The sequence below is a fragment of the Nocardia sp. NPDC057353 genome (genome assembly GCF_042667085.1).
Lineage (GTDB): Bacteria > Actinomycetota > Actinomycetes > Mycobacteriales > Mycobacteriaceae > Nocardia.
In genome coordinates, this window is record NZ_JBHVAK010000007.1 from 1 (window position 1) to 111,006 (window position 111,006).

General features: G+C 71.6%; 110 protein-coding genes, 4 pseudogenes and 1 other annotated feature (1 of these 115 only partly in view). Of the genes and pseudogenes, 65 read left to right on the forward strand and 49 right to left on the reverse strand.

Translation table 11 applies throughout. The annotated features are described in order from the left end of the window. Positions 1-10: 10 nt before the first annotated feature. Positions 11-745, reverse strand: coding sequence for a nuclear transport factor 2 family protein (locus ACFUUZ_RS04970; RefSeq protein ID WP_378692636.1), 735 nt, complete (start codon positions 743-745; stop codon positions 11-13). Between the two features lie 282 nt (positions 746-1,027). Between ACFUUZ_RS04970 and ACFUUZ_RS04975 the strand changes: the two genes are divergently transcribed. Beyond that, on the forward strand, positions 1,028-1,486 hold the full coding sequence (locus ACFUUZ_RS04975; protein WP_378692638.1) for a hypothetical protein: 459 nt from the start codon (positions 1,028-1,030) through the stop codon (positions 1,484-1,486). Between the two features lie 38 nt (positions 1,487-1,524). Here ACFUUZ_RS04975 and ACFUUZ_RS04980 read toward each other — a convergent pair whose 3' ends face one another. Both ACFUUZ_RS04980 and ACFUUZ_RS04985 read right to left on the reverse strand, forming a co-directional pair. Next, a complete protein-coding gene (locus ACFUUZ_RS04980) occupies positions 1,525-3,366 on the reverse strand; it encodes an anthranilate synthase family protein (RefSeq protein WP_378692640.1) in 1,842 nt (613 codons plus the stop codon). Between the two features lie 194 nt (positions 3,367-3,560). Further along, a complete protein-coding gene (locus ACFUUZ_RS04985; protein WP_378692641.1) occupies positions 3,561-4,214 on the reverse strand; it encodes an ANTAR domain-containing protein in 654 nt (217 codons plus the stop codon). A gap of 341 nt (positions 4,215-4,555) precedes the next feature. Here ACFUUZ_RS04985 and ACFUUZ_RS04990 point away from each other — a divergent pair, with 341 nt between their 5' ends. Continuing rightward, complete coding sequence (locus tag ACFUUZ_RS04990; RefSeq protein WP_378692643.1) at positions 4,556-4,708, forward strand: hypothetical protein; 153 nt, start codon at positions 4,556-4,558, stop codon at positions 4,706-4,708. Positions 4,709-4,753: 45 nt separating this feature from the next. After that, the gene (locus ACFUUZ_RS04995; protein ID WP_378692645.1) at positions 4,754-5,194 is read left to right on the forward strand and encodes an ATP-binding protein; all 441 of its coding nucleotides are present in this window, start codon (positions 4,754-4,756) and stop codon (positions 5,192-5,194) included. Positions 5,195-5,335: 141 nt separating this feature from the next. Here the strand turns inward: ACFUUZ_RS04995 and rph are convergent, their stop codons facing one another. Both rph and ACFUUZ_RS05005 read right to left on the reverse strand, forming a co-directional pair. Then, positions 5,336-7,918, reverse strand: a complete 2,583-nt coding sequence (rph, locus tag ACFUUZ_RS05000) for a rifamycin-inactivating phosphotransferase (RefSeq protein WP_378692647.1) — start codon at positions 7,916-7,918, stop codon at positions 5,336-5,338. A gap of 107 nt (positions 7,919-8,025) precedes the next feature. Next, positions 8,026-8,598, reverse strand: coding sequence for a TIGR03086 family metal-binding protein (locus tag ACFUUZ_RS05005; protein ID WP_378692648.1), 573 nt, complete (start codon positions 8,596-8,598; stop codon positions 8,026-8,028). Positions 8,599-8,662: 64 nt separating this feature from the next. Here ACFUUZ_RS05005 and ACFUUZ_RS05010 point away from each other — a divergent pair, with 64 nt between their 5' ends. Continuing rightward, positions 8,663-9,406: a DUF6597 domain-containing transcriptional factor gene (locus ACFUUZ_RS05010; protein ID WP_378692650.1), complete on the forward strand. Its 744-nt coding sequence runs from the start codon at positions 8,663-8,665 to the stop codon at positions 9,404-9,406. A gap of 150 nt (positions 9,407-9,556) precedes the next feature. Then, positions 9,557-9,997: a hypothetical protein gene (locus tag ACFUUZ_RS05015; protein ID WP_378692652.1), complete on the forward strand. Its 441-nt coding sequence runs from the start codon at positions 9,557-9,559 to the stop codon at positions 9,995-9,997. Positions 9,998-10,005: 8 nt separating this feature from the next. On the opposite strand, the gene ACFUUZ_RS05020 is transcribed toward ACFUUZ_RS05015, so the two are convergent. The 8 genes from ACFUUZ_RS05020 to ACFUUZ_RS05055 form a co-directional block, all read right to left on the reverse strand. Continuing rightward, positions 10,006-10,707 (reverse strand): DUF2993 domain-containing protein, encoded by a 702-nt coding sequence (locus ACFUUZ_RS05020; RefSeq protein ID WP_378692654.1) that lies wholly within the window; start codon positions 10,705-10,707, stop codon positions 10,006-10,008. Between the two features lie 68 nt (positions 10,708-10,775). Next, the gene (locus tag ACFUUZ_RS05025; RefSeq protein WP_378692656.1) at positions 10,776-11,177 is read right to left on the reverse strand and encodes a hypothetical protein; all 402 of its coding nucleotides are present in this window, start codon (positions 11,175-11,177) and stop codon (positions 10,776-10,778) included. A 77-nt stretch (positions 11,178-11,254) separates the two neighbouring features. After that, positions 11,255-11,530 (reverse strand): hypothetical protein, encoded by a 276-nt coding sequence (locus ACFUUZ_RS05030; protein ID WP_378692658.1) that lies wholly within the window; start codon positions 11,528-11,530, stop codon positions 11,255-11,257. 68 nt (positions 11,531-11,598) lie between these two features. Continuing rightward, positions 11,599-12,000: an ATP-binding protein gene (locus ACFUUZ_RS05035; RefSeq protein WP_378692660.1), complete on the reverse strand. Its 402-nt coding sequence runs from the start codon at positions 11,998-12,000 to the stop codon at positions 11,599-11,601. 1 nt (position 12,001) lies between these two features. Then, positions 12,002-12,343, reverse strand: a complete 342-nt coding sequence (locus ACFUUZ_RS05040; RefSeq protein WP_378692663.1) for an STAS domain-containing protein — start codon at positions 12,341-12,343, stop codon at positions 12,002-12,004. 2 nt (positions 12,344-12,345) lie between these two features. After that, positions 12,346-14,316 carry a glycosyltransferase gene (locus ACFUUZ_RS05045; protein ID WP_378692665.1) on the reverse strand — a complete coding sequence of 657 codons (1,971 nt, stop codon included), beginning with the start codon at positions 14,314-14,316 and terminating at the stop codon, positions 12,346-12,348. Further along, positions 14,313-15,539: a PP2C family protein-serine/threonine phosphatase gene (locus ACFUUZ_RS05050; protein WP_378692666.1), complete on the reverse strand. Its 1,227-nt coding sequence runs from the start codon at positions 15,537-15,539 to the stop codon at positions 14,313-14,315. Before ACFUUZ_RS05050 ends, ACFUUZ_RS05045 begins: the two co-directional genes overlap by 4 nt. After that, on the reverse strand, positions 15,536-16,393 hold the full coding sequence (locus ACFUUZ_RS05055) for a glycoside hydrolase family 26 protein (protein WP_378692668.1): 858 nt from the start codon (positions 16,391-16,393) through the stop codon (positions 15,536-15,538). The genes ACFUUZ_RS05050 and ACFUUZ_RS05055 overlap by 4 nt, the downstream gene beginning before the upstream one ends. Before the next feature lie 197 nt (positions 16,394-16,590). Between ACFUUZ_RS05055 and ACFUUZ_RS05060 the strand changes: the two genes are divergently transcribed. Together ACFUUZ_RS05060 and ACFUUZ_RS05065 are read left to right on the forward strand one after the other, a co-directional pair. Further along, a complete protein-coding gene (locus ACFUUZ_RS05060) occupies positions 16,591-17,931 on the forward strand; it encodes a serine/threonine-protein kinase (RefSeq protein WP_378692670.1) in 1,341 nt (446 codons plus the stop codon). A gap of 27 nt (positions 17,932-17,958) precedes the next feature. Then, a complete protein-coding gene (locus ACFUUZ_RS05065) occupies positions 17,959-18,699 on the forward strand; it encodes an SDR family NAD(P)-dependent oxidoreductase (protein ID WP_378692672.1) in 741 nt (246 codons plus the stop codon). A 30-nt stretch (positions 18,700-18,729) separates the two neighbouring features. Here the strand turns inward: ACFUUZ_RS05065 and ACFUUZ_RS05070 are convergent. After that, positions 18,730-19,635 (reverse strand): annotated as a pseudogene (locus ACFUUZ_RS05070) (AraC family transcriptional regulator); the annotation flags it as partial. Positions 19,636-19,718: 83 nt separating this feature from the next. Here ACFUUZ_RS05070 and ACFUUZ_RS05075 point away from each other — a divergent pair. Beyond that, the gene (locus tag ACFUUZ_RS05075; protein WP_378692674.1) at positions 19,719-20,144 is read left to right on the forward strand and encodes a pyridoxamine 5'-phosphate oxidase family protein; all 426 of its coding nucleotides are present in this window, start codon (positions 19,719-19,721) and stop codon (positions 20,142-20,144) included. Here ACFUUZ_RS05075 and ACFUUZ_RS05080 read toward each other — a convergent pair. Continuing rightward, entirely contained in the window at positions 20,141-20,470 is a 330-nt protein-coding gene (locus ACFUUZ_RS05080) for a DUF3140 domain-containing protein (protein ID WP_378692676.1), read from the reverse strand. The genes ACFUUZ_RS05075 and ACFUUZ_RS05080 overlap by 4 nt on opposite strands. Then, positions 20,463-20,687 (reverse strand): DUF2945 domain-containing protein, encoded by a 225-nt coding sequence (locus ACFUUZ_RS05085; RefSeq protein ID WP_378692677.1) that lies wholly within the window; start codon positions 20,685-20,687, stop codon positions 20,463-20,465. Before ACFUUZ_RS05085 ends, ACFUUZ_RS05080 begins: the two co-directional genes overlap by 8 nt. Before the next feature lie 140 nt (positions 20,688-20,827). Between ACFUUZ_RS05085 and ACFUUZ_RS05090 the strand changes: the two genes are divergently transcribed. The 4 genes from ACFUUZ_RS05090 (at position 20,828) to ACFUUZ_RS05105 (ending at position 23,551) form a co-directional block, all read left to right on the forward strand. Next, positions 20,828-21,640 (forward strand): alpha/beta hydrolase, encoded by an 813-nt coding sequence (locus ACFUUZ_RS05090; RefSeq protein ID WP_378692679.1) that lies wholly within the window; start codon positions 20,828-20,830, stop codon positions 21,638-21,640. Positions 21,641-21,650: 10 nt separating this feature from the next. Then, entirely contained in the window at positions 21,651-22,274 is a 624-nt protein-coding gene (locus ACFUUZ_RS05095; protein ID WP_378692681.1) for a hypothetical protein, read from the forward strand. A gap of 103 nt (positions 22,275-22,377) precedes the next feature. Continuing rightward, a complete protein-coding gene (locus ACFUUZ_RS05100; protein WP_378692682.1) occupies positions 22,378-22,824 on the forward strand; it encodes a response regulator in 447 nt (148 codons plus the stop codon). 40 nt (positions 22,825-22,864) lie between these two features. Next, positions 22,865-23,551 carry a PAS and ANTAR domain-containing protein gene (locus tag ACFUUZ_RS05105; RefSeq protein ID WP_378692684.1) on the forward strand — a complete coding sequence of 229 codons (687 nt, stop codon included), beginning with the start codon at positions 22,865-22,867 and terminating at the stop codon, positions 23,549-23,551. A 6-nt stretch (positions 23,552-23,557) separates the two neighbouring features. Here the strand turns inward: ACFUUZ_RS05105 and ACFUUZ_RS05110 are convergent, their stop codons facing one another. The 3 genes and pseudogenes from ACFUUZ_RS05110 to ACFUUZ_RS05120 form a co-directional block, all read right to left on the reverse strand. Further along, positions 23,558-23,902 carry an Lsr2 family protein gene (locus ACFUUZ_RS05110; protein WP_378692686.1) on the reverse strand — a complete coding sequence of 115 codons (345 nt, stop codon included), beginning with the start codon at positions 23,900-23,902 and terminating at the stop codon, positions 23,558-23,560. 87 nt (positions 23,903-23,989) lie between these two features. After that, positions 23,990-24,325, reverse strand: coding sequence for a 4Fe-4S dicluster domain-containing protein (locus ACFUUZ_RS05115; protein WP_378692688.1), 336 nt, complete (start codon positions 24,323-24,325; stop codon positions 23,990-23,992). Next, positions 24,322-25,463, reverse strand: a pseudogene (locus ACFUUZ_RS05120) (FAD-binding protein). Before ACFUUZ_RS05120 ends, ACFUUZ_RS05115 begins: the two are co-directional and overlap by 4 nt. A gap of 157 nt (positions 25,464-25,620) precedes the next feature. Here ACFUUZ_RS05120 and ACFUUZ_RS05125 point away from each other — a divergent pair. The 4 genes from ACFUUZ_RS05125 (at position 25,621) to ACFUUZ_RS05140 (ending at position 27,396) form a co-directional block, all read left to right on the forward strand. After that, positions 25,621-26,043: a phage holin family protein gene (locus ACFUUZ_RS05125; protein WP_378692690.1), complete on the forward strand. Its 423-nt coding sequence runs from the start codon at positions 25,621-25,623 to the stop codon at positions 26,041-26,043. Beyond that, positions 26,040-26,564 (forward strand): DUF3618 domain-containing protein, encoded by a 525-nt coding sequence (locus tag ACFUUZ_RS05130; protein ID WP_378692691.1) that lies wholly within the window; start codon positions 26,040-26,042, stop codon positions 26,562-26,564. The genes ACFUUZ_RS05125 and ACFUUZ_RS05130 overlap by 4 nt, the downstream gene beginning before the upstream one ends. Next, complete coding sequence (locus ACFUUZ_RS05135) at positions 26,561-26,821, forward strand: DUF4235 domain-containing protein (protein WP_378692693.1); 261 nt, start codon at positions 26,561-26,563, stop codon at positions 26,819-26,821. The genes ACFUUZ_RS05130 and ACFUUZ_RS05135 overlap by 4 nt, the downstream gene beginning before the upstream one ends. 95 nt (positions 26,822-26,916) lie before the next feature. Then, positions 26,917-27,396, forward strand: a complete 480-nt coding sequence (locus tag ACFUUZ_RS05140; RefSeq protein ID WP_378692695.1) for a Dps family protein — start codon at positions 26,917-26,919, stop codon at positions 27,394-27,396. A 54-nt stretch (positions 27,397-27,450) separates the two neighbouring features. Here the strand turns inward: ACFUUZ_RS05140 and ACFUUZ_RS05145 are convergent, their stop codons facing one another. Both ACFUUZ_RS05145 and ACFUUZ_RS05150 read right to left on the reverse strand, forming a co-directional pair. Continuing rightward, positions 27,451-28,674: an esterase/lipase family protein gene (locus tag ACFUUZ_RS05145; RefSeq protein WP_378692697.1), complete on the reverse strand. Its 1,224-nt coding sequence runs from the start codon at positions 28,672-28,674 to the stop codon at positions 27,451-27,453. Between the two features lie 148 nt (positions 28,675-28,822). Continuing rightward, positions 28,823-29,542 (reverse strand): metal-dependent hydrolase, encoded by a 720-nt coding sequence (locus ACFUUZ_RS05150; RefSeq protein ID WP_378692699.1) that lies wholly within the window; start codon positions 29,540-29,542, stop codon positions 28,823-28,825. Between the two features lie 384 nt (positions 29,543-29,926). Between ACFUUZ_RS05150 and ACFUUZ_RS05155 the strand changes: the two genes are divergently transcribed. From ACFUUZ_RS05155 to ACFUUZ_RS05165, 3 genes are all read left to right on the forward strand, one after another. Beyond that, positions 29,927-31,537, forward strand: coding sequence for a serine hydrolase (locus tag ACFUUZ_RS05155; protein WP_378692701.1), 1,611 nt, complete (start codon positions 29,927-29,929; stop codon positions 31,535-31,537). A gap of 75 nt (positions 31,538-31,612) precedes the next feature. Beyond that, positions 31,613-33,823, forward strand: coding sequence for a molybdopterin oxidoreductase family protein (locus ACFUUZ_RS05160; protein ID WP_378692703.1), 2,211 nt, complete (start codon positions 31,613-31,615; stop codon positions 33,821-33,823). Positions 33,824-34,045: 222 nt separating this feature from the next. After that, a complete protein-coding gene (locus ACFUUZ_RS05165) occupies positions 34,046-35,899 on the forward strand; it encodes a Na+/H+ antiporter (RefSeq protein WP_378692704.1) in 1,854 nt (617 codons plus the stop codon). Here ACFUUZ_RS05165 and ACFUUZ_RS05170 read toward each other — a convergent pair. Next, positions 35,888-36,442, reverse strand: a complete 555-nt coding sequence (locus ACFUUZ_RS05170; RefSeq protein ID WP_378692706.1) for a TetR/AcrR family transcriptional regulator — start codon at positions 36,440-36,442, stop codon at positions 35,888-35,890. The genes ACFUUZ_RS05165 and ACFUUZ_RS05170 overlap by 12 nt on opposite strands. Before the next feature lie 179 nt (positions 36,443-36,621). On the opposite strand from ACFUUZ_RS05170, the pseudogene ACFUUZ_RS05175 reads away from it, so the two are divergent. Beyond that, positions 36,622-37,337, forward strand: a pseudogene (locus ACFUUZ_RS05175) (dienelactone hydrolase family protein). Here ACFUUZ_RS05175 and mshC read toward each other — a convergent pair. The 4 genes from mshC to ACFUUZ_RS05195 form a co-directional block, all read right to left on the reverse strand. After that, positions 37,334-38,572, reverse strand: a complete 1,239-nt coding sequence (gene mshC / locus ACFUUZ_RS05180) for a cysteine--1-D-myo-inosityl 2-amino-2-deoxy-alpha-D-glucopyranoside ligase (protein WP_378692708.1) — start codon at positions 38,570-38,572, stop codon at positions 37,334-37,336. The pseudogene ACFUUZ_RS05175 and the gene mshC overlap by 4 nt on opposite strands. Positions 38,573-38,747: 175 nt before the next feature. Next, positions 38,748-39,545, reverse strand: coding sequence for an SCO1664 family protein (locus ACFUUZ_RS05185; RefSeq protein ID WP_378692710.1), 798 nt, complete (start codon positions 39,543-39,545; stop codon positions 38,748-38,750). A gap of 3 nt (positions 39,546-39,548) precedes the next feature. Continuing rightward, a complete protein-coding gene (locus tag ACFUUZ_RS05190; protein WP_378692711.1) occupies positions 39,549-40,136 on the reverse strand; it encodes a DUF3090 domain-containing protein in 588 nt (195 codons plus the stop codon). Positions 40,137-40,229: 93 nt separating this feature from the next. Beyond that, entirely contained in the window at positions 40,230-40,976 is a 747-nt protein-coding gene (locus tag ACFUUZ_RS05195; protein ID WP_378692713.1) for a histidine phosphatase family protein, read from the reverse strand. 255 nt (positions 40,977-41,231) lie between these two features. On the opposite strand from ACFUUZ_RS05195, the gene ACFUUZ_RS05200 reads away from it, so the two are divergent. The 4 genes from ACFUUZ_RS05200 (at position 41,232) to ACFUUZ_RS05215 (ending at position 45,727) form a co-directional block, all read left to right on the forward strand. Beyond that, positions 41,232-42,209 (forward strand): aldo/keto reductase, encoded by a 978-nt coding sequence (locus ACFUUZ_RS05200; protein ID WP_378692715.1) that lies wholly within the window; start codon positions 41,232-41,234, stop codon positions 42,207-42,209. Positions 42,210-42,399: 190 nt separating this feature from the next. Next, positions 42,400-43,431, forward strand: coding sequence for a hemin ABC transporter substrate-binding protein (locus ACFUUZ_RS05205; protein ID WP_378692716.1), 1,032 nt, complete (start codon positions 42,400-42,402; stop codon positions 43,429-43,431). Positions 43,432-43,646: 215 nt separating this feature from the next. After that, positions 43,647-44,720: a FecCD family ABC transporter permease gene (locus tag ACFUUZ_RS05210; protein WP_378692906.1), complete on the forward strand. Its 1,074-nt coding sequence runs from the start codon at positions 43,647-43,649 to the stop codon at positions 44,718-44,720. Between the two features lie 131 nt (positions 44,721-44,851). Further along, positions 44,852-45,727, forward strand: coding sequence for a heme ABC transporter ATP-binding protein (locus ACFUUZ_RS05215; protein ID WP_378692908.1), 876 nt, complete (start codon positions 44,852-44,854; stop codon positions 45,725-45,727). Here ACFUUZ_RS05215 and ACFUUZ_RS05220 read toward each other — a convergent pair. Genes ACFUUZ_RS05220 through ACFUUZ_RS05230 form a run of 3 tightly spaced genes read right to left on the reverse strand, consistent with a single transcriptional unit; the run spans position 45,690 to position 48,720 of the window. Continuing rightward, positions 45,690-47,786, reverse strand: coding sequence for an MMPL family transporter (locus ACFUUZ_RS05220; RefSeq protein ID WP_378692718.1), 2,097 nt, complete (start codon positions 47,784-47,786; stop codon positions 45,690-45,692). The genes ACFUUZ_RS05215 and ACFUUZ_RS05220 overlap by 38 nt on opposite strands. A 7-nt stretch (positions 47,787-47,793) precedes the next feature. Beyond that, on the reverse strand, positions 47,794-48,339 hold the full coding sequence (locus ACFUUZ_RS05225) for a hypothetical protein (protein ID WP_378692720.1): 546 nt from the start codon (positions 48,337-48,339) through the stop codon (positions 47,794-47,796). A gap of 24 nt (positions 48,340-48,363) precedes the next feature. Next, complete coding sequence (locus tag ACFUUZ_RS05230) at positions 48,364-48,720, reverse strand: hypothetical protein (protein WP_378692722.1); 357 nt, start codon at positions 48,718-48,720, stop codon at positions 48,364-48,366. Positions 48,721-48,938: 218 nt separating this feature from the next. On the opposite strand from ACFUUZ_RS05230, the gene ACFUUZ_RS05235 reads away from it, so the two are divergent. From ACFUUZ_RS05235 to ACFUUZ_RS05245, 3 genes are read left to right on the forward strand one after another with little or no spacing between them, the layout of a single operon-like run. Then, positions 48,939-49,949 (forward strand): YncE family protein, encoded by a 1,011-nt coding sequence (locus ACFUUZ_RS05235; protein WP_378692723.1) that lies wholly within the window; start codon positions 48,939-48,941, stop codon positions 49,947-49,949. Beyond that, entirely contained in the window at positions 49,949-50,203 is a 255-nt protein-coding gene (locus ACFUUZ_RS05240; protein ID WP_067651050.1) for a DUF5703 family protein, read from the forward strand. The genes ACFUUZ_RS05235 and ACFUUZ_RS05240 overlap by 1 nt, the downstream gene beginning before the upstream one ends. After that, entirely contained in the window at positions 50,203-51,279 is a 1,077-nt protein-coding gene (locus ACFUUZ_RS05245; RefSeq protein ID WP_378692725.1) for a quinone-dependent dihydroorotate dehydrogenase, read from the forward strand. Before ACFUUZ_RS05240 ends, ACFUUZ_RS05245 begins: the two co-directional genes overlap by 1 nt. 1 nt (position 51,280) lies before the next feature. Here the strand turns inward: ACFUUZ_RS05245 and ACFUUZ_RS05250 are convergent, their stop codons facing one another. Continuing rightward, positions 51,281-51,730 (reverse strand): hypothetical protein, encoded by a 450-nt coding sequence (locus ACFUUZ_RS05250; protein ID WP_378692727.1) that lies wholly within the window; start codon positions 51,728-51,730, stop codon positions 51,281-51,283. 284 nt (positions 51,731-52,014) lie between these two features. Between ACFUUZ_RS05250 and ACFUUZ_RS05255 the strand changes: the two genes are divergently transcribed. From ACFUUZ_RS05255 to ACFUUZ_RS05265, 3 genes are all read left to right on the forward strand, one after another. After that, a complete protein-coding gene (locus ACFUUZ_RS05255; RefSeq protein WP_378692729.1) occupies positions 52,015-53,529 on the forward strand; it encodes a PfkB family carbohydrate kinase in 1,515 nt (504 codons plus the stop codon). Between the two features lie 61 nt (positions 53,530-53,590). Further along, positions 53,591-54,190: a GTP cyclohydrolase II RibA gene (ribA, locus tag ACFUUZ_RS05260; protein WP_378692731.1), complete on the forward strand. Its 600-nt coding sequence runs from the start codon at positions 53,591-53,593 to the stop codon at positions 54,188-54,190. Between the two features lie 155 nt (positions 54,191-54,345). Continuing rightward, positions 54,346-56,181 (forward strand): AMP-dependent synthetase/ligase, encoded by a 1,836-nt coding sequence (locus tag ACFUUZ_RS05265; RefSeq protein WP_378692732.1) that lies wholly within the window; start codon positions 54,346-54,348, stop codon positions 56,179-56,181. Between the two features lie 58 nt (positions 56,182-56,239). On the opposite strand, the gene ACFUUZ_RS05270 is transcribed toward ACFUUZ_RS05265, so the two are convergent. Both ACFUUZ_RS05270 and ACFUUZ_RS05275 read right to left on the reverse strand, forming a co-directional pair. Continuing rightward, on the reverse strand, positions 56,240-56,770 hold the full coding sequence (locus ACFUUZ_RS05270; RefSeq protein WP_378692734.1) for a YbhB/YbcL family Raf kinase inhibitor-like protein: 531 nt from the start codon (positions 56,768-56,770) through the stop codon (positions 56,240-56,242). Positions 56,771-56,790: 20 nt separating this feature from the next. Further along, entirely contained in the window at positions 56,791-58,152 is a 1,362-nt protein-coding gene (locus ACFUUZ_RS05275; RefSeq protein WP_378692736.1) for a M20/M25/M40 family metallo-hydrolase, read from the reverse strand. A gap of 199 nt (positions 58,153-58,351) precedes the next feature. On the opposite strand from ACFUUZ_RS05275, the gene ACFUUZ_RS05280 reads away from it, so the two are divergent. Beyond that, positions 58,352-59,080, forward strand: coding sequence for a PAS and ANTAR domain-containing protein (locus tag ACFUUZ_RS05280; RefSeq protein WP_378692738.1), 729 nt, complete (start codon positions 58,352-58,354; stop codon positions 59,078-59,080). On the opposite strand, the gene ACFUUZ_RS05285 is transcribed toward ACFUUZ_RS05280, so the two are convergent. Next, complete coding sequence (locus ACFUUZ_RS05285; protein ID WP_378692740.1) at positions 59,077-59,832, reverse strand: GAF domain-containing protein; 756 nt, start codon at positions 59,830-59,832, stop codon at positions 59,077-59,079. The two genes, ACFUUZ_RS05280 and ACFUUZ_RS05285, sit on opposite strands and share 4 nt — an antisense overlap. 287 nt (positions 59,833-60,119) lie before the next feature. Between ACFUUZ_RS05285 and ACFUUZ_RS05290 the strand changes: the two genes are divergently transcribed. Beyond that, positions 60,120-61,319 carry an AI-2E family transporter gene (locus ACFUUZ_RS05290; protein WP_378692742.1) on the forward strand — a complete coding sequence of 400 codons (1,200 nt, stop codon included), beginning with the start codon at positions 60,120-60,122 and terminating at the stop codon, positions 61,317-61,319. Positions 61,320-61,322: 3 nt separating this feature from the next. Here ACFUUZ_RS05290 and ACFUUZ_RS05295 read toward each other — a convergent pair whose 3' ends face one another. Next, positions 61,323-63,413, reverse strand: a complete 2,091-nt coding sequence (locus ACFUUZ_RS05295; RefSeq protein ID WP_378692744.1) for a glycogen debranching N-terminal domain-containing protein — start codon at positions 63,411-63,413, stop codon at positions 61,323-61,325. After that, entirely contained in the window at positions 63,410-64,561 is a 1,152-nt protein-coding gene (locus tag ACFUUZ_RS05300) for a glycosyltransferase family 4 protein (protein WP_378692910.1), read from the reverse strand. Before ACFUUZ_RS05300 ends, ACFUUZ_RS05295 begins: the two co-directional genes overlap by 4 nt. A gap of 380 nt (positions 64,562-64,941) precedes the next feature. Between ACFUUZ_RS05300 and ACFUUZ_RS05305 the strand changes: the two genes are divergently transcribed. Genes ACFUUZ_RS05305 through ACFUUZ_RS05325 form a run of 5 tightly spaced genes read left to right on the forward strand, consistent with a single transcriptional unit; the run spans position 64,942 to position 68,565 of the window. After that, the gene (locus ACFUUZ_RS05305; protein ID WP_378692746.1) at positions 64,942-65,238 is read left to right on the forward strand and encodes a DUF6285 domain-containing protein; all 297 of its coding nucleotides are present in this window, start codon (positions 64,942-64,944) and stop codon (positions 65,236-65,238) included. Beyond that, on the forward strand, positions 65,235-66,230 hold the full coding sequence (locus tag ACFUUZ_RS05310; RefSeq protein ID WP_378692748.1) for a phosphotransferase family protein: 996 nt from the start codon (positions 65,235-65,237) through the stop codon (positions 66,228-66,230). Before ACFUUZ_RS05305 ends, ACFUUZ_RS05310 begins: the two co-directional genes overlap by 4 nt. A gap of 12 nt (positions 66,231-66,242) precedes the next feature. Then, entirely contained in the window at positions 66,243-67,505 is a 1,263-nt protein-coding gene (locus tag ACFUUZ_RS05315; RefSeq protein ID WP_378692750.1) for an acyl-CoA dehydrogenase family protein, read from the forward strand. 42 nt (positions 67,506-67,547) lie between these two features. After that, positions 67,548-67,901, forward strand: a complete 354-nt coding sequence (locus ACFUUZ_RS05320) for an ArsR/SmtB family transcription factor (protein WP_378692752.1) — start codon at positions 67,548-67,550, stop codon at positions 67,899-67,901. After that, positions 67,891-68,565 (forward strand): SRPBCC family protein, encoded by a 675-nt coding sequence (locus ACFUUZ_RS05325; protein ID WP_378692754.1) that lies wholly within the window; start codon positions 67,891-67,893, stop codon positions 68,563-68,565. The genes ACFUUZ_RS05320 and ACFUUZ_RS05325 overlap by 11 nt, the downstream gene beginning before the upstream one ends. An 83-nt stretch (positions 68,566-68,648) precedes the next feature. On the opposite strand, the gene ACFUUZ_RS05330 is transcribed toward ACFUUZ_RS05325, so the two are convergent. Beyond that, the gene (locus ACFUUZ_RS05330; RefSeq protein WP_378692756.1) at positions 68,649-69,158 is read right to left on the reverse strand and encodes a TspO/MBR family protein; all 510 of its coding nucleotides are present in this window, start codon (positions 69,156-69,158) and stop codon (positions 68,649-68,651) included. A 250-nt stretch (positions 69,159-69,408) separates the two neighbouring features. On the opposite strand from ACFUUZ_RS05330, the gene ACFUUZ_RS05335 reads away from it, so the two are divergent. Further along, the gene (locus ACFUUZ_RS05335) at positions 69,409-71,556 is read left to right on the forward strand and encodes a hypothetical protein (protein ID WP_378692758.1); all 2,148 of its coding nucleotides are present in this window, start codon (positions 69,409-69,411) and stop codon (positions 71,554-71,556) included. On the opposite strand, the gene ACFUUZ_RS05340 is transcribed toward ACFUUZ_RS05335, so the two are convergent. Further along, on the reverse strand, positions 71,519-72,346 hold the full coding sequence (locus ACFUUZ_RS05340; RefSeq protein WP_378692759.1) for a DJ-1/PfpI family protein: 828 nt from the start codon (positions 72,344-72,346) through the stop codon (positions 71,519-71,521). The genes ACFUUZ_RS05335 and ACFUUZ_RS05340 overlap by 38 nt on opposite strands. An 85-nt stretch (positions 72,347-72,431) precedes the next feature. Between ACFUUZ_RS05340 and ACFUUZ_RS05345 the strand changes: the two genes are divergently transcribed. From ACFUUZ_RS05345 to ACFUUZ_RS05355, 3 genes and pseudogenes are all read left to right on the forward strand, one after another. Further along, positions 72,432-73,049: a GntR family transcriptional regulator gene (locus ACFUUZ_RS05345; protein ID WP_378692761.1), complete on the forward strand. Its 618-nt coding sequence runs from the start codon at positions 72,432-72,434 to the stop codon at positions 73,047-73,049. Between the two features lie 129 nt (positions 73,050-73,178). Then, entirely contained in the window at positions 73,179-73,832 is a 654-nt protein-coding gene (locus tag ACFUUZ_RS05350; RefSeq protein ID WP_378692763.1) for an alpha/beta fold hydrolase, read from the forward strand. A 29-nt stretch (positions 73,833-73,861) separates the two neighbouring features. Beyond that, a pseudogene (locus ACFUUZ_RS05355) lies at positions 73,862-74,035 on the forward strand (polysaccharide deacetylase); the annotation flags it as partial. Positions 74,036-74,046: 11 nt separating this feature from the next. On the opposite strand, the gene ACFUUZ_RS05360 reads toward ACFUUZ_RS05355, so the two are convergent. Next, positions 74,047-74,799, reverse strand: a complete 753-nt coding sequence (locus ACFUUZ_RS05360; RefSeq protein ID WP_378692765.1) for a MerR family transcriptional regulator — start codon at positions 74,797-74,799, stop codon at positions 74,047-74,049. A gap of 266 nt (positions 74,800-75,065) precedes the next feature. On the opposite strand from ACFUUZ_RS05360, the gene ACFUUZ_RS05365 reads away from it, so the two are divergent. Continuing rightward, entirely contained in the window at positions 75,066-76,304 is a 1,239-nt protein-coding gene (locus ACFUUZ_RS05365) for a PucR family transcriptional regulator (RefSeq protein ID WP_378692767.1), read from the forward strand. Positions 76,305-76,415: 111 nt separating this feature from the next. Continuing rightward, positions 76,416-77,513 (forward strand): zinc-binding dehydrogenase, encoded by a 1,098-nt coding sequence (locus ACFUUZ_RS05370; protein WP_378692912.1) that lies wholly within the window; start codon positions 76,416-76,418, stop codon positions 77,511-77,513. Positions 77,514-77,516: 3 nt separating this feature from the next. On the opposite strand, the gene ACFUUZ_RS05375 is transcribed toward ACFUUZ_RS05370, so the two are convergent. Further along, positions 77,517-78,242, reverse strand: a complete 726-nt coding sequence (locus ACFUUZ_RS05375; RefSeq protein WP_378692769.1) for an SDR family oxidoreductase — start codon at positions 78,240-78,242, stop codon at positions 77,517-77,519. A 182-nt stretch (positions 78,243-78,424) separates the two neighbouring features. Between ACFUUZ_RS05375 and ACFUUZ_RS05380 the strand changes: the two genes are divergently transcribed. Then, positions 78,425-79,018, forward strand: coding sequence for a hypothetical protein (locus ACFUUZ_RS05380; RefSeq protein ID WP_378692771.1), 594 nt, complete (start codon positions 78,425-78,427; stop codon positions 79,016-79,018). Between the two features lie 764 nt (positions 79,019-79,782). Here the strand turns inward: ACFUUZ_RS05380 and ACFUUZ_RS05385 are convergent. Both ACFUUZ_RS05385 and ACFUUZ_RS05390 read right to left on the reverse strand, forming a co-directional pair. Further along, entirely contained in the window at positions 79,783-80,658 is an 876-nt protein-coding gene (locus ACFUUZ_RS05385) for a hypothetical protein (protein WP_378692773.1), read from the reverse strand. A 539-nt stretch (positions 80,659-81,197) separates the two neighbouring features. Continuing rightward, positions 81,198-82,441, reverse strand: a protein-coding gene (locus ACFUUZ_RS05390) for an IS3 family transposase (protein WP_378692775.1) whose coding sequence is annotated in 2 segments (ribosomal slippage) — positions 81,198-82,153 and positions 82,153-82,441 — 1,245 coding nt in all. Because the reading frame shifts where the segments join, the coding sequence is not laid out codon by codon here. Next, positions 82,026-82,154, reverse strand: a sequence feature (AL1L pseudoknot). It overlaps the preceding gene by 129 nt. A gap of 551 nt (positions 82,442-82,992) precedes the next feature. Here ACFUUZ_RS05390 and ACFUUZ_RS05395 point away from each other — a divergent pair. After that, on the forward strand, positions 82,993-83,610 hold the full coding sequence (locus ACFUUZ_RS05395; RefSeq protein ID WP_378692777.1) for a hypothetical protein: 618 nt from the start codon (positions 82,993-82,995) through the stop codon (positions 83,608-83,610). Positions 83,611-83,828: 218 nt separating this feature from the next. Here ACFUUZ_RS05395 and ACFUUZ_RS05400 read toward each other — a convergent pair whose 3' ends face one another. After that, positions 83,829-84,374: a hypothetical protein gene (locus ACFUUZ_RS05400; protein WP_378692779.1), complete on the reverse strand. Its 546-nt coding sequence runs from the start codon at positions 84,372-84,374 to the stop codon at positions 83,829-83,831. A gap of 224 nt (positions 84,375-84,598) precedes the next feature. After that, positions 84,599-85,383 (reverse strand): IS5 family transposase gene (locus ACFUUZ_RS05405; RefSeq protein ID WP_378692914.1). Its coding sequence is split into 2 segments (ribosomal slippage): positions 84,599-85,068 and positions 85,068-85,383, totalling 786 coding nucleotides; the frame shifts between segments, so codons are not numbered across the junction. Between the two features lie 483 nt (positions 85,384-85,866). Between ACFUUZ_RS05405 and ACFUUZ_RS05410 the strand changes: the two genes are divergently transcribed. Then, the gene (locus tag ACFUUZ_RS05410) at positions 85,867-86,877 is read left to right on the forward strand and encodes a hypothetical protein (RefSeq protein ID WP_378692781.1); all 1,011 of its coding nucleotides are present in this window, start codon (positions 85,867-85,869) and stop codon (positions 86,875-86,877) included. Between the two features lie 235 nt (positions 86,878-87,112). Here the strand turns inward: ACFUUZ_RS05410 and ACFUUZ_RS05415 are convergent, their stop codons facing one another. Continuing rightward, positions 87,113-87,445 (reverse strand): hypothetical protein, encoded by a 333-nt coding sequence (locus ACFUUZ_RS05415; protein WP_378692783.1) that lies wholly within the window; start codon positions 87,443-87,445, stop codon positions 87,113-87,115. Positions 87,446-87,667: 222 nt separating this feature from the next. On the opposite strand from ACFUUZ_RS05415, the gene ACFUUZ_RS05420 reads away from it, so the two are divergent. Further along, entirely contained in the window at positions 87,668-88,324 is a 657-nt protein-coding gene (locus tag ACFUUZ_RS05420) for a pentapeptide repeat-containing protein (RefSeq protein WP_378692785.1), read from the forward strand. A gap of 6 nt (positions 88,325-88,330) precedes the next feature. Here ACFUUZ_RS05420 and ACFUUZ_RS05425 read toward each other — a convergent pair whose 3' ends face one another. After that, entirely contained in the window at positions 88,331-89,194 is an 864-nt protein-coding gene (locus ACFUUZ_RS05425) for an aKG-HExxH-type peptide beta-hydroxylase (protein ID WP_378692787.1), read from the reverse strand. Between the two features lie 99 nt (positions 89,195-89,293). After that, positions 89,294-89,440 (reverse strand): hypothetical protein, encoded by a 147-nt coding sequence (locus ACFUUZ_RS05430; protein ID WP_378692789.1) that lies wholly within the window; start codon positions 89,438-89,440, stop codon positions 89,294-89,296. A gap of 1,047 nt (positions 89,441-90,487) precedes the next feature. Between ACFUUZ_RS05430 and ACFUUZ_RS05435 the strand changes: the two genes are divergently transcribed. Next, positions 90,488-91,834 carry a hypothetical protein gene (locus tag ACFUUZ_RS05435; RefSeq protein WP_378692791.1) on the forward strand — a complete coding sequence of 449 codons (1,347 nt, stop codon included), beginning with the start codon at positions 90,488-90,490 and terminating at the stop codon, positions 91,832-91,834. Here ACFUUZ_RS05435 and ACFUUZ_RS05440 read toward each other — a convergent pair. Then, a complete protein-coding gene (locus ACFUUZ_RS05440; protein ID WP_378692793.1) occupies positions 91,821-92,546 on the reverse strand; it encodes an HAD family hydrolase in 726 nt (241 codons plus the stop codon). The genes ACFUUZ_RS05435 and ACFUUZ_RS05440 overlap by 14 nt on opposite strands. A 211-nt stretch (positions 92,547-92,757) precedes the next feature. On the opposite strand from ACFUUZ_RS05440, the gene ACFUUZ_RS05445 reads away from it, so the two are divergent. The 7 genes from ACFUUZ_RS05445 (at position 92,758) to ACFUUZ_RS05475 (ending at position 100,370) form a co-directional block, all read left to right on the forward strand. After that, entirely contained in the window at positions 92,758-93,657 is a 900-nt protein-coding gene (locus tag ACFUUZ_RS05445; RefSeq protein ID WP_378692795.1) for a helix-turn-helix transcriptional regulator, read from the forward strand. Between the two features lie 36 nt (positions 93,658-93,693). Beyond that, positions 93,694-94,788 (forward strand): asparaginase, encoded by a 1,095-nt coding sequence (locus ACFUUZ_RS05450; RefSeq protein ID WP_378692797.1) that lies wholly within the window; start codon positions 93,694-93,696, stop codon positions 94,786-94,788. Positions 94,789-94,866: 78 nt separating this feature from the next. Further along, a complete protein-coding gene (locus tag ACFUUZ_RS05455) occupies positions 94,867-95,490 on the forward strand; it encodes a PadR family transcriptional regulator (RefSeq protein WP_378692799.1) in 624 nt (207 codons plus the stop codon). Between the two features lie 195 nt (positions 95,491-95,685). After that, positions 95,686-96,876, forward strand: a complete 1,191-nt coding sequence (locus ACFUUZ_RS05460; protein ID WP_378692801.1) for an FAD-dependent oxidoreductase — start codon at positions 95,686-95,688, stop codon at positions 96,874-96,876. A 180-nt stretch (positions 96,877-97,056) separates the two neighbouring features. Beyond that, on the forward strand, positions 97,057-97,449 hold the full coding sequence (locus tag ACFUUZ_RS05465) for a Fur family transcriptional regulator (protein ID WP_378692916.1): 393 nt from the start codon (positions 97,057-97,059) through the stop codon (positions 97,447-97,449). Between the two features lie 34 nt (positions 97,450-97,483). Then, complete coding sequence (gene katG, locus ACFUUZ_RS05470; protein WP_378692803.1) at positions 97,484-99,709, forward strand: catalase/peroxidase HPI; 2,226 nt, start codon at positions 97,484-97,486, stop codon at positions 99,707-99,709. 175 nt (positions 99,710-99,884) lie between these two features. Continuing rightward, on the forward strand, positions 99,885-100,370 hold the full coding sequence (locus ACFUUZ_RS05475; RefSeq protein ID WP_378692805.1) for a GAF domain-containing protein: 486 nt from the start codon (positions 99,885-99,887) through the stop codon (positions 100,368-100,370). Here ACFUUZ_RS05475 and ACFUUZ_RS05480 read toward each other — a convergent pair. Beyond that, complete coding sequence (locus tag ACFUUZ_RS05480) at positions 100,324-101,493, reverse strand: zinc-dependent alcohol dehydrogenase (RefSeq protein WP_378692807.1); 1,170 nt, start codon at positions 101,491-101,493, stop codon at positions 100,324-100,326. The genes ACFUUZ_RS05475 and ACFUUZ_RS05480 overlap by 47 nt on opposite strands. Before the next feature lie 20 nt (positions 101,494-101,513). Next, positions 101,514-102,020 (reverse strand): hypothetical protein, encoded by a 507-nt coding sequence (locus tag ACFUUZ_RS05485; protein WP_378692809.1) that lies wholly within the window; start codon positions 102,018-102,020, stop codon positions 101,514-101,516. A gap of 145 nt (positions 102,021-102,165) precedes the next feature. Between ACFUUZ_RS05485 and ACFUUZ_RS05490 the strand changes: the two genes are divergently transcribed. The 10 genes from ACFUUZ_RS05490 to ACFUUZ_RS05535 form a co-directional block, all read left to right on the forward strand. Continuing rightward, complete coding sequence (locus ACFUUZ_RS05490) at positions 102,166-102,870, forward strand: hypothetical protein (protein WP_378692811.1); 705 nt, start codon at positions 102,166-102,168, stop codon at positions 102,868-102,870. A gap of 208 nt (positions 102,871-103,078) precedes the next feature. Then, the gene (locus tag ACFUUZ_RS05495) at positions 103,079-103,798 is read left to right on the forward strand and encodes a hypothetical protein (RefSeq protein WP_378692813.1); all 720 of its coding nucleotides are present in this window, start codon (positions 103,079-103,081) and stop codon (positions 103,796-103,798) included. Between the two features lie 302 nt (positions 103,799-104,100). Then, positions 104,101-105,495, forward strand: coding sequence for a sensor histidine kinase (locus ACFUUZ_RS05500; RefSeq protein ID WP_378692815.1), 1,395 nt, complete (start codon positions 104,101-104,103; stop codon positions 105,493-105,495). Further along, positions 105,492-105,908: a roadblock/LC7 domain-containing protein gene (locus tag ACFUUZ_RS05505; RefSeq protein WP_233018191.1), complete on the forward strand. Its 417-nt coding sequence runs from the start codon at positions 105,492-105,494 to the stop codon at positions 105,906-105,908. The genes ACFUUZ_RS05500 and ACFUUZ_RS05505 overlap by 4 nt, the downstream gene beginning before the upstream one ends. After that, positions 105,905-106,267: a DUF742 domain-containing protein gene (locus ACFUUZ_RS05510; RefSeq protein ID WP_378692817.1), complete on the forward strand. Its 363-nt coding sequence runs from the start codon at positions 105,905-105,907 to the stop codon at positions 106,265-106,267. Before ACFUUZ_RS05505 ends, ACFUUZ_RS05510 begins: the two co-directional genes overlap by 4 nt. Beyond that, positions 106,248-106,892 carry an ATP/GTP-binding protein gene (locus ACFUUZ_RS05515; RefSeq protein WP_378692819.1) on the forward strand — a complete coding sequence of 215 codons (645 nt, stop codon included), beginning with the start codon at positions 106,248-106,250 and terminating at the stop codon, positions 106,890-106,892. Before ACFUUZ_RS05510 ends, ACFUUZ_RS05515 begins: the two co-directional genes overlap by 20 nt. Next, positions 106,889-108,136 carry a cytochrome P450 gene (locus ACFUUZ_RS05520; protein WP_378692821.1) on the forward strand — a complete coding sequence of 416 codons (1,248 nt, stop codon included), beginning with the start codon at positions 106,889-106,891 and terminating at the stop codon, positions 108,134-108,136. The genes ACFUUZ_RS05515 and ACFUUZ_RS05520 overlap by 4 nt, the downstream gene beginning before the upstream one ends. 106 nt (positions 108,137-108,242) lie before the next feature. Beyond that, a complete protein-coding gene (locus ACFUUZ_RS05525) occupies positions 108,243-109,514 on the forward strand; it encodes a cytochrome P450 (RefSeq protein WP_378692823.1) in 1,272 nt (423 codons plus the stop codon). Between the two features lie 20 nt (positions 109,515-109,534). Continuing rightward, positions 109,535-110,740, forward strand: a complete 1,206-nt coding sequence (locus ACFUUZ_RS05530) for a cytochrome P450 (RefSeq protein WP_378692825.1) — start codon at positions 109,535-109,537, stop codon at positions 110,738-110,740. A gap of 109 nt (positions 110,741-110,849) precedes the next feature. Continuing rightward, on the forward strand, positions 110,850-111,006 hold the start of the coding sequence (locus tag ACFUUZ_RS05535) for a RecQ family ATP-dependent DNA helicase (protein ID WP_378692827.1). It continues 1,472 nt past the right edge of the window; the window shows 157 of its 1,629 coding nt (coding positions 1-157); it begins with the start codon at positions 110,850-110,852; its stop codon lies beyond the right edge, outside the window.

The following is a 111,006-nucleotide window of genomic DNA, read 5'->3' on the forward strand; positions in this document are numbered from 1 at the left end:
CAGGGGTCGCTCAGCGCTTGGCGTCGCGCCGCGAGACCAGCGCGGGGATGCGCGAGGCCGCGAGCAGGGTCTTGAACTGCCAGCTGTCGTCGCGGGGCAGGATGCCGCCGCGCTGGAAGGCGTCGAAGGCGTCGTAGAGGGTTTCGCCCTCCTCCATGAGCCGGTCGCTGTTGAAGTGGTAGCGGTCGACGGCGGGGCACTGGACGAAGCGGCCGTTGCCGTAGACGACCGGCCCGGTCTCGTCGTAGGGGTAGAGCCGCAGCGGGCCGGTCCAGTGGCCGCTGCCGATGTAGCGGATCATGGTGCGGACCCGGCCGTCGGGGGTGACGTCGAGGTACACCTGGTCGGGGATGGGGTCGTAGCGCCAGTCCGGGATGGCGTCGAAGAAGGCGAAGTTGTACTTCTCGAACTCCGGGATGCCGACGATGGTCCGGCCGAAGGTGGTGACGTCGGTGTAGCGGACGTCGGCGGCGTAGAGCTCGTGGTTGGCGCTCATGTCCTGGGCGAGCCAGCTCCACCAGTACTTCTTGGCCCACTCCATGAGCCAGTTCACCTCGAAGCCGCGGCTCTCGTAGTCGTCGAGTTTGGCCTGGAAGTCCACGAACCACTGCTGGGTGGTCTGCTGCAGTTCGTGCTCGGGAATCGCGCGGATCGGCACCGAGCGGTTGGCGTCGAGCTGCGTGGGCACCGGCTTGGCGAGGCGGGGCCGCGCCAGCGCGGCCTGGAATTCTTCCTCACTGAACACGGGGAGCTCCTTCTCCTTGGGCGGGGACCGGGAACGGACTCCCCAACTGGAAACGAATGATTCATGTAGAATCAAGTGATGTCAATGGGTTGTCGGGGGCGCGCTCCGGCCGGCGCATCGCTATGTGGACTCCCCTCCCGGCTCCCCGAGCGAGGACAAGCTCCGCCTCCTCGCCGAACGGCTCCGGCGATAGGTCGCGCGCCGAGTTCTGTTACGCTGTCCAGTTTTTCACTGGGAAGGGGAAACGGAAACATGGTGAATCGGTCGATGACGGTGGCGTGCGTGAGCGCCGTACTCGCGGCGGGAGCGGTCCTGCTCGCGCCGGGCGCGCAGGGCGCGCTGGAGTTCGATCCGGCGATCGGGGAGTGCGTCCGGCTCGGCGGCACGCTGGACGACGCCACCATCGTCGGCGCGCCCTGCGGCAGCGTGGAGTCGAACTACGTGGTGATCGGCAAGGCCGCCACCAGCGACGGGTGTATCGCGGACCGGGACAACTACTACGCCGAGACGGTGGACGGCGCGGAGGTCGGCGCCCTGTGCCTGGATGTCGACTGGGTCTTCGGCGGGTGCCTCGACGTGGGCGGCGACGATCCGCAGCGGATCGATTGCGGTGCGCCCGCCGTCGAGGGCATCCGGGTGCTGAACCGGGTCGACGGCACCGACGATGTCGCGGCGTGCGCGAGCGGAGTCGGATACCGCTACACCGAGCGGCATTTCGTGATCTGCGTCGAAGACCTCTGAGGGGAGACGCCGATCGACCGGCCGCCGGGGCAGCACCGTCAGCGGGCGGCGAGCGCGTGCGTCACCAGCTCACCGAGGATCTCGGTGCCGTCCGTGGTCAGCACCGACTCCGGATGGAACTGCACCGAGGCGAACCCCGGCCCGCGCAGGGCGTGCACGGCCCCGGTCTCGGCGGCGCTGCACTCCACCCACGGCGGCGGGGTCGCGGCCACGGCGGTGAAGCTGTTGTAGAGCCCGACCGTGGTCCGGCGCCCGAACAGGTCGATGCGGTGCTGGCTGCCCTGGTTCGGTGCGGGCAGCCGGAGGAGCCGCAGCCCGAGCCGTGCGGCGAGCAGCTGGTGGCTGAGGCAGACGGCGAGCAGTGGGCGGCTCTCGCGCAGCCGGTTCCGCACGAGCGCGTCGATGCGGGCGATCCGCGGGTCCGCGGCATCGGTGGGGTCGCCGGGGCCGGGGCCCATGACGAGCAGGTCGGCGGGGTCGGAGTCGGGTTGCTCGCTCCAGCGCCGAACCTGAACGGTGAGCCCGAGGTGGCGCAGCTGGTGCCCGAGCATGGCCGACCACTCGTCCTCGCAGTCGACGATGGTGGCGGTCACCGGCTCGCCCGCGGTGTGCTCGGCGGCGGTGGGCTGGCGGTCGAGCCAGAACCGGGCCAGCGACCCGTTGCGCGCGGCCAGCGCCTTGCGGATCTCGGCGTGTTCGAGCAGCGAGGTGCGGCCGATCGCGGGCCGGTGCCCTGGCTGCGCGCCGAGCGCCTGCAACACCCCGGCGAGCTTGGCGTGGGTCTCGGCGACCTCGGTGACGGGGTCGGAGGCGCGCACGAGGGTGGCGCCGACCGAGGCCTTGACCGTGCCGTCGGCGTGCAGTTCGCAGGTGCGGATGAGGATCGGGGCGTCCAGGGTCTGGCCGTGCTCGTCGCGGCCGAGCAGGGCGAGCACCCCGGAGTAGTAGCCGCGGCCGGAGTCCTCGTAGCGGTGGATGACCCGGGCGGCGTTCTCGATCGGGGAGCCGGTGACGGTCGGCGCGAACATGGTGGCGCGCAGGATGTCCCGGACATCGCGGGTGCTGTGGCCGCGCAGCAGGTACTCGGTGTGGGTGAGGTTGCCCATCTGCTTGAGCGAGGGGCCGAGGACCTGGCCGCCGCGGTCGCAGATCGCGGCCATCATCTTCAGCTCCTCGTCGACGACCATGAAGAGCTCGTCGGTCTCCTTGCGGTCGCCGAGGAATTCGAGGATGGCGACGGGGTCGGGCGCGGTGCCGGGGTGGCGGAAGGTGCCGCTGATCGGGTTCATCAGCACCGTGCCCGCCTCGGCGGAGACGTGCCGCTCCGGGGTGGCGCCGACCAGCGCGAACTCCGGGGTGACGAAGGCGAAGGTCCAGTAGGCGCCCACCTCGTGGCGCAGCAGCCTGCGCAGCAGCACCAGCGCGCTGCGGACGTGGTCGCCGCCGATCCGGCCGCGGAAGTCGCGGCGGATGACGAAGTTGGCGCCCGCGCCGTGCGCGATCTCGTCGGTCACGATCTGCTTGACGATCTGCGCGTAATCGCTGTCGGAGGTGGTGAATTCGCCGCCGCGCAGCCCGGGGCTGCCCGCCGGCAGCAGGTGGACGGCGTCGGCGACCGCGGCGGTGCCGCGCTGCTCGATCAGCAGGCAGGTCAGCGGCGCGCCGTCGTCGTGGCAGGCGAAGCCGCGCTCGGTGATCTGCCGGTAGGGGACGGCGGCGAGGACGGCCGGGCCGTCGGCGTCGTCGGGCAGCGGGATATCGGCGATGGCGGCGACCTTCCGCGCCCGGCCGGTCAGCACGTCGAGGGTGCCGCCGTCGCGGCAGAGCAGGGCGAAACAGTCGTGTTGTCCTTCGAGGACCTCGATCAACAGCTCGGACACCGGGAACCTTTCGTCACGCCTGCCCGAACGGGACTCCTGCCCGGCGAGGCGCGTCCCGATCGGGAAAGGCAGCCTCTGAGCGGAGAATTCGCACGCTGACAGTGGCGCCTAGAGGCGCCACTGCCACACGTGCTGGGTGATCATGATCGAGACCCTACAACAACTTCCGGCGGGTGTCCGCGCACGCGCCCGGCTCAGCCGGGACCCGCGTCGCGCACGGTCAGCAGCAGGTCGTCGAAGCGGGACCGCAGCTCGGCGGGCGCCGGGCTGCGGCCGCTGACCGCCGTGCAGAGCCGGGTCGCGAGCTCCTCGACCGACAGCCCGGTCTCGGTGGACCGCCAGGTGAGGATCTCGCGCGCGCGGTCCGCGGGGATGCCGTAGACGAGCAGCAGCATGCCGACGGCCCGCTCGACCACCGCGCGGTCGGCCAGGAATCGGGTCACCGACTCGTCGACCACCGCCACGCCGTCGGCGCGGAGCGCGGCGGTGAGGTCGACGTGGAAGCCGTCGACCCCCTCGGGGGCGGGCTCGCCGACGACGATCAGCGTGCGCAGGCCCCGCTTCGTGCCGGACACGCGCAGCCGCAGGCAGAAGCGCTCCGCCGCGGCCACGGCCCGGATGAGCGGCTCCCGGTCGTCCCGGTGCACGCGGGCGAGGGCGGCGGGCGCGGTCAGCTGCTCGATCGCCGCGGGCGGTGCCACGGTGGCGGACCACCACACCGTCCCGGTGGCGGGGCGGAAGGAGAAGCGTCCCACGCGCAACGATCCCGCGGCGGCGCGCGCGCCGTCCGCCTCGATCGGAGCGGTGGGGTTCACCTCGCTCGCCGATGCTGCTCGGAAACTCTTCATGCTGGGAAAATCGGTGTTGACCTGCGGGCTATTTCGGATTTCCGGCGTGAGGAGAATCGCGGGGGCTGCGAGGTTTGGGCGATTCGGCCGAGTGCGGGGGGCTCGATTCGCCCCGGGAGCGGCGACGATGCCGCTACCGCTCCGCGAGCGGAGGGCGCCGCCGACGGGCACGATGTCGAACGTCTCACCAGCGCCGTGCAACCGGGGATGTGGGGCTGGGCACGGTGGGGTTTCGCGGCACCGGGGACGGGTCCGCCCGGTTTGCTCCATCGACACGCGGGGTAGCCGCGCCCGAGACGGCTCGAGCGACGGGCGCCGACAGCGCGGAGGAGAAACCACCCATGACCGGACCCCACGACACCGCCGACGGCGAGAGCTCGCCCGATACCGGGAAGGCGCGGGAGGACGGCATCGTCGAGGGTGGCTCCGAGGCGTCCGGAAACCTGGCGGGCCCCGGCCCGCACGGCGATCAGGACGAGGACCCGGACACCTGAACCGGCCTGCGCGGCACGGGAGCGGATGCGGCCGAAGGAGACGACATGAGCAGCGCGGTCGAGCCGCTACGGATCGAGTTCCCCGCGGACCCCGACCAGCTCCCCGCGGTGCGCGGGCGGCTGCGCGAGTGGCTGGCCGGGACGCTCGCCGACCCCGGGCGCGCCTATGACCTGCTGCTGGCCGCCGGGGAGGCCTGCGCCAACGCGATCGAGCACGGCCACGCCGGTGACCGCCGCCCGATCCGGCTCGAGGCGATCGTGGCCCGCGGGGTGGTCCTGATCGGCGTCTCCGACCACGGACACTGGGTCACCCGCCCGGCGGCGCCGGACGCCGAACGCGGCCACACCGAATCCCTGCGCGGCCGCGGCCTGACACTGATCAAGGCCCTGGTGGACGAGAGCCGGGTGACGGTGCTCGACTCCGGCACCACGGTCACCCTGAGCATGCCGTTGGAGACCGAGCCGCTCAGGGATGGGTGGCGGTGACGGCGATGGATCTGCGGCACATGGCGGTTCACCGAGCGCCGCGTCGACATCCACCTCACCGGCGACCTGAGCCGCCACCTCCGCGGGGCCGGTCGGTCCGCGCTCGACCGATGATCCCGGCGGCGCGGGCGCCCGGGTGGATCAGCGGTCGGGCAGCAGTTCGACGTAGCCGTCGGTGCCGTGCACGCGGATGCGTTGCCCGTCGCGGATGAAAGTGGTGGCGTGCTCGACGCCGACCACGGCCGGGAGCCCGTACTCGCGGGCGATGACCGCGCCGTGCGTCATGAGCCCGCCCGCCTCGGTGACCAGCCCGGCGATGGCGACGAAGAGCGGGGTCCAGCTGGGGTCGGTGTAGGCGGTGACCAGGATGTCGCCCGGCTCGAGGTCGGCCTGCGCGAGGTCGGTGAGCACGCGGGCGCGGCCCTCGACGGCTCCGGTGGAGACCGGGGTGCCGGGTAGGGCGTCCGCGGGCAGGTCGGTGCGTCGGTAGGCGCCGGTGACGACTTCGCCGTCGGAGGTGAGGACGCGCGGCGGGGTGAGCGCCTCGTGGGCGCGGAAGGCGGCCCTGCGCGCGGCGATCAGCTCCGGGTCTGCGCGGTGCGTGGCCGCGACCTCGCGCAGCTCGTCGAAGCGCAGGTAGTGGATGTCGTCGGCGGCGTGCAGCACCCCGGCCGCCACCAGGCGCTCCGCCTCGCGCCGCAGCGCCTGCCGGTAGACCGAGTAGCGGCACACCATGCCGTACTTCGGGTATTCGCGGTACCCGGAGAAGGCGCGGACCCGGTCGATCATTCGCTCGGTCGCCGCGGCCTTCGCCGCACCGTCCGGGAGCGCGCGCAGCTCCCGCAGGATCCGCTGTTTCGCCTGCTCGGCTTCGCGCAGGCCGTCGGCGAACTGCCGTGCCGCCGCGCCCGGCTCGAAGGCGGCGACATTGCCGAGGATGGCGGGCAGCAGGGTGGCGGGCTGCTCGCGCCAGCGCGGTCGGGTGATGTCGATCTCGCCGGCGCAGCGCATGCCGTAGCGCTCCAGGAAGTCCGCGAGCGCCGCCCGTGCCTCGGCACCGCCGGGATGGGCGGGGAGGCGGTCGAGGAAGTCGTCCGGGGCGGCGTGCTCGATCGCCCGCAGGTAGGCCACGACCTCCGGGTGCGCGCGGACGGCGTCGGCGACGTCGAGTAGCGCGAGCCCCATCTCCGAGGTGACGTTGCCCGGCACCGAGCGGGTGAGCGCGTCGGCGGCGTTGCGCTCGCCCAGCCAGTCGAGCAGCCGGGCGTTGAGCCACTCGGCGGCGGCCATGGCGGCGGTGATCAGTGCGAGGCCGCGCGGGTCGAACAGGACGCGGCGCAGCTCCTCGATGTCGGCGCGGATGAAGTCGAGCAGCGCCGCCCCGGTGTGGGGCCGGATGTCGCGCTCGAGTACCGCCAGCGATGCCTCGCTCTCCGCGATCAGCTCGCCGATGGTCGCGGGGTCGAGGTCGGGCGGGTCGGGCACGGTGGCCGGGTTCGGGCGGTCGGGTGCATCGATCTCGAGGCCGCGGCGGTCGATCAGGGTGCGCAGGGCGTCGCCGAGCAGGGGATCGGAGGTGCCGAGCGCGTCGACCAGCGCGGCGCGCGAGGCAGGGGCGGCGAGCGCGGCGGTGACGTCGACGAACAGCCGCCCGCCCGCGTCCCGCATGGGCGCGGTGCTGGTGAGCTGCCACAGCGAGATCCCGAGCGGCTTCATGGCGTCGGTCATCATCTGCTGGTGGCCGACCGAGACGTAGACGCGGTCGCCCTCGCCGTCGGGGATGGGGAACAGCGTGGTGACCGGCCTGCTCTGCACGACCAGGACCCCGTCGTCGCCGAGGCACCACTCGATGTCCTGCGGGCTGCCGAAGTGCGCTTCGATCCGGCGGCCGAGCCGCGCGAGTGCGAGCGCCTCGGCATCGGTGAGCACCGGTTCGTCGCGGCGCGCCGGTGCGATCTCCCGCACCGCGGTGCCCCCGGCGGGTTCCGGCTCGACCGCGAGCTTCTTGGTCGCGGTCGCCCGCGCGATGATCGCGTCGCCGCGCACCCGGACGTTGTCGGCGTTCACCAGCCCGGAGACCAGCGCCTCACCGAGCCCGAAGGCGGCGTCGATCGAGGTCACCGTCCGGTCCGAGCTCACCGGGTCGGCGGTGACCAGCACCCCCGCCGCCCGCGGGAAGACCATGGCCTGCACCACCACCGCCATCCGGATCCCGCGGTGCCCGAACCCGTTCCGCTGCCGGTAGGCGACGGCCCGCTCGGTGAACAGCGAACCCCAGCAGCGCCGCACGTGCGCGAGGAGCTCCGCCGCGCCCACGATGTTCAGGTAGCTGTCCTGCTGGCCCGCGAAGGACGCCGTCGGCAGATCCTCGGCCGTCGCGCTGGAGCGCACCGCGTAGGCGCCGTCCGCGCCGAGCCGGGCGTGCGCGGCGACGATCTCGGCGGTGACGTCATCGGGGATCGCCTGCTCCTCGATCGCGGCGCGTGCCCGCGCGCTGAGCACCCTGGTCGCTTCCCGGTCGCCGGGGTCGAGCCGGGACAGCTCGTCGAACAACCCCTCCGGCACCCCCGCCACGACCCGCGCGTACGCCGCCGTCGTCACGCAGAACCCGTCCGGCACCCGCACCCCGTCGACGCGCGACAGCTCACCGAGGTTCGCGCCCTTGCCGCCGACGACCGCGAGCTGCGTCCGATCGATCTCCGCGAAGCTCAGCACATAGGCCATTCCGCCACTCCTCACCTGGGATTTCGCCACGACGCGAGCGAGTATGGCGGAAGATTCGGCCGCTCATGAGGGGGCGGAATCGGGTATACAGTGAAAGGGGGACGGGGTCAGACGGTGACCGGATGCCAGTGCGGCAGCCGCCCGGTCGCAGCGAGAATCCGATCCAGCGTTGGCGCGGAATCGGCCACCGGGACGGCCGGGCCGTAGGCGCCCATCTCCCTTCCCTGTTCGGCGGTCGCGCTCACCTGCTCGAACAGGAAATCCAGCAGCGCGTCGTCCCAGCCGACGTCGATGCCGAGCGCGCGGCCCAGGTCCCAGCCGTGGACCACCAGCTCGCCGACGACCATGCCGCCGAGCAGCGGCGCGGGCAGCACCGCCCCGGCGAACTCGGCGCTACCTCGCCAGGCCTGCGGCTCGCTCCAGGCAGCCACGATGTCGTCGACCCGCGCGCGCAGGGTGTCAGCGAAATCGTGCGGTAGCGGCCGGGTTTCGGGCTCGGGCGGTGCCTGTTTGCGGCCCGCGGCGGCCAGCCCCGGCGCCCAGTACAGCAGGTGGCTCACCAGGGCGGCCACGTCGAACTCGGCGCACGGGGTGGGCCGGTCCAGGTCCGCGGGGGTGATCGCCGCGGCGATCCGCCGCAGGGGTGCGGCGGCCGATGCCATCGTCTCCGGAGTGCTCATGGCCGCCAGCCAACCAGGCCCGCACCCCGCTGTCTTGAACGAACGCGCCACCTACACTCGCGCCATGAGGGATGCCCGTGAGCTGGGCGGAGCCTGGCGGCGGCACCAGCGGCACGAAACGGCCGCCCCGGCGCCGGAGCTGGCGGGCTACGTCGCGCACTACTGGACCGTGCACTGGGACTACGCCGAGCCCTACCGGCAGCTGATCACCGCGCTGCCGCAGGTGCACCTCACCGTCGGCGGCCCCGCGGGCGCGACCGTGCGCGGGGTGACCCGCGGGCACCGCCACCAGACGCTGACCGGGCGCGGCCGGGTGTTCGGCGTCGCCTTCCGCCCCGGCGCGTTCCGACCGATCCTGAAGGCGCCGGTGTCCGGTCTCACCGACCGGGTGGCCGCCGCGGCCGATGTGTTCGGGGCCGAGCCGCCGGAGCACCCGGATGTGGCGTCGATCGAGGAGTTCCTGCTCGCGCGGCTGCCCGAGCCGGACCCGGCGAGCCGGGCGGCCGTGGCGGCGGTGGCGGTGATCGCCGCCGACCCCGAGCTCACCCGCGTGGACCGGCTCGCCGCCGAGCTGGGCTTCCCGGTGCGGACTCTGCAGCGGCTGTTCGCCGAGCACGTCGGGGTGAGCCCCAAGTGGGTGCTGCGCCGGTACCGGGTGCACGAGGTCGCGCGCCGACTCGAGGCGGGCGCCGCCATCGACTGGCCCGGGCTCGCCGCCGAGCTCGGCTACGCCGACCAGGCGCATTTCGTCCGCGACTTCACCCGCATGATGGGCGAGCCGCCGACCAGGTACGCGGCCCGCTACTGAGACCGCGCGGAAGGGCTCCCGGTACGCCGCCGCACCCGATATGCTCGGTGTGCGAACGACTTCCGCCGCGGGCCGTCGATGCCGACGGGGTCATCCGGCTGTCGCGCGGCGAGCGGGAAATCCGAATGCTCGACGGGGGAGGCTCGAACCATGGACATTCGACGACTGGGCGCGGGAATAGCGGCGACGCTGGGGATCGGGGTGCTCGGCGGCGCGACAGCCGTTCCGGCGCACGCGGATCCGCTGCCGCACTGGGCGCCGATCGGCACCACGCTCTACACCTTCGGCGACGCGAACTTCTGCGCCGGAAGCATTTCCGTCGATCTCGAGGCGGCGCCGAAGCGGCCCGGCTTCGTGCGGGCGCACGTCACGCCGCAGGGGTACCTGAGCGGGCCGTGCGGCAACCGGGTCATGATCGGCTGGGTCGGCTCGGCGGGCTTCCGGCACCAGGACGTCTACGTGCGCACCGGCGCCGCGCGCGGCAAGACCGTCACCGTCGACCTGTGGGTGGGGATGGGCCCCGCCAAGATCATGTCGAGCAGCTGGCCGATCCAGGGGCCGTTCGCCGAGTGGTACCTCTACGTGCCGTGAGCCCCCGCTCAGGGTAGCTCCGCGAAGCGGACGTCGGTGGCCGCCGCCGTGACGTGCAGCCCGTCGGCGGCCGGGCGGATGGCGGTGATCCGCGCCCCGAGCGGCAGGTCCTGCAGCGGGATGGTGAAGGCGAGCCCGCGGCTCAGCGCCGAGAGCGGGACCGCGGGGCCGCCGACCGCCGCCTGCACCGAGACCGGGGTGAGTTCGATGCCGCCGTCGGTCGGCGCCATGGCGAAGACGATGGTCGCGGGGACCGGGAACGGGATGCCGTCCACGCGGAAGGAGCCCGTCACGCGCAGCCCCTCCGGGCTGTCGGAGAGCTCGCGGACACCCTCGTCGGCGTAGCGGCGCACGGTCTCGTAGGGGACCACCGCCTCGGCCGTCGCGCCCGCCGCGACCAGGGTCGAGGTGTCGCCCGCGACCAGGTCGGCGAGCGGGGCGGTGACGTCGGTGAGGGTGAGCCGCAGGTCGCGCACGGTGACGTCCCGGTCGCTGTACTCGTCGGCGCGGATGTCGACGGTCTCGTACCGGCCGCCCGCGGCCTGGGTGAGGAACGGGAAGCCGCCGATGGTCACCTCCGGGTCGCGGCCGAGCGCGTACTCGGCGGCGATCCGGCGCCCGATCTCGTTCTGCGCCAGCACCACCGCGATCCGGTCGCCCGCGATCAGCGCGATCGCCGCGACCACGATCAGTATCACCAGCGCGCGCATGCGCTCACCTGCTCGGCCACCGCACCATCATCCCGGCTCCGGGTGGGCGGGGCGAACCATCGCCGCGATCAGGGCGCGTCCAGCACCCCGGCGGGGACGCCGTAGGGCAGGAACCGCACCCGGCGGCGGTCGTCGGTGTTGTCGCGGTGCGCGCGCAGCGCCTCGAGCTCGCTGGGGAAGACCTGGTCGACCCTGGCCGCGCCGCCCGCGTCCACGGTGTAGATGACCCAGACGCCGCTGCCGGACTCGCCGGCGGTCTCGCCCTCGGACGCGGGCGGGGTGCGCGGCTTCTGCTGCGGCGGCGGGGCGAACTGGCCGAGCAGCGCGGCCAGCGAGCCGATGCTCGCGCCGTCGACCCGCTCCAGGTAGCCGCCCGCCTTGCCGATCAGGTCGCGCAGCTCGATTCCCGCCTCACGCAGCGCGCGCTCGACGTCTTCCGGGTCGAGGCCGAAGGGGCCGTTGGTTGCCATCGCATGTGCTCCTGTGGGACGAGTCGATTCACTACGTCCCCGAGTGTCCTCGCGAAATGCCGATCCCGCCACGTCGCCTACGGCCCGGCGCGCAGGGTGCGGGTGACGTACTCGTCCTCGCGGAAGACGAACCGGTCGATCCGCGGCTGGTTGCCGATCACCTCGCCCGCGGCGGCGGGGTCGACGAGCGGGCCGACGAAGGCGTAGTAGGTCCACTCCCGCCCGCTGCCGTCCCGGCGCGGGGCGCGGCCGTGCCGCAGCTCCCGCACCCGCCGCCACAGCCCGGTGCCCGCCGGGTCGGCCACCACGTCGCCGGGACCGACCTCGGTCACCGCCACCGATTCGGTCCGCATGTGCTGATTCTGGCAGCCGCGCTCGCCGCCGTCGCGCCGGAACGACAGCGCCACAGCGGGTCCGGGGCTCAGCTCAGCAGGTGGGTGAGGGTCCAGCGGTTGTGCGCGCCGTCCCTGTCGTAGCCGAACTCGTCGAGCACCGCGCGCGCCAGCGCCAGGCCGCGGCCCCGGTCGGCCATCGGATCCGGCATGGCGGCGGCATCGAGATCGATCCCGGTGGCGGCGTCGCCGTCGTCGGTGAAGACCAGCTGCACCCGGTCCGGTCGCACCGAGATCTCCAGCCGCAGCGTGGCCGCGGTCCCGTGCTCGACGATATTCGCCCCGATCTCCCCGGCGGCCAGATCCAGGTGCAGCCGCACCGGCTCCGGAACCGGGTGCGCGGCCCAGACCTGTTCGAGCGCGGCGTGGATGGCGGCGAGGGCACCGGGGCCCGCCGCGGTCCGCAGCACGTGCGCGGCCGGGTCGGTCACGTCAGCGCTCGGTGTCGAAGGCGGTGTCGGCGCTGGGGTAGCTGCGCAGCACCCGGTCGAGCTTGGTGAGCGCGAGCACCGTCCGCACCTGCGTGGAGGGTGCGGCGATCCGCAGGTCACCGCCTGCCTGGCGGGCGGCCTTGAGCCCGGAGATCAGCGCGCCGAGCCCGGAGGAGTCGATGAACTCGGTGCCGCCGAGGTCGACCACCACCCGCGGCGCCGACCCGTCTGCCAGCGCGTGCAGCGTCTTGCGCAGGTCCGGTGCGGCGACCATGTCCAGGCGGCCCTCCGGGCGCACCACGACCGCCCCGGAATCGGCGGTGCGGGTGGGAAATCGGCTCATCGTCATGCCTCCGGTTCGTAGCCGTGATAGCGGACCGCCTGGAACACCACGCTCAGGATCAGCAGGTCGAACACCACCCACACCAGATTCACCACGACGCCGAGGGTGGAGATCGCGCCGACGTACAGCCGCACGACGCCGACCACCGTCGCGCCGGTCAGCAGCGCCATGGCCAGCAGCTGCCACTTCACCAGGTGCCAGGGCAGCGCGTCGCGGTGCTGCTTGGTCTTCGGGGTCACGGCGAAGCCGAGCGGCCGGTCGAAGTAGACATTGCGGAAGGCGGTGACGCAGGCCCGGATCCACACCGGGAACAGCGCCAGGCTGTACTGCTGGCCGCGCCAGGTCGGAGTGCCGCGGCTCACCACCAGGAACAACAGCTGGTTGAGCAGCAGGAACGGGATCAGCCTGCCGAAGAAGTCCCAGCTGTAGGCGGTCACCGGCATGATCCCGAAGATCAGGAAGATCATCGGCGCGGCGATGTAGGCCAGCGCGGCGAACCCGGCCAGGTAGCTCCACATGGTGGCGAAGTACATGAGCCGCTGCCCCCACGAGAGCCCGCGCTGCACCAGCGGGTTCTCCTTCAACATCACCTGCACGGTGCCCTGCGCCCAGCGCAGCCGCTGGGTCAGCATGGTGCCGATGTCGTCCGGGGCCAACCCCCAGGCGAGCGGCTCGTGGTGGTAGGCGGTGTGCCAGCCCTGGGCGTGCATGCGCATGCAGGTCGCCATGTCCTCGGTGACCGAGATGGTGGCCATCGGCAGGATCGGCTGCGCCTCGTCGTCGCGGCCAACGTCCACCGCCCGGATCAGCGCCCCGATCGACTCCAGCGCGCCCAGCGGCGACCACTCCCGGCCCGCCAACCCGGCCAGCACCTCGTCGTCGAAGAGCACCGGGGCCGGGCCGTCGCCGCCGGAGAGCGCGCGCAGCTCCTCGATCGCCGCCAGATCGGCGCGCATCGCCGCCACGTCGGCGTCGACCAGGCTGCGGGTGGCCGCGTCCACCCGCAGCTGGAAGCTGTAGGTGAGCTCGGCGAGCGGCTCGCCCGCGCGCAGCTCGCGGCGGGCGTCGCGCACGGCCTCGCGCACCGCGTCCAGCGCGGCCAGTACCCGCGGGTCGGTGGTGCGGCGGCGGGCCGAGGCGAGGATCTTGCGGGCGGCGTAGAGCGTGCGCCGCACCCCCTCCTCGACCGCGTCGACGTAGCCCGCGATGCCGAGCCGCATGAGCGCCTCGCGGCGCAGCACCGCATTGGAGCCGCAGAAGTAGGCGGCGTTCCAGCCGTCCTTGCCCTGCTGGATCGGGCCGTAGAACAGCGGCGCCTGGCTGCCGAGCGGGTCGCTCGCGGGCACGTTGACGAAGTACTGCGGGGTCTGCACCATCGCCATGTCCCGGTCGTGGAAGTAGCCGAGCGTGCGGTCCAGGATCTCCGGCTCCGGGATCTGGTCGGCGTCCAGGATCAGGATGTACTCGGCGTCGGTCTCCATCAGCGCGTTGTTCAGGTTGCCCGCCTTGGCGTGCCGCGGCTTGTCGTCCCAGTGCGCGCTGCGGGTCAGGTAGTCGATGCCGCGCTCCGCGGCCGCCGCGGCCAGCTCGCCGCGGTCGCCGTCGTCCAGGATCCAGGTGCGGTGCGGGTAGTGGATGCGCTGCGCCGCCTCGGCGGTCTCCAGCACCATCTCCACCGGTTCGTTGTAGGTGGTGACGAAGACGTCGACGGTGGCGCCGTCCGGCGGGGGCGGCGGCGTCGGCCTGCGGTGCCACTGCCACATGGTCATCCCGAACAGCAGCGAGTCGACCAGGCTGTAGGTCTCGGCGATCACCAGCGGCACCGCGATCCACCAGGCCGACCAGTTGGTGGCGACCAGCCAGCGCCACGCCACGTAGTTCACCCCGAGCGCGGCGGTGAGCACGATGAGCAGCCGCAGCCAGGGCGAGGGCCGCGGCCTGGTGGTCGTGGTGTCCGCGACGGTCGCGCTCACACCGGCTCCCGGCGCACCGCGATCACCGTGGCGTCGTCGAGCGGCGGGAACCGCTCGGCCAGCTCCCGCACGGCCGCGCAGAGCCGCTGCGGATCGGGGTGCAGGCGCGCGAACTCCGCGACGGTGTGCGCCCCGCCGAGCGGGTCGAGCAGCTCCAGCAGCCCGTCGGAGGCGACGGTCAGGGTGTCGCCCGGCTCCAGCCGCACGCTCTGCGCCACCCAGTGCTCGTCCTCGGCGATGCCCAACGGCAGCCCGCCGCCGGTCAGCACAACCGACTCGCCGCCCGCCCTGGTGAGCACGGTGAGGCCGTGCCCGGCGTCGACGTAGCGCACCGTGCCGCTGGCCGGGTCGAGCCGGGCGTGGAAGAGCGTGACGAAGGTGTCGGTGCTGGTCAGGTCGTCGGTGAGCTGCGCGGCGACCGCGTCGACCACCGCGCCGAGATCCCCGTCGGCGCCGACCCGGTGCACCGCGCGCGAGGCGCCGCGCAGCGCCGAGCGCACCCCGGCGGTGAGAATCGCCGCGCCGAGCCCCTTGCCCATGACGTCGGCCAGGGTGAAGGCCAGCCCGGCGCCGTCGCGGTAGTGGTCGTAGAAGTCGCCGCCGACGGCGTGCGCGGGCAGGCAGGTCGCGCAGACCCGATAGCCGGGCAGGTCGCCCAGCGGCTGCGGCAGCAGCCTGCGCTGCACGATCGCCGCGCGCTCGAGGTCGTCGGCGCTCTCCAGTTCGCGCTGTGCCCAGCCCGCCAGCTCCCGGAAGGTGGCCAGCTGGGCGTCGTCGAGCGAGCGCGGCACGGTGTCGTAGAGGCAGAAGGTGCCGACCGCGTGCCCGCCCGGGCCGAAGAGCGGGTAGCCCGCGTAGAAGCGAATCCCGCCGTCGCCGCCGACCGTCGGCAACTCGGCGAACTCCGGGACCGCTGCGGCGTCCTCGAGCACCAGCGCGGGTTCGGCGGGCGCGGTGTAGGCGCGGGCGATGGTCGCCTGGCACACCGCCTCCCGCCGGGGGTTGTGCGCCCCCAGCTCCAACCCGTCGAGCTGCTTGAACCACTGCCGGTCGGCGTCGATCAGGTTCACCGAGGAGGCGGGCACGCCGAACACCATCCGCGCCATCCGGGTGATCCGGGCGAAGCGCTCCTCCGGCGGGGTGCCCGCCAGGTGCAGCTGGTCCAGCGAGTGCTGCCTGGCCGCCTCCACCTCGGGCGGCAGCGCGAACCCGGCGGCGGTCACCGCAGCGCCCCGCGCAGCGCCCGCGCCGACTCCGGGCTGCTGGTCAGCCGCCAGTCGGTCTCCTTGTCGTGGTCGAACCAGACGAAGCCGGTGACCGCGGGGTCGGCGGCGAGCAGCGCGACCAGCGCGGTGATCCACGCCGGCTTGTCGCCGCCCGCCTCGGCGCACCCGACCTCGGTGACCAGGATCGGCTTGCCGAGCCCGCCCAGCGCGGCCAGCGCCGGGCCGAACAGCTCGTCCGGCTCGACCCACCGGCTCCACGGCTGCGAGGTGCCCCAGTTGTAGCCGTCCACCCCGAGGACGTCGACGTACCCGTCGCCCGGATACCACTCCAGCGGGACCCGCTCGAACGGGGCGTTCGGCGCCCAGATCCACCACACCGCGGCCTCCTCGGCGGCGAACAGCGCGTGCAGGCGGCGCCACGCGGCCACGTAGACCTCCGGCGCGCCCGACCACGGGTACCAGTCGCCGTTGAACTCGTGGGCGAAGCGCAGCCCCACCCGATAGGGCGCCAGCGCGCGCGCCCAGCCGCGAACGTGGTCGTCGTGCGCGCCGGCCGCGATCGCGGCGAGCGGGAACGCCGCCCGGTCGTACCGCCCCGCCCCCAGCGCGCGCCACGGCTCCCAGGTGACGATCGGGGTGACCCCGGCCGCGGTGAGCGCGCCGATCTCGGCCACCGGAGCCGCCGCGGCGAAGTCGGTGAACCACAGCACCGCCTCCGGCGGCACACCCACCGCATCCGCGGTGACATCGCGCTCGGCCGCCGCGAGCGCCCCACCCGGCGTGCTGATCCCGAATCGGAGCAACCCCGTGACCGGGGATTCGGCTGACAGCGCCTCCGGGACAGTGTTCATCGCACTACTCCTCCGGTAGCGGTGGTTGACGGACGCCCACGTCGAAACAGTACCCGGCTACCTTCTCGCAAATCGGTGTTTCGCCGCGGCCGGGCCGCTCGCTACGGTGGAGCGACCGCGCCGGTCCGCCTGCGCGGTTTCCGGCGCGGCACAGCGGTCATACCGCGACGGGGGAGCGCGCACGGGAGGTTCTGCACATGGGCGAGACGTGGTTCGGCCACTACCGCCTCGATCGGCTGCTCGGCAGCGGCGGCTCGGGCCGGGTCTGGCTGGCCACCGACACCGCCACCGGTCGGGACGTCGCGCTCAAGGTGCTCGCCGCCGACCTGGCCGCCGACCCCGGCTTCCGGCGCCGGTTCACCCGCGAGGCCAGGCTCGCCGCCCAGCTGCGCGGCCCGCACACCGTCACCATCCACGGCTTCGGCGAGTACGACGGCAGGCTCTACCTGGACATGGAGCTCGTCGACGGGATCGACGCCGCCGAGCTGCTGCGCCGCGAGATCCGGCTCGCGCCCGGCCGCGCCACGAACATCGTGGCGCAGGCGGGGACGGCGCTGGCGGCGGCGCACCGGATCGGGCTCGTGCACCGCGACGTCAAGCCGTCGAACCTCATGGTGACCGCGGGCGAGTTCGTCTACCTCATCGACTTCGGCACCGCCACCCGCGACGGGCAGCCCGCCATCACCGCCACCGGCCAGCTGGTCGGCACCCTCGGGTACGTCGCGCCCGAACGCTTCTCCGGCGCCGCCGACGCCCGCTCGGACCAGTACTCGCTGGCCTGCGTGCTCTTCGAACTGCTCACCGGTCGGCGGCCCTTCGGCGACGGCGACTCGCCGCAGCAGGTGCTCGCCCACCTCATGACCGCCCCGCCCGCCGCGAGCATGCTCAACCCCGCCGTCCCACGCGAACTGGACGCGGTGATCGCCCGCGGCATGGCGAAGGAGCCGGGGGCGCGCTTCGCCGACGTCGAGCAGTTCGTCGCCGCCGCCCGCGCGGCGGCCGGGGGGAGCGATATCCCGACGGTCGACATCGCCCCGCCGACCGTGGCGGGTGCCGCGTACTCGTACCCGCAGCCCGCCCCGGTCACCCGGCCCGACACCGCGCCGACGGGCGGCAAGCGGCCCCGGATCGCGGCGGCCGCGCTGGCCGGACTCGCCGTGGTGATCGGCGGCGGGCTGTACCTGAGCCGCCCGGACGGCACCGGCATCACCGACGGCGCGCCGACCACCCCGCCCGCCGCCACCGGCACCCTGCCGCCGCGCAGCGCGGCACCCATCGCGGCCACCCCCGCCCCACCCGTGGCCGACCCGTGCCCGCCCGCATGCGGGGAGCGGGCGGCCGAGCCCGCGCCCCCGGTGGTCGCCCCCGAGCCGACCGTGGCGAGCGTCGGCTCCCCGCCGAGCCCCGGCGACAACGGCAACTCCGCCACCCCCGGCAACGGGAACTCGGGCAACGGAAACGGCAACTCCGGCAACGGCAACGGTCCCGGCAGCAACAACGGCAACGGCAAACCCAAGCCGCCCAAGCCGGACAAGTAGCGCCCGCCGCGCTCTATCGTGACCCCCATGAGTGACATGTCGGGAAAGGTCGCGCTGGTCACCGGCGCGTCATCGGGGCTGGGCGCGGCGGTGGCCGGGCTGCTCGGCAGGCGCGGAGCCACCGTCTTCGGAGTAGCCCGCGACGAGCAGCGCCTCGCCGCCGTCGTCGAGCAGCTGCCCGGCGGCCGCTACGCCACCGCCGACATCGCGGACGCCGCCGCCTGCCGCGACGTCGTCGCCCGCTGCGCCGCCGACCTCGGCCGCCTCGACATCCTGATCAACGTGGCCGGACAGCACGCCATGCGGCACACCGTCCAGGTCACCGACGAGGAGTGGGAGCGCGACCTCGCGGTCAACCTCACCGGCCCCTTCCACCTCTGCCGCGCCGCCATCCCGCACCTGCTCGAGGCGGGCGGGAACATCGTCAACGTCGCCTCCATCGCCGGGATCGAGGGCCAGGCCTACTCCGCCGGGTACTGCGCCGCCAAGCACGGCCTGGTCGGGCTGACCCGCGCGCTCGCCGTCGAATACACCGCGCAGCGGCTGCGGGTCAACGCCGTCTGCCCCGGCGGCATGCTCACCCCCCAGGTCACCAACTTCACCCTGCCCGACGGCGCCGACCCGAACCTGGTCATGCGGGTGGCCTCACCGCGCGGGCTCAGCGAGCCCGACGCCGTCGCCGAGCTCATCGCCTTCCTGGCGAGCGACGCCGCCGCCGCCGTCCACGGCGCGGTCTACACCGCCGACAACGGCAAGACCGCCGGCTGAGCGGGCGGGCGCGCGCCGCCGCGACCGGAACTCGCTCGGCGCCACCCCGCGCACCCGCTTGAACGCCGCGCTGAACCCGAACGGATCCGAGTAGCCCACGGTGCGCGCCACATCGGCGATCGTCGACTCCCGCTCGACCAGCAGATCCGCCGCCAGCGTCATCCGCCAGCGGGTCAGGTAGGTCAGCGGCGGCTCGCCCACCAGCTCGGCGAAGCGCTTGGCCAGCGTCGAGCGCGACACCCCCGCGCGCCCGGCCAGCGCCGCCACCGTCCACGGCGCCGCGGGGTCGGCGTGCAGCAGCCGCAGCGCGTCCCCGACCACCGGGTCGCGCTGCGCCGCCCACCACGCCGGTGGCTCGCCACCGGGCCGGTCGAACCACTCGCGCAGGGTGCACACCAGCATCCAGTCCAGCAGCCGGTCCAGCACCACCTGCTGCCCGGGGACGTCGGCGGCCACCTCCGCCGCCAGGTGGTCGAGCACCGCGTCCCCGGTCCCGCCCGACCCCACCCGCAGCACCGGCGGCAGCGCCTCCAGCAGCCGCCCGGAGATCTCCCCGCGCACCGGGTACGCACCCACGATCAGCGTGGTCGCCCCCGGCGCCGGATCACCGCAGTCCGCCCACCCCAGCCGGTACCTGGCACCGCCCTGCTCCGGCCCCGAGCAGAACGCCCCGCACGCCACCGGTACCGCCGCCGTCCCCGGATCGTCGACGAAGGTGAAGGTCGCCGGGCCGCGCACCACCGCCGTCTCGTAGGCGCGCACCGGCTCCGGCGGCCCCTCCACAGGCACGATCCACCCCGACCCCGACAGCACCGTGCACAGCGTCAGCGGCGCCCCGTCCACGAAGTGCAGCGACCACGGCGGAGTGAGCGTCGAGCTGCCGAACAGCGAGCCCTGCGCCCGCACCCCGCGAATCAGGTCCCCGAAGACATCCATCCCGCCGAGCGTAGACGAATGGACAGGCAATCCGGCGTCTCACCTATGGCACTGTCCGACGGCGCCGCGTTGAATCGGGACTTATGAGCGCCGACCCGAACCTCACCGCCGACGACATCGCCTTCCTGCGCCGCCCCCTGCACGGCTTCCTCACCGTCGCCGCCGGACCGACCCCGCCGCAGCCGCGCCCGATCTGGTACGAACTCGCCGACGACGGCACCGTCCAGTTCTTCACCGAGGCCGGCGCCGCCAAACTGCGCAGGCTGCGCACCGACCCGCGCGCCTCGCTCGTGGTCGCCGCGCCGGTCGGGGAGCGCGAACGCTGGGTCTCGGTCGCGGGCCCGGTCACCGTCGAACCCGACGGCGCCCGCGAACTCTGCGACCGCCTCGCCGCCCACTACTGGGACCTCGGCGACCCCGACCGCGCCGCCGACCTCGCCGCCATGCGCGCGGGCGACCTCGTCCGGGTCACCCTGCACCCGGAGAAGGTCGCCCGCGTCGGCTACTAGCCCTTCTTCAGCGGATCGTGGCCCCAGTTCATCAGCGAATACCGCCACTTCGTGTCCTCGACATCCCCGGACGGCCGCTGCTTCGCATGCCGGTGCACATACCCGACCACCTTGCGCATGTGCGCGTAGTCGTCGGCATCGAGCTCGTCCGCCGCGAGGATGTCGAGGATCCGGCGGCCACTGTGGTGCCCGGTCGACTCCCCGCCACCGTCCGGCTTCTGACCCACCGCCTTCGACTCGTCGGTATCCAGCCAGCGCCGCAGCTCCGCACCGGTCATGTTGACCGCCTCGTCGAACTCGGCCTTCGTCTTCGCGTCGTCACTCATCGCCGGCCGGTTTCAACGCCGACGGCTTGTGCACCGCGTCGCGGCCGCTCTTGTCGCTGCGCACCCGGTACTGCGGCTCGTCCTTCGACGCGCGCACCGTGCGCCCGGCCGCCTCGGTATCGGAGGTGATCTTCTCCTCCACCTTGCCCTCGGCCGTACTCCCGTGGCTCTTCCACTCCACCTTGTCGCCCTTGCGGAACGTCTCGTCCTTGCTCATGCACGACTCCTCACTCGCTCGGTGAGCTGGTCCTACCCGGCCCCCCGGCGAGGAAACTCGCAGGTTGCCGGAGCGGCTCACCCGGTGCCGGGACCCGAATCGGTCTAGAGTTCCGATGCGCCCGCACCCGAGGAGAACCCATGGCAGCCACCCGCACCCCCGTCGTCTTCATCCACGGCCTGTGGCTGCACGCCACCTCCTGGCAGCCGTGGGCCGAGCTCTTCGCCGCCCGCGGCTACGAACCGCACACCCCCGGCTGGCCCGGCGAACCCGACACCGTCGAGCAGGCCCGCGCCCACCCCGAGGCCGTCGCCGGAATCGGCATCGACGACGTCGCCGCGCACTACACCGAGATCATCCGCGCCCTCGACGCCCCGCCGGTGCTCGTCGGCCACTCCTTCGGCGGCCTCTTCGTGCAGAAACTCCTCGCCGCCGGGCTCGCCGTGGCAGGCGTCGCCATCGACCCCGCCCAGATCAAGGGCGTCAAACCGCTGCCCTTCGCCCAGCTGCGCTCCAGTTTTCCGGTGCTCGGCAACCCCGCCAACCGCAAGCGCTCGGTCGCGCTCACCCGCGACCAGTTCCGGTACGGCTTCGGCAACGCCATCCCCGCCGACGAATCCGACCGGCTCTTCGACGCCTGGACCATCCCGTCACCGGGCCGCCCGCTCTTCGAAGCCGCCCTCGCCAACTTCAGCAGGAACTCCCCGGCCGCCGTCGACACCGCCAACCCGACCCGCGGCCCGCTGCTCATCGTCTCCGGCGGGCAGGACCACACCGTCCCCGACGTCGTCACCCGCGCCACGCACAAGCTCTACCACGGCTCACCCGCCAGCACCGACCTGCGCCAGTTCCCCGACCGCGGCCACTCGCTCACCCTGGACAGCGGCTGGACCGAGGTCGCTGACACCGCCCTGGAGTGGCTCACCACCAGGGATGTCGGCCCCGCGCAGTAGAGTCCGCCGCATGCGAGCGGGCATCGGCGGAGCGGAAGCGCACAGCACGGCCGACATCTGGCGGCGATCAGCGCAGTGGTGGCGGCAGCACACCCCGCTCGCCGACGCGCTCGGCCCCGCCCCCGACCTGCCGCTGCCCGCCGACGCCGCCATCGGCTTCGCCTTCCCGCCCGCCGCCGCGCAGCGCGCGCACCTGCCCGCGCTGCTCGCGCTCGCCGACTACGCCCACCCCGCCGAGATCGCCTGCGACCTGCTCGACGGCGAGATCGACCGCCCCGACCACCCCTACCTCCTGGTCCTGCCCGCCGACCGCATCCAGCCCTGGACCCGCGGCCACACCGCGCCGGGGCTGCGCCGGGCACTCGCCGCACACGGCTGGTCCGGGCTCACCGTCCCCGAGTACCTGGTCCTGCAGCGCCAATCCTTCGACACCTACGGCGACCACCGCTTCGACCTCTACACCGGCGACGAACCCGGCTGGAGCTGGCTCCCCGCCTCCACCAACGGCCCGCTCGTCGGCATGGCCTACTACAACCAGGGCAGCGACACCGTACAGATCTCCGCCTGCAAGACCGGAAGCAAGAACCCCCGCAAGGGCGCCCACCTCGGCCGCGTCCTCACCGCCGCCCCCTGACACCCGGCGCCGCAGCGGATCTGGTTGACTGGCCGCACCTCGACCGCCGCAGCGCCGGGGCATCCGCACTCCGCCGCGCGCGGTGGACACCTGGGAGGCCGCCGTGCCCGACTCCGAGCACCCGATCGACGTCCTGCTGGTCGAGGACGACCCCGGCGACGAACTCATCACCCGCGAAGCCTTCGACACCTACACCCTCGGCAACACCCTGCACGTCGTCCGCGACGGCCAGGAGGCGCTCGACTTCCTCTACCGCCGCGGACAGCACACCGACGCCGTCCGCCCCGACCTCATCCTGCTCGACCTCAACCTGCCCCGCTATGACGGCCGCCAGGTCCTGGAGCGGATCAAGGCCGACCCCGACCTCGCCGCCATCCCGGTCGTCGTCCTCACCACCTCCTCGGCCACCGAGGACGTGGAGAGCAGCTACCGCGCCCGCGCCAACGCCTTCGTCACCAAACCCGTCGACCTCGACGCCTTCATGGCCGCCATCCAGCAGATCGACGGCTTCTTCGTCCGCGTCGTGAAGCTGCCACGGCCGCACCCGTGACCGGCGTGTCCGCACCCGCAGGTCGCGCTATTGTTCCAGGGTGTCCGAGCCCGCTGTTCCCGAGTGCAGGGATGACCCGCTCGCCCACCTGCCCGAGTCGGTCGACCCCAGGGTGGCGGGCGGCTTCACGCTGTGGTTCGCCGACCGCCGCTGGGAATGGTCCCCCGAGGTCTACCGGCTGCACGGCTACGAACCCGGCAGCGTCGAACCCACCACCGAACTGGTGCTCGCGCACACCCACCCCGACGACCGCGACCTCGTCGCCCGGCTGATCGACCGCGCCCTCACCCACCGCGAACCCTTCGCGGGCAGACACCGCGTCATCGACACCGAGGACTGCGAACACACCGTGCTCGTCGTCGCCAACCGCATCCTCGACACCGACGGCGAACCCGTCGGCACCAGCGGCTGCTACATCGACCTCACCGACACCATCGACGCCGCGGGCCAGGCCGCCGTCAGCGAGGTCGTCCCCGAGATCGTCGAGTCCAGGGCCGTCATCGAACAGGCCAAGGGCATCCTCATGCGCATGTACGGCATCAGCGCGGACCAGGCCTTCAAGGTGCTCTCCTGGCGCTCCCAGGAGACCAACACCAAACTCCGCGCCATCGCCGCCCAACTCCTCGCCGACCTGCCCCAGGTCCCGCCGCCCCGGCCGGAAACCCTCACCGTCTTCGACCACCTGCTACTGACCGGGCACGAACGCATCCGACCCGACCAGGGCTGAACCGGCTCAGCCCGACTGCGCCGCGCGGTACGCCGCCACGATCTCCGACGGAACCCGACCCCGAGCGGAGATCTCGTGCCCGTTCTCCTTCGCCCACGCCCGGATCGCCGCCACATCCTCCCGGCTCGCCGCCGAACGACCACCACCCGCATTGTTCCGGCTCCGCGCCGCCCGCCCCGTCCGGCGCGCGTACGGCGTCCACTGCTCCAAAAATTTCCGCAGCGACCGCGCATTCTCCGCGGAAAGGTCGATCTCGTAGGAAACACCGTCCACCCCGAAAGCCACCATTTCATCGGCGGCCGAGACGCCGTCGTAATCGTCCACCACCGTGACCACGACTTTGCGTGCCATGAAGCTCTCCCTCTTCGAATGCGACGACAACGCGGTAGAAAGACACTGTAGCGCCAGGGAGGTACGCAATTGCCGCCGGCGAACAATTCACGGTAGCCGCGGTGGCGGCGCCCCCCGCGGCAACTCCGGCCCCACCGCCACCCGACTCCCCGGCGTCCGCCCGCGACCCCAGCCCAACCGCTCCCGATACCGCCCGATCTCCGCCACCGGCACCGCAGCCCCCGCGGGCCGCGGCGCCGAATCCGGGTGCACGAACAGCGCATCCGCCGGGCAGTACGCCTCACACATGAAACAGGTCTGGCAATCCCGCTGCCGCGCGATCACCGGAGCACCGGACGCCGTCCGATCGAACACATTCGTCGGGCACGCGTCCACGCACTTGTCACACCCGATGCACACCTCGGCCAGCACCAACTCGATCACGACGCCACCGCCGTCCCGGTCCACACCGCGTCCAGCCCACCGGAGAGCACATGGTGCCGCTGCGCCGGATCCAACTCCGGATGATCCGCCCGCTTGCTCATCCCGCGAGTCTCCGTGCGCGCCAAGGTCGACGCGTACATCAACCGCCCCACCGCCCCACACAACCCCGCCGCCGCGGGCCGCCCGCGCAGCGCGAACCGCGCCGCCCCTGCCCCCGCCCACGCCCCCGAACTCATCGCCCACGCCGAATTGTGGCTCCCGCCACCGGTGAAACCCCCGCAGATCCGCTCCCGCACCCCCGCATCCGCCCCGATCCAACTGCGCGAAAACCCGCTCCGACAGCAGCGCCCGCGCGATCACCGAACGCCCCCGCTGCGACCCCGCACCCGCCAGAACCGAACCGTCCTCCCGGAAGAATGTCGCGTATCCGTAATAGGCCGTCTTCGTGATCGTCGAACCCTTCGCCACGATCGCGTACGCATTCGAGAATTCCATCCCGGAGAAACGCGCACCCACCTCCGCCGCCATCAACGCGCCGTCCCCGGTGTTCACATTCGTGCCGAGCGCACCGGAGAGAAACGCGCACCCGCCCGTCGCCAGCACCACCGCCCCCGCCGCCACCCGATAACCCCGATCCAGCTGCCGCTGGAACCCCGCCGCCCCGCGCACCACCCCGTCCGCGTCCACCAGCAACTCCAGCGCGGGGGAGTGATCCAGGATCCGCACCCCCGCCCGGCGCACCCACGCCCGCATCCGGCGCATGTATGCCGGGCCCTGCACCCCCGTCCGCAGCTGCCCACCCGTCACCGGATCCACCGGGAAGGGGTAGCGGCCCTCCACCGCCAGCCGCTCCATGTTCACGTACGTCTGGTCCAGCACCCGGTCCATCCACCGGTGGTCCGCCAGATGCCCACCCAGCGCCTCCCGGCTCGCCTTCGCCTGCGCGCGCCTCCGCCTCCGGCGCCACGTACCAGACCCCCGTCCCGGACGGCGCCGTCGCCCCGCTGGTCCCGCAGCACCCCTTGTCCACCAGCACCACCTCGGCCCCCGCCGCCCGCGCGTGCAACGCCGCCCACGCCGCGGCCGGACCGCCGCCGATCACCAGCACATCCGTCTCGGTCTGCCAGACATCACCCATCGGTACGCTCCTGCCCGTCTCGCAACGGTCCGACGGTAAGGCCGGCCACCACCCCCCGAACACCGTTGCGCTCACCCCGATTCCGGCCCCCCGACCCCGGCGTTTGCCCCGCTGGGCCCCGGGTACCCGGCCCCCGACCGGAGGAGGGAAGCGAACCATGACCCACGCCCACACCGACCGGACCGGGCCCGCCGACGCCCGCTCCGTCTCCGAACTCGTCGGCGACGCCAGCGAACAACTCAGCCGCCTCGTCCGCGACGAGATCCGGCTCGCCACCCTGGAGATGCAGGAGAAGGGCAAACGCGTCGGCAAGGGCGCCGGGCTCGCGGGGGCGGGCACCGTCCTCGCGCTCTACGGCGTCGGCGCGCTCGTCGCCGCCGCCATCATCGGCCTCGCCGAGCCGCTGCCCGCCTGGGCCGCCGCGCTCGTCGTCGGCGTCGTCCTGCTCGTGGTCGCGGGCATCCTCGCCCTCGCGGGCAAAAAGAACGTGCAGGCCGCAACCCCGCCGCTGCCCGAGGCCGCCGTGCACGGCGTGCAGCAGGACGTGGCCACCATCAAGGAAAGGAGCCGCAGGCAGTGAGCCCGGACCCCGAACTCAGCCCGGAGACCGAGAAGGAACTGGTCGCCGCGGACCGCGACCGAGCCCGCGAGGAGCTCGGCCAGGCCGTCGAGGAGCTGACCCACAAACTCGACGTCCCCGCCCGCGCCTCGGAGAAGGCACAGGAGGTCAAGGACAACGCCGTCGCCGCCGCGAACGGCGCCAAGGACCGGGTCACCGACAGCGCGCAGCAGGCCAAGGAGCGCGCCGCGGAGACGGCCGCCGTCGCCAAGGAGCGGGCCACCGACTCCGCGGCCGTCGCCAAGGAGCGCGTCGCCGAGACCACCGCCGTGGCCAAGGAGAAGGCCACGGAAACGGCCGCCGTGGCCAAGGAGCGCACCGCGGCCGCCACGGCCAAGGTCGCCGACGCCACCCCGGAGCCGGTCGCCCGCGGCGGCCGCCAGGCGAGCGACTTCCTGCGCGCCAACCCGGTCCCCGTCGCCATCGGCGTCGTGAGCGGCGTCGTGCTCTGGCAGGTGCTGCGGAAGCGGGGCAGGCGATGAAGCTCGCGTACAAGCCGCTCGGGCTCGCCGTCAGCGTCCTCGGCGGCCTGCTCGCCAACTTCGTCTTCGGCAAGATCTGGCAGAGCATCAGCGGCGAGGACGAAGCGCCGCACGCCACCTCCGAGGACTACGGCTGGCGAGAGGTGCTGCTCGCCGCCGCCATCCAGGGCGCCGTCTTCGGCCTCGTGAAGACCGCCATCGACCGGGCGGGAGCCACCGGATTCCAGGCCGTCACCGGAACCTGGCCGGAGGACTGAGACGACGTTCACGCAGTTCGGCTGCGTGAACCGGGCGTTCCCGGGTAGCCCACCGAATGGACATCGGGACCGACGGACGAGAGAGAGGTACAGCAATGTCGCAACCCATCACCAGCACCCTCGAGGCCGAGCAGCAGCGCATCGCAGGCGAGGCGCTGCGCGCCACCGTCGTCGACCTCATCGACCTGTCCCTGATCGCCAAGCAGGCGCACTGGAACGTCGTCGGCCGCAATTTCCGCTCGGTACACCTCGCCCTCGACGAACTGGTGACCGCCGCCCGCGACTTCACTGACGCGGCGGCCGAGCGCGCCACCGCCATCGGGGTCAGCCCGGACGGCCGCGCCGCCACCGTCGCCCGCGACAGCGCCGCGGAGGGCTTCCCGGACGGCTGGCAGAAGGACACCGACGTCATCAACGGCGTCGTCGTGAACCTGACCGCCGTCATCCGCGGCCTCCGCGAGCGCATCGACGCCACCGAGAAGGCCGACCCGGTCACCCAGGACCTCTTCATCGAGATCGCCGGGCGGCTGGAGCAGCTGCACTGGATGTGGCAGGCCCAGGTCGCCGAGGCCTGACCCCGGCACCACGAACCGCCCGCGAGCCCCCGGCTCACGGGCGGTTCGCCGTTTTCAGGGGCGGGGGAGGGGAGCGGCGTCGGCGAGCCAGCGGCGCAGCGCCTCGTGCACCGCCGCGTCGTTGAGCAGCGTGAAGTGGTTCGCGCCGGGCAGGTGCAGGCCGTTCTCCGGCTCGAACTCGATCCGGCGGGCCCGCCCGCGCCCCGAACCGCTCGGCACGAGGACCAGGCCGTCGCCGACGATGCGGCCGAGCGGATTGTTCGGGTTGCGCACGATCGACGCCGTCACGAAGTAGTGCTCGACGCCGGGGAGCAGCGGCACCTCCTGCTGCACCCGGCGGCTGAGCGCGTCGATGTCGAGATCGGCCCAGTCCTCGTCCACCAGGGAGCCCTGCCGCAGGTCCCGGATGCCCGCGCTGCGCCTGCGCAGCAGCCGTCCGAACGGCCGCGTCTCCGGCAGCTTCACCAGCCCAGCCGAGACCACGTGCACGAACTGCTCCAGCGGCGCGCCGAGGTGCGGAGAGCCCAGGCAGACGATCTGCCGCACCAGCCCCGCCCACGCGGCGCCCTCCGCGGCCGCGAGATGGCAGGCCGAGCGGGCGATGAGCCCGCCCATCGAGTGCCCGACCAGCGCAATCCGGCGCAGCGGCACCGGCCACGCCCGCTGCGTGCGGTCCAGCAGCTCGGCCAACTCACGGGCGTTCTCCGAGATGTGCAGCCCGCTGTTGAACCGTACCTCCGCGGTGGCGCAGGGCAGCTCCGCGGCCAACCGCTCGGCGTAGCTCGGCCCGCCGCCGCGCCGCCAGGCGTGCTCGGTCTCGACCAGCCCGTGCAGGAACACCACCAGGGTGTCCTGCGGGGTGCCGAGCTGCTCTGGTGCCACCGGACGCCCGTCCACGCGGAAGGACATGGGGCCCGCCAGGATCGGGTTCTGCTCGGCGAGCCGGTCGCCGATCAGCCCGGTCAGCACGCCGAGCAGCCCCGCGCCGAGCACCGTCCTCGAGGGTGGCTCGGCATTCGGCAGGTCCGCGGTGCGCTCGGCGACCCGGCCCGCGGTCTCCGCCGCGGTGCCGACGATCGCGTAGACGCCGCCCGCGATGGCGTCGTGGGTGAGCCGGACGGGGGAGGCGGCCGGGCCGACGCCCCAGCCGACCGCGGTGAAGACGCGGTCGGCGATGGCTCGGTGCACGGCCGCGATCCCCGCGACCGCGCCGGCGAGTTCGTCACCGGCGAGGCGGGCGAGGGCGCGTACCTCGGCGCGTCGCTGGTCGTCGTTCACGGGTTCAGTGTACAGCTGTGCACTTTCGAGTAGTTGTTCAAAGTGCATGTATGGCGATATGCGCATCAAACAAGTTATCGCCTCGTACAACAACAAAAGACCAGCACAGAGTGGGGAGCGGCCCTCGGTCGGGGCCGCTCTTGACAACTCAGGGCTGCTGGGTGATCGTGAACCACAGGAGCACCAGGGTTCCCGCCATGAAGAGGGGAGCGAGCACCCACGTCTCGACCTTGTTGCCGGTCCGGCTGATGATTTCGATCCCGAGCCGCTTCCGGTACGGCCAGAGCAGGGGACAGCCGCGGTCGGTGAGGCAGTCGCCGAGGATGTGCACCAGGCAGCCGAGCGCGACGCAGAACGGCAGCCACGGGGGAGCGTCGGAAATCCAGTGCGTCATGGCGAAGGTGCCGCCGATGGCGAGCGCCAGCACCGTGCCCCACGCGCGGATTCCCTTGCCGGGGGGACAGAGGTGCAGGGCCCGCACCGCCAGTGCGAGCAGGACGAAGACCAGGCCGAGCGTGAAGGGTCTGCCGATGTAGGTCATGCCCGCCCAGGTGCCGACGCCCGCGAAGGCGACGAAGAAGAAGGAGTGCGTGGCTTGCCGGTGGCCGCCCGCGACCCAGGAGACGGCGCGGCAGAAGAGCTCGGAGACCGGGCCGAGGGTATTGGCGATGGTGCTGCCCGGGTGGTCCATGTCGGGCAGCAGCGCGGCACCGGCCGTGAGGAAGACGCCGAGCAGCAGGTCGACGGTTCCGAGGTGGTGGTCGCCTGCGACGTCGAGCACCGGGTAGGTCAGCATCGAGACCGGAAGCGCCGCGGCCGCGGCCGACCAGCCGAGCGCGCCGCTCGTCGCGTGAGAATGTCCAAGCACGGACCCACGTTATCGATCTTGGTTCACGTGCGGTTCACCGGGGAGAGCGGTATAGGTTGACATAATGTAGATTATCGGCGTTTTTACGACCTGGGGTTCGTCTACCGGATGGGTGTTCGCTGCGTAGCTGCTCCACGCGCCGGTCTGTCCGCTGCGCCGCCGGTCCGCGCTGGTGGGAGGTCGCCAATCCGGCCGGGATGGCCGCTTCGGGTTTCGGCAACTGCCCTACTCTGATGCGTCACAGTGACGCCGAGGGCTTCCCCATTAACGTCACAGTGACGTTTTGAACACGCCGGTCGGGAAGCAAGGAAAACCCGTTGCCGACCGATTGCTGACGCTACGCTCATCGCATCGTGCTGTGCATCACACCAGGAGGTGGTGGTCGTGCGGGATCGGAGCCGAGTGGCGATCGGGCTGGCGGTGGCGGCGGTGCTCGTCGTCGGGTCCTGCGCGCAGGACGACTCAGGCGGAGGGGCGGCCTCGTCGTCGAGCCCGGCGCCGCCGAGCGGGACCGCGGCGCAGCAGTCGCCGGGGCAGGTGGCCGGGGTGGCGATTCCGGACGGGCAGATCGACAGCGCGGTCGGGCAGCTGGACCGGATCGCCGACGAGCTCATGAGCTCGTCGAAGATTCCCGGCATGGCGGTCGCGGTCGTGCACGGCGGCAAGGTCGTGTACAGCAAGGGCTTCGGGGTGCGGGATGTGACGACGCGGGAGCCGGTGAACTCGGGGACGGTGTTCCAGCTGGCGTCGGTGTCGAAGCCGCTGGGCGCGACGGCGGTGGCGCGCGAGGTGGCGGCGGGCCGGGTGGCGTGGGACACGCCGGTGAAGCAGCTGTCGCCGGGGTTCGCGCTCGGCGATCCGTACGTGACCGACAACGTGACGGTCGGCGACCTGTACTCGCACCGCTCCGGGCTGCCGGATCACGCGGGTGACCTGCTGGAGGACCTGGGGTACGACCGGGCGCAGGTGCTGGAGCGGCTGCGGCAGCTGCCGCTGGACACGTTCCGCGATTCGTACGCCTACACCAACTACGGGCTGACGGCGGCCGCGGTGGCGGTGGCCGAGGCGGCGGGCACCTCGTGGGAGGAGCTGTCGCAGCGGGAGATCTACGAGCCGCTCGGGATGGCGTCGACCAGTTCGCGGTACAGCGAGTTCGTGAGCCGACCGGATCGGGCGGTCGGGCACGTGCTGGTGGACGGTGCGTATGAGCCTGCCGATCCGCCGCGGCAGCCGGACCCGCAGGCGCCCGCGGGCGGGGTGAGCTCGTCGGTGGACGACATGGCGCGCTGGATGACGATGATGCTGGCGGACGGGGTGTTCGAGGGCAAGGAGATCGTGCCGCCGGGCGCGCTGCTGCCCGCGGTGTCGCCGCAGGCGATGTCCGCTCCCCCGGCGTCGCCGGATTCCCGGGCCGGGTTCTACGGGTTCGGTTTCAATGTGGGGACCTCGCCTGCCGGGCGGGTGACGCTGGGGCATTCGGGGGCGTTCAACCGGGGTGCGGGGACGGCGTTCACGCTGATTCCGTCGGCGGATGTGGGGATCGTGACGCTGACGAACGCGGCGCCGATCGGCGTGCCGGAGACGTTGAATGCGGAGTTCGCGGATCTGGTGCAGTTCGGGGAGGTGCGCGAGGACTGGCGGGAGTTGTTCGCGGGGGTGTTCGAGCAGTTGAACGCGCCGTCGGGGGATCTGGTGGGCAAGGAGCCGCCGTCGAATGCGAAGCCGGCGCGGCCGCTGCAGGAGTATGCGGGCAGCTATGACAATGCGTACTTCGGGCCCGCGGTGGTGTCGGTGGACAACGGCGCGCTGGTGTTGACGATGGGGCCCGCGGCGGTGCGGATGCCGATGCGGCACTGGGACGGGGACAAGTTCGTGTTCACGCCGCAGGGTGAGGGGGCGAATCCGGGGTCGGTGTCGGTGGCGCGGTTCGAGGGGAATCGGCTGATTCTGTCGTACTACGAGCAGGAGGGGTTGGGGATGTTCGTGCGGCCCTGACCGAATTCCTCGATATCGGCGGGGTGTGACGCGGGTAACCTGGTCGAAAAGTTCGGCAGAAGGTGACGAATCTTTATGAACGCGACCACCGTTGCCCGGCAGTGCACGCTGTGCGAGGCCCATTGCGGAATCCTGGTGACCGTCGAGGAGCTGACGGTGACCAGGATCGAGGGTAATCCCGACGATGTCCTGTCCAAGGGCTATATCTGCCCGAAGGCGACGGCCATGGGCGGGCTGCACCACGATCCGGATCGGCTGCGGACGCCGATGAAGCGGGTCGGTACGGAGTTCGTGCCGATCGGCTGGGACGAGGCGATCGCGGAGGCGGGGCGCAGGCTCCGGGAGGTGCGGGCGGAGCACGGCGCGCACGCGGTCGGCATGTACCTGGGGAATCCGGCGGCGCACAGTTCGTCGGTGATCTACGGCGGGATGCTGCGCTCGGTGCTGGGGACGAACAATTTCTTCACGGCGTCGTCGATCGATCAGTTCCCGCAGGAGTTCGCGGCGTGGCAGATGTTCGGGTCGAATGTGCTGATGCCGGTGGCCGATATCGATCGGACGCACCGGTTGGTGATCCTGGGTGCGAATCCGGCGGTGTCGAACGGGTCGGTGACGACGATGCCGGGCGCGCGGGATCGGATCAAGGAGGTGCGCAAGCGGGGCGGCACGGTGGTGGTGATCGATCCGCGGCGGACCGAGACGGTGAAGCTGGCGGACGAGCACGTGGCGGTGGCGCCGGGTGGGGACGCGTACCTGTTGCTGGGCATGTTGCACGTGCTGGTGGGTGAGGGGCTGGTGGACGGGGCCGCGCTGCGGGCGCGGACGACCGGGTTCGAGGAGCTGCGGGCGCTGGTGGCGGAGGCGACGCCGGAGTGGGCCGCTCCCCTGGCCGGGGTGGAGGCGGAGGTGATCCGGCGGTTGGCGCGGGAGCACGCGGCGGCGCCGTCGGCGGTGATGTACGGGCGGATCGGGGTGTGTCATCAGGTGACGGGCACGCTGACGCACTGGTTGATCAATGTGATCAACGCGGTGACGGGGAATCTGGATCGGGCCGGTGGGCAGATGTTCACGACGCCCGCGGTGGATGCGGCGCGGATGGTGCGGCGGGTGCCGCTGGCGGGGTACGGGAAGTGGACGGATCGGTCGGGGCGGTTCAAGTCGTTCCGGTCGGAGTTGCCGGTGGCGGTGCTGGCGGACGAGATGCTGGACGAGGGGCCGGGGCGGATCCGGGCGATGGTGACCTATGCCGGGAATCCGGTGTTGTCGACGCCGCAGGGTGGCCGGTTGGACGAGGCGCTGGCGGGGCTGGATTTCTACGTCGCGGTGGACATGTACATCACGGAGACGACGCGGCACGCGGATCTGATCCTGCCGCCGATCTCGCCGCTGGAGCGCGAGGACATGGACATCCTGTTGACGATGTTCAGTGTGCGGAACAATCTGCGGTTCAATCCGCGGGTGTTCGAGCCCGCGGCGGACGGGTTGGAGGATTGGCAGATTCTGGCGCGGCTGGTGGCGGAGATCCTGCCGCTGCCGGTGCGGGCGGTGACCGGGCGCGCGGTGACGGCGGTGTTGGATCGGTTGAGTCCGCTGCGGTTGTCGGCGGCGGGGGTCGCGGTGGGGCCGTACGGGGTGTTGCGCCGGGGGCCGGGTGGGGTGACGGTGTCGAAGTTGCGGAAGACGGCGGGTGGGATCGATCTGGGGCCGCTGCGGCCGCGGTTGCCGAAGCTGATCGCGACGCGGGATCGGAAGGTGCATCTGGCGCCGGGGCGGTTGCTGGAGGGTGCGCGGGCGTTGATCGCGGAGGCGGGGCGTGGTGCGGCGGTGACGGCGCCGTCGGACGGGTTCGATCTGCGGTTGATCGGGCGGCGGCATCTGCGGAGCAACAATTCGTGGTTGCACAACCTGCCGTCGATGGTGAAGGGGAAGGCGCGGTGCACGGTGCTCATGCATCCGGAGGATGCGGGGCGGCGCGGGTTGGCCGCTGGTGATCCGGCGCTGGTGTCGTCGCGGGTGGGGGCGATCGAGGTGCCGGTGGAGGTGAGTGACGAGATCCGGCCGGGGACGGTGGCGATTCCGCACGGGTGGGGGCATCGGGAGCCCGGTGTGGGGTGGACGGTGGCGGCCGGTCTGCCCGGCGCGAACGTCAACCTGCTGCACGACCCGAAGGCGACGGATCCCTTCACCGGCAATGCCGCCGTGAACGGCACCTGGGTCACCGTGGCCCCGTCCCCCACCGCCCCGTCACCCGCCGAGCGCCCGGAGGAAGCCGCCATCCCCGGCTGACCCCTCCCCCCCCGACCCCGGTGCGGATTGCACCCGCACCGGGGTCGGGGCGTCGTCGCCCGGCGCGACGCCCGTCCTGCTGAGCACAGTCTGTTGCCCGTCCGAGCGGGGTGACGATGTGCGCCCCTGCACAGGCCGCGCTCTCCCTCCCCCGGAGGGCGGGGTTTCGGGGCGGAGCCCCGTCGACCTCCCCCTTTCCCCAGGGGGTGACACAATGCCACGGTGCATGTTGCTGTCGGTTTGGTGGTGCTGGTAGCGGCGGCGGTGGCGCTGGCGGCGTTGGCGCGCCGCGCGGGCCTGTCGGAGCCCCTGGTGCTGACGGTGGCGGGTGTCGCCGCCTCGTATCTGCCGTTCGTCCCGCAGGTGGACCTGGACCCGGAGGTGGTCCTGCTCGGCCTGCTCCCCCCACTGCTGTACACGGCGGCGATCCGGACGTCCCTGCTGGATTTCCGGAAGAACGCGGCGACGATCGCGCTGCTGTCGGTGGTGCTGGTGCTGTTCTCCACCTTCGTGGTGGCCGGGGTGGTGTGGCTGCTGCTTCCGGTGCCGTTCGCGGTGGCGGTGGCGCTGGGCGCGGTGGTGGCCCCGCCGGATGCGGTGGCGGCGACGGCGGTGGCGCGCCGGATCGGGATGCCGCGGCGGATCGTGACGATCCTGGAGGACGAGTCGCTGTTCAACGACGCGACGGCGCTGGTGGCGTTGCGGACGGCGATCGCGGCGTCGGCGGGTTCGGTGTCGGTGTGGCAGGCGGGCGGGGATTTCGTGCTGGCGGCCGGTGGCGGTGTGCTGGTGGGGGTGGCGGTGGCGGGGGTGTTGGCGATGCTGCGGCGCCGGATCACCGATCCGGTGTTGGATACGACGCTGTCGTTCCTGGCGCCGTTCGCGGCGTACCTGCCCGCGGAGCAGGTGCACGCGTCGGGGGTGATCGCGGTGGTGGTGTGCGGGATGATTCTGGGGCACGGTGCGCCGCGCTGGCAGAGCGCGGCGTCGCGGATCGCGGAGCGCACGAACTGGCGGACGGTGCAGTTCATCCTGGAGAGTTCGGTGTTCCTGGTGATCGGGTTGCAGGTGCGCCACATCGTGGAGGACGCGCTGGCGTCGGGGTTGGATGGTCGGACGCTGGTGGCGGCGGCGATCGCGGTGCCGGTGGCGGCGATGTTGGCGCGGCCGCTGTTCGTGCTGCCGTGGGCGTGGTTGAACCGCAGGCGCGGGCGGGGTGAGGAGTCGCTGCGCGAGGGGTTGGTGGTGTCGTGGGCGGGGATGCGCGGGGTGGTGACGGTGGCGGCGGTGCTGTTGCTGCCGGAAGAGACGCCGCAGTTGGCGGTGTTGAAATTGTTGGCGCTGCTGGTGGTGGCGGGGACGCTGCTGGTGCAGGGGTCGACGTTGGCGCCGGTGGTGCGGGCGTTGAAGTTGCGGGGGCCGAGCCGGGCGGAGGACGCGCTGCAGAAGGCGAATCTGTTGCAGCGGGCGGCGGCGGCGGGGTCGGCGGAGTTGGAGCGGCGGGTGACGCCGGAGACGCCGGAGGAGGTGGTGCGGGCGTTGCGGGAGCGGTTGACGTTCCGGACGAACGCGGCGTGGGAGCGGTTGGGGCGGGCGGAGTCGGAGTCGGCGACGCCGACGGCGGAGTATCGGCGGTTGCGGTTGGCGATGTTGGCGGCGGAGCGGGAGACGGTGCTGCGGGCGCGGGACGAGGGCGCGCTGGATTACGAGATCCTGCAGGCGGTGATGGCGCGGTTGGATCTGGAGGAGTCGATCATCGATCGGTTCGACGAGGCGGAGGTGGCGGAGCCGGAGCCGTTGACGGCGCCGGAGCGGGCGGAGAGCTGTGCGCATCTGCGGGCGGCGCCGCTGGTGCGGGTGCCGGATTCGGTGGACGGGTGCGCGGCGTGTCTCGCGGAGGGGCTGACCTGGGTGCACCTGCGGATGTGTCTGGCCTGCGGGAATGTGGGGTGCTGTGATTCGTCGGTGGGCAATCACGCGTCGAAGCACTATGCGGCGGAGGGGCACCCGGTGATGCGGAGTGTGGAGCCGGGCGAGGCGTGGCGGTGGTGTTTCGTCGACGAGTTACTGGGGTGAGCGGCGGTGCGAGTAGATGAGCCTGGCGAATTCGGTGAGCAGCCGGTCGAGGCTGGGTTCTTCGGCGCCGGGGGCGATCTGCTGGTAGCCGATGAGGGTGGACATGCCGAGCGCGGTGAGGACGCCCGCGATGTCGGGGTCGTGCACGATGCCGTCGATGGCCTTCTGGACGGTGCGGCGGCGGGATTCGTCGACGCGTTTGAGCGCGACGGCGACGGATTCGTCGTTGGCGGCCCAGGCGCGGATGGCGGCTTCGGCGCGGTGGTTGAGGCCGCAGGCGAGGTCGGAGAGGGCGCGGACGTCGTCGTCGGGGGTGCTGCGGCCGAAGTTGCGGGCGCGCAGGATGCGGACCTGGCGTTGTTCCCAGGTCTCGAGGAGTAGGTCGACGAACCCCTGCCAGCTGCCGAAGTGGTGGTAGAAGGAGCCGGAGGTGACGCCGAGGCGGCGGCAGAGGACGCCGATGTTGAGGCCCTTGAAGCCGAGTTCGGCGAGGACCTCGAGGGCGATGTCGAAGTACTGGTCCTTGGTGACCACGCGGGACATGGGGTCGCCGATCTGCTCGCTGGGACGGGAGTGAGGCCGAACAGTACCGCATGGGCCGGGCTGCTCCGGGCAGGTGAGAGGGCCGGGATCGGCGAACGGCGTGGACATGTCGGTCGGGTGTCCGCTTTCGTGACGTTTCGGGTCAGCCCGGTGGCGGGGTGCGGGGGCATACTCGGCGGATGACGCCCGTGCAGCGGTACATCGCCGAAGAGATCGCCACCGACCACGTCGACGGGTTGCTGTCGCGGCGCGAGGCGATGCGGCGGCTGGCGCTGCTCGGGGTGGGCGCGGCGGGGTGCTCGTGGTGCACGAGAACAAGGGGCTGACCGACTGGGCGAGGTCGGTGGCGGGCCGGTTCGCCGGGATCGGGTATTCGGCGCTGGCGATCGATCTGCTCTCCGGGGTGGGCGGGACCGGGGCGTTCGCGGATCCGGCGGCTGTCACGGCGGCGCTGGGCGCGATGGCGCCGGAGCGGTTCGTGGCCGATCTGCGGTCCGGGATTGGGGAGCTGCGGTCGCGGGTGCCGGGGCGGAAGGTGGCGGCGGTCGGGTTCTGTCTGGGTGGCGGGCTGGTGTGGCGGCTGCTGGCGGCGGGGGCGCCGGAGTTGGCGGCGGCGGTGCCGTTCTACGGGCCTGCGCCGGAGAACCCGGATTTCGCGGGGTCGCGGGGGACGGCGGTGCTGGGGTTCTACGGGGAGCGGGACGCGCGGGTGAACGCGACCGAGCCGGTGGCGCGGGCGGCGCTGGAGCGGGCCGGGCTGGTGCACGAGCTGGTGACCGAGCCGGACGCGGACCATGCCTTCTTCAACGACACCGGGGCACGCTACAGCGCGGTGGCGGCGGCGGATGCCTGGCAGCGGACGCAGGACTGGTTCGCCCGCCACCTGGCGGGTTAGAGCGCGATGCCGAGCAGGGCGTCGACGGCGGTGCGGATGGTGCCGGGCGCGTCGCGGTCGGCACCGCCGTAGGCGAGCGCTTGGCGGGCCCATTCATCGACGGCGGCGAGCGCCTTGGGGGTGTCGAGGTCGTCGGCGAGGTGTTGGCGCAGGCGGGCGACGGTGTCCTCGGCGGCAGGGCCCGCGTCCAGGGCGGTCGCTTCGCGCCAGCGGGCGAGGCGTTCTTCGGCGGTTCTCAGGACCGCGTCGGTCCACATGCGGTCCTGGCGGTAGTGGCCCGCGAAGAGGCCGAGGCGCAGGGCGGCGGGGTCGGTGCCCGCGCGGCGCAGGGTGGAGACGAAGACGAGGTTGCCGCGGGATTTGGACATCTTCTCGCCGTCGAGGCCGATGAGGCCGGTGTGTACGTAGTGGCGGGCGAAGCGGCGGCCCGCGCCGAGGGCTTCGCCGTGTGCGACGGAGTATTCGTGGTGCGGGTAGATGAGGTCGGAGCCGCCGCCCTGGACGTCGAACTCGGGGCCGAGTCGGTTCAGGGCGATCGCCGTACACTCGATGTGCCAGCCGGGGCGGCCGGGGCCGAAGGGGGCGGGCCAGGAGGGTTCGCCGTCGCGGGCGGCGCGCCAGAGCAGTGGGTCGATGGAGTCGTGTTTGCCCGGGCGGTCGGGGTCGCCGCCGCGTTCGGCGAAGAGTTGTTCCATGGTGGGCCGGTCGTAGCCGGATTCGTAGCCGAATTGTTCGGTGGCGTCGGCGCGGAAGTAGATGTCGGGGTGTTCGGTGTCCTCGACGGTGTAGGCGGCGCCGGAGGCGAGCAGTTTGCCGACGAGTTCGATCACTTCGTCGACGGATTCGACGGCGCCGATGTAGTCGCGCGGGGGCAGGACGCGCAGGGCGGCCATGTCCTCGCGGAAGAGCTCGATCTCGCGGGTGCCGAGGTCGCGCCAGTCGATGCCGTCGCGGGCGGCGCGTTCGAAGAGCGGGTCGTCGACGTCGGTGATGTTCTGCACGTAGTGCACGTCGTGGCCTGCGTCCCGCCAGAGCCGGTTGACCAGGTCGAAGGTCAGGTAGGTGGCGGCGTGGCCGAGGTGGGTGGCGTCGTAGGGGGTGATCCCGCAGACGTAGAGGCCGGCGGTGGCGCCGGGGGTGACGGGGCGGACGGCGCGGTCGGCGGTGTCGAACAGCCGCAGCGGCGGCCCTGTTCCGGCAACGGTGGGGATGGGGGTATCGGACCAGGACTGCATGGTTCGAGGGTAGAGGTGTGGGCGGGGTCTCGGTGCCGCGCCCCGCTTCCCGGCACACTCGCCGCACCCGGTGCGGGTGGGGCGACCTGCGGCGGGGCGGCGGGGAGGTGAAGTCAACAGTTGGCGTCCGGCAGATTCGCCGGTCACCGGTGCGGGGTGGGGCGGGTGGTCGGGGTCAGAAGGCGGGCCAGGGTATGGGGCGCGCGGTGTCGGGGTGCGGCATGACGGGGTCGTCGAGCAACCGGCGGGCGCGGTCGGTGAGCGCGGTGATCTCGGGGTCGGTGAGGTGGGTGGCGAGGTCGTCGGCGAGTTCGCCGCCGAGTTCCTTGATCAGCCCGGTGATGTCGGGGATCAGGTCGTCGGGGACGGGTTCGCCCGCCCACCCCCACAGCACGGTGCGGAGTTTGTTCTCGGTGTGCAGGCAGATGCCGTGGTCGACGCCGTAGACGGTGCCGTCGGTGCCCTGTAGGGCGTGGCCGCCTTTGCGGTCGGCGTTGTTGACGATGACGTCGAGGACGGCGAGGCGGCGCAGCCTGCTGTCCTCGGAGTGCACGAGCGAGACCTCGGTGCCGCTGGGGTCGACGGCGCGCAGGACTTCGCGGAAGCCGTCGGGGACGACGCCCGCGGGGGTGAGGTCGACGAGGTCGAGGGTGTCGGCGTGGTCGGTGGTGTCGATCCAGCGCTGCACCATGCCGGGCCCGAAGGGGCCGTCGCGCAGGATGGTCTCGGGGACGGTGTGCCAGCCGAGTGCCCTGGCGACGCGGTAGGTGGCGACTTCGCGGCCAGCGAGGGTGCCGTCGGGGAAGTCCCAGAGCGGGCGTTCGCCGCGGACCGGTTTGTAGACAACGCGCAGCGGGGTGTCGGGGTCGGCGGTGGCGATGTCGCAGACCAGGGTGAGGTTGGAGGCGGTGCTGATCCGGCCGAGCACCGCCAGCTCCCCGTCCCGGAACAGCGGGTCGTCGCCGCCGGGCACGGGTTACTCCTCGTCCAGGTCGGCGGCGCCGAAGATGTCGCCGCGCTTGTAGCCGTTGGTGCGCACGCACATGTGCCCGCCCGGGGAGAGCGGTTCGCCGCAGAGCGGGCAGGGTGGGCGGCCCGCGGCGATGACCTTGGTGGAGCGCAGCGCGAATTCGCGGGCCTGGACGGGGGTGAGGAAGACCCGGACGGCGTCGGGGCCCTCCTCGGTGTCGTCGAGCACGACCGATTCGTCGACCTCGGTCTCGGTGATGGCGAGCAGCTCGACGACGACGGCGCCCGCGTCGGCGTCCCAGCCCAACCCCATGGTGCCGACCCGGAACTCGGCGTCGACGGGGGTGACCAGCGGGTCGGTGTCCCCGACGGCCTCGGCCTGCGGCGGCACCTCGGCGCCGAAGCGGCGCGCGACCTCGTCCAGCAGCAGCCCCATCCGGTCGGCGAGCACCTTCACCTGCTGCTTCTCCAGCAGGACGCTGACGACCCTCGGCTCCTGCACGGCCTGGAGATAGAACGCGCGATCGCCCGGTTCACCGACGGTTCCGGCGACGAAGCGATCGGGGGTGCGAAATACGTGGATTGCTCGTGCCATCTGCACCCTCCTCGAACCCTGACCCTCATCGGTTTTCCCCGGCGTGGCGTCCTTTCGGATGCCGGGGCGTGCCGGATGCCCCGTGTGACGTCTCTACAACGGATCGCGGCGCTCCGCATTCCCATTATCCGCGACCGGGTCCGGCGTCACCTCGCCGCCGGGGACCGGGCCGGGCGCGGGGGCCGCGGACTTGCCCGCCCCGGACGGTGCGGTGGCGAGCGCGGAGAGGTCGGTGCCGGTGTCGTTGAGCCGCCACACGTAGGGGGCGTGCGGGGTGTAGCGGACGACGCTGATCGAGGCCGGTTCGACCACGATGCGCTGGAATCCGTCGAGGTGGATGCCGAGCGCGTCGGCGAGCACGGATTTGATGACGTCGCCGTGGGTGCAGGCGACCCAGAGCACGTCGGTGCCGTCGTTGCCGTCGGCGAGGCGGCGGTCGATGTCGCGGATGGCGGTGACGGCGCGGCGCTGCACGTCGGCCAGGCCCTCCCCGTTGGGGAAGACGGCGCCGGAGGCGTGGCGCTGGACCACCGACCAGAGCGGCTCCTCGAGCAGTTCGCTGATCGGGCGGCCGGTCCAGTCGCCGTAGTCGACCTCGAGCAGCCGGTCGTCGTACTCGGGTTCGAGTCCGAGGCGGGCGGCGAGCGGGCCGACGGTGCGCTGGCAGCGCAGCAGCGGGGAGTGCGCGATGTGCCGGATGGGGAGCGCGCCGAGCCGGTCGGCGATCGCGGCGGCCTGTTCGGCGCCGCGGTCGGTGAGTTCGACGCCGGTGCTGCGTCCGGCGAGCGTGCGCGCGGTGTTGGAGGTGGAGACACCGTGGCGCAGCAGGATGACCGTCATGGGGCCAGCCTAGTGCGCGGGCGGTGGAGGCCGCCCGGCTCGCGGCCCGCGGGCCGCTGCTGTCCGAAATATCCGGTCCGGACCGACATTCGGTCTCCCCGGCCCGCCGTGAGCACGCAGCGACAGTACAGGCCGCGCGGGGGCGCCGGTGCGGGGGCCGCCGCGGCACTGTGTGGGACGGTGCGGTGCGGGGTCGGCGCCGCGGCGGCGGTGACGGCTTAGGCTTGGCGCCGTGACGGAAGCGTGGACGCGGTAATGGAACAGCGGACGGCAGGCCGCAGCGGGCTGCGGGTGTCCCGGATGGGCCTGGCCACCCACACCTGGGGTGACCGTACCGGCGCCGACGAGGCGGCGGTGCAGATGACGGCGTTCCTGGACGCGGGCGGCACGCTGGTCGACACCTCCCCCGCCTATGCGGCCGGTGGCGCGCAGCGGGTGCTGGCCGAGCTGCTCGGTGATCTCGTCAACCGTGACGACCTGGTGCTCAGCGGCTGTTCCGGGGTGGTGCCGGTGAGCGCCGCCGAGGACGGGCCCGCGGTGCCGGAGCCGGTGCGGCCCGCGGTGGACGCCTCGCGGCGCGGGCTGCTGGCGCAGCTGGACCGCACGCTGCGCGAGCTCGGCACCGACCACCTGGATCTGTGGAGCGTCGGCGAGTGGGATCCCTACACCCCGCTCGACGAGGTGGCGGGCACGCTCGAGCACGCGGTGCGGGCGGGCAAGGCCAGGTATGTGGGGGTGCGCGGCTTCAGTGCCTGGCAGTTGGCGTCGCTGGCGGCGCTGACCCCGGTGGTGGCCGCGCAGCACCCGTACTCGCTGCTGGCGCGCGGGGCGGAGGAGGATCTGCTGCCCGCGGCCAGGCATCACGGCACCGGGTTGATCGCGGCGACGCCGCTGGCGGGCGGGATCCTGACCGGCAAGTACCGCGACGGGGTGCCCGCCGATTCGCGCGGCGCGGACGAGGCGACCGCGGAGGAGATCAGGCACCGGCTCGACGAGCGCGCGAACCGGGTGGTGGACGCGCTGGTGACGGCGGCGGACGGGTTGGGGACCTCGCCGCTGGCGGTGGCGCTGGCCTGGATCCGGGATCGGCCGGGGGTGTCGAGCATGATCGTGGGGGCGCGCGACATCGGGCAGCTGACCGGGGTGCTGGCGGCCGAGACGCTGGAGTTGCCGCGGGCCATCGCCGCCGCGCTCGACGACGTGAGCGCGCGCCCGGAGACCGGGCACGAGTGAGCCAGGGGCCGCGGCGCGAGTGGCGGTGACCGGTTCGGTGGGTGGTCGGCGCGGCATCGGGAGCGGCGCGGTGGCCGCGGGCCGAGGACGCAGGCTGGGAGCGGCAGGCCCGCCGGGCGGCCGTGGCGGGTGTCGGGTGCCACCGACCGTGCGCCCCACCGCGGGCGGGCCCACCGCTAGCCTGGGCGGCATGAGGTGTCGCGGTCGTGGTCGTTCCTGGGGAATTCGTGCCGTGGTGGCGGTGCTCGCCGTGCTCGCGGCGGCCGGGCTCACCGCGTGCGGGGATTCCGGGGCCGGGGCGGCCGGTGGGCAGCGCGGGCCCGCGACGGCGACGCTGGCCGATCTGGATCCGGTGCCGATCACCCCGGCGCCGGTGCCGGTGCTGCCGGTGACGGTGCGCTCCTTCGACGGCACCGAGGTGACCGTCGGCTCGGCGGATCGGATCGTGGCCGCGGACCGGTACGGCACGCTGGCGCAGACGGTGTGGGCGCTCGGGTTGGGCGCGAACCTGGTGGGGCGCAGCACCGCGGCCGCGTTCCCGGCGGTGCGCGACGTGCCGAACGTGACCGGCGGCAGCGGCTCGCTGAACGTGGAATCGATTCTGGCGCTGCGTCCGACGGTGTTCCTGACCGACACCACCAGCGCCGCGCCCGCGGTGCGCGAGCAGCTGCGCGCGGCGGGGCTCGCGGTGGTCTACTTCGATCCGCAGCGCACCATGGACGGGGTGGTGCCGCAGATCGAGGCGGTCGCCGCGGCGCTCGGGGTGGCGGAGCGCGGCGCGCAGTTGGCGCAGCGCACCAGGGACGAGATCGCGGCCGCGAGCGCGGAGGTACCGCGGCAGGATCCGCCGCTGCGGATCGCGTTCCTGTACCTGCGCTCGACCGCGATCACGATGATCGCCGGGCCGGGTTCGGGGGCGGACGCGCTGATCGCGGCGGTCGGCGGGGTGGACGCGGGGACCGCGGCGGGGGTGAGCGAGCCGTTCACCGCGATCACCAGCGAGGGGATGATCAATGCCGCGCCGGACGTGATCCTGGTGATGACCGACGGGCTGGAGTCGGTCGGCGGGCTGGACGGGCTGGCGAAGGTGCCGGGGATCGCGCAGACCCCGGCCGGGCGGGACCGGCGGGTCGTGGACATGTCGGATGCGGTGCTGCTGTCCTTCGGCCCCAACACGGGCCGGGTGGTGGCGGCGCTCAGCGACGCCGTCTACGGCGCATGAGCGGGGAATCCGGCCCGGATTCGGTCCCGGACGCGCGGGTCGGGCTCGCGAAGCCCGGCCCGGGTGAGCCGGGTGCCGCGAAATCCGGTGCGCGCGGCGGGGCTGAGCCCGGCGTGACCTCCGCGGCGAATGAGCTCGGACGGGCCGGTGTGTCGGGGCGCAGCGACATCCCACCGCTGGTGAACGCGGAGGCACCGGCGGGCGCGGCTGCGCTCATGCCGCACTCCCCCGCCCCGGTCGCGCCGCGCAGCCGCGGGGTGTCGCGGATCGCGGTCGTCTCGGTCGTGGCGGTGGCCGCGCTGGTCGCGTTGGCGCTGCTGTCGGCGACGCTCGGCCAGGTGCCGACGACACCGGCGGAGGTGGCGGGCAGCGTCATGCACCGGCTGGGGCTGGCGTGGGGTCCACTGCCCGCGCACCCCTCCGGTGAGGTGACGCTGTGGGAGGTGCGGTTCCCGCGGGTGCTGCTGGCGGCGTTCGTCGGTGCCGCGCTCGCCACGGCGGGCGCGCTGCTGCAGGGGGTGTTCGCCAATCCGCTGGCCGAGCCGGGGGTGATCGGGGTCTCGGCGGGCGCGGCGGTGGGCGCGGGCACGGTGATCGTGGTCGGTGGGGCGTTCGTGGCGGCGTGGTCGGTGGCGGCGGCGGCGTTCGCGGCGGGGTTGGCCACGACCATGCTGGTGTATCTGCTGGCCCGCTCGGGTGGGCGCACCGAGGTGGTGACGCTGGTGCTGACCGGGGTGGCGATCAATGCCTTCGCCGGTGGGCTGCTGGCGTTCCTGCTGTTCGTGGCGCAGCCCGCGGCGCGCGATCAGATCGTGTTCTGGCAGCTGGGCAGTTTGAACGGTGCGACCTGGGACGCGGTCGGGATCGTCGCGACGCTGACCACGGTCGGGGTGGGGGCGGCGGTGCTGGTGGCGCGGAGGTTGGATCTGCTGGCGCTGGGCGAGTCGGTGGCCAGGCATCTCGGGGTCGATGTGGAGCGGTTGCGGGCGGTCGTGATCGCGGTGGTGGCGCTGCTGGCCACGGCGGGGGTGGCGTTCACCGGGATCATCATGTTCGTGGGGTTGGTGGTGCCGCACGTGGTGCGGATGCTGGTCGGGCCCGCGCACCGGGTGCTGATCCCGCTCAGCGCGGTGTTCGGGGCGGTGGTGCTGCTCGCGGCCGACGTCGGCGCGCGCACCCTGGTGCACAATGCCGACCTGCCGCTGGGCATGCTGACCTCGCTGGTCGGCGGGCCGTTCTTCTTCTGGCTGCTCCGCCGCACCCGCGCCAGGTCGGGAGGGTGGGCGTGAGCGCCGCGGCGGGCGGGCAGGTGCCCGCGGGGAAGCCGTCCGGAGGACACTCCGCGGTGGACCCCGGCCCGGGACATACCGACCCGACGAGCGCAGCCCCGGCGAAGCCCGGCTCCGGCGGCATCGGGTCGGTGAAGGCGGGACCGGTCGGCCGTCTCCTCGGCCGTTCGCGGCCGCTGCCCGCACTCCCCGCGCCGGGCACCGTGACCCTGCGCGCCCGCGGCCTCACCGTCGCCCGCGGCGCGCGGGAGATCCTGCGCGAGGTGGACTTCGAGGTCGCCGCCGGGGAGGTCGTCGCCCTGGTCGGCCCGAACGGGGCCGGTAAGTCGACGCTGCTGGCCGCGCTGGCGGGCGAGCTGCCCGCCACCGCCGGCGCGGTCGAGCTGGACGGCAGCCCGGTCACGGCGTGGTCGACGCTGGACATGGCGCGCAGGCGCGCGGTGCTGCCGCAGAGCCACACCGTCGGGTTCCCGTTCACCGCCCGCGAGGTGGTCGCGATGGGGCGGGCGCCGTGGGCGGGCACCGACCGCGACCGCGGTGACGACGCGGCGATCGCGGCCGCGCTGGCCGCGGCCGACGTCGGCCACCTGGCCGGGCGCGCCTTCCCGACGCTGTCCGGCGGCGAGCGGGCTCGGGTCGCGCTGGCCAGGGTGCTCGCCCAGGACACCGCGACGCTGCTGCTCGACGAGCCCACCGCCGCCTTGGACCTGGGGCATCAGGAGGCCGTGCTGGGGTTGGCCCGCGACCGGGCGCGGGCCGGTGCCGCGGTGGTGATCGTGGTGCACGACCTCGGCATCGCGGCCGCCTACGCCGATCGGGTGGCGGTGCTCGACGACGGCAGGGTGGCCGCCGACGGGGCGCCGCGCGCGGTGCTGACCACCGCGCTGCTCAGCGCCGTGTACCGGCACCCGGTGGAGGTGATCGACCACCCGGTGACCGGCGCGCAGCTGGTGCTGCCGGTGCGCGCGGTCAGCGCCGCCACACCAGCTTCAGCACCGCGGGGGTGAGCAGCATCCGGATGACGGTGGCGTCCAGGACCAGCGCGGCGATCATGCCGTAGGCGATGTACTTCATGAGCGCCAGGTCGGAGAAGCCGAACGCGCCGGTGACCACGATGAGGATGGCCGCGGCCGAGGTGATCACCCCGCCGGTGTGGGCGATGCCGTAGCGGATGGCCTCGGGTGGGTCGGCGCCCGCGGCGCGCGCCTCGGCCATCCGGGACTGCAGGAACACCTCGTAGTCGGTGGAGAGCCCGAAGATCACGCAGACGATGAGGACCAGCGCCGCGAACATGAGCGGGCCGGGGGTGAAGCGCAGCAGCTCCGAGCCGTGGCCCTGGACGAACAGCCAGGTCAGCAGCCCGAGGGTGGAGACGAGGCTGAGCGCGCTCATCGCCACCGCCTTCACCGCGAGCACCATCGACCGGAACGCGGCGTACATGAGGGCCAGGGAGGCGCTGACCAGGATCAGCACCAGCCAGGGTAGCCCGCGCAGCAGGCCGTTGATGCTGTCGCGTTCCAGGGCGGGCACCCCGGCCACGTACAGGCGGACGCCGTCGGGTTGCGGGATCTCGCGCAGGGCGCGGACCACCCGGTCGGCGTCGCGGTCCTCGCGCAGCCCGGCGCTGAGCACGTTGACGTCGTCGCGGGTGGCGGCGGCGGGTTCGAAGCGGCCGGTGAGGCCGGGGACCTGGTTGGCGGCCCAGCGGATGTCGGCGAGCTGCTGCGGGTCGGCGCCGACGACGACGAGCTTGATCGGTTCCAGCCGCAGCCCGGGGAAGAGTTCGTCGAAGCGTTCCTGGGCGACCCGGGCGGGGTGTTCGCGGTCGAGGTAGCGTTCGCTGAGCCCGCCGAACTCGATGTGCCGGAACGGGGCACTGAGCAGCGCGATGCCGAGCAGCACCGGCACGATCACCAGCCACGGGCGGCGCATGGCGAACAGCGCGAGCCGGGAGAAGAACCCGGCGTCGATCTGGGCCTCGGTCTTGGTGCGGGAGAACCGTTTCCAGCCCCACAGGTCGATGCGGTGCCCGACGATGCCGAGCAGCGCGGGCAGCGCGGTCACCGAGAGCGCGGCGGCGATCAGCACCGAGGAGATGCCGCCGTAGGGCACCGAGCGCAGCACCCCGTTGGGGTAGATGAAGAGCGCGCCGAGGCTGATCGCGACGATCAGGGCGGAGAAGAGCACGGTGCGCCCGGCGGTGGCGACGGTGCGGGCCACCGCCTCCTCGACGTCGCGGCCCGCGGCGAGCTCCTCCCGGAACCGGGTGACGGCGAAGAGGCCGTAGTCGATGGCGAGGCCGAGGCTGACCAGGGTGACGACGGCGCCCGCGAAGACGTTGACGTCGATGTAGTCGGTGAGCCCGCGCATGACGCCCTGCCCGGCCAGGATCGTCATGCCGCCGACCAGGACCGGGAGCAGCGCGCCGACGATGCCGCCGAAGACGAAGTACAGCAGGATCGCGACCAGGGGCAGCGCGATGACCTCGGCGCGGCGGATGTCGTCCTGCATACCGGTGTTGATGCCCTCGACGACCGGTTGCAGCCCGGCCAGCTGCACGGTGGTGCCGCCCGGGCCGGTGCCGTCGCCGTTCGCGCCGAGCGCGGGTTTGAGCGCGAGGAAGTTCTCGATCGCCTCGGTGCCCTGTTCGCGCAGGCCGACCACGGCGAAGGCGACGGTGCGGGTCTCGTCGGTGGCGGAGGCGGCGAACGGGCTGTCCCAGTAGCTGTCGATCTTGGCGACCCGGTCGGGGTGCTGTTCGCGGAGTTCGGTGAGTGCGGCGGTGACCGGGCCGCGGACCTGCGGGTCGTCGACGGTGCTGCCCGCGGGGGCGGTGAAGAGCAGGATCAGGTCGCTGTCGGTGTCGCGGCCGAAGGTGTCGTCGGCGATCTTCGATCCGGCGACCGATTCGCTGCTCTCGTCGAACCAGCCCTCCTGGGTCAGGTGGTCGCCGAGGTCGCGGCCGTACCAGCCGGTGACGAGCACGGCGAACACGCACAGCGCGAGGACCGCGAAGCGGTGGCGGAAGACGAACCTGCCCCACCGCAGGGAGCCGGAGTGCAGCACGCGCGCCTCAGCCGCAGGCGGGGGTGCGGTAGTCGGCCGAGCGCAGGATGCCGCACAGGTCGGTGCGCGAGATCTTCCACTGACCGTCGAGGTAGACGAAGTGCACGACGGTGGTGCGGATGTTGCTGCCGGTCCCGTCCTTGTCCAGGCGCAGGGTGGCGGTGAGGGTGCCGTCGCGGTTGTCGAAGACCGGGTCGGTGACGCCGTAGACGGCGCGCGGGTTGTCCTGCAGCGCCTTGTACATGTCCGGGATGGCGTCGCGGAAGGCGTCGCCGTCCTCGATCAGGGCGGTGCGCTCGGCGTCGGGCAGGGCGGGGTCGAGCGCGCTCTTGATCCTGGCGTCGAGCTCGGCCGCGGTGGGGATGTGCCGGTTGGCGATCTCGGAGGAGGTGGCGGCGATCGAGGAGGTGACCGCGGCGTTGGCGGAGGAGCGGGCGGCGGCGACGGCGCTCTCGTCCACGCCGTCGCCGCAGGCGGCGAGGGTGAACACGACAGCGGTGGCGGCCGCGGCGCCGAGCGCGCGGCGGATGGGGCGGTGCGGTGTGGGAAGCATCACCTACAGGGATACCGTATGGGGTCAGCGGCCGTCGATGACGGCCCCCAGCCGTCCCAGAAGGGCGCGCACGATCGTGGGTTCGCCGCCTGCGGCGCCGGGCAGCGGGGTCGCGGCGGGCAGCAGGTCGCGCACGAGCGCGGTGACGCTGCGCGCGTCGTCGAGGTCGATGTCGGTGACGGGGGTGTCGGCGGCCGCGAGCACGTCCTCGGGGCCGGGAACGGCCAGGTCGGGGGTGTGCCGGTATATTTCCACGAAGAGAGTGGACCGGACGGTCCGGAACGCGAAGGGGTGGCCATCGGCGGTGGTTCCGAAGCCGTGCGCGAACGGGCCGACGGTGAGGTCGTCGACGGTGAAGCCGGATGATCGGTCGGGCGGCAACCGGGTCTCCCTGGGTCGGTGGGGGTCACCTTGACGGTAACCCCCGGGCGAACGGTCGAAACACCGTCGCGGCCGGGGCCCGGCGCAGCGATGTTGCGTCATCATGGGTCGATGCGGTCTTCTCGTATGTCGGCCCCGGCGGGGCGGGCGTTTCGCGCCGGGTGAGTGCTCGGTCCGGTGCGGTGTCGCAGGTGAGCGGTGGAAAGGGAGGGCGGCGGATGCGTCCGGTTGGTTCGCTGGCGGCGGGGCTGGTGGCGCTGGCCCTGCTCACCGGCTGCTCGGGGGACGGGTCCGGCCCCGACGTCCCCACCCGCGTCCCGGCCACCCCCGCCGCCGCTCCGGCGCCCGCGGTCCCGCCCGCCGGGCGTACCGCGCTGGCGGGCTCCTCCTACACGCTGCTCGCCGCCGAACCCGGCAGCGGGCTGCTCGCCGCCGCCGCGGGCACCAGGCTCGACGTGCTCGACCCCGCCGACGACCCGGTCGCGGTCGCCCGCACGCTCACCCTGCCCGGGGCGGCCGCCGCGCTGGTGCCCGGCCGCCCGGGCGAGCTGCTGGCCGCGGTGCCCGGCGCGGTGGTGCGGGTCGAGCCCGCCACCGGGGCGAGCACCGAGGTGCCGGTCGACGGTGACGTGCGCAGCGTCTCCCCCGGCCCGGACGGCACCCTGGTCGTCGGCACCGCCGACGGGCAGGTCCGCACCCTCGGCCCGGACGGCGCCGTCCGCGCCGCCGCGGACGGGCTGGTCACCGCCGACGCGCTCGCCGTCATCGGCGGCGAGGTCGCCGTGCTGGACCGGCACCAGAGCCTGATCGCCGAGCTCGACACCGGCGCCGACCGGCTCGGGCTGCGGCTGCGCGCCGGGGACGGCGCCACCACCCTGATCGCCGATGCGCAGGGACGGGTCCTGGTCACCGACCCCGAGCACGGGGAACTGCTGGTCTACACCACCGCGCCGCTCGTGCTGCGGCAGCGCTTCCCGGTAGGCTCCTCGCCCTACGCAGTCGCCTACGACGCCGGGTCGGACACCGTGTGGGTGTCGTGCACGCAGAGCAACGAGGTCGTCGGATTCGATCTCGGCACCGGGATACCGGTGGAGGTGGACCGTCGTCCGACGGTCCGGCAGCCGGACGCGCTCGCCGTCGACGCGGGCACCGGCGACCTGTTCGTGGCCTCGGCCGCAGGCGGCGGCGTCCAGCGGATCGCCGCGACGGATCGGAAGAGAGGTCAGTGATGGCGCCGAAGCATCGGAGTTCGCGAACCGCGCTCCCCGCGGGCTGGGAGACCAGCGGCGACGACTACGAGTACGTGCCGCTGCGGCTGCCCCCCGAGGTCACCAGGGTGACGGCCTCCATGCGGCTGGCCATCCAGGCCGAGTACGGCGGCTGGGAGCTGTCCCGGGTCCGCGCCTACACCGACGGCAGCCGCCGCGTGCTGCTGCGCAGGCGCCGCAACGCCGCGCTACCCGAGTCCGAACCGGGGATCTGATGTACGGCCTGCTGCTGCGCCTGATGTTCCTGCTTCCGCCGGAGCGGGCCCACCACACCGCCTTCGCGCTCATGCGGTGGGCGACCCGGATCCCGCCGCTGCGCGCGGTGCTGCACCGGGTCCTCGCCGTGCGTGACCCGATCCTGGGCACCACCGCCTTCGGGGTGCGGTTCCCCGCCCCGCTCGGGCTCGCGGCCGGGTTCGACAAGAACGCCGACGGGGTCGGGGCCTGGACCCCGCTCGGGTTCGGCTTCGCCGAGATCGGCACCGTCACCGCGCACGCCCAACCCGGCAACCCGGCCCCCCGGCTGTTCCGGCTGCCCGCCGATCGTGCCCTGATCAACCGGATGGGGTTCAACAACGACGGCGCCGCCCGCGCGGCCGACCGGTTGCGCGGGCGCCGCCCCGGCGTGCCCATCGGCGCCAATATCGGCAAGACCAAGGCCACCCCGGCCGCGGAGGCCGCCGCCGACTACGCCACCAGCGCCGCGCTGCTCGGCCCGCACGCCGACTTCGTCGTCGTCAATGTCAGCTCGCCCAACACCCCCGGGCTGCGCGACCTGCAGGCCGTGGCGTCGCTGCGGCCGCTGCTGCGCGCCGTGCTCGACACCGTCACCGTCCCGGTCCTGGTCAAGATCGCCCCCGACCTGTCCGACGACGACATCGACGCCGTCGCCGATCTCGCGCTCGAGCTCGGGCTGGCCGGGATCGTCGCCACCAACACCACCATCGGGCGCGCCGGGCTGGCCACCCCGGCCGGGCAGGTCGAGGCCTGCGGGGCCGGTGGGCTGTCCGGGCCGCCGGTCGCCGACCGCTCGCTCGAGGTGCTGCGCAGGCTCTACCGGCGCGTCGGCGGGCAGCTGGTGCTGGTCTCGGTGGGCGGGATCGAGACCGTGGATCAGGCGTGGGAGCGGATCCTGGCCGGGGCGAGCCTGCTGCAGGGCTACACCGGGTTCATCTACGGCGGGCCGTTCTGGGCGCGGCGCATCCACCGCGGGATCGCCGCGCGGCTGCGCGCCGCAGGCTACCGGGAGCTGTCCGAGGCCGTCGGCGCCGAGCACGTCACCTCGGCCTGAGTCAGGGCGAGACCACCGGCGGCTCGGTGTGCGGAAGCGGGCCGGTCAGGTACTGCGGCCCGGGCGCCCGGTCGTGCCTGCGGACCTTCCGCGGCACCCCGATGTCGCCGCCCCGCGCCCCCTCGGCGGGCTCGCCGGGCGTGATCTCGGCGCCCGCGCGCGCCGTCCTGGCCGCCATCCGCGTGGCCAGCAGCAGCAGTGCCTGGGCGAACACCATGCCGAGGCGGTGCGCCCGCTCCTGCATCAGCGCGAACGCCATCGGGTCGCCGACCAGCGCGGGATCGGACACCAGCGCGTCCAGCTCCATCCCCGCCATGGCCTGCTCGCGGGTGAGCGGGCGCTCCGGCAGCCAGCTCAACCGCCACGCGGCAGCTCCCCCGGAAGACACCAGGTACGCGTACTCCGGGGAGACGTCGCTGGTCATGTCCGATTCGGTGACGCGGATTGGCATGATCCCTCCTCGCCGGCCCCTCCGGGCCTCTTCCCCGACGGGAGGAGCCGATCCCAGTGTGACAGTTGCCGCGGAAAGCGGTCAATTGCCAACGAGTCATGGGAATTGACAGGTGAACAGTGGCGTAAACCTGCTGTCATGCCGGATGGACAGCGGGAATCCGGCTGCGCGGGAGGATAATTGGCAGTCGTTGCCGATTCGCGACCTGTTTGCCCGCCCGCGAGCGCGCGCGCGACGGCAAATGGCACTGTATGTTGGAGGCGCGGTGGCGGGAGGTGAGCGCGGTGAGCGGGCCGGTCGACGGACAGGTGGTCGCTGTCCGACAGATCCTCACCCGGCTCGGCAAGCGGTCCGGGCTCAGCGCCGAACGGGTCCGCACCACCGAGATCGACGTCGAACCGCTGCTGCGGCTTCCGGCCGTGCGCACCTACGCCAGGCAGGCGGGCATCGACTCCGCCGAGGCGGTGCTGCCCGTGGTCAGGGAGGTCGCCCGCCGCCTCTCCCCCACCGACCGGCTCGTCGTCGACGCCGCGCTCGCGCTCGGGCTGATCGAGCCGGGCGCGGCCGAGGTCGACACCGCCCGCCTCTACGCCGCCGACCTCGGCGAACGCCGCGTCTACCTGACCGAGGCCTGGCAGTTGCTGCACGCCGCGCTCGGCGCCCGCCCGGTGCCGTCGGCGCCCAGCGTGCGCACCCTGCGCGTCACCCCCGAGCAGCGCGCCTTCACCGCGCTGGCCGCCGAACTCGTCGACGACCTCGCCCGCAACGGCAAGGGCCCGCTGCTGCCCGGGGTCTCCGAGCAGGCCGACGAACTCGTCGCGAGCTACGGCTCCGCGGGCACCGTCACCGTGCTCGGCAACGCCGTCGTCGACCACCTCTACCGCACCGACCGGCTCCCCGCCGAGGGCATCTCGGTCCGCGGCCGGTTCGAGGAGCGCATCGGCGGCAAGGGGCTCAACCGCGCCGTCGCCGCGGCCCGGCTCGGCATGGAGGCGCGGCTGCTCGCCGCGATCGGCGACGACGACGCGGGCAGGCGGATCCTGGCCCGGCTCGCCGACGAGGACGTCGACACCACCTTCGTCCGGACCGTGGCCGGGCACGCCACCGAGGTCGCGGCGCTGATCGTCACCCGGCAGGGCGCCGCGTTCACCATCGGCGCCGACGGCGACCGGGTCCAGCTCGCCCCCCAGGACCTGCTCGCCCCCGCCGTCGCCGCCGCGCTCGTCAGCTCCGACGTGGTCGTGCTGACCCTGGAATCGCCGCTGCCCGTGGTCGAACAGGCGCTGGCCGTGCTGCGCAGCGTGCCGCGCCCGCCCTTCGTCGTCCTGCACGCCGCGCCGCCGCCGCGCCGCCCCGCCAGCCTCTACCAGTTCCTCGACGGCGTCGACTTCGTCGTCGGCAACCCGCGCGAACTCGACCGGCTGGTCTCGGCCGACGACTGGCCCGACGACAACCGCCCGGTCCGCGACTTCGACGGCGAGGTGGCGCTGCAACTGCTCGCGCTCGGCGTGCGGACCGTCTGCGCGATCGAGGGCTTCGCCTGCAGGCTGCGCGGCGCGCACGGCGACCTCGACATCGACCGGCCGCGCCGCGCCGTGCTGCGCGACGCGCCCGGCGCGCACGCCGCCTTCTGCGGCGCGCTCGCCTACCAGTTGGTCGTCACCGGCGGGCACCCGGATTTCGCCTGGGTGTGCGCGGCCATGGCGGCGACGCAGGCGCTCGCGGGCGATGTCCCCGAGGCGATGCCGTACAAGGCCGCGATCGACCGGATGGTGGACCGGCCCCGCGCCGCGGACTGAGGTACTTTGAGCCGGTCCACGCGGCCCCGCGAGACCGACACCCGCTTCGGAGGAAGCTCATTTGACCACGATCGCGCCCGGCCAGTTCGACGCCGCCCATCGGAGCTCGCGCCGCGGGCGCGAACTCGCCGTCCGAGTCGTCGAACTCGCCGACGCCGTCGACGGCGGGCACCTGCTGATCTTCGGCACCCTCACCGACGGCTGCCTGGTCCGCCTGCACTCGCGCTGCCTCTACGGCGACGTGCTCGGCTTCGAGGACTGCGACTGCGGCCCCGAGCTGCAGGCCGCCATGGACGCCATCCAGGACGAGGGGGCCGGGGTTCTGATCTACCTCGAGCAGGAGGGGCGCGGGGCCGGGCTGCGGAACAAGGCCCGCGGAATCGGGCTCGGGCAGCGGACCGGCCTGGACACCTACGACAGCTACCACCGGCTCGGATTGCGCGAGGACGCACGGGATTTCGAGGTCGCCGCGCTCGGGCTGGCCGGGCTCGGGCTGAGCGCGGTGCGGCTCATGACCAACAACCCGGACAAGGTCGCCGCCGTGCGCGCGGCCGGGATCGCGGTGGAGCGGGTCGCGCTGCACACCGTGCCGCGCTCGGACGCCGCCCGCCGGTACCTGGCGGCGAAGCGGACCAGGCGGGGGCACCTGCTGCCCGAGTAGAAACCCGAATCCGGACGTTCCGGGCGGGCGTTTCGCTACGATCGACGTGACCCACAGCACTTCTGCGCACCCTGCCGGCTGACACGGTGACATACGATCATCGCCATTCTGTCAGGGCAGCGTGTGGCCACGCTCGACGATCGGGACAAACGACTATGACAACACCGGACATCGGCTTCGCCCACGAATCGGGCACCACCGTCTACACCGTGCCCGCCGCCTTCCAGGAGACCGTGAAGCTGCGCCCCGGGCAGGTGGCGCTGCGCACCGTCGGCGGAACCCAGGAGATCACCTGGGGCCAGTACGCCGAACGGGTGCGGGTGCTCGCCGCCGGGCTCGCCCAGCTCGGCGTCGGCCACGGCGACACCGTCGGCATCATGCTCACCAACCGGCCCGAGTTCAACCTGGTCGACACCGCCGCGCTGCACCTGGGCGCCACCCCGTTCTCGGTCTACAACACCAGCTCCACCGAGCAGATCGCGCACCAGTTCGGCAACGCGGGCAACCGGGTCGTCATCACCGAGCAGGCGTTCCTGCCGATCATCACCGCCGTGCAGGCCGAGGTCGAGCACCTGATCGTCGTCGACGGCCCGGCCACCGGGGCGATCACCCTCGCCGACCTGGAGGCGAACCCGAAACCCGACTTCGACTTCGACTTCGACGCCGCCTGGCAGGCCGTGCGCGCCGACGACCTCGCCACCCTCATCTACACCTCCGGCACCACCGGCCCCTCCAAGGGCGTGGAGATCAGCCACCGCAACGTCCTCGCCCAGATCATCGCGCTGCTCAGCGGGCCGCTGAAGGTCGGCTTCGACGACCGCGCCGTCTCCTACCTGCCCGCCGCGCACGTCGCCGACCGCATCTCCGGGCACTCGATCAGCCTGCTCACCGGCGTGCAGATCACCACGGTGCCGGACCCGCGCGAGATCGCCGCCGCGCTGCCCGACGCCCGCCCCACCACCTTCTTCGGCGTGCCGCGGGTGTGGCAGAAGATCAAGGCCGGGGTCGAGGGCAAGCTCGCCGCCGAGCCGAGCCCGGTCAAGCGCTCGCTCGCCGACTGGGCGATCAGGACCGGGATCGCCGCCGCGCGGGCCGATCTCAGCGGCAAGGGCCGCTCGCCGGTGCTGAAGGCCCAGCACGCGCTCGCCGACAAGCTGGTGCTGTCCAAGCTGCGCGCCGCGCTCGGGCTCGACCAGCTGCGCGTCGCCTCCTCCGGCGCCGCCCCCATCCCGCCGGAGACCCTGGAGTACTACCTCGGGCTCGGGTTCGTGGTCAGCGAGGTGTGGGGGATGTCGGAGACCACCGGCGTCGGCACCTTCACCGACCTGGACAACCCGCGCCCCGGCTCGGTCGGGCGCGCCGTCGACGGCGTCGAGCTCAAGCTCGCCGAGGACGGCGAGGTGCTGATCCGCGGCCCGATCGTCACCCGCGGCTACCGCAACATGCCCGACAAGACCGCCGAGGCCATCGACCCCGACGGCTGGCTGCACACCGGCGACGTCGGCAGCCTCGACGACGACGGCTACCTGCGGATCATCGACCGCAAGAAGGAACTCATCATCAACGAGGCGGGCAAGAACATCGCCCCCTCCAATATCGAGAACGCCGTCAAGGCCGCCAGCTCGCTGGTCGGGCAGATCGTCGCCATCGGCGACGCCAGGCCCTACATCACCGCGCTGATCATGGTCGACCCCGACGTGCTCGCCCTGCGCGCCAAGGACCTCGAGGCCACCGGCGAGGAGCTGCCCGCGCTCGTGGCCCGCACCGAGATCGTCGACGAGGTGCGCGCCGCCGTCGCCGAGGGCAACAAGAAGCTGTCCCGGGTGGAGCAGATCAAGCGCTTCACCATCGTCGACCGCGTCTGGGAGCCCGGCGGCGAGGAGCTCACACCGAAGATGTCGCTCAAGCGGGTGCCGATCGCGAAGGCCTACGCCGCCGAGATCACCGCGCTCTACGGCCCCGAGCCGGGCGGGCGCGTCGTCGCGGTCTAGCCACGGGCGAGAAACGGCCCCGGACAGCGCGTCCGGGGCCGTTCTCGTGCGCGCGGGCCTACTGCTCGTAGGTGGCGACCAGGGTGGCGCGGGCCAGGGTGTGGCTGAACAGGTTGAAGCCGAGGAACGCCGGGCTCGCCTCCGGCGGGATGCCGAGGCTCTCCACGTCGACGGCGTGCACCACGATGAAGTAGCGGTGCGGGCCGTGCCCCTCCGGCGGGGCCGCACCGATGTAGCCGGCGACCCCGCCGTCGTTGCGCAGCGTGATCGCCCCGGTCGGGATCGCCCCGCCCTCCTCGCCGCTGCCCGCCCCCGACGGGAGCGAGGTGGTGCCCGCCGGGATGTCGGCCACCGCCCAGTGCCAGAACCCGGACGCGGTCGGGGCGTCCGGGTCGTAGACGGTGACCGCGAAGCTCTTGGTCCCCTCGGGGAAGCCGGACCACGACAGCTGCGGCGAGATGTCCCGGCCGCCTGCCCCGAACACCCCGCTCACCTGGTCGTTGCCGAACTTCTCCCCGTCGGCGACGTCGTCGGAGGTGACGGTGAAGGACGGGACGTCGGGCAGCGCGTCGTACGGGTTGTGGGTCATGGGTCCTCTCTCGGTTCGGTTCAGCTGTGCAGCAGGAAGTGTTCCAGCACCCGGGTGCCGAATTCGAGCGACTCCACCGGCACCCGCTCGTCCACGCCGTGGAACAGCGCCGTGAAATCCAGCTCCGGCGGCAGCCGCAGCGGCGCGAACCCGAAGCAGCGGATCCCGAGCTTGGCGAAGGCCTTGGCGTCGGTACCGCCGGAGAGCATGTAGGGCACCGTGCGCCCGTTCGGGTCGTGCGCCAGCACCGCCGCGTTCATCGCGTCCACCAGGTGCCCGTCGAAGGTGGTCTCGTAGGAGTCGAGCTTGGTGATCCACTCCCGCTCCACATCCGGGCCGATCAGCTCGTCCACCTCGCGCTCGAACTCGGCCTGGCGCCCCGGCACCACCCGGCAGTCCACCACCGCCTCCGCGGTCTGCGGGATCACGTTCGCCTTGTACCCGGCGCTCAGCATGGTCGGGTTCGCGGTGTCGCGCAGCGTCGCGCCGATGATCCGGGAGATCGTGCCCAGCTTGGCCAGCCTGCCCTCGATGTCGGGGCCCGCCGGATCGAACTCCAGCCCGCTCTCCTGCGAGACCGCCGCCAGGAACTCCGCCACCGAATCCGAGACCACCAGCGGGAAGGTGTGCGTGCCCAGCCGCGCCACCGCCCTGGCCAGGATGGTCACCGCGTTGTCCTCGTGCAGGAACGAGCCGTGGCCCGCGCGCGCCTTGGCGCGCAGCCGCATCCAGCCCAACCCCTTCTCCGCGGTCTCCACCAGGTACAGGCGGCGGTCGGTGCCATCCGGGCGCGGCACCGTCAGCGAGAAGCCGCCGACCTCGCCGACCGCCTCGGTGATGCCGTCGAACAGGTCCGGGCGGTGCTCCACCAGCCACTGCGAGCCCCACCGGCCGCCGTTCTCCTCGTCGGCCAGGAAGGCGAAGACGATATCGCGCGGCGGCACCGTCCCCTCGCGGCGGAACTGCCTGGCCAGCGCGAGCGACATGCCGACCATGTCCTTCATGTCGACCGCGCCGCGCCCCCACACGTAGCCGTCGCGGACCGCGCCGGAGAACGGGTGCACGCTCCAGTCCGCCGCCTCGGCGGGCACCACGTCCAGGTGGCCGTGCAGCAGCAGCGCACCCCGCGAGGAGTCGGCGCCGGGCAGCCGGGCGAAGACGTTGCCGCGGCCCGGCGCGCCGGACTCCACGTACTCGGTGGTGTAGCCGACCTCCTCGAGCTGCTCGATCACCCACCGCGCGCACTCGGCCTCGCCCTTGGTGGTGGCCAGCTCACCGGTGTTCGAGGTGTCGAACCGGATCAGCGCGCTGACCAGATCGACGACCTCGGCGACGGCGCTGGAGTCGGGACGGGGGCCGGAGGGATCGCCAGGTGCGGACACGTCCCCTTTCCTACCATCCGGCGCGGCCCCGCCGCGGCCGGTGCGATCACCCCGATCGGAAGTACCGGCCGGTTTCAAGATCAACACCGGTGCCCCCGCAACCGGCCCGCCACCGGCATTCGATATTCTGGACGGCGTCACGCGCTACCCCAGACCCCGGTGGCCTGCGGCGAATCATTTCGTCGGAAGAGGTAGGGGTATGGACCAGGCGAACAGTGATGCCGTCGTGCTCGGCGCCCAGCTGCGCGCGCCCGAGGCCGAGGCCGGGCTGCCCGGCGGCGCCGACCTGCTGGCCGGGGGCCGCAGGCAGGTCGCGGGCGGTTTCCGGTTCTGGCTCGCCGACCAGCGCTGGGAATGGTCCGACGAGGTCGCCGCCATGCACGGCTACGCCAAGGGCACCGTGCAGGCCACCACCGACCTGCTGCTCGCGCACAAACACCCCGACGACCGCGAGCAGGTCGCCGCCACCATCGCCCGCACCGTCGACACCGGCGAGCCGTTCTGCAGCAGCCACCGCATCGTCGACCGGGCGGGCGCGGTGCGCCACGTCCTCGTCGTCGGCGACTACATGCTCGACGACGACGGCGCCGTGCTCGGCACCAGCGGCTACTACATCGACGTCACCGACACCTTCGCCGAGAGCCGCAAGGCCACCCTGGACGGGGTGCTGCCCGAACTCTACGAATCGCGCGCCGCCATCGAACAGGTCAAGGGCGCCATGATGCTGGTCTACGGGATCAGCGCCGACCAGGCCTTCCGGGTACTGGCCTGGCGCTCCCAGGAGACCAACGTCAAACTCCGCACCCTCGCCGCCCGGCTGATCGCCGAGCTCACCGCCACCGCCGACACCGACGTGCAGCTGCGCACCAGGTTCGACCACCTGCTGCTCACCGTGCACGAACGCGCCGACGGAGCCGAGCCCGACTAACGCTCACCCGAGCGGGCCCCGGCGAAGGCCAGCACCGCCGCGGCGTCCACCGACCGCTCCACCACCTCGCGCGAGAGCTCGGGCAGCCTGCGCCGATGGTGGCGGGCATAGCCGCGCAGCGCCGCGAACGCCGTCTCCGGGTGCAGCTCGCCCTGCGCCGAGAGCACGCCCTTGGCCTGCTCGATCACGATCCGCGACTGCAGCGCGTGCTGCAGCTGGTTGTTCACCGTCCTGGTGTCGGCCAGCTGCCTGGCCCGCAGCAGCGCGATCGTCGCGATGTCGGCCAGCGCCTGCCCCACCGCGAGGTCGTCGTCGGACAGGTGCGCCTCGGCATCGGAGCTGAACAGGTTCATCGCGCCGAGGCGCTCGTCACGCAGCCGCATCGGCAGCGCGTAGACCGAACGGAACCCCTGCTGGTAGGCGGTGGCCGCGAACTCCGGCCAGCGCGCCTCGTCGCGGCGCAGATCCTCGGTGACCACGCGCTCCGCGGTCCGGTAGGACTGCAGGCACGGGCCGTTGCGGGACTGCAGCTGCAGCAGCTCCAGCCAGCGCGCCGTCTCGTCGGTCGAGGCGAAGACCTGCAGGTCGCCGTGCTCGTCCACCAGCAGCACCGCGCCGTTGTCGGCGGGCGGTAGCAGCTCGACGGCTCGATCCAGCAGGTACTGGACCAGATCCATCGGGTCGTAATCGTCGACGAGCGTGTCCGCCAAGCGGACGAATGCCGCCACCAACTCCGCTTCCCGGCGCGCCATTCCTCCCACTCCCTTCCAGGTTCCGCCGGGCCCGCACGGCCCGGTGCCGGGACACCGCCCGGCCTGCTTCGAGATTGCCCTGCAATTTTTCCGTCAATCCCGTCGGAATCGCCAAACCCGGTCCCGGCGTGGCGTGCCCCACATCGGACGGAAGCCGATGCGCGCGTGCTCTTCTCGCCGGATCGGTCACGTTTGCGCTCCCCGGCAACGGGCATCGCGGCACCCGTGATCGGACAACCCCACCCGGGCGAGCGCGGATTCGCGCCCCGTCGTGCGAAACTGGCCGCGTGAGCGCGGACGACGCCGTCGAGCACGGCACCAAACCCAAGCCCCCCGAGGCCCGTGACCGGGGCGAGGTGATCGGGCGCGGGTTCCTCTGGCTGGCCAAGTGGTCGCTGTGCCTGGTCGCGGTCGCCGCGGGCGCCTGGGTGCTCGGCTACCTCATCGCCAAGCTGTGGGTGATCCTGCTTCCGGTGGCCATGGCCATCGTCGTGGCCACCGTGCTGTGGCCGCCGACCCGCTGGATGGTCAACCACGGGCTGCGGCCCGCGCTCGCCGCCACGCTCTCGCTGCTCGGCTTCATCGGCGCGCTCGCCGGGGTGGTCGCGCTGATCGTCCCCTCGGTCGCCGACCAGGCCCCCGATCTGGCCGACAAGTCCACCGAGGGCGTCAACCAGGTGCGCGACTGGCTGCGCGGCCCGCCGCTGCGGGTCCGCGACGAACAGCTCGACTCCGCGGTCGACGCCATCGTGCAGCGGCTGCAGTCCAGCGCCGAGCAGATCGCGGGCGGGGTCTTCACCGGCGTCACCACCGCCACCTCCGCGCTCATCGCCATCTTCCTGGTGCTGGTGCTGGTCTTCTTCTTCATCAAGGACGGGCCGCGCTTCCTGCCCTGGCTGCACCTGCTGCTCGGCAGCCGCAGCGGGCGCCACGTCGAGGAAGTCCTCAACCGCATGTGGACCACGCTCGGCGGCTTCATCCGCACCCAGGCGCTGGTCAGCCTGATCGACGCGATCTTCATCGGCGCGGGCCTGGTCATCCTCGGCGTCCCGCTCGCCATGGTGCTCGCCGTGCTCACCTTCATCGGCGGCTTCGTGCCCGTGGTCGGCGCCTTCGTCGCCGGCGCGCTGGCGGTGCTGGTCGCGCTGGTCGGCAACGGCTTCACCACCGCGCTCATCGTGCTCGGCATCATCATCGCGGTCCAGCAGCTCGAGGGGAACGTGCTGCAGCCGGTGCTGCAGAGCCGCAGCATGAAGCTGCACGCGGTCGTGGTGCTGCTCGCGGTGACCGCGGGCGGCTCGCTCTACGGCATCGTCGGCGCCTTCCTCGCCGTCCCGGTCGCCGCCATGGTCGCCGTCGTCGTGCGCTACCTCGGCGAACAGATCGACGTCGTCACCGAACCGGCCCCCGAGGCCACGGACAACAACCCCTCCCGAGCCGGGAAACCGGATGACGCCGATGCCCCGGCCGGGGAGAAGAGCGGCTGATCCTCAGCGGGTGTCGAGGTGCCAGTCCGCGGGGAGCCCCTCGACGCGGGCGGTGTCGCCGCGGGCGACGATGTGCACGCTCGCCCCGCCGAGGCGCAGGTCGGTCAGGCGGACCTCGCCCCACGCGGCGGGCAGCCGCGGGGTGAGCAGCAGGGTGCGGCGCGGCAGGTCCGGCTCCAGGCCGAGCAGGGCGCGGATCAGCAGCAGCGGGGCCGCGCTGGCCAGCGCCTGCGGGGAACAGGCCGCCGGGTACGGGATCGGCGGGTCGAAGCGCCGCCGCGGGAACCCGCAGAACAGCTCCGGCAACCGGCCGCCGAACCGCTCCGCGGCGTCCAGCAGCCCCACCGCCAGCGACTCCGCCAACTCCGCCGCCCCGCTCACGTGCCGGTAGCGGGCCAACCCCGCCACCGCCAGCGCCGTGTCGTGCGGCCAGATCGAGCCGTTGTGGTAGCTCATCGGGTTGTAGGCGCCCATCCCGTCGGCCAGCGTGCGCAGCCCGAACCCGCTGTTCATCGCCGGGCCCGCCAACCGGTCCACCAACTCCTCGGCGCGCTCGTCGGCCACGATCCCGGTCCACAGGCACTGGGCGGCATTGCTGGTCAGCGCGTCGATCTGCTGCTTGTCGCCGTCCAGGCCCACGGCGTACCAGCCGTGCTTGGGAATCCAGAACGCCTCGTCGAACCGGGCCCGCAGCTCCTCGGCCGCGGCCAGCATCCGCGCCCCGGTCTCCGCCTCGCCGAACGCCGCCGCCAACTCCGCGCGCGCCAAGTACGCCGCGTACACGTACCCCTGCACCTCGGCCAGCGCGATCGACGGCCCCGCCGAGCGGCCCCTGGCATCGGTGACCGCGTCGAAGCTGCCCTTCCAGCCCTGGTGCACCGGACCCTGGTCCGACAGCCGCCGGTACTCCACGAACCCGTCGCCGTCCCGGTCGCCGTACTCGGCGATCCAGCGCAGCGCCGCGTCCGCCGCGGGCAGCAGCGCCTCGACCTCGGCGTCCGGGGCGCCCCAGCGCCGCGCCTCGGCCAGCAGCACCACGAACAGCGGCGTCGCGTCCACCGAGCCGTAGGTGAGCGCGTCGTGCCAGTCCCGGCCGCCGTGGCGCAGCTCGTGCATGATCCGGCCCGGCTGCTCCTCGGTGAAGGGATCCAGCCGCGCGCCCTGGGTCGCGGCCAGCTCGCGCAGCGTCGACAGCGCCAGCCCGTGATCCAGCGGCAGCGTCATCCACGAGGTGAGCAGGCTGTCGCGGCCGAACAGCGTCATGAACCACGGCGCGCCCGCCGCCACGTACCCCGCGCCCGCCGCCGAGTCCTCGATGCGCAGCGCGCCCAGGTCGGTGTCGGCGCGGCGCAGCGCCAGATCCAGCGCGGGCGCGCTCGCCGTCAGCGCGGTCGGGGTGGCGCGCCAGTGCCGGGCCGGGTGCTCGGCGCAGCGGTCCAGGCAGGCCACCTCCACCCGGCGGTGCCCGCTGATCGGCTGCACCAGCAGCCGGACCTCCCACTCGCCCTGCGCGGGCACCACCGCCTGCCAGCGCAGCTGACCGGGCACGATCACCGGGGCCGGGCCGGTGGCGCGGACCGCGACCCCGTGCCCGGTGCCGCTCTGGTCGTGCAGCAGCAACTCGTGCTCGGCCGGGGTCGCCTGCACCGGGACGTGGTGCGCGCGGCCCTGTTTCACCGCGAGCAGCCCGGCGAAGTCGGCGTCGGCGTGCAGCACCAGCCCGACCACGGTGTCCTCGTGGCTCAGGTTGCGCACCGTGATGGTCTCGGCCAGCCCCTCCCCGACCAGCCTGCGCCGCTCGATCAGCAGGGTGCTGTCGGCCAGCCCGGCGCGCGGCGGCACCCGCAGCACGAACCTGGCCTCGTCCGGCTCCGGCACGTCGAGGGCCAGCTGCTCGGCGGGGTGGCCCTCGACCAGCAGCTCCCAGCGCGACAGCAGCCGGGTGTCGCGGTAGTACAGCCCCGCCGCGGCGCCGCCGATGTCGCCGCGCGGGTCCGAGGCGCAGAAGGTGGTGGCCTCCACCAGCGTCACCGTCTGCGGGCCGGTGTCGAAGGGCAGCTCGCCGCGGTGCGGCAGGGTCTGCGGCTCGGTCATGCGCGGGCCCCGACCGCCGCGAGCGCGCGCCGGGACAGCACCGCGCGGTAGGCGTGCTCGTAGCCCGCGGCGAGCCGCTGCACCCCGAACCGGGTCTCGGCGGCGCGGCGGCAGTCGCGCGGGTCGAGCGCGGTCACCCGGTGCAGCGCGGCGGGCAGCTCGATCGGGTCCTCGGCGATCATGCCGGTCACCCCGTGCGTGACGATCTCGGGCACCGCGCCCGCGCGCAGCGCCACCACCGGGGTGCCGCAGGCCAGCGCCTCGATCAGCACCATGCCGAACGGCTCCTCCCAGCGCACCGGGAACAGCAGGCAGCGCGCCCCGGCCAGCAGCTTGCGTTTGGCGGCGGCATCGGCCTCGCCGACCAGGGTGTCGCTCGGGCCGAGCAGCGGGCGCACGCCCTGCTCGAAGTAGCGGCGTTCCGCGGGCTCGCTGCACTTGGCCGCCAGCATCAGCGGCACCCCGGCGGCGTGCGCGGCCCTGATCGCCAGGTCCGGGCCCTTGTCCGGGGAGAACCGGCCCAGGAACAGCGCGTAGTCGCCCTTGACCGGCTCGAACGGCCAATCCGCCGGGTCCAGCGCGTTGTGCACCCGGCCCACCCAGTTCAGGTCGGGGGCGAGCGCGCGCTGGCGGTCGCTGATCGCGACCAGCCCGGCGCTGTCGCCGATCTCGCGGTAGTAGTCGGCCAGCTCGGAATCGACCGAGCCGTGCACGGTGATCACCGCCGGGATGCCGAGCCGGGCGAAGGCGGGGGCGTTCAGCGCGCCCGCGAAGGTGTGGTCGTGGATGACGTCCACCGGGTCGCTCGCGTGCAGCGCCTCGATCGCGCGGCGCACCGCCAGCGCGTGCACCACCTCCGGGAACGGCTCGCCCAGCCGGGCCGCGGCCGGGGTGTCGGAGACCGCGACGAAGCGGGCGCTGGTGCCGGGGCGCCCGACGCCGAGCAGCGTCACCCGGTGCCCGCGCACCACCAGCGCGTCGGCCAGGTCGGCGAGCACCGCCTCCACCCCGCCGTAGCCGCTCGGCGGCACCTCGTAGTAGGGCGGGGCGACGAGCGCGATGTGCAGCCGCTCCCGGTCCTGGTCCGGCGGGCCGGGCGGGGTCCGCGGGATCGGCGAACTCCCGGCAGCCTGGCGTGTTCCGGACATCGTGCTCATCGGGCCTCCTCGTGCGGGGTTGCCGCCGGACACGCGCGGCAAGGGAGCGATCGAACGTGATCGGTGGAGCGAGAAGGAATATCGGGCGACACGGTAACCGCTGCGAGGCCGCGGTGACCGGTATTGCGCCGTCGGGCTGCGAGTCTCGGCGCCCACAGGAGCCGCGGTCTGGTTACGGTTCGGCAACTACCCGTGCGGGCAGCCGGGAAACCGCGACGCGAAAAATCGCGCGATGACCGGCCCGAACGGAAATGCCTCGTACGCAATGCTTCTCGGAGCGGGGTCGGCAACTGACAGCAGCCGCCCGCACAACGCCCGTAGGATGCGCTACGGTACGAACGGCCACGACGACGTGACGGAAGGCGGCGCGGATGCAGTACCGTCCCTCGGCCCGGGAACTCCTCGACGACCTGGCCGAACTGCTCGATGCGACGCTGCTGCCCGCGCTCCCGCCCGAGCTGCGCCACCGCGCCCGCGTCGGGGCCAACCTGGCCCGCATCCTCGCCCGCGAAACCGAGCTCGGCCCCGCCGCCGCCGAACGCGAACAGCGCGCGCTCGCCGCGCTGCCCGCGGGCGACGAACACGCCGAATGGGCCGCCCTGGTCGAGATCGCCCGCGGCGACCTCGCCATCGCCAAGCCCGGCTACGACGCCTGGACCGGCGAATGAGCCCCGACCTCGCCGCCGGGCTCGCCCGCCACCTCGGCGCGGTGCTCGGCGAGCCCGCCACCGTCGAGGCGGTGCAGCCGCTCTCCGCCGGGGCGCGGCGGCGCAACATCGCCGTCGACGCCACCGTCGGCGGGCGCCCGCTCGCCCTGGTCGCCACGCTCGTGCCCGCCGGTATCCAGCTGCTTCCGGTCGCCGCCGAGGCCGCCGTGCGCGAACTGGCCCGCGCGGGCGGGGTCGCCGTCCCCGAACTCGTCGCCGTCTGCCCCGAGCCCGACGTCGTCGGCGAGCCCTTCCTGCTCTCCGCCCGGATCGAGGGCGAGACCGTCCCGCGCCGGGTGCTGCGGCTGGTCGAGGCCGAGGGCAACGGCGAGCGCATCGCAGTCCAGCTCGGCACCGCCATGGCCCGGCTGCACGCCGTCGACCCCGCGCTCGCCCCCGCCGAACTGCCGGGCACCGCGGGCGAGAACCCCGCCGAGGCCGCGCTCGCCGAGGCCGAGAAGGGCGTCGCCGCGCTGCTCGCCGACCGGCCCGCCTTCGCCTTCGCGCTGCGCCGCCTCGCCCGTGCCGTCCCCGCCCCACCCCCGCGCCCCGCGCTGATCCACACCGACCTGCGCAACGGCAACCTGATCATCGGCCCCGACGGCATCCGCGCCGTCCTGGACTGGGAGGGCGCGCAGCGCTACGGCGACCCCATGCGCGACGCCGCCTGGGCCGCGCTGCGCATGTGGCGCTTCGGCGCCGACGACCGCGAATTCGGCGGCTTCGCAGGCCGCGACCCCTTCGTCCGCGGCTACACCGAGGCGGGCGGCGAATTCGACCCCGACCGCTTCCGCTGGTGGAAGACCCTGGCCACGCTGGCCTGGGGCATCGGGCTGGCCGGGCAGGCCGCCGCACACCTCGACGGCAGCGTCCGCGACATCGTGATGGCCGCCAGCGGGCGGCGCATCCCGGAGATCGAATGGGATCTGCTCATGCAGACCCGGCCATCCTGACCGAGGAGCACCATGGATTTCGAGCTGCCCGCCGCGCTCACCGCCTACCTCGCCGAACTCGACGAGTTCATCGAGCGCGAGATCGTCCCGCTGCAGCGCGCCGACGACAACGAGCGCTTCTTCGACCACCGCCGCGAGGACGCCCGCACCGACTGGGAACGCGGCGGGCTGCCCAACGCCGACTGGGAGGCGCTGCTGGACGAGGCCCGCCGCCGCGCCGACGCCGCCGGACACCTGCGCTACCCCTTCCCGGTCGAGCACGGCGGCCGCGGCGGTGGCAACCTCGACATGGCCGTCATCCGCGAACACCTCGCCCGCAAGGGCCTCGGGCTGCACTGCGACCTGCAGAACGAACACGCCGTCGTCGGCAACAACGTCGGGCTGCTGCTCATGCTCGAATACGGCACCGAGGCCCAGCAGGCCGAATGGCTCGAAGACCTCGCCACCGGCGCCCGCGGCTTCGCCTTCGGCATCACCGAACCCGAACACGGCTCCGACGCCACCCACATGGAGACCACCGCCGTGCGCGACGGCGACGACTGGGTCATCACCGGCGCCAAGACCTGGAACACCGGCATCCACCGCGCCGACACCGACCTCATCTTCGCCCGCACCTCCGGCGAGCCCGGCGACGGCACCGGCATCACCGCCTTCCTGGTCCCGGTGAACAGCCCCGGCTTCACCGTCCAGGAGTTCCTCTGGACCTTCAACATGCCCACCGACCACGCCCGCATCTCCCTCGACGGCGTGCGCGTGCCGCACTCGGCGATCTTCGGCCGCGAGGGCCGCGGGCTCGCCGTCGTGCAGCACTTCTTCAACGAGAACCGGATCCGCCAGGCCGCCTCCAGCCTCGGCGCCGCCCAGTACTGCATCGACGAGGCCGTCGCCTACGCCAACGAGCGCCGCACCTTCGGCAAGCGGCTCTCCGCCAACCAGGCCGTGCAGTTCCCGCTGGTCGAGCTGCAGACCCAGTGCGAGATGCTGCGCGCGCTCATCCACAAGACCGCATGGACCATGGACCGCGACGGCGCCTTCACCGTCTCCGCCCAGGTCTCCATGTGCAACTACTGGGCCAACCGGCTCTGCTGCGAGGCCGCCGACCGCGCCATGCAGGTGCACGGCGGGCTCGGCTACTCCCGGCACAAGCCCTTCGAGCACATCTACCGCCACCACCGCCGCTACCGGATCACCGAGGGCGCCGAGGAGATCCAGATGCGCCGGGTCGCCGGGTACCTGTTCGGCTTCATGAAGCAGCAGGCGCCGAAGGGCGTGTAGTTCAGGGTTGACTTATATAAGTTCTTCCTGAAATATTGGGTCGTGCACGCGTTCGATGTTCTCGGCGACCCGGTGCGCAGGCGGCTGCTCGAGCTGCTCGCGGACGGGGAACGCTCGGCCGGTGAGCTGGCCGAGCAGGTCAGGGCCGAGTTCGGAATCAGCCAGCCCGCGGTCTCCCAGCACCTGAAGGTGCTGCGGGACAACGGCTTCGCCTCGGTGCGCGCCGACGGCACCCGGCGGCTCTACGCCGTCGCGCCGGAGCCGCTGCGCGAGGTGGACCGCTGGCTCGGCCACTTCCGGCACTTCTGGATTACCCGACTGCTGGCCCTGGACACCGAGATCGCGCGCGGCAAGCGAACCCGGCGAACCGAGGAGGAACCACCCCATGACCGATGACCAGGTCACCGCACCCGTCGACGTCGACCGCCAGCTGCGCGACGTGCGGCGCGGCGTCACCATCGGCGCGCACGAGCCCGGCGCGGCCGCCGTGCCCACCATAGTCGAGCTGAGCGAGCAGTACGCCACCACCGTCGAGGACCTGTGGGAGGCCTGCACCAGCGCCGAACGGCTCCCCCGCTGGTTCGCCCCCGTCACCGGCGACCTGCGGCTCGGCGGGCGCTTCCAGGTCGAGGGCAATGCGAGCGGGGTGGTCGAGGAGTGCGAGCCGCCGCGCTCGTTCCGCATCACCTGGGAGTTCGGCGGCGCCGTCACCTGGGTCGACGTCGCGCTCGAGCCGGTCGGTGACGACGCGGCCCGGCTCACCCTGCGCCACTCCGGCGACACCCCCAGCGAGATGTGGGACCAGTTCGGCCCCGGCGCGGTCGGCCTCGGCTGGGACCTCGCCCTGCTCGGCATGGCCTCGCACCTGGCCGGGCACGACCTGCCGCCCGAGGCCACCCAGTGGGAGCAGAGCGACGAGGCCAAGCGGTTCATCCGGGAAGCCGCCGCGGCCTGGGGGCAGGCCGCCATCGCGGGCGGAACGCCGGAGCAGGCCGCGCTCGACGCCGCCGACCGGACCCGCGCGTTCTACCTCGGTGAAGGGCCGGGCGTGGCGGGCTGATCCGCAGCCCGAGGTCGAGCGTGCCCGACGCGGACAGTCCGCGTCGGGCACCCGGGGCGAGTGCGCGCTGGGCGCAGGTCGTCTCAGCGGCGGTTACGGTGCCAGAGCGCGGCCGACAGCACGGTGGCGAAGGCGCACCACGCCGGGTAGGCGGCCAGCGCGCGCCCGCGCGGGTCCGCCGCCGCCACCCGGCGGGTCAGGTCCGCACTGCTCGCGGTGAGCGCCGCCGCGGTCACCGTCGCGGCACCGAGCCGGTGCGCGCGGAAGAACACCCAGCTCCAGCCCGCGTTCAACACCAGGTTCGCGGCCAGCGCCCGCTGCACCCGCTCGGCGTAGCGCTCGTCGGGGGCGTTCTCCAGCGCCAGCGCCGAGGTCACCGCCAGATCGGCGTAGAGCAGCGTCCACGCCACCGGGAACGCTGCCGCGGGCGGCTGGAACCGCGGCTTGCGCAGCCGCCGATACCACCCGCTGCCCGGCGTCGTCGCCGCCGACCCCACCACCGCCGCGGTCGCCACCCCGAGCGTGGTCCTGGCCAGCACATCGGTCGCGGGCCACCGGCCCGGCCGCTCCGTCACCTGCGCGTTCGTGGCCACCTCGCTCCTTCCGGTCGTCCTGCGCACCGCGTACCCGGTGATCGAGCACAGCAAACGGCGGGCGATCATCGGAGGCCCCGACCGGAGGTGCCGGCCCTCCGATCCGGAACACCCCGGCTCCGCCATGGCGCCGCCCCTACACCGCCGCGTCGCCGCCACGCCGGGCCGAGGCAGTGGCACCGACGCCGGGCGGGCATCGTATCCTGTTGCAGTAGTAGGCCGTTCGACTTTTCCCTGCAGGGGGCGCGAGATGATCGTGATCGCGCAGGACAGTACGTTCTCCGGTCCCGAGAAACTTGTCCGGCGATGGTTCGAGAGCTGGCACGGGCCCGATCGCGGGCTCGGCGGCATCGCCGTCTTCGGCTGTACGCTGCCCGGGGTCGCGGGCGGGCCGGGGCGGCGGGCCGACATCCTGGTCTGGACGCCGGAGCACTGCACCGTCGTCGAGATCGCGGGGCTGCGGCGCAGCCAATCCGGGGTGCTCGACACCGAGCAGCGGTGGCGGATCGGTTCCGCGCCCGCCGATCTCGACCTCCCCGTCGCCAGCCTCACCCCCGACGTGCGCGCCGCGCAGACCGCGACCGGGCTGCGCGCCCGGTTGAAGCGGGCGGGGCTGCCCGGCCTCGTCGGTGAGCTCGCCGTGCTCGTGACCGCACCGGGCTCGGCGGTCAGCCACCCCGAACCGCTCGACCCGGCCGGTGTCGGGGTCGTCGTCGCCGGGAGCGCGGACCACGAGGCGATCGAGCGGTACTTCCGGCGGCCGGGCGAGGCCGCGGCGCGCTGGGATGTCGCCGTGCTCACCGCCGCCTTCGCCGAACTCGGACTCGAGGAGCTGCTGCCCTCCGCCGAAGCGCTCGTGCGCGAGGGTTTCGCGGCGGCAGAGGAGATTTCGGCGGCGGAGGTGGCGGCGCAGGGGGTCGGCACGCCGGTCGCCGAGTCCGTGTCGGGAGGGGGCGGGGTCACCCCTTCCGACACGGGCGAAGTCGCTGCTGTGTCGGGCACGGACGCCGCCGCGCCTGCCGCCGCACCTGGGACGCCGGTCACCCCATCGGCGGCGACCGCCTCCGAACCGCCGCCCGCGGTCGACGACCTCGAACCGGACGACCCGCGCCGAGCGGACTCCCCGGCGCCCGCGCGGGTTCCGGCCATGGCCGCCGCCGCACCCGGCCGTCCCCCGTGGCTCGCGCCGATCCCGCCGCTCCCCGAGCGGCCGCGCCTGCGCGCAGGCGCGCGCAGGTCGGAGCCGAGCGCCGTCACCGAGGTGGACACGCCGCGCCCGCCCGCACCCGGCCCGGCCGGGGTGGACTCCGCCGAAGCGTCCGCGCCCGGACCCGCCGTCGCGACCGCGACCGAGCAGCCCACCCGGTCCGAGAGCGGATCCACCGCCACCGCCGCGCCCGAGCATCACGTGTGGTCCCGGGCCGGAGCGGCCGCACCGGCACAGACCTGGCGCCCCGAGCCGACCGGGGCCGCCGCCGCTCGGCACGTCGACGGAGCCGGGTCGCCGCCGAGATCGCCGATCACCGACCAGCGCCCCGCGGCCCCCGCCACACCGCCGACGGAGACCGAAGCCGAGCCACGGCCACCGGTCGCATCCCCCTCGACCCCGCAACCGCGCTCGCGCGGCGTCCGCCTCACCCGAACCCCGGCACCAGAGCCGACCCCGCAACCCGCCTACGCACCACCCCCGACCGAACACCGCCCGCCCCGCCACCTGGAATACCGCGCCGAACCCCAACCCCTGCGCCCCCTGCGCCACTACTCCCCTCCCCCCACCCGCGGGCAGAAACTGCGGACCGCGTTCGACACCGAGAACTGGCCCCGCTTCCAGGTCGGCGGCACCGCACTGCTGCTCGGCCTCGCGGCCCTGGTCGCCCTGTTCTTCGTCGGCGTCCACGTGGCCCGCGAGAACCGACCCGCCCTGGCCGACTACGCCGCGATGTGCGACAGACCGGAGCCGTTCGCGGGCGCCGCCGAACCGAGACCCGGCCCGGTCGGGGTCTACGCCGCGGGCGACCTCAACGCCGTCAGCCCGCCCAACGACCCCGCCCTGCCCCGCGCCACCCGCCCCGAGGACGTGCAGTGGGTCGCCTGCGCCACCCGCACCGGCGTCGGCGCCCCGGTCGCGAACTGCCGCTACCCGGACGGCTCCGAACTGGCCCTGATCGCGGGCCGCTACCGGCTCACCGTCTACGAGGCCCGCACCGGCCGCACCGTCCACCAGGGCGACCTGCCCGGCGACTGGTTCGCGCCAGGCACCATCCCGATCAGCGACCCCTGCGCGGCGACCGCGGGCGCGGCCCCCGACCAGCCGGGCCAACGCTTCGGCCGCCCCGCCCCCGACCAGCTGCGCCAGTTCCTCACCGACGCGGTGCGAACGCGGGGTCTCCCGTCCTGACTCCGAGCACCGCCGCCCGTTCCGCGGCCAGCACCTGCCGGGTGAAGGCCACGCCGAACGCCCGCGCAGAATAGGGATCCTGGCCGGTGACCAGCTCCCGGTCGATCACCACCTTGCTGCCCACCGGCAGCCGGGTCTGCTCCACGGTGGCGCCGAGCTCGCGCAGCAGCCGCGCCGGGTCCGGCTCGAAGAGCTTACCCGGGAAGCGGCGCGCCACCGGCACCGTCTGCAGCATGGTGTCCACCACGGTCTTGAAGCAGGTCATCCGGTAGCCGGCGTAGAGCCAGCGGCCGTCCACTTCGGGCGCCGCCGCCAGCGCGGCCGGAGCGTGGCAGATCAGCCCGGTCGGCTTGCCCGCGCCGTGGAAGTGGGCGAGCAGCGCGCCGAAGTCGTCGTTGTGCGCCGCGCCGGTGTGCGCGTCCCGGTAGAGCAGGTCCACCAGCGGGGCGTGCCCGCCCGGCACGAACAGCCCGTCGTACTGCTCGACGGTGTGCAGCTTCTCCAGCGGGATCGGGGCACCCAGCCCGGCATCGAGCAGCCGCGCGTAGTCGGCGAACGCGGCGTCCCGCTGCGCCCGGGAGAAACCGAAGTAGGCCAGGCTGCACGAGGTGCCGTCCAGCGTCGGCGCCCGCCCGCCCGGCGTCGCGAACGACAGCCGCACCCCCGCCGCCAGCAGCGCCGCCGCGGGCTCCACCAGTTCGCCCAGGTAGACCCCGGTCGGGGCGGTGCCGCCGCCCTGCAGCGGCAACCGGTCGGCGGCGGAGACGACGACGAGCACGTGGCGGGGCATGGCGGATCCTCTCGACGGCGGGCTTTCCCTGCGGGCTACCCCGTGGCGGCGCCCCGACGCAGCTCCGCCTCGCTACGCTCACACCGTGACCGCCGCCCCCGACCCCGCCCCGCGGGACGCCGTGGTGCGGGCGGTGCGCGCCGACATCCTCGCCGGGCGGCTCGCCCCCGGCGACCGGCTGCGCGAAACCGACCTCGCCGAGCGCTTCGGGGTCTCCCGCATCCCGGTGCGCGAAGCGCTCTCCCAGCTGCAGAGCGAGGGGTTCGTGACGCTGGTCCGGTACCGGGGCGCCACCGTCACCGTGCCCTCGGGCACCGCGGCCGTGGAGCTGGTGCAGGTGCGGCGCGGGCTCGAGGTGCTGGCCGCGCAGCTGGCGGCGCGCAGGCGCGGCGGGGAGGTCGCGGCCGAGCTCGCGCGCGTCGTCGAGCGCGGCCGCGAGCCGGGCCGCGCCGAACCGCCCCGCTTCCACGAACTGGTCGCCGAGGCGTCGGGCAACAGCCAGCTGCGGCAGCTGCTCGAGCAGATCCAGGGCCGGGTGTCCTGGCTGTCCGGCGGCCACCTCGACGCACCCGGCACGGAATCCTGGAGCGACCACGCCGCCATCGCGCGCGCCATCCTCGCGGGCTCGCCCGCCCAGGCCGGGTTCCTCATGGACGAGCACATCGCCGGGGACGAAGCCCTCCTCGACGAACTGGACGGCTGAGTTTGTATACGAACACGCCGAGAACGCCGCGCCGCCCACGGTGGGTTACCGCGATTCACCCGAGCGGCAACCGCGCCGAAACAGAACGTGCATACAAAACGGATAGCCCAGCAGAAATCGGAGGTTCCCGTGGCCGCACCCGTCCCGGCGGCGCGCAGGCGGGTCGTGCTGATCCACGGCACCGCCACCGACGGAAGGGTCTGGGCCGGGGTCGCCGCCGCGCTCGGCCCCGGATACGAGGTGGAGTGCCCGACCCGCCCGCAATCCGGTGACCTCGACACCGAGGTCGCGTTCCTCGCCCCGCGCTGCGCCGGTGCGATCGTGGCCGGAGTGAGCGGTGGCGCCACGCTCGGGCTCGAACTCGCCGCCCGCGGGGTCCCGTTCACCGCCGCGGTGCTGCACGAACCGGCCGCCGGGTCGCTCGTGCCCGGACTGCTCGCCCCCGTCGCGGCGGCCTTCGCCGACGGCGGCACCGGTGCCTTCGCCCGGACGCTCTACGGGCAGTCCTGGCACGAGGGGCGCACCACGGCCGACACCGGGACCATCGCCGCCGAGCTGCGCATGTTCCGCGCCTTCGAGCCACGCCCGCTCCCCGACAGCATCGCCGACCGGGTGCTGCTGACCGTCGGCGCGGACTCCCCCGAACCGCGGCACCGGGCCGACGCGGCGCTCACCGCCCTGCTCGGCGTCCGCACCCGCGTGGTGCCCGGCGCGCACGCGCTACACCTCGACCATCCGACGGCCCTCGCCGCACTCATCGCGGAGATCGCCGAGCCGAGGTGAACAAGCGCCGGACTCGCCGCTACGGCGCGCAGCTGCGCGCCGACGCCGGGGGCGGCAGCGGCCGGGTGCTGCCGATCGCGCTGCACCCCTTCGTGATCGGGCAGCCGTTCCGGGCCCGCTACCTGGACGAGGCGCTGGCCTTCCTCGCCGCCCAGCCCGACGTCTGGCTCACCACCAGCGACGAGATCGCCACCCACTACCGCGCGAACGCCGGTCAGTGCCCCTTCTTGCCCGCCGCCTCGACGATCAGCTGCGACATCTCGGTGATCTCCCGCCGGATCCGCCTGCGCATGGCCCGCCCGAACTGCTCGTCGGCGACGGTCCGCGCCACCGGCCGCAGCTCGGCGACCGCGCCGATCAACCGCTCCAGGTTCTCCGGCGTCGGGTCGTCGAGCATGCGGTCGAGGACGTGGCTGCGGAAGGCGTGCACGAAGGAGAAGGCCATCCGGTCGAACGCCGCCTCCAGCTCCCAGCTCATGGCCAGCACCGTGCGCAGCGGGATCCCGGCCGCCACCAGGGTCAGCGTCGCCTCCAGCAACCGGGCGCTCGGGTGCCGGTAGTGCTCGCCGTCGCGGCGCAGGTAACCCAGTTCGATCGCCTCCGCGAGCACCTCGGGGGTGAGCTGGTCACCGAAGCGCGCGCGCAGCTCGGCGGCGGTCAGCTCGACCGGGTCGCTGCGTGCCCAGTCCACGGTGGCGGCCGAGCCGAAGCCGAGGATCTCCGCCAGCCCGCGCCCCTTCTCCGCGGCGGTGAGCAGCTCCTCGATGCCGTCCAGCCGGTAACCGCGCGCGACCAGGTCGCCGATCAGCCGCAGCCGCGCCAGGTGCGCTTCGCTGTACCAGCCGGTGCGACCCTCCCGCCGCGGCGGGGCGAGCAGCCCGCGCTCCTGGTAGTAGCGCAGCGTGCGGACCGGGATCCCGGCCAGCTCGGCCAGCTCGGCGACCCGGTACTCGCGCTGCTCGTCCACCGGCCATCCTCGCCTCGTTCGATCCTGGTGTCGCGGTGCGCCGCCCGCGACGCCGCCCGATCCTGCCACCCGCGCCCCGGCACGGCCACCGACCGGCAACCATCCCACTCCGCAGTGGCAGCAAACTCCCACTTACCATAGCGGCCCCTACGGAAAACCCCACAATCGAAACAGGTTCCGCCCAGGTGGTCGATCACGTACCCTGCAATCGTGACAGTTGGCACTGGCTGATCGAACCGATCGGCGAACCCGGCAGGAGGGTTACGGTGATCGAGAACGCGCCCGCCACGGCGGATCTGCTCGTCTCGGGGCGGCCCGCATCCGCCCACCTGCGCGATGTCCGGACCCTGGCACGCCGCCTGGTCGGGCACTTCGCCGACAATGTCGTGCCCTGCGGCACGCTCCCCGGTGACGCGCTGAGCGGCGAGATCACCGTGGTCACCCGGATCTGCCTGGAGCTCGCGCTCGACCTGCTCGACGGCAGGGAGACCGCGGACAAGACCGAGCGGGTGCAGGAGGCCGCCGCCGACTGGGCGCGCGAGGGCATCCCCATCGACGCCATCCACAACGCCGTGCACGAGGGGCTGCGCATCGGCTTCGACCTCATCGTCGCCAAGGCGGGCGCGCAGGACTCCCCCGCCATGGTCGACCTGGCGCGCAAGTTCATGGAGATCCAGGACCGGATCACCCGCGCGGTCTCCGCCGCCTACGTGCGCGAGCTCAAATCGGTGGTCTCCGAACACCACACCGCCGTGCACACGCTCACCTCCGCGCTGCTCGGCGGGCGCAGCACCTCCACCATGGCCAGGGAGAGCGCGGTCGCCATCGCCGACTCCTACCACGTGCTGGCGCTCGCCGTCCCGCCGCACCGCGACGAGCACAACATCGCGCTCGACGCCCAGGTGGTGGCGCGGCGCAAGCTGCGCAGGCTGCAGGCCGCGCTCGCCGACCGCTGCGGCGGCGACGCGCTCGCCCTGCTCAGCGTGGACGGCGGCACCGTGCTGCTGCCCACCGACCGCTACACCGAACAGGCGCTCGACACCCTCGTCGACCAGCTCGCCGCGGCCGCGCAGGTGCCGCTGGTCGCCACCACCGTCCGGGCCGCCCGCGAGACCATCCCGCACGCCACCGACCAGGCGCACGAACTGCTCGACGTGGTGCAGCGGCTCGGCTGGCCGCACCGGCTGCACCGCTTCGACGACCTGGTCCTCGAATACCAGCTCGCCCGCCCCGGCCCCGCCCGCACCGTGCTCGCCGCCGCGCTCGAACCGCTCGACGAGCAACCCGACCTGCTGCAGACCCTGCGCACCTACATCGCCAAGGACCTCAACCGGCAGCGCACCGCCCGCGCACTGCACGTGCACGCCAACACCGTCGACCACCGCTTCCGCCGGATCGGCCAGCTCACCGGCTTCGACCCTGGCCAGGCGCACGGGCTCTGGTACCTGCGCTCGGCGCTCATCGCCCGCGCCTTCGAGGCCGGAGCGGCGGCGGGCGACACCTGATCCGGCACGCCGTTCACCGGGATCGGCTGCCGGATCGCCCACTCGGCTGACACGATGACCGCGAGAGCCACCGCGCGTGAGCGGTGGGAGCGGCGAGGTGAGGAGGGCGCGGTGCAGGCAGCCGTCTACTACGGTTCGGAACCCCGACTGGTGATCGAGGACATCCCGCGCCCGTCCCCGCGCCGCGGCGAGGTGCTGCTGCGGGTCACCGCCTGCGGGGTGTGCCACACCGACCTGCACGTACTGCGCTCCGAGGTCGCCTTCCCCACGCCCGCGGTGCTCGGGCACGAGGTCTCCGGGGTGGTCGCCGAACTCGGGCCGGATGTCGACGGCGTCGCCGTCGGCGACGAGGTGGTGTGCAGCTTCATCATGCCGTGCGGGGACTGCAGGCACTGCGTGCGCGGCATGGAGGACCTCTGCGAGAAGTTCTTCGCCTACAACCGGCTGAAGGGCGCTTTGTATGACGGGGAGTCCCGGCTCACCGCCGCCGACGGCTCCCCGCTGGCCATGTACTCCATGGGCGGGCTCGCCGAGTACTGCGTCGTCCCCGCCACCGACGTCTTCCGGGTACCGGACGGCGTCGCACTGAACCAGGTCTCCATCCTCGGGTGCTCGACCTTCACCGCGCTCGGCGCGCTGCGCACCGCCGAACTCGGCGTCGGCGCCCGCATCGCCGTGGTCGCCGCCGGCGGGGTCGGCTCCTCGATCGTGCAGCTCGCCGCCGCGGCCGGGGCCGCGCAGATCATCGCCGTCGACCTCGGCGCCGAGAAGCTCTCGGCGGTGGCCAAGCTCGGCGCCACGCACACCGTCGACGCCGCCACCGAGGACGTCGTCGCCCGGGTCAGGGAACTCACCGACGGCCACGGCGTCGACATCGCCTTCGAGGCGCTCGGCAACGCCGCCACCTTCGGCACCGCGCTCGACATCCTCGACGACGGCGGGCGCGCGGTCGTGGTCGGCATCGCCCCCGCGGGCTCCACCGGCTCGGTCGACCTGGCCCGGCTGGTGCGCCGCAAACTCGAGATCCGCGGCTCCTACGGGGCGAAGGCCCGCACCGACATGCCCGCGCTGCTGCGCATGGTCGCCGCCGGTTCGGTCGCCCCACAGGAACTCATCAGCCGCCGGTACCCGCTGGCCCAGGCCGACGAGGCATACCAGGCGCTGGCCCGCGGCGAGATCGTCGGGCGGGCCATCATCGAGATGGGCTGACCGTCAGCGCTGCCGCGCGGGCCGCACCACGATCTCGTTGACATCCACCTCTTCCGGCTGGTGCAGCGCGTAGTCCACCGCGGCCGCGATCGCCTCCGGGGCCATGGCGTGCGCCCGGTAACCGCGCATGGCCTCGGCGGCGCCCGGATCGGTGATCGAGTCGGCCAGTTCGGAGGTCACCACACCAGGTGAGACGGTGGTGACCCGGATGCTCGGCGCGCTCTCCTGCCGCAGCCCCTCGGTGATCGCCCAGGCCGCGTGCTTGGTGCCCGAGTACACCGCGCTCGTCGGCACCACCTCGTGCGCGCCCACACTCGCCACCGTGACGAAGTGCCCGCCGCCCTGCGCGGTGAACCGGGGCAGCACGGCGGCGATGCTGTGCAGCAGCCCGCCGACATTGACGTCGAGCATGTGCCGCCACTCGTCCACGAGCAGCCGGTCCAGCCGGGAGAGCGGCATGACGCCCGCATTGGCGACGAAGGCGTCGACCCGGCCGTACCGCTCGGCGGCCCGGTCGACGAAGTTCTGCACCTCGGCGAGGTCGGTGACATCGACTCTCACCGGATGGATCCGGTCGCTGCGCTCGGCCAGGGCCTGCAGCCGGTCGGTGCGCCGCGCCCCGGCGAACACCCGGTGCCCGCGGGCCGCCGCCCGCAACGCGACGGCTTCCCCGATGCCGCTGCTGGCGCCGGTGACGAGGACGATCTTGCTGGTTTCGGTTGTGGTCATGGCCTCCACCGTGCTCGGCGGACGTCGTCCGCGGCAGGGCGGGAAGTTCCTGGGAGCAGCGCACCCAGGCTCTCTCGGTCGGGAACCCCCGAGGGTGCTTCGCCGCTGAGTACCCGCGCGTTGCGCGCGCGTGCGAATTCGCGGAAACTTCCGGCGATGGTTCCGAGGAGGGCGGGTAGACGATGGGTGATTTCTTCGAACGAATCGTCGACGTCGAGGTGGCGGCGGAGCAGGCCGCCGCGCTCGGCGAACGGATGGTGGACTGGATGATCGCGCGGCGGTTGCTCACGCGCGAGATGTCCGGCGAGGCGATGTACAGCCTCGGTGTCGACGAAGGCTATGTGGCGGGGCCTGATTGGCGGCAGGTCACCGAGGAGTGGGGCGCGGATTGGATTCCCGGTCCGGTCGCGGTAGTTGTCGGGCGCGGCGATCACCACGGCGGCCAGGGCGAGATCGAACCGGAATCCGCGCGCTGCCCGCGTTGTCACGCGACGACCACCATCATCGACTACCCGCAGCGGTGGGAGGCCGACCCCGCGGTCTGGCGGCCGTTCCACGACGGCATCGAGGCGTGGAAGCGGACCGGCTCGGGCAGTGTCACCTGTACCAGGTGCGGCGCGGCCGCCGGGGTGACCGAGTGGGGGTGGCCGGGGGGCTTCGCGCTCGGCGCGCTCGCCTTCGACTTCTGGGGGTGGCCGCCGCTCACCGAAAACTTCGTCACCGAGTTCGGCGCGCAACTCGGGCACCATATCGAGCATCACACGGGCAAGTTCTGACGCTTGGGGCGGTGCCCCCCGGGTTCATGTATCTGCGCCGGCCGCAACGCCCGCCGCGAGCTGAGCGCACTCGACGAACCCTCGTGCACGTGGTCTGCCCCGGCAGAGCGAGAAGTTCCTGGGAGCAGCACACCCAGGCTCTCCCCCGCACCGCCGCCTACCCTCGAGGGCATGGCCTCCACGCAGTTCGGCGCCTACCTGAAAGCGCGGCGCGCCCAGCTCGACCCGGCCGCGGTGAACCTGCCGAGCACCGGGCACCGACGGGTGTCCGGATTGCGGCGCGAAGAGGTAGCGCTGCTGGCCGGGGTGAGAGATCAATTACACGCTCCTTGCCTACATCGCCTGACTCGATCTGATAAGCGATCGCAAGCCCGGAGCGGTGCGGCGGTGCGTATGCCGTCAGTGATCCCAGGTCCCCGGTGACGCGGCCCGCAGCATTATCGGTCAGCTTGGTTACAGAGGGCGTGCACATGGGGGCGTTGCCGAAATTCGCTATACAAAGTCGCGGGGCAGCGCCGCCACGCGGCACCGCGCAACTCGGCCGGCCTCCGCAAGCTCCGGCAGGGCGAGGCCCTTGGGCGCGTCGGCACCGCTTTGGCGAGTTGGGCAGAACACCAACCTCTGCGCTCCGATCGCCCTTGCCTACAACCGAGGCGGTGCTGGGCACGACGAGAGCCGTACCCGACTTTCCTCCCGCGGTCGATCGGAAATCGCCCGCCGCTGTACTGGTACGACGGCGGTGGTGAAGCTTCGACCAGTACGGATTAGCGATAGATCGCGATCGGCTCAAGCCACACCGCTGGTCCTTGCACCTCTCCGTCGTACTTGCTGACAGGAAGCTCGAATGACGCTGCGGGATCCTCGAAGCTCTTGAGCATCTCGCGGATTGCGTCTCTCTCAACAGTAGTAACCGGTGCGCCAGACACCAGCCTCATCATTGGGAACCAATCGCCTGCGTTTACTACCTTTTGGACTTGCGCCACTACAGTGTAGTAGCCCGTGACCGAGCTCAGGTCGCCAACAATCCATTTCTCGCTTACGCGCATCCCGACCGTGGGTCCAGCATCTCCTTCCGGTATCGCAAGAATTCCCACATATTCATGCCCTTCGCCGCCCACGAACATCTTCATCAGGCGAGCTGTGTCTCTTGTAGACTTGAGCTCTGGTCCTTTCTGAGAGAAAGGATGCCCCTGCTCGCCAGCCTTTTCTGCAAACCACTGAAACATCCCGACCAAGCCATACATCGACAGAATCTCAAGCTCAGCGTGCAACACGACGGTATCACCCGGCCGCACATCGACAAGAGCCCCTTCTCCCCAACCCTCAAATAACCCCAGCGCTTTATGCTGCTCCAGAAGTTCATACCAAAGGTGGAAGATGGAGAAGCGAGTCCGAGTCCGGGTCATCTCCTCTTCCAGGGTCGAAGAGCCTTTTTTCGACCCCTCCGCCTTCGCTCCGACCGATGCAACCGTAAAGTTTGCGCCTAAAGAACCACCGCCCTCCCGGGCAACAACAGCCTTTGAGATAACCTCATCAACCTTTCCAGCTTCTAACGCAGACAACGAATTAACAACAATTTCATCGTTGAGGTAGAAGAAGCTCTTGTGCAGGGATTTAGAGGGTTTCCGATAGGTTGCCATAACCAGAGGATAGCAGCGGAATTGCCCGCCACAGTTACTATGACCAACTCCCGAGTCGGTCTGCTTTTACCTACCGGTTAGTTTGCGCGTCCTCCGGCCGCGTGGCCCTGCTGTGTCGTGGCCTGCATTGTGTTCCCGCGCCCCTCCAGCCCCGAGAGCGCCGCTGGCGCCCCTCCGGGATGGGGGCTCTGCGCCCACTCTTGACCCCGGAGTCTCTACGCGAGAAGGGCAGGCCCTATGGGGCAGGCGATAGCCAGCCCACCGTCCGGCGTAACCCACCACCCAGCAGGGCCACCGGTGTCACCTGGGTGTCACAAGTGCCACAAATGACGGCGTACCTCGACATCCCGAACCGCCAGTTCGTGATAATGCGGCATCCAGCCGGACACCCCGGAAACGGCCTTGACCTGCCGCCGGAGCAGACGGCGCCCTTCGGTTTCGCTACGAAATGTCCTTACGGCTCTCGACCAGTTCCGCAGAACCGCGCATCGTGAACACCACGCTGTATGAACCGTCACGGGTTGGGACCGGCTTCGGTTTCAGGCCAGCGCCGGTCGGCGTGGTGGTTGTTGAGCGTAGTAGGCGGTCTCGTACTCGGCCGGGGTCAGGTAGTCCAGGCGTGAGTGCAGGCGGGCGTTGTTGTACCAGTCGCACCATTCCATGAGCGCGAACTCGACGTCGGTGAGAGTCTTGAACGGGCCGTGCCGGTTGACGACCTCGGTCTTGAACAGGCCGATGATCGACTCGGCGAGCGCATTGTCATACGCGTCTCCGACCGAGCCGACCGACGCCGACAAGCCATGCATTGCCAGTGATTCGGTGAATTTCACCGAGACGTATTGGCTGCCCGCATCGGTGTGAAATATCAGGCCCGGCTCGACGGGGTGCCCGTAGTGGCCGCGCCGCCACACGGCCATGTTGAGAGCCTTGTCGACCAACGCCGTGGTCTTGGTGGATGCGGCGGTCCAGCCCACGATCGCGCGGGAGAAGGCGTCGAAGACGAATGCCACGTAGGCCCATCCGGTCCAGGTCGAGACGTAGGTGAAGTCCGCGACCCAGACCCGGTCCGGTGCCGGGGCGGTGAAGTCACGGTTGAGCTTGTCGGTGGCTCGGACGCCGTCCTTGGCCGGGATCGTGGTGCGATGTCTGCGGCCGCGGACGACGCCGTTGAGTCCGAGCTCGCGCATGATCCGGTCGACGGTGCAGAACGCGACGTCGTGGCCTTGGCGGCGCAGGTAGCGGGTCATTTTGCGGCGCCCGTACATCTGCTCGGGCTTGCCCTCGAGGTCTCGGAGTGTGTTCTCGAGGTAGGCGTCGGTCAGATCCCGGGCCGAGGGTGGCCGGTAGCGGGCTCTGCGGTAGGTCCGCGGCGCGATCTGGATTCCGTGCGCGGACAGCGCACGGCAGATCGACTCGACGCCGTAGACCCGCCGGTATTCGTCGATGAATCCGACGATCACCGGTGTCGCGGGTCGAGTTCCCGCGCGAAGAAAGCCGAGGCCAGCTTCAGGATCTCGTTGGCCTGCTTCAACTCTCGGTTCTCGCGACGCAGCTTGGTCAGTTCGTCACGCTCGGCCGCCGACAGACCGCCGGCTGCTCGCCCAGCCGGCTTCGCGCCTTCGGCGAGTGCCTTCTTGATCCAGATCCGCAACGTCTCGAAATGGACATCGACCAGCGGTGCGATCGCTTGCGCGGCGGCATAGGGAGTGCCGTACTCATCGAGCCGCTCGAGAGCCAGGCGCACGGCCTTCTCACGAACCTCGGGCGGGTAACGCTTCGACATGATGGAGACCATCTTCCTCTAGGAAGAAGCGGTCCCCAACCCGTGACGGTTCAGGTCACCGGTGACGCGGCCCGCAGCATATCGGTCAGCTTGGTCGCAGAGAGCGTGCACATGGGCGTTGCCGAAATTCGCTATACAGAGTCAAGGGGCGGCGCTGCGCGCCGCCCAGCGGTGCCGCCACGCGGCACCGCGCAGCTCGGCCAGCCTCCGCAAGCTCCGGCAGGCCGAGGCCGGTTGGGCGCCTCGGCACCGCTTTGGCGACGTGGTGGAACGCTGACCTTTCCGTTCTGATCGCCTATCCAACGACCGAGGCAGCGCGGGGCACGCCGTGTGCGGTACCCGGCTTGACCTCCCGCAGTCGATTCCTATCAGTCGGCGCTCTGCCCGGTCCACCGGCTGTGGTCCAGTTAGACAACCTATCGTTTAGGCTGCCCCCGCCCAGTCGCTCACCCTTCGCGCACCTCTAGGAAGCTATGCAGTCGACATACTTGAGGCAGCTACCAGTACCGTCAGTGCCCCCATCTCCGTCGCCGGAGCCTCCGATATTGCGATTGGACATCCCCCCTGACGTACTTGAGCAAATCAAACCACTTGATCCAGGTTTTCAGTGGCAACCTGTAGCGACAGTGGCAGCAGCATGCATCGCACTGATTGCTGCCATAGTCGCCTGGCGTGGAATTCAAGCACAAGTGACAGCAAGCGCCACTAATCTTCAGCTACAACTAAAGGCGCAAAGGGATCTGAGTCACCGCAGTGACGTCTTGAATATCGTGAAAGAATTCTCTGCGTCTTTAGCCGAGATGTCGAGTCTCTTATTGAAGGTGCGAAACCGGCGGAGGAGGTGGATCAAACCGCCGAGTTTATACCGTTCCAAAGATGCCGCCGAGCTTGAAAGAATCATTATAAGCATCATGGGGACTTGGGGCTACTTCTCGGTCATTGGGCCAATAATGCTTCGATCTGAGTTCACGCGATACATCGGCATCGTAACCGAATATGTTAAATCCGGCGGAGGAATGCACGAGGAAAGTAATAAAAAATTCTTTGAGGCATTGGATGCAACCGCTGATCTGATTGTTGCTCTTCATATCTATATAGATTCGCCCGATCATTTCGAACAAGTGTGGCAGAAAAAGCTTGATCTGAGGGAGTCTGAGGAAGCGAAATAGACGCTGCACTGACCTTCGGCCGCCTGGCCAGTCAAATCCCCGCCTCATGGCTCGATTTTCCGACTTCACTCGGTCGCGTCAAAGGAAGGAGCGCCCTTGACACGACCTCCTTAAGTCAGGGATGGCCAGTATGAGAAAGAAGGAAAAGTCAAGTTGCCACATGGCAGTCTGGGCTGATGGTGTCGGACGTGACTGAGCCTCCCGCCGCGCGGTGTACCTCATGTGTTGGGAGGGGCATCAGCTTCGGGCGGACCGGGACGTTGAATCATTGGCACAGCAACATATATCTTCGGTGGTTTACCGAAATGTCGCCGTACCTCGTCGGTAAACCTTCGGTGCATAGCGAAGAGGTGTCGTTGCGAGCGTTCCTCTTGGTGCTCGAAGTCCTCCGGAGACAGGATCATTGGTATGCAGCTAATCACCGCATCCACCGCATCTCCGATTTCTGGCGTGCCAATAATCAGAATGCTGTCAGCCGCAGCTTCTAGATCGGTCAGGCAGCTGAGGTCCCAGACGCTACGCGGCGTCAGGGAGACTTCCCGCTTCAGCCGTCCAACTGCCGAGCTGAAGGCGGCACATTGTTTGAGTAATTCTGGATCCGATCGGCGCCGATCGTTTCGTTGAGCGATCCGCAGCACAACCACCTGGGCTAATAGGACGCCGATCAGAGCAAAGATTCCGGTCAATACCGGCGCGTACCACCAAGCGCCGGGGTTGGGTGGCGACGAGCAATTCGTCGCTAGCACTAGGACGTCAGCACTCACTAGATCCCCTCCTGTTGAACTGACAGACCGGACCATCAGCACCAGCTTTCCCTTCGTTTCAGATCGCGGGCGCAAGTGTGTTGCATCTATTGACCCAGCGGCCTCTTTGGGACTACAAACACGGCTGGATGTGGGTGTACTTGAGCGTACATTGGCAAACCACGGAGATTGAGATCACCTGCGAGGCAGAGGTATTGACGTACGAGCGCGTATGCTTAGAGCTCCTAACGTGTTCGATTGCTGAGTCGTCGCCAGCAGATGAGCGCGGCGGCCAGTGAGAGGAATCCGTGGTGGATGTCGGTACGGCGTTCCCAGCGGATCGCCAACCGGCGGAACTGGTGGAGCAGGGCAAGAGTCTGCTCGACAACCCAGCGGGCCGGGGTGACGTTGTCGGATGTGCCGCGGCGCGGGATGTAGGCGGCGATGCCGCGCTCGCGCAGTTCTTCGTGGACGCGGGGGTAGTCGTAGCCTTTGTCGGCGACCAGAGCCCGCAGCTTGCGGCGCGGAGGTCCTGGCCGGCCGCGGAGTGGGCGGACTCCGTCGAGCAGGGCAGGCAGTGCCAAGTGGTCGTTGAGGTTGGCTGCTGAGAGCGTGACAACGAGCGGTAGCCCGTTGCCACAGGTCAGGACGTGGTGTTTCGAGCCGGTCTTGCGTCGGTCGACCGGGCTCGGGCCGGTCTCGGCGCCCCCTTTTTCGCTCGAATATGGGAAGCGTCGGCGATGACCCGGTCGAAGTCGATCAACCCAGCGGTGTTGCAGTGATTCAGCATCGCCTGGTGCATCCGGTCGAAGACCCCGGCTTCGGTCCAATCCCGCACTCGGCGCCAGCAGGTCATCCCCGATCCGAAACCGAGTTCCTGGGGCAGGTCTTCCCAACCGATACCGGTGAACAGCACAAACAGGATGCCCTGGAACACCAGCCGATCGTCCATCCTCGCCGGACCAGGTGTTCCCGCTGGCTTGATCGGCAGTAGCGGTTCGACCACTGCCCACAACTCGTCGTCCACGATTCAAGGTGCCGCCACGACCGAAGATGCTGCACTACAACGACATTTGCTGCCACTCGGGCGATCCCGTTAGGAACTCTATGTTCTGCCGTATCCCTTTCGGGACTTGCCAACAAATATCACAGCGACTCTGCCCGCTCCGCGAATCCGCGATCAGTAATCAGTAGGGCCGACGAGATTAGGAGTATTCACGCCGCTTAACTAGTATCGGGATTTTGGCAGCGTTCTGGTTGAAGGGTGGCACGAGCAGCCTTGCTGCTCTGCTCTGAAACAGCGAAGGATGGTATGAGCAGGGACCACTATATCCCGGCAGTGCTTCTCGGCCAATTTGCAATTCACGAGGACGAAGGTAGAACTAGCGCAAGAAAGCGAAGGGTTTGGCGCGCGGTGGGCTCGGAATCGTCGGTAAGACTGGTGCCGGCTAGCTCGATCGGGCGAAAAAAGGGGCTGTACTCGCACGAGGGCTTCACTCCTCCGGCGGGACAAATGACCGTCGACGAGACATGGGCAAGGTATGAGGATGCTATCCCTTCGATGATTGAGTCGATCAAGAAACCGGTATTTCCAGGTCTGATAAAGTCAACTGTCTGGATGCAAACGTTGCTGCCACTCGTTGCGGGGCTATTTGTCCGGGGCTCGGATTTCGATCATGGCAAAAGGGTTGTCAGGTTCGATAGCGACGGAAATCCCATTGATTTCGCAGAGAAAACTATGTCTAACCTGGCTCGACTGCCGGAGCAGATTCGCTTGCTCGCACCGCTCATGGCGGCAGAATGGGGGATAGTCAAGTTCGATGAAGGCGGCGTAATTTCCAGTGACCGCGGTTATACGTTGATAGGAGAAGAAGGCAAGGGAATTGTAGGTATAGCCGTACCCTTATCGCCGCGCCATGTGATGACGGTAAAAATAGGTTCACGCAACACTATCGCTGTTGCGCTCAAGGGCGACTGGTACACACCTTTAAGAATGAGTCGCGGCACAGCGCGGATGGCAACAGATATAAGTCGATCAATGGCTCGAAATGCTCGCGACTTTATTATTGGTCCCAATCGTGAACAAGTGGCTGGTCTCCGTGAGCAACTAGGCGAGGGTCTTTATCCCCCACCTGCACCCTTGCATGGCCTTTGGGGCACTGATCGCGACTTGCGCACGAATACACTTGAATGGGAGACCGCGTATCGCGAAATCGGCCATCCTCCTGATCGTAGAGTATTGGTCAATGTCCAGCGCGAACTCACAGGGAAGCGAGTATCGGCGAATCCCAATGGATGGTTTCCGCCGGTGTTTTTGTATCCAGTGGGGCAAGTAAACAGAGCTACCGGCGTGCAACGATATGGAGAAATCATCAAATATGATTTGACCGTCAGGCCGGGCGCCAGGGATTTCTACGAACTGCAATCTATGGTGATAAAGGCAAGTGCGGTGCCTCCGCCGACGATCTATCCAAGTGTAAATATTTCTGTCGGCTGGCATTCGGCCCCGTCTGTGGGTGACTGAACGGGACTGGAACGTAGCCGGTCGACGACAATAATTCAGTTACTCGCTTGCGGGATCGATGGTGACGAACTCGGTGACCTGGAGCGCTTCGGCGCGGGCGAGGTCGTCGATTACCGCGCGGTGGTCGGTCACATCACCGGGAAAGCCGAGATGGACGAGTCCTATTGCCCTGTTGCACAATGCTTTTCGCCTTGCTTGTGTACTGGCTAGGGATAGGATTCGACTGGGTCGCGGTTCAGAACGCCACGTTGCCGGTTGCCTTGTCGTAGAGCCTCGTGGCGCTGGGGACGCCGGAGTTGGTGTAGGCGTTGACCAGCAGGGTCACGTAATCAGCGACGTTCGGATCGTCGGCGGTCGTGCTGGCGATGACCTGTAGCAGCGTTTCCCGTGCGGACTCCTCGAAGTTGCGGACGCCGAGTTCGGCGATGATCGCGGAGCCGTCAATTCCTTCTCGGCTGACCACGCTGTCGGTGTTGATCCAGGCGACCTGGTTGGCGAGCAGGAACACCGCATGCAGCAGCCGCGCGTGCGGGTGGTAGCGCGGGACGTGTCCCGCGAGCGCGGCCATCAGCTCGGCTGAGGACGGCAAGCGTGTCGGCTCGGGGGACACGAGGGGGCTCAATCCGGTCATTGCCGTGCGGGGGCCCTTTCGCTATTAGTGGCGAGTTGTGAGTGTGAGTGTTATTCGAGAATGACTGACGGCGTCAGCATTTCGCGACAGCGTGACACGTCGGCGTCATGCTAGATTCGGTGCCGATTCTGTAATTTTGTGACAAGGGAGCCAATGACTGTGAAGCAGATCCAGGTAACGCCGACGCCGCCGCGCGTCAATTCCTCGCTGTGTGAAGCCGAAGATCAGCACGCATTCTGCGATGAGCTGACGGTTACCGGTGTTCGCTACGCTGGGGACGCGGCGGGGTCCGAGGGTGGTTATGCCATCGGTATCAGCGCGTCGGAGTTCTCCGCCGCTCGGATTGTCGGAGCTTTGAGCCGTTCTACGTTCGACAACTGCGTCTTTGTTTCTTCTGATCTGTCGAATCTGCGAGCGGACGAGACCTCGTTCCTTGAGTCACGGGTGACTCAGTGTCGGCTCACCGGCCTCTCATTGTCTGATGGTGTTCTTCGTGACGTGCTGATCGATGAAACCCGGGCGGATCTCGCGTCTTTCCGTGGGTGTCGCATTCAGCGGACGGTTTTCGTGGGCAGCAATCTGTCCGGTGCTGATTTTCAGCGGGCCGTGTTGCGTAACGTCCGATTCGAGGGTTGCGACCTGACCGGCGCGCAATTCTCGCAGGCTCGTATGGAGCACAATGTTTCTCTGGTCGATTGCCGGTTGATCGACATTCGGGGGGTGGCCGGCTTGAAGGGGGCGCGGGTGCGCGGTGACGACCTGCTCGGGCTGGCGGGGAGCCTGGCCCGAGAGGTCGGCATCGACGTGGAATGGTGACCCGGTTCAGGCCGGGACCGTGACGGCGTAGGTGGAGAAGTTTTCGCCTGAGATGGACTCTTCGACGTAGTCCCAGTCCAGCGAGAAAGCGAACTCGCAGAGCTGGTGGACGAGAAGCTTGCCGTAGGGGGTGAACAGGTGCCGCTTGTCGTTGAGGCCCTGGCAGCAGTCCCGCAGCGAGACGGTGAACTTGTCCACCAGCTCGGTCTCCCCGCGCTGGTGCTGCATCCACATCAGCGGGACGGCCACGACCGCCGAGTGGAACGCCCGGTCCAGCGGTCGCAGCTGGTCGAACTTCACTGCGGACAGGACGCGGTACTTGTCGGCGGCGAATTCGCTCGTGGGCTTGGTGTAGAGCCCGTGCACCATGTCCCCGGCGAACAGGTTCAGGTGAATGCTCTCGTGGACAAGGGATTCCGCGAAGTCGAAGACGGTCCAGTTCGGTGCCGGGCTCAGTGCCACGAGGCCGGGCAGGTGGGCGGCCGAGCCGCCGCCGGTGCTGTCGGACGGCAGCAGGATGATGTCGGTGACGAGCAGGTCGACCAGCCTGCCGAGGTCGGGGTTGAGGTCGCGTACGTACATGACGGCGGCGGTCACTTCACCCGGCCATGTGATCTGCTCGTCGGAGGTGGACGGGCGCAGGCCCTTGAAGATGCCGTCGAAGACGTCGGCGTCCCGCAGGTAGTCGCCCCATTCGCTGGTCTCGTGGTGGATTCGTGTGCCCTCGCGCGGTGCGGCGATCGGGCGATGTCGGCTGACCGCTTCGCGGTAGGCCGCGTGGAGGACGGCGGTGTCGGGTGCTTCGCCGGTGACGGCGCGGGTGTATCTGGCGATGTTTTCGTAGGCGTGGCCGACGTTGAGAAAGTGCATTGCGGAACTCCGATCGGTGAAATGAGGCGAAAGGGCGGGCGGCGGAATACTGCCCAGACCGCCGCCCGCCCGGCTACTGATTGCCGGTCAGCCGGACCGTCAGGTCCAGCCGCCCATCATGGTCGCGTTGTCGTCGCTGCGGAACTGCGCGATGCGCTGCTGCACCACCGCGTCGACGGCGTCCGAGTCGTTCGCGGTGCGCGCGACCGCGTCCGCGGTGAGCGAGTTGTCCTTCACCGTGCTCATTGGTTCGGTTTCCCTTCTTCGGTGATTTCTTCGGTTTCCCTGGCCAGGGGTTCGGGGGCGGGCCGCAGGCCCGCCAGTCTTGGGGCGGGTACGTAGTGCTTTCAGCGGTAGGAGCGGACGGGCGCGTAGGTCGTCGTTGCCGGGCTCCGCTTCGCCGTGAGCAGGACGCTTCTGACCGAGTTCAGAACTGCGAGACCGGACGGGCGATACGGGCTCTGCGTCGCGTTGATCCATCCCCGGTAGAAGATTCCGCGACCCTCTGGCGAGGGCAGTGCAACCTGTATGCCTGGTTGAAGAATCACAACCCGGTTGCGGCCCCACAGCCGGGCCTCGTGGGTGAGAACTCCGGCGGGCACCTGGGAGCGAGTGAGGAACGTCCAGGTAGCGCGGCGTGGATGACAGAGGATCGGGCCTCCGCCCTGTCGGCGTCTGTCAAGGTCGATTTTGACCAGCTGTCCGAGGTGGCTCGGCATTTCGATTGCCCACACCAGGCCGACTCGCACGTTGATCGCGCCGGTGGCTGGATCCACCGTGGCGGGGAGGTGGCATGTGTGGCGGTAGTACAGGCATCGGCTCTGTGCGTTGTCGGTCGTCATCAGCGGGCCGCCCGACCTCCTCGCGCCTCGGTGATGCCATCGATAGCCCGGCTACGGGCAATCAGCTCGGCGGTTGTCTCCGCCGGTGGCCTGCCTGCGTAGGTGGTGGCGTCAGGGACCGTGATCAGCTCGTCCGTGAAGAGACTGATAAGCAGTCGGGAGTAGTCGCTTGCGCCGGGCGTCCGGCGTTCGCACTGAACGAGCAATGCACGCGCGCTCCTGGCTGGCGGTGCGCCCGGTTCGGCTCGTCCGAAATCGCGCATACGGCCCTCCTGGGTGACATTCTCGAACGATTGGAAGCACCCGGCCGGCGGTGTCGCCTGCTGGATTCCCCTTCGACGTGCTCGGTTCCGATCGTGGCCTGCCAGCGATATCGATAGAAACGGTCTAGTGGTGGGGTAGCGTAGGCATTTCGTGAGCATTTCCCAGGTCAGGGCCGGAAAATGGGGTGATGACGATTCGCGGGCGGGGTTGGACCGGATTCGAAGCGGTTGCACTGCAAGAGGCGATGCGCAGATCCATCCGGGATTTCGCCGCGCTACTCGGTATCGAGACAACCACGGTGAACAACTGGCGTACGGGGTTGAGCGCAGTAGTGCCCAGGACGCTGACGCAATCGATGCTCGACAGCGTCTATTCGAAGTACGCGACGCCGGAGGACAGGACGCGGTTCGATCAGATCGTGGCGGAGGGGGAAGCCGCGTGGCGAGCCCGACATCCGCTGTCGCCGCGCAAGCTCACGACACGAACGACGAGCGTAGCGGCCATCCGTACCGACGACATCGGGTCATCGGTGGACAGCGACCGGGAAGTCCCTGCGTACGTAAACCCGGCGTTGGATGGAGCACTCGACTTCGGTGTGTCGTCGATGCGTGCGCAAGCGATAGCGGAGAAGTCCCTGGATAGCTTCGCCGTCATCACCAATTTGCTGGCGGGTCAGCGTCAAAGCATCGCTCCTCATGCGCTGATCGGCCCGATCGAGGCTCATCGAGATGCCGTATCAGCCCTATTTCGCGCTGCAACGAACGAACGTACGAAGCGCCATGCTGGGGCTTTGCTGGGCGAAACCTCCATTGTGGCGAGCCGCATGTGGAGCGCGATCGGTGATCGGTCGATGGCGCTGACGCATTGCGCCTTCGCCCGCAAGCTGGCGGATCGACTACAGGACCGGACCATGGGCGCAGTCGCGCGGATATTCGAAAGCAACCTGCGCTCCGATGCTGCGACGTTGATCGGTTCCGATGGCGATGTCGTGATCGGGCTCCGAGTCTTGAAGGAGGCGGCCACAGTCTCCGACCTCCTGCCACCCGCGGCGCGAGCACGCATCGGGGCCGAGCAAGCGCAAGCCTATGCGGTGCTGGAACTACGAGAGGAATGCGAGAACGCGCTTCACCGCGCCCAGCGAGCCGCCGAGGATGTCGATGAGACCAATCTGACGGGGTTGTTCAGCGATTGGACCACGACACGAATCCAGGTTTACGTCGGTACGTGCCAACTGCTGCTCGGCCAACCGAAGCGGGCAATCGCTGCACTGACCGAAGCGTTGGACGCACCCCGACGAGACAGCCCGAATGTCGATCTCGCCGCACGGGTGGACCTCGCCAGCGCCTATGCGTTGTCCGGCGAACTGGAAGAGGGTTGCCGGATCCTCGGTGATACCTACGACGCGTTGGCGACCATGGGCAATCACCGCGGAATCGAACGGGCGCAAAGAGCGATCGAACGGATGGCCCCGTGGCAGGACGAACGGCCCGTGCTGGCGATGCGGGAACGAGTCGCCAGCATCAACGACTCTTGATCGACTCCATCGCTACCTGGATCGCCTGCACGACCTCATCGGGTTCCAGACGGCTGACTATCCCGTCAGGTGAATGCTGAGCCAACTCGTCGGCTGGCAGTCTGTGCGCTACTGCGACGACCCCGAAGCCTGCGTGACGGGCGGTCGCGATGTCGTTCGGCGCGTCGCCGACGATCACGGTCTTGGCCGGGTCGAGCGGATATTCGAACCGTGCCCGGAAGCGGTCGGCAAGGAAGGCGGGCAGATCAAACCGCTCGCGCGCATCTGAACCGAACGCGCCGAGGTCCAGGTCGAGGTCTGCGGCGAGACCCGCGACCTTGAGCTTGAATTCGGCCGATACACGAAGGTTGCCAGTAAGGACGGTCTGGACGAACCCGTTCTCCGCCAGCGCGGCAATGGTGTCGGCAGCGCCGGGGTATGCAGCCTGATCACGGGCAAACTCCGCCTTGCCCTGAGCCATGACGTCCATGAGCACGTCTGCGTAGCGACCGAAACCTTGCTCCGCCGTCGCCTCGGCGACTCCGGAGGCGATAGCCGTGTCGATGACGATCGACTCGTCGGTGTAGCCGTGAACGCGCGATGTGGGGAACACGACCGCCGACTCATCGAGGTGGTAAGTGCGGGCCACAGCCCGCCTCAACCACCGCAGATCCGCAGGAATCAGAGTGCCGTCGACGTCCCAGACAACAAGTCCCGCGTGCGTCTCGTCCATGTCCACGGATTCTTGCAGATGAGATTATCGGACGCAGGTGCGCCCGACCAGCTTGGGCGTGACGATCACCGGTCAACGTGATTCAAAATCGCGAGGAGGTGCTGGGCACACTCGACTTACCTCGTGCATGTGGTCTTCATCGGCAGGGCGAGAAGTTCCTGGGAGCAGCACACCCAGGCTCTCCCCCGCACCCTCGCCTACCCTCGAACTCATGGCTTCCACGCAGTTCGGCGCCTATCTCAAAGCACGGCGCGCCCAGCTCGACCCGGCCGCGGTGAACCTGCCGAGCACCGGGTACCGGCGGGTGCCGGGGTTGCGGCGCGAAGAGGTCGCGCTGCTAGCCGGAATCTCCGTCGACTACTATGTTCGGCTGGAACAGGGCCGGGAGCGGACCCCGTCGGCGCAGGTCGTCGGGGCGCTGGCGGCGGCCCTGCGGTTGGGCGACGATGCCCGCGAGCATCTGTTCCGGCTGGCCGGGCTCGGGCCGCGGGCGCGCGCGGCGACCGGACCAGATTGGGTCGACCCGAGCCTGGCGGCGCTGCTGGCGGCCTGGCCGGACAACCCGGCCGTGGTCTACAACCGCGCCTACGACGTGCTCGCGTCGAACCCGATCGCCGACATCCTGTTCCACGGCTGGGCACACTCGACGAACCTCGTGCACGTGGTCTTCACCGACCCCGCCGCGCGCACCTTCTACCGCGACTGGCACGAGGTCGCCCGCAACACCGTCGCCGGGTTCCGGCTGAACCACGGCAAGGCGCCGGACGATCCGCGCATCCGGCAGGTGCTGGCCGAACTGCTCGCCGCGAGCCCGGACTTCGCCGAGCTGTGGGGCCGCCACGACGCGCGCGGGAAAGCGCTGGAGAGCAAGCGGTTCCAGCACCGCGACGTCGGGCCGCTGACGCTGACCATGCAGACCTTCGACGTGCGCTCCAGCCCGGGGCAGGAGCTGGTCGTCTACCACGCCGAGCCGGGGTCGGCGAGCAGCGAGGCGCTCACCCTGCTGGGGACGCTGGCGGCCACGCGCGGCCGCTCGCCGCAGGACCGCTGTGCGACGGAGACGGCGCCGGGCGGTACCTCGGTATCGGATCGAGGTACCACCGGGGAGTGATGCGCTCGTGGACGGGGCGTTCGTAGCCTGACGCGCATGTCCACAGTCTCGAGGATCGCCGCGGTGATCGCTCTCGTCGGAACCGTCGCAGGCGCCGGAATCGTGCTCGGCTCGGCAGGTTGCGCGTCGGCGCAGACCGTGCAGCGGGTAGCGGTGATCGGTCTCGGCGGCACCATCGCCGGTACTTCCGATCGGCGCACGGATTTCGAGACCTATCGGCCAGGCACCCTCCCGATCGCCGATCTCGTCGACTCGCTCCGTCCCGAGATCGGCGATCTCGCGATGCTGTCGACCGAGGATTTCGGGCAGAAGGGATCCGGCGACTACAGCGTGGACGACCTCTACGATCTGGCGCGGCTGGTCGATCGCCGGCTCGACGATCACGACTCCGCTGTCGTCAGCACAGGTTCGGCCACCATGGAGGAGCTGAGCTACTTCCTCGACCTGACCGTCCGCAGTACGAAACCGGTCGTGGTGACCGGTGCGATGCGCCCCTGGTCCGCGCTCGGCAGCGACGGTCCGGCCAACCTGTACAACGCGATTCGCCTGGCGGCGAGCAACCGGACCGCCTGTTTCGGCACGGTCGTCACCCTCAACGATCAGATCTTCCCGGCTCGCGACGTCACGAAGACCGATTCGGCGCGGGTGCACACCTTCACCACCCGCGAGTACGGCGACCTCGGCACCATCGACCAAGCGGGCATCCGCCTGCAGCGCGCCCCGGCCCGCGTCCTGGACTGTGCCGATCCCGCCCGCTGGGCCACGCCGTTCGACCTGGCCATGATGGACCGCGACGCCCTCCCCCGCGTCGATATCGCCCACAGCTATCTCGGTGCTCCCGCCGAGCCCATCACTGCGGCCGTCGCGGCGGGCGCCAGGGGCATCGTCTTCGCGGGCACACCCGCACCCGACCAGGCGGCCGCTGCGATGGCGGCCGAGGGCGTCGCCCTGGTCGCCACCAACGCCTACGGCTCCGGCGCGGTCACCGTCGACCCGAATATCGGCGTCGTCAGCGGGGGCGACCTCGCCCCGAAGAAGGCACGCGTACTGCTCCTGCTGATCCTGGCCAGGACTGCCGACCACGATCAGATCGCGGCCTGGTTCCACGCCTACGGCAATCAACAGTTCTGAGCGACTACTGGGGGTGCTCCCGGATTCCGCTTCTCTACTCGCGGGCGTATATTCGTCGGCGAGTAAGGAGGTGGGATCGTGGGCGCGCGCAAGGTCGACAACCTGCTGGCGCTGGCGGTGCTCTCGGTCATGGTCGAGCGCCCCATGCACCGCTACGAGATCGCCGCCACCCTGCGCTCGCGCGGCAAAGACCAGGACATGGACATCAAGTGGGGCTCGCTCTACACGGTCGTCCGCAACATGGCGAAGGCCGGATTCCTGGAGATCGTGGGCAGCGAACGCGCGGGCGCCCGGCCGGAGCGGGTGATCTACCGCATCACCGACGCCGGGCGCACCGAACTCGTCGACTGGACCCGCGACCTGGTTGCCCGCCCGCAGCGCGAGCAGAGCCGCTTCGTGGCCGGGCTATCGGTGCTCGCCGTGCTCCCTCCGGACGAGGTCGAAACCTTGCTCGAGCAGCGCGCCGCCGCGCTGGAGCGGACGCTCGCCGAGATCCGCGCCCAGGTCGGCGCGGTCGAGGGGCTGCCGCGGCTGTTCCTGATCGAGACCGAGTTCGGCACCGCCATGCTCGCGGCCGAGCTGGAGTGGGTGCGCGGGCTGCGCGCCGAACTCGCCGACGGCACCTTCCCCGAGGTCGACACCTGGCGCAGCCTCAACCGCGCTGTCTTCGACCCCGTCAGGGGGCCGACGGAACCAGCCTGAGCGGAAGTCACCGCGCGGGCGACGCCCGCGGATACGCACACCGGACCCGGCGGCGGTGCGGCAACACCGCCGCCGAGCCCGGATCAACCGTCTCGAACCGCGCCCGCGATGCGCACCCGGCCACGAGGCTGGCACCCCGAGGATATCCGGGTGGGCACGCGGGACGGTTCGGGCTGCCCGAAACAGGAGCACCCCATGTCCACCCCCGCAATCCGCACCGCGATCGTCGCCGGTGGCGGCATCGCCGGAACCGTTACCGCCACCGCACTGCGCCTGGCGGGCATCGACGTCAGCGTGCACGAGGCGTACCCGGCCGGGAGCGCGGCTCCCGGCTCCGGGCTCGCGCTCGCCCCGAACGGCCTGGCCGCGCTCGATATCGTCGGCGCCGGTGACGCCGTGCGCGCCATCGGCGTCCCGGTGCACCGCACCCGCATGTCGGTCGGGCGCCACACCCACGAGCTGCCCGGCCTCGACGACCTGCCGCCGCTGTCGCTGGTCGACCGCGGTGAGCTGCTCCGGGTGCTGCACGAGAACGCGGCCGCCGCGGGCGTGCCGTTCGAGTTCGGCGCCCGGCTGACCGGGGTCGACGAGCACGGCGACGGGGTCATCGCCCGCTTCGCCGACGGCCGCACCGCCACCGCCGACATCCTCGTCGGGGCCGACGGGATCCGCTCCGCGGTCCGCGGGCTGATCGACCCCGCCGCGCCCGGGCCGGACTACACCGGCATGCTCGGCTTCGGCGCGGTCGTCCCGTGCGACGTCGGCATTCCGGCGGGCACCATGCAGTTCGCCTACGGGAAGCGCGCCTACTACCTGTACTGCCCGCTCGGCGACGGGCGGGTGATGTGGGGCACCAACCTGCCGCACCCCGAATACCTGAGCTCCAGCGCGGCCAGGGCGATCCCCGCCGAGCGGTGGCTGCGCACCCTGCGCGAGGCCTACGCCGACGACACCCCCGGCGCCGCGCTCGCCGGCGCCACCACCGTCGAGACGCTGGAGGTCTGGGGCGCGCTGCACATCATGCCGCCGGTTCCGCGCTGGCACCGCGACCGCCTGGTCCTGGTCGGCGATGCCGTGCACGCGCCGTCCAACAGTTCCGGCCAGGGCGCCTCGCTGGCCATCGAGAGCGCCGTCGAGCTTGCCCGCTGCCTGCGCGACCTGCCCCATCCCGCCGCCTTCGCCGCCTACGAGGCGCTTCGCCGCCCGCGCGTCGAGGGCATCGCCGCCCGCGCCGCGAAGATCAACCACAGCAAGGCGCCGGGGCCGGTCGTCCGGGTGGTCATGAACCTGCTCATGCCGATCGCCATGCGCCTGATGGACCCGGAGAAGATCCTCGGCACCGAGCAGCGCTACCGCATCGACTGGTCCGAGCCGGTCGCCGTCTGACCCGGTGGGGGCGGCCCGGCCCGCCCCCACCGCTCTCGCCCCGGTGATCTTGTTCTGAGACCCGGTTCACCGCCGCGCGAGGGTTGTGCGCGGCGTGATCAATTCCACCGCAAACACTTGACTCGTTCCAAAGAAAGAACGAGACTCTCCATTGTGCCGACAGCGACGGAGTTCCAGCAGATGCTGCGGGGAAGGTCGCTTCGCGTGACCGCACCGCGCATGGCGGTGCTCAGCGCGGTGCACGAAAACCCGCACGCCGACACGGATTCCATCATCCGCGCGGTGCGCGACCGCCTCGCGGCGGTCTCGCACCAGGCGGTCTACGACTCGCTGCACACCCTCACCGCGGTCGGCCTGATCCGATGCATCCAGCCCCTCGGATCGGTCGCCCGCTACGAGACCAGGGTCGGCGACAACCACCACCACGTGGTGTGCCGCAACTGCGGCGCGATCGCCGACGTCGACTGCGCCACCGGCCCGGCCCCGTGCCTGACCGCGACCGACGACCACGGCTTCTCGATCGACGAGGCCGAGGTCATCTACTGGGGCCGCTGCCCCGCTTGCAAGGCCTGAACCGCAGCCCTCAACCCCCTCAGGAAGGAACGTCGTGACATCCGATAGCCGTCCGCCCGCTCCCGACACTGCCACGAGCAGCAACAGCGAGAGCGAGAACCCGGCGCTCAAGTCGCCGACCGCGCACACCGAGCACCGGCCGCGCACCAACCAGGACTGGTGGCCGGAGCAGATCGACCTCTCCGTGCTGCACGCGCACTCCACCAAGTCGAACCCGCTCGGCGCGGACTTCGACTACGCGAAGGAATTCGCCAAGCTCGACGTCGACGCGCTCAAGGCCGACGTCACCGCGGTGCTGACCGACTCCAAGGACTGGTGGCCCGCCGACTTCGGCCACTACGGCGGCCTGTTCATCCGCCTGAGCTGGCACGCCGCCGGCACCTACCGGATCGCCGACGGCCGCGGCGGCGGCGGGCAGGGCGCGCAGCGCTTCGCCCCGCTGAACAGCTGGCCCGACAACGGCAACCTGGACAAGGCGCGCAGGCTGCTGTGGCCGGTCAAGCAGAAGTACGGCAACAGCATCTCCTGGGCCGACCTGCTGGTCCTCGCGGGCAACGTGGCGCTCGAGGACATGGGCTTCCAGACCTTCGGCTTCGCCTTCGGCCGCGCCGACGTGTGGGAGCCGGAGGAGGTCTTCTGGGGCCCGGAGGACACCTGGCTCGGCGACGAGCGCTACAGCGGCGAGCGCGAGCTCTCCGGCCCGCTCGGCGCGGTCCAGATGGGGCTCATCTACGTCAACCCCGAGGGCCCGAACGGCCGCCCGGACCCGCTGGCCGCCGCCAAGGACATCCGCGAGACCTTCGGCCGGATGGCGATGAACGACGAGGAGACCGCCGCGCTGATCATCGGCGGCCACTCCTTCGGCAAGACCCACGGCGCGGGCAACCCCGACCTGGTCGGCGTCGAGCCCGAGGGCGCGCCGATCGAGCAGCAGGGCCTGGGCTGGAAGAGCGCGCACGGCAGCGGCAAGGCGGGCGACGCCATCACCTCCGGGCTCGAGGTCATCTGGACCTCCACCCCGACCCAGTGGAGCAACGGGTTCCTGCAGAACCTGTACGGCTACGAGTGGGAGCTGCACAAGAGCCCGGCCGGTGCCTGGCAGTGGAAGCCGAAGGACGGCGCGGGCGAGGGCACCGTCCCCGACCCGTTCGACGGCCCGCGCCGCGCCCCCGGCATGCTCACCACCGACCTGGCGCTGCGCGAGGACCCGATCTACGGCGAGATCACCCGCCGCTGGCTGGACCACCCCGAGCAGCTCGCCGAGGCCTTCGCCAAGGCCTGGTACAAGCTGCTGCACCGCGACATGGGCCCGATCAGCCGCTACCTCGGCCCCTGGGTGCCCGAGCCGCAGCTGTGGCAGGACCCGGTCCCGGACGTCGACCACGAGCTGGTCGGCGAGCAGGACGTCGCCGCGCTCAAGGCCAAGGTGCTCGAGTCCGGGCTCTCGGTCGCGCAGCTGGTCAAGACGGCGTGGGCGGCGGCGGCGAGCTTCCGTAGCACCGACTACCGCGGCGGCGCCAACGGCGCGCGGCTGCGGCTCGACCCGCAGCGGAACTGGGAGGTCAACGAGCCCGCCGAGCTGGCCAAGGTGCTCCCGGTCCTGGAGCAGATCCAGCAGGACTTCAACGCCTCCGCTACCGGCGGCAAGAAGATCTCGCTGGCCGACACCATCGTGCTTGCGGGCAACGCGGCCGTGGAGAAGGCGGCGAAGGACGCGGGCCACGAGATCACCGTCCCGTTCTCCCCCGGGCGCACCGACGCCGCCCAGGAGGACACCGACGTGGAGTCGTTCGCGGTGCTCGAGCCGCGTGCCGACGGCTTCCGCAACTACGTCCGCCCGGGTGAGAAGGCGCCGCTGGAGCGGCTGCTGCTGGACCGCGCCTACCTGCTCGACGTCACCGCCCCCGAGCTCACCGTGCTGATCGGCGGGCTGCGCGTGCTCGGCGCCAACTACGCGGGCAAGCAGCACGGCGTCTTCACCGACCGGCCGGGCGTGCTCTCCACCGACTTCTTCGTCAACCTGCTCGACCAGGACATCGAGTGGAAGGCCTCGAAGTCCGAGGAGAACGTCTACGAGGGCACGAAGGGCGGCGCGGCCGTCTACACCGCCACCGCCAACGACCTGGTCTTCGGCTCGCACTCGCAGCTGCGCGCCGTCGCCGAGGTCTACGCCCAGAACGACGGGGCCGCGAAGTTCGTGAACGACTTCGTCGCCGCGTGGGCCAAGGTCGCCGAGAACGATCGGTTCGACCTGCGCTGATCCGCCGCTGAGCCGTCCGGGCCGGTCCTTCGGGGCCGGCCCGGACGTGTTTCGTCGCTTCGTTTCCCGGATACCTCGGGGCGAAGGGTTCGCGGCCGGTGCTGCGGCGAGCCGCCCGCACCGGCCACCCTGGACGGACGGTGCCCCTGCACGCGGGCACCCCGGAAGGGGCACCATGACCGAAACGATCAGCGAACGGCGCACACCGGCCGACCCGCTTCTCGCCCTCGCCGCGAACCTGGCCGAGCTGGTGCCCGGCGACCCGCTGGTCGGCGTCACCGCGATCAGCGGCGACGAGACTGTGGTGGCGGCGTGGTCGTCACCGCGCGCCCGGCTGGTCGAGCAGGCCCAGCTCATCTGGGGCGGATCCCCCGGGCTGGAGGCGCTGCGCACCGGCAAGCCGGTCTCCGTGCCCGACCTTCGGCGGGCCCAGCGCTGGAGCGAGTGGGCGGTGGAGCTGCGGCTGCTCGGCCTCGGCTCCAGCTACAGCCTGCCGGTGCGCGACGGCACCGGCCCGATCGCGGTCGTCGACCTCTACGCCGACCGCAGGCACGGTTTCGAGGCCGACATCGACCACCTGCTGATCCCGCGGCTGCCCGCGATCGCCGCCGCGCTCACGGGCGGAACACCGCGCGCACGCAGCCGTCCTTCTTGTTCTTGAACAGGTCGTAGCCGCGCACCGCGTCGGCCAGCGGCAGGTCGTGGGTGATCAGCCAGGACGGGTCGAGGTCGCCCTGCTGGACGTAGTCGAACATGCGCGGCACGTAGCGCTGCCCGTGCTGCTGGGCGGTGCGCAGCGTGAGGCTCTTGTTGGTGAGCGCGCCCATCGGGAACTTGTCGGTGACGCCGTAGACGCCGAGCACCGACACCACCCCGCCCTTGCGGCAGGCCAGGATCGCCTCGCGCAGCGGGGTCGCCCGGTCGGTCTCCAGCCGCAGCGCCTGCTTGGCCCGGTCGTAGAGCTGCTGCACGCCGGTGCCGTGCGCCTCCATCCCGACCGCCTCGATCACCGCGTCCGGGCCGCGCCCGCCGGTGGCCTCGCGCAGCGCGTCCTGCACGCTGTCCACCGCGCTGTAGTCGATCACCTCGGCGCCGACCTTCTGCTCGGCCAGCGCGAGGCGCTCCGGGATCCGGTCGATCACGATCACCCGCTCCGCGCCGAGCAGCAGCGCCGAGCGGGCCGCCATCAGCCCGACCCCGCCGCCGCCCCACACCGCGACCACGTCACCGGGGCTGATGTCGCAGAAATCGGCGCCCATCAGCCCGGTCGGCACCGCGTCGGAGAGGAACAGCGCCTGCTCGTCGGTGACGCCGTCCGGGACGACGAAGGCGTTCACGTCGGCGAAGGGCACCCGCACGTACTCCGCGTGCGAGCCCTGGTAGCCGCCGAAGGGATGGGTGTAGCCGTAGATCCCGCCGGTCGGGTGACCCAGCAGCGGCTGCTGCAGCTCGGCATTGGGGTTGGTGGTGTCGCAGGCCGACGGCAGGTCGTGGCGGCAGTACCAGCACGAACCGCAGGAGATGAAGGACGGCACCGTCACCCGGTCGCCGATCCGGCGCTCCCGCACCGCCGACCCCACCTCGACGACCTCGCCGGTGAACTCGTGGCCGAAGACGTCGCCCGCGCGCATGCCGGGCAGGTAGCCGTCGATGAAGTGCAGGTCGGAGCCGCAGGTGGTGGTCAGCGTGACCTTCACGATCGCGTCGTGCGGGTTCAGCGGGGTGGGGTCGTCCACGGTCTCGACCGCGAGGTCGTTCACGCCGTTCCAGACGAGTGCGCGCATTCGGGGTGTCTCCTTGTCGGTCAGCGGTCCGCGTCGCGGGCGGCGGGCTGCGGCTGCAGGGTCGGGATCTCCCCGGTCTGCAGCAGTGCCCGCGCCCGGTACAGCACCTTGAAAACGGCGGCGTCGGTGAGGATTCCGGGAGCCGGTGCCGCCACCAGGGCGGTCACCTCGGTGCCGCGGTCGGCGGGGGCCTCGGCGAAGGTCAGCCGGATGTGCGGGCCGTCGGGGTCGTCGGCGGTGCTGAAGCGCAACCCGTCGGCGTCGGTGGACAGGGTGGTCTCCCACTCCACGTCCGGGTCGGCGTGCAGCACCCAGGTGTAGCCGTCGCTGCCGCGCGGCCTGACCTCGCCGACCGTGCCGAGCACGCGGGACAGCTGCTCGGGGTCGTGCCAGAACCGCTCCACCTCGGCGCGCGGCCGCTCGATCGTGATCGCTTGCGTGCGTTGGCCTTTACTGCCGAAAACAGTGCTCGCCAGGGTGTTCAGGCCCTGTACGGCGGTGCCGACGGTCTTGTCGACGATGCTCATCCGGATCTCCTCCCGTCGCCGTTCGCCGGGCGGCTACCCGAGGGTCGGGTGGGCAAACGAGGGTTTCCGGGACGGCGCCGGGGGCAAGCGGAGGGCATCGACGCCGGTTATCGACCGGCGAACAACCGCATACCCGGAGGCTCTCGTGTTCGCTCGCCGTTTCGTTCTCGCCGGTGTCGTCGTCGGCGCCTGCCTCCACGGCGCCCCGCTCGCCGCCGCCGACCCGGACGCCGACGCCGCCGTCCCCGCGCGCACCGCCTTCTCCGCGCGGACCCCGATGGGTGGCTGGGGCACCGGCACCGAGAACCAGCCGCGCACCGCGCTCTCGCTGTCCAAGCTCTACCTCGCCGACTACGCGGTCCGGCACGGCGACGGCTCCCCCGCCGACCGCGCCGCCGCCGAACGCGCCATCCGCTACTCCGACGACGTCGCCGCCGACATCCTCGGCGCCAGGTACCCGCAGGCCATCGCCGCGATCGCCGCCGAGTTCGGGCTCGCGCAGACCGGCGGCGGCTACTGGGGGTCGGCGACCACCAGCACCGCCGACGTCGCCACCTTCCTGCTCGCCAAGGAGACCGGCGACCCCGACTCGCCGCTGCTGCTCTGGATGGCCACCGCCGCCCCCACCGCCGCCGACGGCACCGAGCAGGACTGGGGCACCGCCGACCTCCCCGGCGTCATCGGCACCAAGTGGGCCTGGTCCGACACCGGCGTCACCGAGGTCGCCTCCGCCTCCTTCGGCCCCGGCTTCGTCGTCGTCGCGCACACCACCGGCAGCACCGACGAGCACACCGCCGACGTCTTCGCCGGGGCGAGCGCCGCCGTCGCGGACATGGTGCTGCCCGGCTGAGACCTCGGGCCGAGGCGGTATCGGCCGTAGCGGGCCGCCCGCGCCGGATCGTGCTACTTTGCTCCGAGTTCGCCATCGCGGCCGGGCTCCGCGCAGCGGCCCGACGCGGGGCCGCGCCCAGGTCTCGCCGCCGCGAACCCGGGCATGTGGTTTCCATCCGCCCCCGGTGACCCACCGGCACGCGTCACCCGTTCCGCCGGAGGTTCCCGTGTCCGCTCGGCTGCTCTGTACCGCGCTCGCCGTCGGTATCTGCTGCGTCCTTCCCGCCCCGGTCGCCGATGCCGATCCCGCGTCGCCGGTCGTCGCCACCGTGGACGTGCCGTCCAGAACCGCGTTCTCGACCCGCACGCTGCGCGGAGCGGGATCGGGCTCCGCCAACGAGCACGAACCGCGCGCCGCGCTCTCGCTGGCCAAGCTGTACCTCGTCGACTACGCCGTGCGGCACGGCACCGACGCGGCGGCGGACCGGGCGGCGGGCGAGCGCGCCATCCGCTTCTCCGACGACGCCGCGGCCGACACCCTCGACGCCGCCTACCCGGACGCGGTGAACGCGGTCGCCGCCGAGTACGGGCTCACCGACACCGGAGGCGGCTACTGGGGCACCTCCACCACCAGCACCGCCGACGTGGCCGGCTTCCTGCTCGCCAAGCTCGACGGCGACCGGGATTCACCGATCCTGGAGTGGATGGCCGACGCCGCGCCGGTCGCCGCCGACGGCACCGAGCAGAACTGGGGCACCGCCGAGCTGCCCGGTGTCCTCGGCACCAAGTGGGCCTGGTCGGACACCGGGATCTCGGAGGTGGCGTCGGCCTCGTTCGGCACAGGCTATGTCGTGGTCGCCATCACCATCGGCAGCACCGACGAACACACCGAGGACATCTTCGCCTGCGTCGGCGCCGCCGCGCTCGGGGCCACCGACTCGCGCTGACCTGGCCGCGCTCACGCGACGCGGCACCGGCACGCCCCCACGCCCCCGGACCGGCTCGAAGCCGCCCTGCGCACCGTCCCGAACCTGGGCGTCCGACCAGGGCGATACACCTTTCCGGCCCTGTGGGCGGGTTCCGCCCCGCTCACCGGAACAGGAGTGGCGCCTTCACCCCGTGGCCGCTATTCTCAACCGCGAAATTTTCGGATCTGCTTGCCGGGCTGCGACTTCGGTTATCCAGATCGCCGCAGCAAGGGTCGGAGGCGCCGACACGACGCCCTCCGGCGAGCGCGAAAGTGCAGGACGTGTCGGATTCTTCCAAGCCGCGGGCGAGCGAGCCCGCGAGCCCAGGGTCGCGCCCCCTCGTGGTGGCGCTGCTGTCGATCGTGGTGGTCATCGTCGGGCTGGTGGTGCCGCCGGGCGTGCTGACCTCCGGTGACACCAGGGTCATCCTCTCCGTGGTCGGCGCGGCGGGCGGGCTGCTGTTCACCGTCGCGGTGCTCATCGGGCTGCGCTTCCACCGCAAGGCCGCCGACGCCGCGGCCGCGGTCGCCGCCGCAGAGGCCAGGGTGCTGGCCGCGCAGGAGCGGATCGCCGAGGCCGAGCACCGGGCGGCGGGCGCCGAGGCCGAGCGCGCCCAGGACGGCGCCACCACCGACGACGCGGTCGGCCGCGCCAGGGCGAGCGAGCACCGGAGGGCCGCCGCCATGGCCGCCTTCGCGGGCGCCGCCGGGCGGATGCAGGCCATGACCACGAGCATGCTGGCCGAGCTGCGCGAGATGGAGCACCGGCACGCCGACCCCAAGGTCCTGGCCGACCTGCTGCACCTCGACCACCGCACCGCCCAGGCCGGGCGGCTCGCCGACAGCATCGCGGTGCTCTCCGGCGCCCGCTCCGGGCGGCGCTGGGCCAAGCCGATCGCGATGGAATCCATCCTGCGCGGCGCGATGGGCCGGGTCGCCGGGTACCAGCGGGTCCGGCTGCGCGCGGTCGCCGACGTCGGGATCGCCGGGCACGCCGCCGAGGGCGTCATGCACGCGCTCGCCGAGCTGCTCGACAACGCCTGCAACTTCTCCCCGCCCACCACCGAGGTGCACGTCTACGCCGCCGAGGTGCCCGCGGGCGTGGTCGTCACCGTCGAGGACAGCGGCCTGGTGATGAGCGAGTCCGCGCTGCGCCGCGCCGAGTTCGCGGTCTCCGGCGCCGGCGCCGACGGCCGCGGCATCTCCTCGGGCGACCTCGCCTCGCTCACCGGCACCAGGCTCGGTCTCGCCGTCGTCGGGCACCTGGCCCGCAAGCACGGCCTCACCGTCTCCTACCGGCCTTCGGCCATCGGCGGCACCGCCGTGGTGATCGTGGTGCCGCGTGACCTCACCGCGCGGGTGGATCGCACCCGCCGCCCCCAGCTCGCCCCCGCCGGACCGGCGGAGGCAGCACTGGCCGTCGAGCGCGCCGAGGCCGAACCGGCCGCGCTGCCCGACGGCGACGCACCGCTGCCCAAGCGCCGCCGCGGCAGCACGCTCGCGGCCGTGCACCCCGCCGGGCTCGGCGCCGATGCCGCCCCGGCCGCGGCCGCCGGTACCGCGCACACGGTCGAGCCCTCCGCGCTCGGCGCCTTCCAGCGTGCGGTCACCGGCCGCGACGACGTCGTCGCGCCGCCGCACTCCCCCTCCTCCCCCGCCCTGGAGAACGATCGATGACTACCTCCACTCCCGCGCAGCTGGGCTGGCTGCTGGAACAGCTGCTCGCCCGCACGCCGCACGCCAGGCACGCGCTGCTGCTCTCCGGTGACGGGCTCAAGATCTGCCACACCCCCGAACTCTCGGTCGACAAGGCCGACCAGCTCGCCGCCATCGCGGCGGGGATCCAGAGCCTCTCGCACGGCGCCTCCGCCGAGTTCGGTGACGGCCGCAGCGGGGTCAGGCAGTCGATGACCGAGTTCTACGGCGGCATCCTCTTCATCGTCGAGGCCGGGCGCGGCTCGCACATCGCGGTGCTCGCCGCCGAGGAGGCCGACGCGGGCCTGGTCGGCCACAACATGCGCGAGATCGTCGAGCAACTGGGCGAGCACCTGGCGATGGCGCCGCGGGTCGCGGGAGCGAGCCTGTCGTGACCAGGCCAGGTCGCGACGACGACCCCGATCGGCTCTATACGCTGACCGGCGGCCGCACCCGCCCGGACTCCGACGCGTTCGACCTGGTGACGCTGGTGGTCGGCGAGTGCGAACCGGCGCCGGGGATGCAGTCCGAGCACATCGCGATCCTGGAGCTGTGCCGGGCGCCGATCGCGGTCGTCGAGATCGCGGCCGAACTGCGGCTCCCGGTCGGCATCACCACCATTCTGCTGTCGGATCTGCTGCACGCCGGGAAGATCACGGTGCGCCATCCGCACGGAGCGGACGGCGCCTACCGGCAGCCACCCGCAGACTCGACCACTCTGGAGAAGGTGCTCGTTGGACTCCGCAATCTCTGACCATCGGCCCAGCCGTGCCGATGCCCCGCTGCTGGCCAGCACCAACCGCGGGCTCAAGATCGTGGTGGTCGGCGGCTTCGGCGTCGGCAAGACGACGCTGGTGCGCGCGGTCAGCGAGATCCGCCCGCTGGACACCGAGGCGACCATGACCGACGCCGGGGTCGGCATCGACGACACCACCGGCGCGCCCGGCAAGACCACCACCACCGTCGCCTTCGACTTCGGCCGCATCACCATCGACGCCGAGCACGTGCTCTACCTGTTCGGCGCGCCCGGCCAGGAGCGGTTCTGGTTCCTCTGGGACCGGCTCTTCGCGGGCGCGCTCGGCGCCATCGTGCTGGTCGACCGGCGCCGGATCGCCGACTCCTGGTACGCCATCGACCGGCTGGAGGCGCAGCGCACCCGATTCGTGGTGGCCTGCAACAACTTCGGTGGCGCCGCCCGGCTCGAGGAGGTGCGCGACGCGCTCGACCTCGACCCGCACGTCCCGCTGCTCGACTGCGACGCCCGCTCCCGCGAATCGGTCAAGCAGGTGCTCATCGCCCTGGTCGAGCACCTGCACACCACGGCGACCGGCGCCGCCCCGCCCGGGCGCGGCATCGTCGTCCCGGGGGCGCGGTTTTGACCCACTCCGGACACCGGGCGCGCGCGGGCGCGGTGCCGCTCGTCGGGCCGCGCTTCCACACCGACCCGCAGCGGCACTACGCCGAGCTGCGGGCCGAGCACGGCCCGGTGGTCCCGGTGGAGCTACCCGGCGGCATCCCGGCCTGGCTGGTGATCGGGTACCGCGAACTGCACCAGGTGATCACCGACACCGCCATGTTCCCGCGCGACGTCTCGCTGTGGAACCAGTGGCCGAACATCCCCGACGACTGGCCGCTGCTGCCCATGGTCGGCAGGCACTTCACCTCACCCGAGCAGGCCCGCAGGCACAGCACCGTGGTGGAGACCGCGCTGGAGTCGGTGGACGCCTTCGCGCTGCGCAACTCCACCGAGACGCTGGCCGACCGGCTGATCGACGGCTTCTGCGGCCGCGGCCGCGCCGACCTGGTCGCCGACTTCGCCGAGCCGATCCCGGCGCTCGCGCTGGCCTGGATGCTCGGCTTCCCGCCGGACTCCGGCGACAAGCTGGCCAGGATCATGAAGGCCATGGCCGACGGCGGCGCCGACGCGCAGTCCGCGCACGTCGGCTTCGCCGAGCAGATCGGCGCGCTGCTCGCCAGGGCCCGCGCGCATCCAGGCACCGACATCGCCTCGGTGTTCCTGCGCAATCCGGGCGCCTTCACCGACGACGAGGAGTACGTCCTCGTCCTCATGGCCATCATGCTCGCCGGGCACCTGACCACCGCGGACTGGCTGAGCAACACCGTGCGGCTGATGCTCACCGAGGACCGCTTCGCCGCCGCGCTCGGCGCGGGCAGGCACAGCGTCGGGCAGGCCATGAACGAGGTGCTCTGGGAGGACACCCCGAGCCAGATCCTGTGCGGGCGCTGGGCCGTCCGCGACACCAGGCTCGCCGACCGCGTGATCCGCGCCGGTGACATGCTCATGCTCGGGCTCGCGGCCGCCAACGCCGACCCGCACGTGCGCCAGCACCTCGACGGCACCGTCGGCGAGGACCCGGTGTACTCCGGCAACCAGGCGCACTTCTCCTTCGGCCACGGCGTGCACCGCTGCCCGTACCCGGCCCAGCAGATCGCGGAGGTCATCGCGCGCACCGCGATCGAGGTGCTGCTGGACCGGCTGCCCGACCTCGACCTCGCGGTGCCCGCCGCCGAGCTGACCCGGCGGCCGTCCCCGTTCCTGCGCGGCACCACCGCGCTCCCCGTCCGCTTCACTCCGGTGCCCGCGCTCGGCGGCGCCCGGTGAGCGACAGCCCGACCCCACCCCGCCAGCTGCGGCCGCCCGGCCGCCGGACCCGCCGGAGAACCATGGTGCCCGACCTCGTCCCCGCCCCGGCCGCAGCGGTGCGCCCGTGACGCGCCCCGGCAACGCGGCACGCGCCGCAGGCTGCCCGGTGCAGCCGCAGGCCGCCGTCCCGCTCAGCGGCCCGCGCTTCCACACCGACCCGCACCGGCTCTACGCCGAGATGCGCCGCGACAACGGCCCGGTGGTCGCGGTCGAGCTGCCCGGCGGGGTCCCCGCCTGGCTGGTCATCGGCTACCGCGAGCTGCACCAGGTGACCAGCGACCCCGACCTGTTCCCGCGCGACGTCGGGCTGTGGAACCAGTGGCCGAACATCCCGGAGGACTGGCCGCTGCTGCCCATGGTCGGCAGGCCGATGCCGTCGATCTACTTCAGCGCGGGCGCCGAGCACCGCAGGCACCTGGCCATGGTGGAGCCCGCCCTGGAGGCGGTCGACCCGTTCGCGCTGCGCCGCACCTGCGAGCTGCTCGCCGACCGGCTGATCGACGGCTTCTGCGGCCGCGGCGAGGCCGACCTGGTCGCCGAGTACGCCGAGCCGCTGCCGGTGCTCGCGCTGGCCTGGATGCTCGGCTTCCCGGACGAGGACGGCGGCAGGCTGGCCTGGACCATGAAGACCCTCGCCGACGGCGGCGCCGACGCGCAGGCCGCGTACCTGGCCTTCGGCGAGCAGATGCAGAACCTGCTGGCGCTGGCCAAGTCCCGGCGCGGCGACGACCTCGTCGCCCGGCTGCTCACGCACCACGAGCGTTTCTCCGACGAGGAGTACGTGCTCGACCTGATGGCGATCACCGCGGCCGGGCACCTGCCCACCGCGGACTGGATCGGCAACTCGGTGCGGCTCATGCTCACCGAGGACCGCTTCGCCGCCGCGCTGGGCGCCGGGCGGCACAGCATCGGCCAGGCCATGAACGAGGTGCTCTGGGAGGACACCCCCACCCAGATCCTGGCCGGGCGCTGGGCGGCCCGCGACACCAGGCTCGGCGACGAGACCATCAGGGCCGGGGACATGCTGCTGCTCGGGCTGGCCGCCGCCAATGCCGACCCGCACGTGCGCCAGCACGCCGACGGCGACCCGACCCACGCAGGCAACAACGCGCACTTCGCGTTCAGCCACGGCGAGTACCGCTGCCCCTACCCGGCGCAGCAGATCGCCGAGATCATCGCCAGGACCGGTCTCGAGGTGCTGCTGGACCGGCTCCCCGACCTCGACCTCGCCGTCCCCGCGGGCAGCCTGGTCCGCCGACAGTCGGCCTTTCTGCGCGGAATGACCGCTCTCCCGGTACATTTCACGCCAGTCCCTGCTGTCGGAGGTATTCTGTGACTTCATCGTGCCCGCATGCCATGCCCATCGATCCGATGGTCGGCGATCTCGCGGGAGAGACCGATCGGCTGCGCGCGGCGGGCGCGCTCACCCGCATCGAACTGCTCGGCGTCCCGGCCTGGACCGTCACCGGGCACAACCTCGCCAGGCAGCTGCTCACCGACCCCAGGCTGGTCAAGGACATCGGCGCCTGGAAGCTCTGGACCGACGGCGTGGTCACCCGCGAGTGGCCGCTGATCGGCATGATCGACGTCAAGCGCTCCATGTTCACCGTGGACGGCGCCGCGCACCGCCGGCTCCGGATCAAGACCACCCAGGCGCTCTCCCGGCGCAGGCTGGATGCGCTGCGCCCGCTGGTCGAGCGCTACGTCGCCGAGCTCCTCGACGACCTCGAGGCGGCGGGCGCCGCGGGCGAGCCGGTCGACCTCAAGCAGGTCTTCGCCTACCCGCTGCCCATGCGCGTGGTCAGCGAGCTCATGGGCGTGCCGCACGAGGACCAGGAGCAGCTGCTCACCTGGTACAAGGCGTTCTTCTCGCTGCTCACCCCGCAGGACGAGCGGCTGGCCACCATCGACCAGCTCACCGCCTACTACACCGCGCTGGTCCGCAAGAAGACCGCGACCCCCGCCGACGACCTCACCTCCGCGCTGATCCACGAGAACGGCGACGGCGAGGAGCCGCTCACCGAGGAGGAGGTGATCGGCAACCTGGAGGCGCTGGTCGCCGCGGGCCACGAGACCACCGTCAACCTGATCCTGGCCACCGTGCGGGCGCTGCTCGCCAACCCCGAGCAGCTGGCGCGGATCCGCGCCGACGAGGTGTCGTGGGCCGACGCCGTCGAGGAGACGCTGCGCTGGGACGGGCCGGTGATCCACCTGCTCATGCGCTTCGCCACCGAGGACATCGTGCTCGACGAGGGCGTCATCCCCGCCGGGGACGGCGTGGTCATCTCCTACCGGGCGATCGGCAGGGACACCGACGTGCACGGCGAGGACGCGCACGTCTACGACAGCGGCCGCGCCACCGCGCACCGCAACATCTCCTTCGGCTTCGGCCCGCACATCTGCCCCGGCGCCACGCTGGCCCGGCTGGAGGCGGCGGTCGCGCTGCCCGCGCTCTTCGCCCGCTTCCCGAACCTGCGCGCCGCGGGCGACCTCGCGGCGCTGCCGAACATGCCGGTGCTCACCCAGAACGACCTCTCCGCGCTGCCGGTTCTGCTCACCTGAGTTTCATTGCCGCGCAGGCGGGAACTGCCCGGCGGTGCCCCGTAGAGACACCGCCGCGCAGCGGCGTGACAGAGGCGTCGCCGCACTGTGGCGCGCGGGAAAGGCCGCCGTGCGGCGCGGCAAGACCGGTCCGGCGGCGCGGCGGCGCGAACTCCGCCGGGTCGCGGAGCGGACCTTCGGCTGGTCGGAGCTGCGGCCCGCCCAGCTCGACGCCATGCTCCCGCTCACCGCGGGCCGCGACGTGCTCGCGGTGATGCCGACCGGTG

Coding starts and splice junctions, on each gene's coding strand:
- ACFUUZ_RS04985 (WP_378692641.1), bottom strand. CDS start 4,214: ATGAAGAGTTTCCGAGCAGCATCGGCGAGCGAGGTGAACCCCACCGCT.
- ACFUUZ_RS04990 (WP_378692643.1), top strand. CDS start 4,556: ATGACCGGACCCCACGACACCGCCGACGGCGAGAGCTCGCCCGATACC.
- ACFUUZ_RS04995 (WP_378692645.1), top strand. CDS start 4,754: ATGAGCAGCGCGGTCGAGCCGCTACGGATCGAGTTCCCCGCGGACCCC.
- rph (WP_378692647.1), bottom strand. CDS start 7,918: ATGGCCTATGTGCTGAGCTTCGCGGAGATCGATCGGACGCAGCTCGCG.
- ACFUUZ_RS05005 (WP_378692648.1), bottom strand. CDS start 8,598: ATGAGCACTCCGGAGACGATGGCATCGGCCGCCGCACCCCTGCGGCGG.
- ACFUUZ_RS05010 (WP_378692650.1), top strand. CDS start 8,663: ATGAGGGATGCCCGTGAGCTGGGCGGAGCCTGGCGGCGGCACCAGCGG.
- ACFUUZ_RS05015 (WP_378692652.1), top strand. CDS start 9,557: ATGGACATTCGACGACTGGGCGCGGGAATAGCGGCGACGCTGGGGATC.
- ACFUUZ_RS05020 (WP_378692654.1), bottom strand. CDS start 10,707: ATGCGCGCGCTGGTGATACTGATCGTGGTCGCGGCGATCGCGCTGATC.
- ACFUUZ_RS05025 (WP_378692656.1), bottom strand. CDS start 11,177: ATGGCAACCAACGGCCCCTTCGGCCTCGACCCGGAAGACGTCGAGCGC.
- ACFUUZ_RS05030 (WP_378692658.1), bottom strand. CDS start 11,530: ATGCGGACCGAATCGGTGGCGGTGACCGAGGTCGGTCCCGGCGACGTG.
- ACFUUZ_RS05040 (WP_378692663.1), bottom strand. CDS start 12,343: ATGAGCCGATTTCCCACCCGCACCGCCGATTCCGGGGCGGTCGTGGTG.
- ACFUUZ_RS05055 (WP_378692668.1), bottom strand. CDS start 16,393: ATGAACACTGTCCCGGAGGCGCTGTCAGCCGAATCCCCGGTCACGGGG.
- ACFUUZ_RS05060 (WP_378692670.1), top strand. CDS start 16,591: ATGGGCGAGACGTGGTTCGGCCACTACCGCCTCGATCGGCTGCTCGGC.
- ACFUUZ_RS05065 (WP_378692672.1), top strand. CDS start 17,959: ATGAGTGACATGTCGGGAAAGGTCGCGCTGGTCACCGGCGCGTCATCG.
- ACFUUZ_RS05075 (WP_378692674.1), top strand. CDS start 19,719: ATGAGCGCCGACCCGAACCTCACCGCCGACGACATCGCCTTCCTGCGC.
- ACFUUZ_RS05080 (WP_378692676.1), bottom strand. CDS start 20,470: ATGAGTGACGACGCGAAGACGAAGGCCGAGTTCGACGAGGCGGTCAAC.
- ACFUUZ_RS05085 (WP_378692677.1), bottom strand. CDS start 20,687: ATGAGCAAGGACGAGACGTTCCGCAAGGGCGACAAGGTGGAGTGGAAG.
- ACFUUZ_RS05090 (WP_378692679.1), top strand. CDS start 20,828: ATGGCAGCCACCCGCACCCCCGTCGTCTTCATCCACGGCCTGTGGCTG.
- ACFUUZ_RS05095 (WP_378692681.1), top strand. CDS start 21,651: ATGCGAGCGGGCATCGGCGGAGCGGAAGCGCACAGCACGGCCGACATC.
- ACFUUZ_RS05110 (WP_378692686.1), bottom strand. CDS start 23,902: ATGGCACGCAAAGTCGTGGTCACGGTGGTGGACGATTACGACGGCGTC.
- ACFUUZ_RS05125 (WP_378692690.1), top strand. CDS start 25,621: ATGACCCACGCCCACACCGACCGGACCGGGCCCGCCGACGCCCGCTCC.
- ACFUUZ_RS05135 (WP_378692693.1), top strand. CDS start 26,561: ATGAAGCTCGCGTACAAGCCGCTCGGGCTCGCCGTCAGCGTCCTCGGC.
- ACFUUZ_RS05140 (WP_378692695.1), top strand. CDS start 26,917: ATGTCGCAACCCATCACCAGCACCCTCGAGGCCGAGCAGCAGCGCATC.
- ACFUUZ_RS05160 (WP_378692703.1), top strand. CDS start 31,613: ATGAACGCGACCACCGTTGCCCGGCAGTGCACGCTGTGCGAGGCCCAT.
- ACFUUZ_RS05170 (WP_378692706.1), bottom strand. CDS start 36,442: ATGTCCCGCGTGGTCACCAAGGACCAGTACTTCGACATCGCCCTCGAG.
- mshC (WP_378692708.1), bottom strand. CDS start 38,572: ATGCAGTCCTGGTCCGATACCCCCATCCCCACCGTTGCCGGAACAGGG.
- ACFUUZ_RS05190 (WP_378692711.1), bottom strand. CDS start 40,136: ATGGCACGAGCAATCCACGTATTTCGCACCCCCGATCGCTTCGTCGCC.
- ACFUUZ_RS05195 (WP_378692713.1), bottom strand. CDS start 40,976: ATGACGGTCATCCTGCTGCGCCACGGTGTCTCCACCTCCAACACCGCG.
- ACFUUZ_RS05200 (WP_378692715.1), top strand. CDS start 41,232: ATGGAACAGCGGACGGCAGGCCGCAGCGGGCTGCGGGTGTCCCGGATG.
- ACFUUZ_RS05205 (WP_378692716.1), top strand. CDS start 42,400: ATGAGGTGTCGCGGTCGTGGTCGTTCCTGGGGAATTCGTGCCGTGGTG.
- ACFUUZ_RS05210 (WP_378692906.1), top strand. CDS start 43,647: ATGCCGCACTCCCCCGCCCCGGTCGCGCCGCGCAGCCGCGGGGTGTCG.
- ACFUUZ_RS05225 (WP_378692720.1), bottom strand. CDS start 48,339: ATGCTTCCCACACCGCACCGCCCCATCCGCCGCGCGCTCGGCGCCGCG.
- ACFUUZ_RS05235 (WP_378692723.1), top strand. CDS start 48,939: ATGCGTCCGGTTGGTTCGCTGGCGGCGGGGCTGGTGGCGCTGGCCCTG.
- ACFUUZ_RS05240 (WP_067651050.1), top strand. CDS start 49,949: ATGGCGCCGAAGCATCGGAGTTCGCGAACCGCGCTCCCCGCGGGCTGG.
- ACFUUZ_RS05245 (WP_378692725.1), top strand. CDS start 50,203: ATGTACGGCCTGCTGCTGCGCCTGATGTTCCTGCTTCCGCCGGAGCGG.
- ACFUUZ_RS05250 (WP_378692727.1), bottom strand. CDS start 51,730: ATGCCAATCCGCGTCACCGAATCGGACATGACCAGCGACGTCTCCCCG.
- ACFUUZ_RS05265 (WP_378692732.1), top strand. CDS start 54,346: ATGACAACACCGGACATCGGCTTCGCCCACGAATCGGGCACCACCGTC.
- ACFUUZ_RS05270 (WP_378692734.1), bottom strand. CDS start 56,770: ATGACCCACAACCCGTACGACGCGCTGCCCGACGTCCCGTCCTTCACC.
- ACFUUZ_RS05280 (WP_378692738.1), top strand. CDS start 58,352: ATGGACCAGGCGAACAGTGATGCCGTCGTGCTCGGCGCCCAGCTGCGC.
- ACFUUZ_RS05285 (WP_378692740.1), bottom strand. CDS start 59,832: ATGGCGCGCCGGGAAGCGGAGTTGGTGGCGGCATTCGTCCGCTTGGCG.
- ACFUUZ_RS05295 (WP_378692744.1), bottom strand. CDS start 63,413: ATGACCGAGCCGCAGACCCTGCCGCACCGCGGCGAGCTGCCCTTCGAC.
- ACFUUZ_RS05300 (WP_378692910.1), bottom strand. CDS start 64,561: ATGTCCGGAACACGCCAGGCTGCCGGGAGTTCGCCGATCCCGCGGACC.
- ACFUUZ_RS05305 (WP_378692746.1), top strand. CDS start 64,942: ATGCAGTACCGTCCCTCGGCCCGGGAACTCCTCGACGACCTGGCCGAA.
- ACFUUZ_RS05310 (WP_378692748.1), top strand. CDS start 65,235: ATGAGCCCCGACCTCGCCGCCGGGCTCGCCCGCCACCTCGGCGCGGTG.
- ACFUUZ_RS05315 (WP_378692750.1), top strand. CDS start 66,243: ATGGATTTCGAGCTGCCCGCCGCGCTCACCGCCTACCTCGCCGAACTC.
- ACFUUZ_RS05325 (WP_378692754.1), top strand. CDS start 67,891: ATGACCGATGACCAGGTCACCGCACCCGTCGACGTCGACCGCCAGCTG.
- ACFUUZ_RS05335 (WP_378692758.1), top strand. CDS start 69,409: ATGATCGTGATCGCGCAGGACAGTACGTTCTCCGGTCCCGAGAAACTT.
- ACFUUZ_RS05340 (WP_378692759.1), bottom strand. CDS start 72,346: ATGCCCCGCCACGTGCTCGTCGTCGTCTCCGCCGCCGACCGGTTGCCG.
- ACFUUZ_RS05375 (WP_378692769.1), bottom strand. CDS start 78,242: ATGACCACAACCGAAACCAGCAAGATCGTCCTCGTCACCGGCGCCAGC.
- ACFUUZ_RS05380 (WP_378692771.1), top strand. CDS start 78,425: ATGGGTGATTTCTTCGAACGAATCGTCGACGTCGAGGTGGCGGCGGAG.
- ACFUUZ_RS05385 (WP_378692773.1), bottom strand. CDS start 80,658: ATGGCAACCTATCGGAAACCCTCTAAATCCCTGCACAAGAGCTTCTTC.
- ACFUUZ_RS05410 (WP_378692781.1), top strand. CDS start 85,867: ATGACCGTCGACGAGACATGGGCAAGGTATGAGGATGCTATCCCTTCG.
- ACFUUZ_RS05415 (WP_378692783.1), bottom strand. CDS start 87,445: ATGGCCGCGCTCGCGGGACACGTCCCGCGCTACCACCCGCACGCGCGG.
- ACFUUZ_RS05425 (WP_378692787.1), bottom strand. CDS start 89,194: ATGCACTTTCTCAACGTCGGCCACGCCTACGAAAACATCGCCAGATAC.
- ACFUUZ_RS05430 (WP_378692789.1), bottom strand. CDS start 89,440: ATGAGCACGGTGAAGGACAACTCGCTCACCGCGGACGCGGTCGCGCGC.
- ACFUUZ_RS05435 (WP_378692791.1), top strand. CDS start 90,488: ATGACGATTCGCGGGCGGGGTTGGACCGGATTCGAAGCGGTTGCACTG.
- ACFUUZ_RS05440 (WP_378692793.1), bottom strand. CDS start 92,546: ATGGACGAGACGCACGCGGGACTTGTTGTCTGGGACGTCGACGGCACT.
- ACFUUZ_RS05445 (WP_378692795.1), top strand. CDS start 92,758: ATGGCTTCCACGCAGTTCGGCGCCTATCTCAAAGCACGGCGCGCCCAG.
- ACFUUZ_RS05450 (WP_378692797.1), top strand. CDS start 93,694: ATGTCCACAGTCTCGAGGATCGCCGCGGTGATCGCTCTCGTCGGAACC.
- ACFUUZ_RS05460 (WP_378692801.1), top strand. CDS start 95,686: ATGTCCACCCCCGCAATCCGCACCGCGATCGTCGCCGGTGGCGGCATC.
- ACFUUZ_RS05465 (WP_378692916.1), top strand. CDS start 97,057: ATGCTGCGGGGAAGGTCGCTTCGCGTGACCGCACCGCGCATGGCGGTG.
- ACFUUZ_RS05475 (WP_378692805.1), top strand. CDS start 99,885: ATGACCGAAACGATCAGCGAACGGCGCACACCGGCCGACCCGCTTCTC.
- ACFUUZ_RS05480 (WP_378692807.1), bottom strand. CDS start 101,493: ATGCGCGCACTCGTCTGGAACGGCGTGAACGACCTCGCGGTCGAGACC.
- ACFUUZ_RS05485 (WP_378692809.1), bottom strand. CDS start 102,020: ATGAGCATCGTCGACAAGACCGTCGGCACCGCCGTACAGGGCCTGAAC.
- ACFUUZ_RS05505 (WP_233018191.1), top strand. CDS start 105,492: ATGACTACCTCCACTCCCGCGCAGCTGGGCTGGCTGCTGGAACAGCTG.
- ACFUUZ_RS05530 (WP_378692825.1), top strand. CDS start 109,535: ATGCCCATCGATCCGATGGTCGGCGATCTCGCGGGAGAGACCGATCGG.